Origin of the sequence: Insolitispirillum peregrinum (genome assembly GCF_900156605.1) — a bacterium.
Lineage (GTDB): Bacteria > Pseudomonadota > Alphaproteobacteria > Rhodospirillales > Rhodospirillaceae > Insolitispirillum > Insolitispirillum peregrinum.
The window spans coordinates 628582-725854 of sequence record NZ_FTOA01000003.1 but is presented as its reverse complement, the minus strand read 5'-3'; the positions used below and the strand labels follow the sequence as shown (position 1 = coordinate 725854).

The 97273-nt window shown below is 62.0% G+C and carries 80 protein-coding genes, 1 tRNA gene, 3 pseudogenes and 2 riboswitches (1 of these 86 cut by a window edge); of the genes and pseudogenes, 38 read left to right on the top strand and 46 right to left on the bottom strand.

Going from position 1 to position 97273, the window contains the following annotated elements; genetic code table 11:
• The 5 genes from BW995_RS11030 to corA form a co-directional block, all read right to left on the bottom strand.
• Window positions 1–1781, bottom strand: a 1781-nt coding sequence (locus BW995_RS11030; protein WP_139332860.1) for a hypothetical protein, incomplete at its 3' end; no start/stop codon positions are given.
• A gap of 131 nt (window positions 1782–1912) precedes the next feature.
• Window positions 1913–3163 (bottom strand): HlyD family type I secretion periplasmic adaptor subunit, encoded by a 1251-nt coding sequence (locus BW995_RS11025; RefSeq protein WP_175617045.1) that lies wholly within the window; start codon window positions 3161–3163, stop codon window positions 1913–1915.
• 239 nt (window positions 3164–3402) lie between these two features.
• A complete protein-coding gene (locus tag BW995_RS11020) occupies window positions 3403–5595 on the bottom strand; it encodes a peptidase domain-containing ABC transporter (RefSeq protein WP_084194757.1) in 2193 nt (730 codons plus the stop codon).
• Entirely contained in the window at window positions 5592–7352 is a 1761-nt protein-coding gene (locus tag BW995_RS11015) for a peptidase domain-containing ABC transporter (protein ID WP_076400385.1), read from the bottom strand. The genes BW995_RS11020 and BW995_RS11015 overlap by 4 nt, the downstream gene beginning before the upstream one ends.
• Window positions 7353–8489: 1137 nt before the next feature.
• Window positions 8490–9473 carry a magnesium/cobalt transporter CorA gene (corA, locus tag BW995_RS11010; RefSeq protein WP_076400384.1) on the bottom strand — a complete coding sequence of 328 codons (984 nt, stop codon included), beginning with the start codon at window positions 9471–9473 and terminating at the stop codon, window positions 8490–8492.
• 351 nt (window positions 9474–9824) lie between these two features.
• Between corA and BW995_RS11005 the strand changes: the two genes are divergently transcribed.
• Window positions 9825–10148, top strand: coding sequence for a rhodanese-like domain-containing protein (locus tag BW995_RS11005; protein WP_076400383.1), 324 nt, complete (start codon window positions 9825–9827; stop codon window positions 10146–10148).
• Between the two features lie 146 nt (window positions 10149–10294).
• Window positions 10295–12088, top strand: a complete 1794-nt coding sequence (sppA, locus tag BW995_RS11000) for a signal peptide peptidase SppA (protein ID WP_076400382.1) — start codon at window positions 10295–10297, stop codon at window positions 12086–12088.
• Window positions 12089–12153: 65 nt separating this feature from the next.
• On the opposite strand, the gene BW995_RS10995 is transcribed toward sppA, so the two are convergent.
• The 9 genes from BW995_RS10995 to BW995_RS10955 form a co-directional block, all read right to left on the bottom strand.
• Entirely contained in the window at window positions 12154–14394 is a 2241-nt protein-coding gene (locus tag BW995_RS10995) for a xanthine dehydrogenase family protein molybdopterin-binding subunit (protein ID WP_076400381.1), read from the bottom strand.
• A gap of 10 nt (window positions 14395–14404) precedes the next feature.
• Window positions 14405–14851, bottom strand: a complete 447-nt coding sequence (locus tag BW995_RS10990) for a (2Fe-2S)-binding protein (protein WP_076400380.1) — start codon at window positions 14849–14851, stop codon at window positions 14405–14407.
• A gap of 55 nt (window positions 14852–14906) precedes the next feature.
• Window positions 14907–15500, bottom strand: coding sequence for a nucleotidyltransferase family protein (locus BW995_RS10985; protein WP_076400379.1), 594 nt, complete (start codon window positions 15498–15500; stop codon window positions 14907–14909).
• Window positions 15497–16366: an XdhC family protein gene (locus tag BW995_RS10980; protein WP_175617044.1), complete on the bottom strand. Its 870-nt coding sequence runs from the start codon at window positions 16364–16366 to the stop codon at window positions 15497–15499. Before BW995_RS10980 ends, BW995_RS10985 begins: the two co-directional genes overlap by 4 nt.
• Window positions 16367–16761: 395 nt before the next feature.
• Window positions 16762–17529, bottom strand: coding sequence for a TlyA family RNA methyltransferase (locus tag BW995_RS10975; RefSeq protein WP_076400378.1), 768 nt, complete (start codon window positions 17527–17529; stop codon window positions 16762–16764).
• Window positions 17530–19431, bottom strand: coding sequence for a 1-deoxy-D-xylulose-5-phosphate synthase (dxs, locus tag BW995_RS10970; RefSeq protein ID WP_076400377.1), 1902 nt, complete (start codon window positions 19429–19431; stop codon window positions 17530–17532).
• 79 nt (window positions 19432–19510) lie between these two features.
• Window positions 19511–20416, bottom strand: a complete 906-nt coding sequence (locus BW995_RS10965; protein WP_407656313.1) for a polyprenyl synthetase family protein — start codon at window positions 20414–20416, stop codon at window positions 19511–19513.
• A gap of 60 nt (window positions 20417–20476) precedes the next feature.
• Window positions 20477–20731: an exodeoxyribonuclease VII small subunit gene (locus BW995_RS10960; protein ID WP_076400375.1), complete on the bottom strand. Its 255-nt coding sequence runs from the start codon at window positions 20729–20731 to the stop codon at window positions 20477–20479.
• Window positions 20732–20843: 112 nt separating this feature from the next.
• Complete coding sequence (locus BW995_RS10955; RefSeq protein WP_076400374.1) at window positions 20844–21773, bottom strand: histone deacetylase family protein; 930 nt, start codon at window positions 21771–21773, stop codon at window positions 20844–20846.
• 741 nt (window positions 21774–22514) lie between these two features.
• Between BW995_RS10955 and BW995_RS10950 the strand changes: the two genes are divergently transcribed.
• Complete coding sequence (locus BW995_RS10950) at window positions 22515–22853, top strand: ArsR/SmtB family transcription factor (RefSeq protein WP_380222393.1); 339 nt, start codon at window positions 22515–22517, stop codon at window positions 22851–22853.
• Between the two features lie 157 nt (window positions 22854–23010).
• On the opposite strand, the gene BW995_RS10945 is transcribed toward BW995_RS10950, so the two are convergent.
• From BW995_RS10945 to BW995_RS10930, 4 genes are all read right to left on the bottom strand, one after another.
• Window positions 23011–23616, bottom strand: coding sequence for a carboxypeptidase-like regulatory domain-containing protein (locus tag BW995_RS10945; RefSeq protein WP_076400373.1), 606 nt, complete (start codon window positions 23614–23616; stop codon window positions 23011–23013).
• Window positions 23609–24205 carry a cobalt transporter CbiM gene (gene cbiM, locus BW995_RS10940; RefSeq protein ID WP_076400372.1) on the bottom strand — a complete coding sequence of 199 codons (597 nt, stop codon included), beginning with the start codon at window positions 24203–24205 and terminating at the stop codon, window positions 23609–23611. Before cbiM ends, BW995_RS10945 begins: the two co-directional genes overlap by 8 nt.
• Before the next feature lie 339 nt (window positions 24206–24544).
• Entirely contained in the window at window positions 24545–25333 is a 789-nt protein-coding gene (locus tag BW995_RS10935; RefSeq protein ID WP_139332859.1) for a DUF4198 domain-containing protein, read from the bottom strand.
• A gap of 610 nt (window positions 25334–25943) precedes the next feature.
• Window positions 25944–26597: a glutathione S-transferase family protein gene (locus BW995_RS10930; RefSeq protein WP_084194756.1), complete on the bottom strand. Its 654-nt coding sequence runs from the start codon at window positions 26595–26597 to the stop codon at window positions 25944–25946.
• A 256-nt stretch (window positions 26598–26853) separates the two neighbouring features.
• Here BW995_RS10930 and BW995_RS10925 point away from each other — a divergent pair, with 256 nt between their 5' ends.
• From BW995_RS10925 to BW995_RS10915, 3 genes are all read left to right on the top strand, one after another.
• Complete coding sequence (locus tag BW995_RS10925; RefSeq protein ID WP_245821399.1) at window positions 26854–27360, top strand: sigma-70 family RNA polymerase sigma factor; 507 nt, start codon at window positions 26854–26856, stop codon at window positions 27358–27360.
• A 12-nt stretch (window positions 27361–27372) separates the two neighbouring features.
• A complete protein-coding gene (locus BW995_RS10920) occupies window positions 27373–28380 on the top strand; it encodes a FecR family protein (protein WP_076400369.1) in 1008 nt (335 codons plus the stop codon).
• Window positions 28381–28537: 157 nt separating this feature from the next.
• Window positions 28538–31012, top strand: coding sequence for a TonB-dependent receptor (locus tag BW995_RS10915; protein ID WP_245821397.1), 2475 nt, complete (start codon window positions 28538–28540; stop codon window positions 31010–31012).
• Between the two features lie 39 nt (window positions 31013–31051).
• Here BW995_RS10915 and BW995_RS10910 read toward each other — a convergent pair whose 3' ends face one another.
• Complete coding sequence (locus tag BW995_RS10910) at window positions 31052–31801, bottom strand: SDR family oxidoreductase (RefSeq protein ID WP_076400368.1); 750 nt, start codon at window positions 31799–31801, stop codon at window positions 31052–31054.
• Window positions 31802–32076: 275 nt separating this feature from the next.
• Here BW995_RS10910 and ada point away from each other — a divergent pair, with 275 nt between their 5' ends.
• A complete protein-coding gene (gene ada / locus BW995_RS10905) occupies window positions 32077–33135 on the top strand; it encodes a bifunctional DNA-binding transcriptional regulator/O6-methylguanine-DNA methyltransferase Ada (protein ID WP_076400367.1) in 1059 nt (352 codons plus the stop codon).
• A 39-nt stretch (window positions 33136–33174) separates the two neighbouring features.
• Here ada and mtnC read toward each other — a convergent pair whose 3' ends face one another.
• The 4 genes from mtnC to BW995_RS10885 all read right to left on the bottom strand — a co-directional run bounded on the left by mtnC (window position 33175) and on the right by BW995_RS10885 (window position 36432).
• On the bottom strand, window positions 33175–33891 hold the full coding sequence (mtnC, locus tag BW995_RS10900) for an acireductone synthase (protein WP_076400366.1): 717 nt from the start codon (window positions 33889–33891) through the stop codon (window positions 33175–33177).
• Window positions 33888–34448 (bottom strand): 1,2-dihydroxy-3-keto-5-methylthiopentene dioxygenase, encoded by a 561-nt coding sequence (locus BW995_RS10895; RefSeq protein ID WP_076400365.1) that lies wholly within the window; start codon window positions 34446–34448, stop codon window positions 33888–33890. The genes mtnC and BW995_RS10895 overlap by 4 nt, the downstream gene beginning before the upstream one ends.
• The gene (locus tag BW995_RS10890; protein ID WP_245821396.1) at window positions 34448–35101 is read right to left on the bottom strand and encodes a methylthioribulose 1-phosphate dehydratase; all 654 of its coding nucleotides are present in this window, start codon (window positions 35099–35101) and stop codon (window positions 34448–34450) included. The genes BW995_RS10895 and BW995_RS10890 overlap by 1 nt, the downstream gene beginning before the upstream one ends.
• Window positions 35102–35316: 215 nt before the next feature.
• The gene (locus BW995_RS10885) at window positions 35317–36432 is read right to left on the bottom strand and encodes an alkene reductase (protein ID WP_217696067.1); all 1116 of its coding nucleotides are present in this window, start codon (window positions 36430–36432) and stop codon (window positions 35317–35319) included.
• A gap of 120 nt (window positions 36433–36552) precedes the next feature.
• On the opposite strand from BW995_RS10885, the gene BW995_RS10880 reads away from it, so the two are divergent.
• Window positions 36553–37482 carry a LysR family transcriptional regulator gene (locus tag BW995_RS10880; RefSeq protein ID WP_175617043.1) on the top strand — a complete coding sequence of 310 codons (930 nt, stop codon included), beginning with the start codon at window positions 36553–36555 and terminating at the stop codon, window positions 37480–37482.
• A complete protein-coding gene (locus tag BW995_RS10875) occupies window positions 37479–38102 on the top strand; it encodes a DsbA family protein (protein ID WP_076400364.1) in 624 nt (207 codons plus the stop codon). The genes BW995_RS10880 and BW995_RS10875 overlap by 4 nt, the downstream gene beginning before the upstream one ends.
• 75 nt (window positions 38103–38177) lie before the next feature.
• On the opposite strand, the gene hemN is transcribed toward BW995_RS10875, so the two are convergent.
• Window positions 38178–39527, bottom strand: coding sequence for an oxygen-independent coproporphyrinogen III oxidase (hemN, locus tag BW995_RS10870; protein ID WP_076400363.1), 1350 nt, complete (start codon window positions 39525–39527; stop codon window positions 38178–38180).
• 455 nt (window positions 39528–39982) lie between these two features.
• Between hemN and otnI the strand changes: the two genes are divergently transcribed.
• Window positions 39983–40765, top strand: coding sequence for a 2-oxo-tetronate isomerase (gene otnI / locus BW995_RS10865; protein ID WP_076400362.1), 783 nt, complete (start codon window positions 39983–39985; stop codon window positions 40763–40765).
• Entirely contained in the window at window positions 40750–41373 is a 624-nt protein-coding gene (locus BW995_RS10860; protein ID WP_139332858.1) for a hypothetical protein, read from the top strand. Before otnI ends, BW995_RS10860 begins: the two co-directional genes overlap by 16 nt.
• A 72-nt stretch (window positions 41374–41445) precedes the next feature.
• On the opposite strand, the gene BW995_RS10855 is transcribed toward BW995_RS10860, so the two are convergent.
• Complete coding sequence (locus BW995_RS10855; protein ID WP_175617042.1) at window positions 41446–43554, bottom strand: methyl-accepting chemotaxis protein; 2109 nt, start codon at window positions 43552–43554, stop codon at window positions 41446–41448.
• A gap of 641 nt (window positions 43555–44195) precedes the next feature.
• Between BW995_RS10855 and BW995_RS10850 the strand changes: the two genes are divergently transcribed.
• Window positions 44196–45653 (top strand): catalase, encoded by a 1458-nt coding sequence (locus BW995_RS10850; protein ID WP_076400359.1) that lies wholly within the window; start codon window positions 44196–44198, stop codon window positions 45651–45653.
• Window positions 45654–46127: 474 nt separating this feature from the next.
• On the opposite strand, the gene parE is transcribed toward BW995_RS10850, so the two are convergent.
• A complete protein-coding gene (parE, locus tag BW995_RS10845; protein ID WP_076400358.1) occupies window positions 46128–48110 on the bottom strand; it encodes a DNA topoisomerase IV subunit B in 1983 nt (660 codons plus the stop codon).
• Window positions 48111–48312: 202 nt separating this feature from the next.
• On the opposite strand from parE, the gene BW995_RS10840 reads away from it, so the two are divergent.
• Window positions 48313–48729, top strand: a complete 417-nt coding sequence (locus BW995_RS10840) for an acyl-CoA thioesterase (protein WP_076400357.1) — start codon at window positions 48313–48315, stop codon at window positions 48727–48729.
• Window positions 48730–48731: 2 nt separating this feature from the next.
• Complete coding sequence (locus BW995_RS10835) at window positions 48732–49277, top strand: dihydrofolate reductase family protein (protein WP_076400356.1); 546 nt, start codon at window positions 48732–48734, stop codon at window positions 49275–49277.
• Here the strand turns inward: BW995_RS10835 and BW995_RS10830 are convergent, their stop codons facing one another.
• From BW995_RS10830 to BW995_RS10820, 3 genes are all read right to left on the bottom strand, one after another.
• Window positions 49278–50543, bottom strand: coding sequence for an SGNH/GDSL hydrolase family protein (locus BW995_RS10830; protein WP_076400355.1), 1266 nt, complete (start codon window positions 50541–50543; stop codon window positions 49278–49280).
• A gap of 22 nt (window positions 50544–50565) precedes the next feature.
• A complete protein-coding gene (locus BW995_RS10825; protein ID WP_076400354.1) occupies window positions 50566–51972 on the bottom strand; it encodes an MBOAT family O-acyltransferase in 1407 nt (468 codons plus the stop codon).
• 104 nt (window positions 51973–52076) lie between these two features.
• Entirely contained in the window at window positions 52077–52694 is a 618-nt protein-coding gene (locus BW995_RS10820) for a hypothetical protein (RefSeq protein ID WP_076400353.1), read from the bottom strand.
• 268 nt (window positions 52695–52962) lie between these two features.
• Between BW995_RS10820 and BW995_RS10815 the strand changes: the two genes are divergently transcribed.
• The 4 genes from BW995_RS10815 to BW995_RS10800 all read left to right on the top strand — a co-directional run bounded on the left by BW995_RS10815 (window position 52963) and on the right by BW995_RS10800 (window position 59054).
• Window positions 52963–54183 (top strand): glycosyltransferase family 9 protein, encoded by a 1221-nt coding sequence (locus BW995_RS10815; protein WP_076400352.1) that lies wholly within the window; start codon window positions 52963–52965, stop codon window positions 54181–54183.
• 397 nt (window positions 54184–54580) lie between these two features.
• On the top strand, window positions 54581–55339 hold the full coding sequence (locus BW995_RS10810) for a PhoH family protein (RefSeq protein ID WP_076400351.1): 759 nt from the start codon (window positions 54581–54583) through the stop codon (window positions 55337–55339).
• 151 nt (window positions 55340–55490) lie between these two features.
• Entirely contained in the window at window positions 55491–56576 is a 1086-nt protein-coding gene (locus tag BW995_RS10805) for an HpcH/HpaI aldolase/citrate lyase family protein (protein WP_245821394.1), read from the top strand.
• A gap of 432 nt (window positions 56577–57008) precedes the next feature.
• Window positions 57009–59054 carry a putative bifunctional diguanylate cyclase/phosphodiesterase gene (locus tag BW995_RS10800; protein ID WP_076400465.1) on the top strand — a complete coding sequence of 682 codons (2046 nt, stop codon included), beginning with the start codon at window positions 57009–57011 and terminating at the stop codon, window positions 59052–59054.
• On the opposite strand, the pseudogene BW995_RS10795 reads toward BW995_RS10800, so the two are convergent.
• Window positions 59051–59329 (bottom strand): annotated as a pseudogene (locus BW995_RS10795) (integrase core domain-containing protein); the annotation flags it as partial. The gene BW995_RS10800 and the pseudogene BW995_RS10795 sit on opposite strands and share 4 nt — an antisense overlap.
• A 2-nt stretch (window positions 59330–59331) precedes the next feature.
• Between BW995_RS10795 and BW995_RS10790 the strand changes: the two are divergent.
• A pseudogene (locus BW995_RS10790) lies at window positions 59332–59831 on the top strand (transposase); the annotation flags it as partial.
• A 74-nt stretch (window positions 59832–59905) separates the two neighbouring features.
• On the opposite strand, the gene BW995_RS20480 reads toward BW995_RS10790, so the two are convergent.
• From BW995_RS20480 to BW995_RS10750, 8 genes and pseudogenes are all read right to left on the bottom strand, one after another.
• On the bottom strand, window positions 59906–60559 hold the full coding sequence (locus tag BW995_RS20480; protein ID WP_139332857.1) for a hypothetical protein: 654 nt from the start codon (window positions 60557–60559) through the stop codon (window positions 59906–59908).
• A gap of 108 nt (window positions 60560–60667) precedes the next feature.
• A pseudogene (locus BW995_RS10785) lies at window positions 60668–61754 on the bottom strand (IS3 family transposase).
• A gap of 135 nt (window positions 61755–61889) precedes the next feature.
• The gene (locus BW995_RS21115) at window positions 61890–62048 is read right to left on the bottom strand and encodes a hypothetical protein (protein ID WP_245821392.1); all 159 of its coding nucleotides are present in this window, start codon (window positions 62046–62048) and stop codon (window positions 61890–61892) included.
• Between the two features lie 82 nt (window positions 62049–62130).
• Entirely contained in the window at window positions 62131–63093 is a 963-nt protein-coding gene (locus BW995_RS10770) for a metal ABC transporter solute-binding protein, Zn/Mn family (RefSeq protein ID WP_076400347.1), read from the bottom strand.
• A 3-nt stretch (window positions 63094–63096) separates the two neighbouring features.
• Window positions 63097–63987 (bottom strand): metal ABC transporter permease, encoded by an 891-nt coding sequence (locus BW995_RS10765; RefSeq protein WP_076400346.1) that lies wholly within the window; start codon window positions 63985–63987, stop codon window positions 63097–63099.
• Window positions 63984–64754 (bottom strand): metal ABC transporter ATP-binding protein, encoded by a 771-nt coding sequence (locus BW995_RS10760; protein WP_084194753.1) that lies wholly within the window; start codon window positions 64752–64754, stop codon window positions 63984–63986. The genes BW995_RS10765 and BW995_RS10760 overlap by 4 nt, the downstream gene beginning before the upstream one ends.
• 340 nt (window positions 64755–65094) lie before the next feature.
• Window positions 65095–65955, bottom strand: a complete 861-nt coding sequence (locus tag BW995_RS10755) for an MBL fold metallo-hydrolase (protein ID WP_076400344.1) — start codon at window positions 65953–65955, stop codon at window positions 65095–65097.
• A 17-nt stretch (window positions 65956–65972) separates the two neighbouring features.
• On the bottom strand, window positions 65973–66491 hold the full coding sequence (locus BW995_RS10750) for a sugar ABC transporter (protein ID WP_076400343.1): 519 nt from the start codon (window positions 66489–66491) through the stop codon (window positions 65973–65975).
• Window positions 66492–66615: 124 nt separating this feature from the next.
• Between BW995_RS10750 and BW995_RS10745 the strand changes: the two genes are divergently transcribed.
• Window positions 66616–67530: a LysR substrate-binding domain-containing protein gene (locus tag BW995_RS10745; RefSeq protein ID WP_076400342.1), complete on the top strand. Its 915-nt coding sequence runs from the start codon at window positions 66616–66618 to the stop codon at window positions 67528–67530.
• On the opposite strand, the gene lipB is transcribed toward BW995_RS10745, so the two are convergent.
• Window positions 67508–68224, bottom strand: a complete 717-nt coding sequence (gene lipB, locus BW995_RS10740) for a lipoyl(octanoyl) transferase LipB (protein ID WP_175617051.1) — start codon at window positions 68222–68224, stop codon at window positions 67508–67510. The two genes, BW995_RS10745 and lipB, sit on opposite strands and share 23 nt — an antisense overlap.
• 169 nt (window positions 68225–68393) lie before the next feature.
• Between lipB and BW995_RS10735 the strand changes: the two genes are divergently transcribed.
• The 3 genes from BW995_RS10735 (at window position 68394) to BW995_RS10725 (ending at window position 70487) form a co-directional block, all read left to right on the top strand.
• Window positions 68394–68480, top strand: a tRNA-Leu gene (locus tag BW995_RS10735).
• 106 nt (window positions 68481–68586) lie between these two features.
• On the top strand, window positions 68587–69993 hold the full coding sequence (gene mgtE, locus BW995_RS10730; RefSeq protein WP_076400340.1) for a magnesium transporter: 1407 nt from the start codon (window positions 68587–68589) through the stop codon (window positions 69991–69993).
• Window positions 69994–70100: 107 nt separating this feature from the next.
• Complete coding sequence (locus tag BW995_RS10725) at window positions 70101–70487, top strand: MerR family transcriptional regulator (RefSeq protein ID WP_076400339.1); 387 nt, start codon at window positions 70101–70103, stop codon at window positions 70485–70487.
• A gap of 149 nt (window positions 70488–70636) precedes the next feature.
• On the opposite strand, the gene BW995_RS10720 is transcribed toward BW995_RS10725, so the two are convergent.
• The gene (locus BW995_RS10720) at window positions 70637–72304 is read right to left on the bottom strand and encodes a methyl-accepting chemotaxis protein (RefSeq protein WP_076400338.1); all 1668 of its coding nucleotides are present in this window, start codon (window positions 72302–72304) and stop codon (window positions 70637–70639) included.
• Window positions 72305–72902: 598 nt separating this feature from the next.
• Window positions 72903–74570 carry a methyl-accepting chemotaxis protein gene (locus tag BW995_RS10715; RefSeq protein ID WP_076400337.1) on the bottom strand — a complete coding sequence of 556 codons (1668 nt, stop codon included), beginning with the start codon at window positions 74568–74570 and terminating at the stop codon, window positions 72903–72905.
• Between the two features lie 455 nt (window positions 74571–75025).
• Between BW995_RS10715 and BW995_RS10710 the strand changes: the two genes are divergently transcribed.
• Window positions 75026–76363 (top strand): chloride channel protein, encoded by a 1338-nt coding sequence (locus BW995_RS10710; RefSeq protein ID WP_245821391.1) that lies wholly within the window; start codon window positions 75026–75028, stop codon window positions 76361–76363.
• Window positions 76364–76413: 50 nt separating this feature from the next.
• On the opposite strand, the gene gcvPB is transcribed toward BW995_RS10710, so the two are convergent.
• The 5 genes from gcvPB to BW995_RS10685 all read right to left on the bottom strand — a co-directional run bounded on the left by gcvPB (window position 76414) and on the right by BW995_RS10685 (window position 81855).
• A complete protein-coding gene (gcvPB, locus tag BW995_RS10705) occupies window positions 76414–77925 on the bottom strand; it encodes an aminomethyl-transferring glycine dehydrogenase subunit GcvPB (RefSeq protein WP_076400336.1) in 1512 nt (503 codons plus the stop codon).
• Window positions 77922–79277: an aminomethyl-transferring glycine dehydrogenase subunit GcvPA gene (gene gcvPA / locus BW995_RS10700; RefSeq protein WP_076400335.1), complete on the bottom strand. Its 1356-nt coding sequence runs from the start codon at window positions 79275–79277 to the stop codon at window positions 77922–77924. The genes gcvPB and gcvPA overlap by 4 nt, the downstream gene beginning before the upstream one ends.
• Window positions 79278–79305: 28 nt before the next feature.
• Window positions 79306–79683, bottom strand: a complete 378-nt coding sequence (gene gcvH, locus BW995_RS10695; RefSeq protein WP_076400334.1) for a glycine cleavage system protein GcvH — start codon at window positions 79681–79683, stop codon at window positions 79306–79308.
• Window positions 79684–79730: 47 nt separating this feature from the next.
• Window positions 79731–80852 (bottom strand): glycine cleavage system aminomethyltransferase GcvT, encoded by a 1122-nt coding sequence (gene gcvT / locus BW995_RS10690; RefSeq protein ID WP_076400333.1) that lies wholly within the window; start codon window positions 80850–80852, stop codon window positions 79731–79733.
• 92 nt (window positions 80853–80944) lie between these two features.
• Window positions 80945–81054: riboswitch (glycine riboswitch) on the bottom strand.
• 2 nt (window positions 81055–81056) lie between these two features.
• A riboswitch (glycine riboswitch) is annotated at window positions 81057–81155 on the bottom strand.
• 148 nt (window positions 81156–81303) lie between these two features.
• Window positions 81304–81855 (bottom strand): hypothetical protein, encoded by a 552-nt coding sequence (locus BW995_RS10685; protein ID WP_076400332.1) that lies wholly within the window; start codon window positions 81853–81855, stop codon window positions 81304–81306.
• Between the two features lie 175 nt (window positions 81856–82030).
• On the opposite strand from BW995_RS10685, the gene ispH reads away from it, so the two are divergent.
• The 14 genes from ispH to BW995_RS10615 form a co-directional block, all read left to right on the top strand.
• On the top strand, window positions 82031–82981 hold the full coding sequence (gene ispH / locus BW995_RS10680; RefSeq protein ID WP_076400331.1) for a 4-hydroxy-3-methylbut-2-enyl diphosphate reductase: 951 nt from the start codon (window positions 82031–82033) through the stop codon (window positions 82979–82981).
• A gap of 33 nt (window positions 82982–83014) precedes the next feature.
• A complete protein-coding gene (locus BW995_RS10675; RefSeq protein ID WP_076400330.1) occupies window positions 83015–83977 on the top strand; it encodes a homoserine kinase in 963 nt (320 codons plus the stop codon).
• A complete protein-coding gene (rnhA, locus tag BW995_RS10670) occupies window positions 83977–84435 on the top strand; it encodes a ribonuclease HI (RefSeq protein ID WP_076400329.1) in 459 nt (152 codons plus the stop codon). The genes BW995_RS10675 and rnhA overlap by 1 nt, the downstream gene beginning before the upstream one ends.
• A gap of 67 nt (window positions 84436–84502) precedes the next feature.
• A complete protein-coding gene (msbA, locus tag BW995_RS10665; RefSeq protein WP_076400328.1) occupies window positions 84503–86329 on the top strand; it encodes a lipid A export permease/ATP-binding protein MsbA in 1827 nt (608 codons plus the stop codon).
• Window positions 86330–86342: 13 nt separating this feature from the next.
• The gene (locus BW995_RS10660) at window positions 86343–87083 is read left to right on the top strand and encodes a lysophospholipid acyltransferase family protein (protein WP_076400327.1); all 741 of its coding nucleotides are present in this window, start codon (window positions 86343–86345) and stop codon (window positions 87081–87083) included.
• Window positions 87080–88363: a 3-deoxy-D-manno-octulosonic acid transferase gene (locus tag BW995_RS10655; protein WP_076400326.1), complete on the top strand. Its 1284-nt coding sequence runs from the start codon at window positions 87080–87082 to the stop codon at window positions 88361–88363. Before BW995_RS10660 ends, BW995_RS10655 begins: the two co-directional genes overlap by 4 nt.
• On the top strand, window positions 88360–89379 hold the full coding sequence (gene lpxK, locus BW995_RS10650; RefSeq protein WP_076400325.1) for a tetraacyldisaccharide 4'-kinase: 1020 nt from the start codon (window positions 88360–88362) through the stop codon (window positions 89377–89379). The genes BW995_RS10655 and lpxK overlap by 4 nt, the downstream gene beginning before the upstream one ends.
• An 8-nt stretch (window positions 89380–89387) precedes the next feature.
• Entirely contained in the window at window positions 89388–90269 is an 882-nt protein-coding gene (locus BW995_RS10645; RefSeq protein ID WP_139332856.1) for an LpxL/LpxP family acyltransferase, read from the top strand.
• Between the two features lie 94 nt (window positions 90270–90363).
• A complete protein-coding gene (htpX, locus tag BW995_RS10640) occupies window positions 90364–91266 on the top strand; it encodes a zinc metalloprotease HtpX (protein WP_076400323.1) in 903 nt (300 codons plus the stop codon).
• Between the two features lie 471 nt (window positions 91267–91737).
• Window positions 91738–92466 (top strand): isoprenyl transferase, encoded by a 729-nt coding sequence (locus tag BW995_RS10635; RefSeq protein ID WP_281251129.1) that lies wholly within the window; start codon window positions 91738–91740, stop codon window positions 92464–92466.
• A 202-nt stretch (window positions 92467–92668) separates the two neighbouring features.
• Complete coding sequence (cysD, locus tag BW995_RS10630) at window positions 92669–93580, top strand: sulfate adenylyltransferase subunit CysD (protein ID WP_175617041.1); 912 nt, start codon at window positions 92669–92671, stop codon at window positions 93578–93580.
• Window positions 93580–95481 (top strand): sulfate adenylyltransferase subunit CysN, encoded by a 1902-nt coding sequence (gene cysN / locus BW995_RS10625; RefSeq protein ID WP_076400321.1) that lies wholly within the window; start codon window positions 93580–93582, stop codon window positions 95479–95481. The genes cysD and cysN overlap by 1 nt, the downstream gene beginning before the upstream one ends.
• A 321-nt stretch (window positions 95482–95802) precedes the next feature.
• On the top strand, window positions 95803–96732 hold the full coding sequence (locus BW995_RS10620; protein ID WP_076400319.1) for an EF-hand domain-containing protein: 930 nt from the start codon (window positions 95803–95805) through the stop codon (window positions 96730–96732).
• A 303-nt stretch (window positions 96733–97035) separates the two neighbouring features.
• A protein-coding gene (locus BW995_RS10615) for an O-antigen ligase family protein (RefSeq protein WP_076400317.1) crosses the window boundary here: on the top strand, window positions 97036–97273 show its beginning. The gene runs 1058 nt beyond the window's last position; the window shows 238 of its 1296 coding nt (coding positions 1–238); its start codon is at window positions 97036–97038; its stop codon lies beyond the right edge, outside the window.

Genomic DNA, 97273 nt, shown 5'->3' with positions numbered 1-97273 from the left:
CCGTCGGTGTCGGTCAACTGGATGGTCGGATTCAGCGCCACCGAGGTGTCTTCGTCGCTGGCCGAGGTCAGCCCACCGAGGTTCACACTGTCGGCAACGGCAACCACATCAACCACCATGTGGACGGTGGTGCTGTTGGTATCGCGGTCGGTTTCCAGCGATGTTCCAACATCAACGTCCGTGACAGTTGCGGTGATATCGAATTCGATGTTGGCGTCGCTGTTGAGGTGGCTGCTGGAATCCCAACGGACTTCCAGGTCATCGAGCATCCCGGTGATGGTATAAGACCCATCGGCGTTCGGGGTCAGGATGGTGCCGGTGCTGGCTTGCCGCAGGATGGCGCCATCCGACAGGTTGGTCAGGGTGACGGTCATGCTTTCGCTGCCATCAGCCGCATTGACGCTCGCCGACAGGGTCAGCGGCGACCAGCTGTCTTCGGTGGCAACCGACGTCCCGTCGACGGACGGGGCAACCACACCGACATCAACGTTGATGGTTGCCGGCCCCGAAACAGCCACGTCACCGTTCATGCTTTCAGTGGTTGCCGAATAGACCTGAAGCTGGAAATCAGCTGAGTCATTGGTCGCGGGCAACACCTGCAGGCCGCTCACATCGCTGCTGGACAGAACCCAGGTGCCTGCCGGGAAGGTGGTGCCATCTTCCAGCGTCACGGCGCTGGTCAGCATCGTCCCGTGGTTCAGGGTGGCACCATCCGGCACGCCGGTGATGTAGACGCTCAGGCTTTCCGACCCGTCGGTGTCGACCAGGCCGGTCTCGACATTCAACGAAATCCACGAATTTTCCGTCCCGGCGCTGTCCTGCGCAGACAGGGTTGCAGTGTCGGCAACCGCTTCGACATGGATGGACAACGACTGCGTAATCGAACTGGTCGAGCCACCAATTTCGGTTGATGTTGCAGTGACGGTAAAGGTCAGATCACCACTGTAGTTGTCAGGACGAACCAGATACAGGTCCTTCACTTCAGCAGCGGTAAAGGTCCAGCTTCCGTCAGTATTGAGAGTTCCGACCGGATCGCCGTTTCCGTCCACAAAGCTGAAATCACCGGGCACGTCACGCATGACGACGCTGAGGGTTTCCGAACCCCCATCTGTATCGTTCAATCCGGCGGTGATGGTCAGCTTCAGCGGCTCGTCCTCGACACCCGAGGCGAGCGGAGTGAGCAATGAAGGTGCCTGGGCAACCGGGTCGTTGTCTTCGGGAGCGGCGGTGGTCGTTTCAACGGGGGTGGAGGTATCCGTCGTGACATCTGCCACAGCAGCGGCAACAGCCCCGGTGTCGGCGACCACATCATCGGCAGGCAGGGCCACGGTGGGCAGGACAGTGGCTTCGGGCAGGGAGATCGCAGTGTCGATGGTCGGCGGAGCAGCCTCATCTGCCACCTCAAGCGGCGGAGCCGGAGCAACCGAGGTCACCACCGGCGGAGCCGAAAAGTCAGCCGCCACCCCGTTGTCGGCCTCGCTGGGGGTATAGCTGTCCTGGGCGACGTCGACGCTATCGCCCTCTGCCGCCCCTTGCGGGACCCCGGCGGCCAGGATGCTTTCAAAAGTGTCACGCCGTCCGGTCTGGATGTTGGCGTTGTTCATCAGGTCATCGCCATTGTCCCCGTCGGACAGGCTCTGCTCTTCGGCGTCTTCGAGGGCGCTGTTCCCTTTGCCATGGAGATGGAATGCGTCGAGCTCGCTGACGCCGCTTTCTGCATCCACCCCATTGCTGTCGGTGGAGGAGGTCTGCGCGGCGTTCAGTTCAGTTTCGTCAGCCATTGGTCGTCTCCATCCCGTCCCCAAGGTGCCAGTGGCACCGGTCAGTCCCCAAAGTGAAAAGCGTACTGTGCAGGGTGGTTGCCGTCCGTCACCAAAGTCTGGCAACCATCCTGCAGTGTCGGTGCGCGGGCCTAGCGTTCGTGGAACGCGTGGGCCAGCGACACGTAAATCGGTTTCAACAGATACTGCAGCAACGTCTTGTCGCCGGTGATCACGTCCGCCTGGACGGTCATCCCCGGCAGCAGGCGGTTGTCCTGGGATTCCACCCACGGACGATCGAGTGCAATGATCGCCTTGTAATAGGGCTGGCCATCCTTTTCATCGACGAAGGTGGTTGCCGACAAGGCGGTGACCACCCCGTGAACAGCGCCATAGCGCACAAAGTCATAGGTGGTTACCTTGATCGATGCCTGTTGTCCTTCATGGACGTGACCACGATCACGGGTGCTGATGCGCGCCTCGACCAGCAATTCGTCATCGACCGGCACGATGTCCATCAGCACACCGCCCGCCGGAACAACTCCCCCGATGGTCTTGACCTGCAGGTTCTGCACAAAGCCGCGCACCGGCGAGTCAATGGTCAGCCGCTTGGCACGATCATCAGCGCGGATCAGGCTTTCTTCCACCTGTGCCAGTTCGGCAGTTACCGTCCCCAGTTCGTTCAGGGCATCCTGCCGCTGGGTGGAATCCAGATCCTTCAGGCGGTGATCCAGCTCGCTGATCGCTTCGCGGGCGGTCCGTTCCTGTCCTTCCAGACGATGCAGTTCGCTTTCGACGGCGGCCAGTGACCGTTTTGCATCGTAATAGGCAACCTTGCTGGAATGGCCCGCCTCGAACAGGGTCTTGCGCATCTGGACTTCTTCGCTCAACAGCGAAATCTGACGTCTGGTAGCGTCCTGCTGATCTTTTGCCGAGCGGATTTCCTCGGTCTTTTGCGCGATTTCGCCCTTGATCACTTCGATCTGGGTCTTCCAGCGATCAAGATTGGCGATGTTGATCGCCGACTGGTCGGTGATCAGGTGGACAAAGCGCGGCTCGACAAAGCTGAAATCCGGGGCGCGACCGGTGGCAAAGGCGCGCAGTCGCTCGGCACGCAGTTGCAGGCCAGCCCGGCGGGCCTTGATTTGCTCGACGTCGGCAGCGGCCTGGGCCGGGTCCAGTCGGACCAACGGCTGACCGGCTTCGACCATCTGGCGTTCCTGCACCAAAATCTGACTGACGATCCCGCCTTCCAGATGCTGGACGGTATGGACCGAGGACTTCGGGACGATCGAGCCGGACGCCGAGGCAATTTCCTGAATGTGTGTGAAGCTGGACCAGACGATGAAGGCTGCAACCAGACCGGTGACGATATAGACCACCATCCGGGCCAGGTGGGACACCCCCATTTCCTCAAGCAAAACAGACTGTGCGAGGTACCGGAGCTGCCGCCCGCCTCGTTCAATCACCTGCGGGGCAGACCCCGTGCCATTGGAATGTTCTAATTGCATTGCCTGCTGTTCCTACTTTCAGGGGGGAGTGTACCCCGGTCGCAGATACCCTGCCAACCTGTCCTATAGTTCTAAGTACCGCCTTAATGGCGATGGATATCAGTAAAACGAAACGGATAAGATGTTTCTGGTTAGAAAACACCGGGAGGCAGCCGTTCCAGAACCTGCTGGGCCGGACCAACCATGCGGACCTGACCTTGCTGCATCACAATAACCCGATCGCATTGTTTCAAATGGCTGGGGCGGTGGGTCACCAGAAATACAGTACTATTACCGCGCATACGTTCGAGAACTTTCATGAATTGCTGGTCGCCAACAAAATCCAGTCCGTTGGCCGGTTCGTCAAACAGGGTGACCGGCGCCCGTTTCAGATAGGCACGGGCCAGCGACAGGCGTTGCATCATGTGCGAGGGAATGGCCTGGGTTTTCCCATCCCCGACGCGGGTCCAGAAGCCCTTGGGCAGGGCCTTGATATCCTCGAGAACCCCGGCCTCGGAACAGGCCCATTCCAGCTCTTCATCCGACGCTGCCGGACTGGCCAGCCGCAGGTTCTGGGCGATGGTGCCAAAGAACACTTCGCACTGCTGCGGGACATAGGCAATCGAGCGGCGCATTTCGATCGGGTCAATCTGGCGGATATCCACCCCGTCCAGACGAACGCTGCCCGCCTGCGGACGGTACAGCCCCAGCACCAGTTTCAGGATGGTTGACTTGCCCGAGCCGTTGGGACCAACGATCCCGATGATTTCACCCGGTTCGATTTGCAGGTTGATACCGATCACCGCCGGATCAGCTTCGGCAATATAGCGCATCGAGGTATTGCTGAAGGTCACCCGCCCCTGAATTTGCTGGATCGGACGCGGTCGTTCGCCATCGGCCCGTTCCGGGCGCACCGCCAGCAGGCGGTCGATCTGGTTGGCACTGTCGCGCACGCGCTCCATCTGGGTCAGGGCGGTAAAGCCTGCCTGCAAGGGGCGCATGATCCACCACACCAGCGTCATCGATGACACCAGCCCCCCCACGGTCAGGTCACCCGCCAGCACGCGATGAACCCCCCAGCCCAGAGTGGCGAGGCCGGTGCAGACGATCAGGGCCTGCGAGGTGACCTGCGAGACGGTGCTGATGCTGGCGCTGGCATAACCCTTGATCGACGCCGCTGCCGTCAGTTCACGGTAGCGGGTCCGCCAGACGTCTTCGGCCCCGGTATCGCGGATATCCCGCAGCTTGGAGATCGACTCGACCAGAAACTGCTGGCGGCGGGACCCGGCACGCGAGGCTTCGGCCACATACCGCCGCATGGTCGGGCGCAAACCAAAGACCAGCGCAATGAACAGAACCATGCCGACCAGCGGAACAAACACCAGCGGCCCGGCCATCGCCGCCATGGCAAACAGGAACAGCACGGTAAAGGGAATTTCAAAGGCAACAGTGGCCATCGGTCCGGTAAAGAACTCGCGGATGACCTCAAAGTCCTTCAGCCGGGCGACCTGCGCACTGATATTGGCCAGTTCGGTATAGGCCGGAGGCAGAAACAGGATGCGCTGCAGCACCGCCCGTCCCAGAATGTGGTCCAGACGCGCGCCAAAGTGGGCAATCATGCGGGCGCGCACCGCCTTCAGGGCAATATCACCCAGAATGGCAATCGAAATGCCACCCAGCAGGAACCACAGCATGGTCTGCGAGCCGGTCCCGATCACCTTGTCATAAACCGAGGAGATGAACACCGGCGTGGCCAGCACCAGCAGGTTGATGGCCAGACTGGTCCCCAGCGCCCGCAGGATCAGCGGACGGAACCGGCCAATCACATGCCAGACGTAACTGCCACGGCCAATGGCATCCTGTTCCCGTTCCCAGTCAGGAGCATTGTTGAACACAAACGCCCGGCCATTGATCGACGGCTGGTCCAGTTGCTGATAGTTGCGGGTTTCCCCGTCATAGACGTTGATCGCCGCGCCATCACGACTGACCACCACCATCGCCGGACCATCGTCGGGCAGGAACAGGCAGGGTGCCAGCCGGGGGTCCATACCGCGCAGGTTCAGCGGCAGGGAACGACTGGAATAGCCCAGATTGGCCATCACGTTCAACAGGTCGGTCAGGTCCAGCTTGTCGGCAAAGTGCGGCATTGCCTCCATCAGGTGGCGAGGGTCACCATCCCAGCTCAGTTCTTTCAGCAACGGCAGCAGACAGGCGGCAAGGTCGGTCAGCGCCTTGAAGCTGCCGAGCGAGCCGCTCACCACCTGTTCCGGGCGCAGCTCGTTCGAGCTGCTGCGGGTCGCCCAGCTGATTTCCGTTGCGGTGGCTTCCTGCAGGGCGTTGATCATGGCTGGCTCCCTCCGCTGGCCGGGGTCGGGGTGGATGGGGGGACGACAGAAGGACCGGTCACGGCGGCAGGCTTGTCCGGCGGGCCCCGGCGGGCACCAACCAGACCTGGGTCTTCGCGCTGAACCAGCGTCGTGCCACTGATGTCAAAGCGGCGGTCCGCCAGTTTCAGCAACGACGGGCGCAGGGTGATCAGGACCAGCGTGGAATGCCCCTTCAGGCCCTCCAGATATTGCCGCAGGCGTTCGTCGCCGGGGCCGTCAATGGCGGTGTTGGCTTCGTCGAACAAGATGATGCGCGGGCGATAGGTCAGCGCGCGGGTGATGGCGATTCGCTGGCGAATACCACGCGGCATCGCATCGGCGGCACCATCGGCAATCGGCGTATCAAAGCCCTGCGGCAAGGTCGCCACCACGTCATCCAGCCCGATGGCATGGGCGACCTCCATCGCGGCATTGCGCAGCTCCGGGCGGAACATGGTCAGATTTTCAATGATGCTGCCACGGAACAGCGACACCTGATGCGGCAGATAGGCGATACCGCCGCGCTTCAGGTCGTTCTGGCTATAGGCGGTGATCGGCTGGTGATCGAGCAGGACGGTGCCGTCGGTGGGGGCCAGAACGCCGCGCATCAATCCCAGCAGAGTCGATTTGCCACAGCCGTTGGTGCCGGTGATCCCGATACATTCCCCGGCGGCAATATCGATCGAAACATCGTGGAACACGTCCGGCAGATCGCTGTCATAGCGGAACGAGACGTTTTGCAGGGTGATCGCACCGCGCAGGTTGGCGGTCGGGAACGGCTTGGCGGGGACTTCGGGGGCTTCCAGCGCAAACAGCTCTTCCGCGCGGGCCTGATGCAGACGGATCGATTGCAGGCGGGTCCACATGCTGATCGCCCGCTGCACCGGCTGCAAGGCCCGGCCAGACAGCAGGGTACAGGCAGCCAGCCCCCCGACGGTCAGATCGCCATGAATGACCACCAGCGCGCCAAAGGAAGCCACGGCAATGGTGGTGCCCTGTGAAAACAGGGTCGACAGGGTCAACGCCCAGGTGTTGCGGTGAACAACGACATGGTCGGCATTGGCGACGGCTTCCTGCAGGCGGGTATAGCGTTGCAGCATCTGGCTTTCCATTGCCATCGACTTGATGGTGTGGATGCCGCCCAGCGCCTCGATCACAAAGTTCAGCCGACGATCACGGACGACGTTGTAATCGGCAACGGCGTTCTTCAGCTTCTCGCCATCAAAGTACATCACCACGGCAAAGGCACCGAGCAGGATCAGTGGTACCAGCACCAGCCACCCGGCCAGCAGGCCGATGATGGCAAGGAACAGCAGGACGAACGGCAGGTCAAGGAAGACCCCCAACCCCTGCTCGGCGTAGAAATCCTTCAGGGCACCAATCGCCGACATGCGTTCCAGCTGCTCGCCGGTCCCGGTCGCTTCGACCTTGTGGATCGGGGCGGTCAGCAGGCGGTCAAATGCCGCACAACTGGCCAGATGTTCAAAGCGGGCCCCCATCCAGCTGGTGGTGGTGCTGCGCGCCAGTCGCAAAACGTTTTCCATCACCATGGCGATGACCACGCCGAGGATCAGCACGGCGAGGGTTCCCACCGAGCTGGCCGGAATGATGCGGTCATAGACCTGCAACAGGGCCAGCGGCAAGGCCAGCCCCAGAATGTTCATGGTGATGGTGGCCGTTGCCAGGGTCGGCACGGCACTTCGACTGTCAGCGTACGGGGCGAGAGCGGATTTCACACCGGTATTCCCTTTGATTTTCTGCGCCGGTCTTATCCTTGCGCATACGGCACGGTCCCAGACATTTTCAAGGTGACTGTTGACGGTCAACGGCCCGGAAAATGCGGCACTAAAAGCGTAGAGTGTTTTCAATCGTCGAGAAAACACCCCAGAAGATGGTCGAATCAGGCAAACCCTGTTTCACGGAAACGAGCGCCTCTATTGCACGGCAGCAGAGCATCCCCGAACGCAAGGGCAGGCTGTGTCCTTGCAGGAAGACGCCCTGTTGCTGGAACGCACGCACGCCCCCCGATCAGGACCATACGGTCAGGATGGGGGGGGCTGAAGTCAGGAGGGGCAGACAGACGGGGCCCCCTCCACTCATATCAAGAAGCGTGCCGTTTTCATATTGCCATGACCTCACTGTATATACCATGGTCCATTTTCTTCAAAGAATGTCGTAGCCCACTGTAAAAGAAACAAAAATCAAGTTTCACATGTCTTGCTGGACACGCTGGTTGTCTGCCCTGGTATACCAACGACACAGAGCTGTATGAAGGGTTACGATAACTTGACATGAGTAAGAACGATTGTTCTTTTGATAGGGGATTGTTCCTCAAGGCAGAACGCCTGATTGCGTCATCCAGGGCATCCCTTGGATAGCGGTAGAGGATAATCATGAATGTCACGAAAAAAGACGAAAGTCGTAGAGGACCGGATCATGGTGCCGCCACCGTCTGATGCAAAAACAGCACCCAAGTCCCGAGTCTGCCCGAGCATTGTTTCTGCGAAAAGCGGGAAGCGGTGTTCGCACAAACAATTTCGAGCTGACCGTCTGCGGTCAACCACAGGACACGATAGTTGGTGGGATCAGTGCGGGCTACCGCCCGAACCCGTTTGGTGGCGATGCCCCCAAACCCCCATTTTTCTTTAAAAATCAAATCAATGGGGTCCGGGGCCTCAAGGCCCCGGCGAGGTGTGGAGCAGCGCTCCACGATCCTGCTTTGCCGCAGTGATTTTGCGCAAAACCGGTTCCCGCTTTTGGGCTCACTCCTCTAGAGCAAATCCCGAGCAGATGGGTCCATCTGCGACGACGTATTTGCTGAAAATACAAGACGCTAGAGCATTTGAAGTGATCCAGAGAGAACGGAAAATGCTCTAAAGCCAGCGCTTGCGCTTGAAATACAGATACGGCAGCACCGCAGACACCAGCATCAGGAACAGGGCCCACGGATAGCCCAGCCGCCATTCCAGTTCCGGCATCACCTGAAAGTTCATGCCGTAAATACTGGCGACCAGCGTCGGCGGCAGGAAGATCACCGCCACCACCGAGAAAATCTTGATGATGGCGTTCTGTTCGATGCTGATCATCCCCAGCGTCGCATCCTGCAGGAAGGTGATCTTTCCGGCCAGAAAGTTGGCGTGATCAATCAGCGACTGCACGTCGCGCCACATCACTTTCACCTGCGTCCGGGCATCCTTGGCGACCCCCTTGGTGGACTGCACCGGGATCCCCTGACTGAGAAAAGCCAGCAGGCGACCAATCGACATCAGACTGTCCGAGGCCCGGCTGGACACGTTGCCGGTCTGGCCGACATGACGCAGGATTTCCTGAAAGTCGCGGATGTTTTCCCCGGTTTCCCGCGAATGCTCGAACACCTCGCGCGACAGGCTGTCCACATCGCTGGTCACCCGTTCCAGAATATCGGCGGCCCGGTCGATCACCGCTTCCAGCAGCCCGAGCAGGATTTGATCGGCCCGCCGCAGCGACGATTGCCGCAAGGCACGCAGGGCAAAGGCGCGGAACGGCTTGGGTTCGGCGTGGCGGACCGTTACCAGCCGGTCACCGGCCAGAATGAAGGTCACCGCCGTTGTTTCGGGATGATCGCTTTCTGACTGCGACAGGACGGTCGCGGTCAGGAACATGCCACCGTCTTCCTGATACAGACGGCTGGACACTTCGATTTCCTGCATTTCTTCACGGGTCGGCAGCTCCAGCCCGCACACTTCTTCGACCCGCATGACCTCGGCCTGCTGGGGATTGAGCAGGTCAATCCACACCGCTTCGTGCGGGACCGGTTCGCCGGGAACCGGCGCAAACGTAATCAGTCCCGTGGGGCCAGGAATGTAAACGGTCAGCATCGCGGTCTCCTTTCCGGCACCCACATCAAAAGTCATCCGGCCAGACATCCGCCGGTTCAGAGCGAACCGGGCCAGTCCCAAGCCTGTGTGATGACGGTATTTCTGCCCGGGAACGCCTGTCGCGGCCCGGGAACGCCTGTCGCGGCATTGTCCCGACGCACTCTATAGCCTGTTCTCTAGCAGAAAGCCAAACCTGACGATCATGAAATCACCGTTATCCGGGGTCTGTCAGAAAAGTTTTTTAATTGAGCCTGCCCCAAAGAGTGGGCTATCACACTGGGCAAAGCCCGACAGGATCGTTGTGCCTTTTTGTTCGGTCCTGCCGCCATCCCCCGTCCTCAGGAGACCACCATGAGCCTGCCCGAGATTTCCGTCACCACCCTTAATGAATGGCTGGAAAAAGACGACGTTCTGCTGATCGACGTCCGTGAACAGGCCGAATGGGATCAGGCCCGCCTGCCGCAAGCCCTGTTGCTGCCGCTGTCATCCTTTGACCCGCTCGCCATCCCCGACGCCAACGGCAAGCCAACGGTGATCATGTGCCGTTCCGGCCGTCGGTCCGCCGATGCCACACAGGTGGCGATGATGACCGGCCGCACCCCGGTTTACAACCTGACCGGCGGTATTCTGGCATGGCAGGCCGCCGGGCTGCCGATGATCGGCCAGGCGACCTGAACATCCTGATCCGGAGGGGATTTCGTCCCCTTCGGGCGGAAAGGTGCCTGTCCGCGACAGGAAACCTTGACGGGCAGCCCTTCGCCCCATAAACCGAAAGACAGACCTGTCGTTACAGATCGGCTTTAGCGGAAGGAGGGTTTCCCATGCGCTTGATTGGCAAGGCCGTCACCATCTTGTTTGCGGTGATCGGCCTGATCGCTGTCCTGATCGCCGGCGCCGGCTGGGGAATCCTGCACACCCTGGGGTCGTTTGGCGGTGCCGAAGCCGTCTACAAGGAAAGTGACCGCTTTGTGCTGGCGCTGGACCTTGATGCCCCGATGCCCGAACGCGACGACGAGCCATGGCGCGCGGTGTTCGGTACCCCGACCACCACCCTGCAACGGGCCATCACCGCCATTGACAGCGCCGCAGCCGACCCACGGGTGGTCGGTTTGCAGGCCACGCTGTCGGACTCTCCGCTGTCGATGGCCGAAGTGCAGGAACTGCGCGATGCCATCGGGCGGTTCCACGCCAGCGGCAAGCCGACGCAGGTTTTTTCTCCGACCATCGGCGAAGCAGGCGGCGGCACCCACAGCTATTATCTGGCAACGGCCTTTGATGACATCTGGCTTCAGCCGTCAGGCGATCTGGGCCTGTCCGGCTTTGGCATCGAAGTTCCCTTTGTACACAATGCCTTGAAAGAACTGGGCATTTCCACCGAACTGGTCCGCCGCTGGGAATACAAGAATGCGATGGACAGCGCCGCCCGCGACAGCATGAGCGAGCCGCACCGCATCAGCCTGCTGCGCCTGCTGGAAAGCTGGCGGGATCAGGTGGTCGACGGCGTTGCCAAACACACCGGCCTCGACAAGGAAAAGGTCGGCAACCTGCTGGACGGCGCGCCACTGTCTGCCCGCGATGCCCTGTCGCACAAGCTGATCGACCACATCGGCTATGCTGATCAGGCTGACGACGCCATCCAGACCCAGACCAGCGCCGAAGAGCGGATGAGCCTCGACGAATACCTCGGCGTGGTCGATGCCCGACAGAAAGAACAGCAGGCCGCACGGGCCAAAATGCCCCATATCGCACTGATTCAGGTGACCGGCTTGATTGCCCGTGGCGAAGTGATGCCCGGTGATGGCCAGAACAGCGATGATGTGGCGCAGGCCATCCACGATGCGGCCAATGATCCCGACGTGCGGGCCATTGTCCTGCGGATCAGCAGCCCCGGTGGCTCGTACGTCGCCTCGGACACCATCTGGCGCGAACTGATGCTGGCGCGCGAAGCCGAGATTCCGGTGATCGTGTCGATGGGCGACATGGCGGCCTCGGGCGGCTATTTCGTTGCCCTGCCCGCCTCCAAAGTGGTGGCGCAACCGGCCACCATTACCGGCTCGATCGGCGTTTATGCCTTCAAGCCGGTGCTGCAGGAGATGTGGAGCAAACTGAATGTGACGTGGGAAACGGTGGCGCTGGGGGATTACGCCACCATGTGGAGCCCGCACCATGGCTTTAGCGATGTCCAGCGCAGCCAGTTTGAAAAGGGTGTCGACAACGCCTATCGTGACTTCACCGAAAAGGTCGGAGCCTCGCGCCACCTGTCGCCCGAGATCGTCGACAAGGTGGCCCGTGGCCGCATCTGGACCGGCAGCGATGCCCTGAACGTCGGACTGGTCGATACACTGGGCGGACAATACGAAGCCATCCGGCTGGCCAAGCAGGAAATCGGCCTTGACCCGGATGCCCCGATCAACCTGCGCCCGTTCCCCGAGGAACAGGACGGCCTGACCGCGCTGCTCGACAGCCTGAACCTGAAGCAACTGGCCTCGGCTGCTGCTACCTTCAGCCGCTTGTCGGCCAGCCTGCAGCCGCTGAACGAGGTGATGGGCCATGCGCGGGTGGCCAGTCAGGGCCCGGCCCTGCTGGGGCCGCCGCTGTCGCACAAGGCTCCGTAAGAAACGGTGCCGTCAAAAGAAAGCCCCGGTGTGGATAGCTTTTCCACACCGGGGCTTTCTTGTCTTTACGCTTTACCCAGAACCGCTTTGGACAACGGCAGACTGCGCACCCGATGCCCGGTCAGCGCCGCCAGAGCGTTGACCACCGCGGGCGGTACCCCCGGCAGGCCCGGTTCGCCAATCCCGCCCATCGGCGCACCGCTTTCCACGATCCGCACCTTCACCTCGGGCATCCGGTCCGGCGGCAGGATCGGATAGAGGTCATAGTTGCGGGCCTGCGGCATGCCATCGACATAGACCACCTGTTCCAGCAAGGTCGCCGACAGGCCCAGCGCCACCGCCGAGCGCACCTGCGCCTCGATCACCGCCGGGTTGACGATGCTGCCGGGATCAATCGCCACCCACACCGTATGGACCACCACCACGCCATCCTTCAGCGAGACTTCGGCCATCGTTGCCACTTCACTGCCGAACGGCGAGGCCATCGCCACCCCGCGCGCGCGCTGGCTGCCATCGTCGGCGGTATAGGGACCGCGCCGCCAGCCCCCGGCCAGTTCAGCCACCGCTTCCAGCAGGGTGCGATGGCGCGGGCTGTTCTTCAGCAGCTCGCGCCGCAGTTCATAGGGGTCGTGCTTCCCGGCATCGGCCATTTCGTCAAAGAAGCATTCGTAAAAGAAGTCATTCATCGAATGACCGACCGAACGCCAGAAGCCGATCACCGCCGGGTCATCAACATGGATGTGACCAACCCGCCGATGGGGAATGTCATAAACCTTTCCGGCGATGCCTTCGACCGCCGTGCTGTCAACCTTGTCCGGCTTGCGACCGAACCAGCGCCCGGCAGGGCCTTCACCGACCGCCACCCCATGCAGGGCGACGGGCCGACCGTGGGCATCGAGACCAGCGCGGAAACGAGCCACCCCCATCGGGCGCACGGCATCGCGCAGGAACTCTTCTTCGCGGCTCCACAGCACCTTCACCGGACGCCCCACCGCCTTGGCCAGCAAAATCGCCTGCGGGAACGGACTGGCCGAGGCATAGAGGAAGTGCCGCCCAAAGAATCCCCCCAGCATCGGGGAATGGATGATCACCTTCTCCGGGGGTACCCCGGCAACCTTGGCGGCGGCGCCCTGAAACATCTCGGGGGCCTGATTGGGCAGCCACAGCTCCACCGTGCCATCGGCATTCCAGCGGGCCAGCGACGACGGAGGTTCCATCTGACCATGGGCCAGATGCGGCGCATCATAAACCGCCTCGACGATCTTTTTGGCCTGCTTCAGCCCCTTGGTGACATTGCCCTGTTCTTCAAAAGCCAGATCCGGGCCGGGGGCCTGCTTCAGTCTGGTGCGGTGGGCTTCGGAGGAGAAGGTGGCCGGCATCGCCTGCGGCGTTCCGGCAGCCGGTTCGTTCCAACTCACCTGCAACGTCTCGACCGCTCGCCGTGCCCGCCACCAGCTATCGGCCACCACCGCCACCGCACCCGGCAAACGATGGACCGAATGGACGCCCGGCATTGCCTTGACCTCGGCCTCATTGGCCAGTGCCCCCGGCTCGCCGCCCAGACGCGGGCTGTGCTGAACGGCGGCATACAGCATGTCCTCGACCACCTGATCGATCGCATAGCGCACCTTGCCGGTCGATTTGTCCAGCACATCCAGCCGGGCCACCGGCTTGCCGATCCAGCGGAAATCCTCCCTGGAGCGCAAGGCCACCTTTTCCGGCAGCGGCAGGGCTGCCGCCGCCGTTGCCAGCTCGCCATAGGGGATCACCCTGCCACTGGCCGGATGGATCACCTGCCCCGGCTCGGTCTTCAGGTCGGCGACCGGCACCTGTAACCGCTCGGCGGCCACCTGCAACAGCATCTGCCGGGCCGAGGCCCCCAGAGTGCGCATCGCCTGATAGCTCATCCGCACCGACATGCTGCCGCCGGTAAAGCGCATGCCGCCGATCAGCAGGTAATCGGCACCGGGCGGCGCGACCTCGACGGTAAAGCGGGCCGGGTCGATATCGAGTTCTTCGCCGACGATTTGCGCCATGGCGGTAAAGATACCCTGCCCACCTTCGACAAAGGCGCTGTGGAACAGAACCGTGCTGTCCGGGCGGATTTCCAGAAAGGCCTGCACCCGCGTTCCCGGCGTCACCGCCGCCGGAGACGCCGCAGCGGCAGCCATCGCCCGGCGGGGTGCCAGTGGCACGGCCACGGCCAGCACCAGCGCACTCAGCGAGGTCCCCAGAAAGCCACGCCGGGAGACATTCAGCACCGGGCCTGCATCGTTGCCCGCAGGGAGCGGAGAAATGTCGTTCATGGTGTCCTCCTTACGCCCCGGCAACCTGCCGGACGGCGGCCTTGATCGCGGTATAGCTGCCACAGCGGCACAGGTTGCCCATCGCCGCCACCACTTCGTCATCGGTCGGATGCGGGGTCTGTTTCAGCAGGGCAGTGGCCGCCATCACCTGACCGGACTGGCAATAGCCACACTGCGGCACCTGCTGCTCCACCCACGCTTCGACCACCTTCTGACCAATCGGGTCGTCCTGCACCGCTTCGATGGTGGTCACCGCCTTGCCCTGCACGCTGTCAACCGGCGTCGAGCACGAGCGGGTGGCCTCGCCGTCGATCAGCACCGTGCAGGCCCCACACAGCGCCTGACCGCAGCCGTATTTGGTGCCGGTCATCCCCAGCGTATCGCGCAACACCCACAACAGCGGGGTATCCGGTTCGACATCAACCTGATGTGTCACCCCGTTGATGGTTATGTCCATGGTTGCCTCCCAGGTGCATCAAACAAAAAGAAAGAAGGTGCTGTAAGTGTGTCTGTTACAGACATGATCCCTGTATCGAGAGCAAATCGGCAGGCGTATCGATATCCCGCACCTGCGCGGGATCACAGTCCACCCACACGGCCTGCGCCAGCAACGCCCGTGCCCCGCCTTCGCCCTGTGGCGGCAGTGTACGCACCGCAGCCAGCGGCAGGATCGCTGGCGGACCGCGATAGTCCCCGGCCCGCGACGCCACCACCTGACCGGTGGCCTCCCGGTTTGCCGCCAGCAAGGCCAGAATGTGCGCACTGGTGATCAGCGGCATGTCGGCCAGACACAGCAAGGCCCGCTCTGCGCCCTGCACCGCCTGCGCCGCCAGATGCAGCGACCCCAGCATGCCGCGCTCGGGCTGGTCATTGCGCACCAGCGTAAAGCCAGCATCGGCAAAGGCCCGACACCACGCCGGTTCCCCCCGATGGATCAACACCCGCTGATGCCATCGCAAGGGGTCGAGCGTTGCCAGCACATGATGAACAACCGCCCGCCCGGCCAGCGGCACCGCCAGCTTGTCCGGCCCGCCAAAACGCTGCCCGGCTCCGGCGGCCAGCACAATCAGTGCCAGCGACGACGCTCCGGTCGGATCAGCGCTCATGCCCCCCTCGCGGTCGGTTCGGCCAGAATTTCGGCCAGCACCGACACCGCCAGCGCCCGCGCGGTGCGGGTCGGGCCGAACAGGCCAATCGGCGCATGCAGGCGCGCCAGGTGCTCGGGCGGATAGCCTTCAGCGCGCAGCCGGTGCAGACGGCGGTCATGGGTGCGGCGGCTGCCCAGACAACCGATATAAAAGGCCGGGCTGGCCAACGCGGCACGCAGGATTGGCTCTTCCACCTCCAGATCATGGTGCAGCATCACCACCGCCGCATTCTGCCCGGCCTGATCACGCACCGCCTCGGCGGTGGCCGCGATCACCTCCAGCCCCGCCGCCTGCGCCAGAGCGGTCAGCATTTCGCCCTCAAGGCCACGGGCCGACAGAAACAGGCGCGGATCTGGCTGGTAGCGGGCAATGAACCTGTCGGCCTGCCAGCCGGTCGATTGCTCGCCAGAGGCCAGCTCCAGCCGTTGATCCGGCGGGGAATACGACAGCGCCGCAGGCAGCCCAGCCGCCAAAGCCGACCGCACCCGTCCGATCACCGCCCCATTGCGCAGGACATGGACCGCCAGCACGATGCCACCACCACAGGGCAACACGATATCCAGATAGGGCGAGCCTTGCCCAAAGCGGCACTGCCGGTCTGTGCCGTCCTCCAGAGCCTCCAGCCCCTCACGGGCAACGGCGGCCTCAACGCAGCCACCGGAGACAAAGCCGCAATACAGCCCATCCTCACGCACGATCATCGGAGCCCCCAATGCGCGCGCCGCGCCGCCGATGATCTCCACCAGCAGGACCAGCGCGCAACGGTACCCCGCGCTCTGCCAGTCGTGCAGCAGGTCGAAAATCTCGCTCGGGCGGTCTGTCATTCTGAAAGGCCGTAGCATGAACAGCAGGGGACTCCGCAACACGACACACAGAAACAAGGACGGCAACACTAGCACCCGCCCGATGCCGCGATTAGGGCATCAGCTCTGTATGTGGCTATGAGGAGGATTCATGAATAGGGCACGGATCAAAAAAACAACGGGCAACCGATGTGCCCGGTCGCCCGTTAGAGCAAATCCCGAGCAGATGGAACATCTGCGACGACGTATTTGCTTAGATAACAATACAGTAGAGCGTTTGACCCAATTCAGGGAAAACGGAAAACGCTCTAGAGCAGCGTGCGTTAAATCTGAAGCAGGCACGCTGCTCTAACTTTTTGTTTTGCCGCATTGTTGTTGCGAAAACCGGTTCCCACTTTTCGCACAATGCTCTAGTGTCAGCCTTGCTTGCGGCCGTAAATCAGGAACTCGATGTTGCCTTCCGGTCCCTTGATCGGGCTTTCGGTCAGTCCTTCGACCGACCAGCCGGGCAGCGAGGCCAGCCAGTCGCTGATGGTCTGACAGACCTCGGCGTGCAGTTCGGGATCACGCACCACGCCGCCCTTGCCGACCCGCTCCTTGCCGACCTCGAACTGTGGCTTGATCAGCGCAATCAGCCCGCCGCCGGACCTGACCAGCTCCAGCGGGCGTTCCAGCACCGTGCGCAGGCCGATAAAGCTGGCATCACAGACCACCAGATCAATCGGCTGGGGAATGGTCGTGGCATCGAGATGGCGGGCATTGGTCCGTTCCAGCACCACCACCCGGGGATCAACCCGCAGCTTGTGCGCCAACTGACCATAGCCGACATCAACGGCGTAGACACTGGCCGCGCCACGGGTCAGCAGCACATCGGTAAAGCCACCGGTCGAAGCGCCAACGTCCAGACAGGTCCAGCCGGTCGGATCGACGGCAAAATGGTCCAGCCCCTTGACCAGCTTCAGCCCGCCGCGCGACACCCACGGGTGATCCTGCCCCTTCAGCGTCACCGGCTTGTCGGTGCTGACCTTGGTGCCCGGCTTGTCGATCTTCTGCTCGGCAACCAGCACCAGACCGGCCATGATCAGCGCCTGCGCCCGCGTCTTGCTTTCAGCCAGTCCGCGATCGACCAGAATCTGGTCCAGCCGTTCCTTGCGCGGCGCGCTGTCCTTTGGTCCGCTGGCCATTTATTGCCCCAGCCCCAACAGGCGCACCACCTTTTCCACCATATGGGCGGCAGTCAGGCCGCCTTCGGCCAACTGGTTGGCCGGGGTGTCGTGTTCGATGAAATGATCCGGCAGGGTCATCGTACGCACCTTTAAGCCGCCATCCAGATGACCGGCTTCGCTCAGCCAGCCCATCACCAGCGCCCCGAAACCACCGCTTGAGCCTTCCTCGATGGTGATCAGAGCCTCGTGCGAGGTCGCCAGCCGGTCGAACAACGCGGTATCCAGCGGCTTGGCAAAGCGGGCATCAACCACCGTCGCGCTCAGGCCATAGCGGGTTTCCAGCTCTTCGGCGGCCTGCAGGCAGGTCTGCACCATCGTGCCCAGCCCGACCAGCGCCACCCGCTGACCGTCGCGCAGCACCACGCCCTTGCCGATCGGCAGAACCTCACCGGCATCGGGCAGGGTGACGCCGACGCCTTCGCCACGCGGATAGCGGATGGCAATCGGGCCGCTGTCGTGGGCGGCGGCGGTCGCCACCGCGTGCATCAACTCGGCTTCATCCGATGGGGCCATGATCACCAGATTGGGCAGGCAGCTCAGATAGGCGAGGTCAAAGGTGCCGTGGTGGGTCGCCCCGTCGGCCCCGACCAGCCCGGCGCGGTCAATGGCAAAGCGCACCGGCAGGTTTTGCAGCACCACGTCATGGACCACCTGATCATAGCCGCGTTGCAGGAAGGTCGAATAGATGGCGCAGAACGGCTTGTAACCCTCACAAGCCAGACCGGCAGCAAAGGTCACCGCATGCTGTTCGGCAATGCCGACATCAAAGGTCCGTTCGGGGAATTTTTCACCGAACTTGTCAAGCCCGGTGCCCCCCGGCATCGCCGCCGACAGGGCCACGATGCGGTCATCCTTTTCGGCTTCGGCCATCAACGCCCTGGCAAACACCGAAGTATAGCTGGGGGCGTTCGGCGTGCCCTTGTGCTGGGCACCGGTCACCACGTTGAACTTGCTGACCCCGTGATACTTGTCGGCGGCGGCTTCGGCAGGCGGATAGCCCTTGCCCTTTTGCGTCACCACATGAATCAGCACCGGGCCATTGCCCATGTCGCGGACGTTTTTCAGCACCGGCACCAGATGCTCCAGCCGGTGGCCATCAATCGGGCCGACATAGTAAAAGCCCATTTCCTCGAACAGGGTGCCGCCGGTCATCAGCCCACGGGCATATTCCTCCGCCCGCTTGGCCGCACGGGTGAACGGCGCGGGCAACTGCGAGGCAATGTCCTTGGCGATATGGCGGAACGAGACATAGCTTTTCGACGACAACAGGCGCGACAGATAGGAACTCATCGCCCCCACCGGTGGGGCAATCGACATGTCGTTGTCGTTCAGGATCACGATCAGGCGGCTGTCGGCGGCGCCAGCGTTGTTCATCGCCTCATAGGCCATCCCGGCGCTCATCGCGCCATCGCCGATCACCGCAATGACATTGTTCTTGCGCCCGGCCAGATCACGCCCGACCGCCATCCCCAGCCCGGCAGAAATCGAGGTCGAGGAATGCCCGGCCCCGAACGGGTCATAGGGGCTTTCGCTGCGGTTGGTAAAGCCCGACAGCCCGCCGCCCTGCCGCAGGGTGCGGATGCGGTCGCGGCGACCGGTCAGGATTTTGTGCGGATAGCACTGATGGCCCACGTCCCAGATCAGGCGGTCATCGGGGGTATCAAACACCGCATGCAGGGCGACAGTCAGTTCGACCACCCCCAGCCCGGCCCCCAGATGGCCGCCGGTGGTCGAGACGGCATCAATCATCTCGGCGCGCACCTCGTCGGCCAGCCGGACCAGTTCCTCCAGTCTCAGCGACTTGAGATCCTTTGGCGAAGAGATGCCATCGAGCAAAGGGGTAACGGGTCTAGCGGACACGGTAACAGTACTCCGAGCGAGAAAAATGGGTCCTGCCGTCCCTGACCGAACGACAGCAACCGGTCACAGCGCCACCGGATCAGCTCCGGCGGTCCAACACATAGGCAGCAACATCGCGCAGCAGGTCGGCTTCGGCATCAAACGGCTTCAGGTGCTGGACGGCCTGATCGGCCAGCAGGCGCGCCTGATCCCGCGCCCTCTCCAGCCCCAGCAGCGAGACAAAGGTGATCTTGCCCGCCGCCTGATCCTTGCCGATGGTCTTGCCCATCTCGTCGGCAGAGCCTTCGACGTCCAACAGGTCGTCAACAATCTGGAAGCACAGCCCGAGATCATGGGCATAGGCCTGCAACGCCTGCCGAAGCTGCGCCGGAGCCTTGCCCAGCGTGGCCCCGGCCATGCAGGAAAAGGCGATCATCCGACCGGTCTTCATCTGGTGCATGCGGGTGATCGCCGCCACATCCAGACCGGCGCGCACCGCCTCGTCCCGTTCAGCCAGCATGTCCACCATCTGCCCGCCAACCATGCCATGCGGACCGGCGGCCTGCGCCAGATCGAGCACCAGTTGACTGCGCACCGCCGGGTCGCTGTGGGTGGCCGGGTGGGCCAGCACTTCAAAGGCGCGGGTCAACAGGCCGTCACCGGCCAGAATGGCGGTCGCCTCGTCAAACTGCTTGTGGCAGGTCGGCTTGCCCCGCCGCAGGTCGTCGTTGTCCATCGCCGGCAGGTCGTCATGGACCAGCGAATAGCAATGGATCATCTCGACCGCCGCCGCCGCCCGCAGGGCGCTGGACGGGGCAACGTGAAACATTTCAGCGGTGGTCAGCACCAGAAACGGCCGCAGACGCTTGCCGCCATTCATCGTCGAATAGCGCATGGCATCGAACAGGCGGCTTTCGGTTTCAGCGACCTCGGGCAACAGATGCTGCAACATTTCAGCGACACCGGCGGACTTGTCCGTCAAGGCGGCTTTCAAGGCTTCGCTCATCCCTGGCATGTCTCACCTTTTCTGCTGAAAATCATGGAAAGGACCGTGAGAGGGGCCGCCTCAGGCCACGTCCAGCGGCTGCACGCCCTGGGCCTGGCCATCGGGTGACAGGGTAATGCGTTCGATTTTGGCCCTGGCTTCGGCCAGGCGGCGCTCGCAATGGGCCTTGAGTTGCGAACCACGGGCATAGGCATCGACGGCATCGTCCAGCCGGACCTGCCCGCCTTCGAGATGGCGCACGATGGTTTCCAGCTCGCGCAGAGCGTCTTCAAAGCTCAGGGCGGCGATATCGGGCGCGATGGGTGTCTCAGCCATGGTTCCTCCTGCAAGAAGGGCGGACCTTAACGCAACCCCCTCCCCCTGACAAGGTGGCTCCGGCGGGACATCCACACAAGATGCCCCCCGACAGATCCACGTCAAATGCCCGTCAGATCCCCATCAGACGACGAACATGCGCCGCCACCGACGCCGACAGGGCCACCACGTCATAACCACCCTCCAGCACCGACACCAACCGCCCCTGACAGCACTCCTCGGCCACCTTCAGCAATTCATCGGTGGCCCACACGAAATCGGCGACATTAAAGCGCAAATGGGCCATCGGATCGCGGGCATGGGCATCGAACCCGGCGGAAATGAACAGGATGTCGGGCTTGAAGGCGCGCAGGGCGGGCAGAACGTCGTTTTCCATCGCCTCGCGGAACAGGTCACCCTTGGCCCCGGCGGGCAACGGGCAGTTGACGATGTTGTTGTGGGCACCGGTTTCTTCGCGCAGCCCGGTATAGGGAAAGGTGCCCTCCTGATGGGTCGAGCAATACATTGCATCCGGGTCATCCCAGAAAATATGCTGGGTGCCGTTGCCATGATGCACATCAAAATCCATCACCGCCACCCGCTGAAGCCCATGGACTTCCCGCGCATGGTAGGCGGCCACCGCCACGTTGTTGAAAAAACAGAACCCCATCGCCTGCGACCGTTCAGCATGGTGCCCCGGCGGACGCCCGGCGACAAAGGCGTTGCGCACTTCCCCTCTGGCCACTGCATCGACGGCGGCACAGGCCCCCCCGGCCGAGCGCAGGGCGGCCTCGCCGGTATAAGGCGACATATAGGTGTCGCCATCAATCGAGTGATGGCCGTCATGCGGCACCTTGGCGAGAATGTCTTCGATATACGACAGCGGATGGACGCGCAACAGCTGGGCATGGGTGGCGTGCGGAGCCTCGTCACGATGCAGCAACATGAAATCCTCGGCTTCCAGCAGCCGCAGAATCCCCCGCAAGCGGTCGGGATGCTCCGGGTGGAATTCACCCGGATCGTGTTCGATGCAATCGTGATGCGTCACCAACAGCGTGGACATGACCCCTGACACCTTTTTTTATGACCCTCGCGGCAGCCGCAGACCAGTCGATTCGGAGGCGTTCCCCCCCTTGCATCGACCACGGCACATCCTGCAACAGACTATACTGATACACCCAAAACGGGCAGGCAAAGAGAAATAATTATACATTATTGAGGGGAAATACGAAACAAAGAAGCGTTTCAAATGCAACAAAAGAAGCTTCGATACCAAAACCACCCTTTTTGACGGGCAGGACCTCCCCCCTGCCGCGCCGCCGCCCTCCCCAAAAAATGTGAGAACGCGCACTGGGGATTGTAGCGAAAGTGAGGTGAAATCGTTTTCTTTCATACAAAAAAGAATGACACGCAAATGCAACTGTCTGGTGAGCTTTCCACGAATATACCAACACATATTTCAAATATAAATACTCATTTATATATAATATACCCATAAAAATCACCAACTGTAGTATTCACAAGTTAACTTTAACCCATGGATTTACACAGATCACAAAAATTGCTACATTTATGCACTACAATTCCAGTCATCAGTAATAGCAACCTAAAGACCCGATAGAAATTATCAGGTGTCTTCCAACATTTTAGCTGGAAATAGTTTCAAACATTCCCTAAATAAAGACTCAACCGTTCACCCCACCATCGACCAGCTTCAGGAGGGTTCGAGGCCCGGTGGCCAAGAGGGCGAACAGCAAAAAAATGCACCCGCTCTGGATCGTGAAAAACTGGACAAACAGGCGAGATGACCCTGGACCTCGAACATTTGCAAGATAACGCCCGCCGGGCCAGCACTTTGCTGAAAGCGATGAGCAACGAGCATCGCCTTCTGATTCTGTGCCAGCTTTCAAAAACGGAAAAATCCGTCGGCGAGCTTGAACGTCTGATCGGACTGAGCCAGTCGGCCCTGTCCCAGCACCTGGCCCGCCTGCGCCGTGATGGCCTGGTCAAGACCCGCCGCAGTGCGCAGACGATCTTCTACAGCCTGAAGGGCGAAGAAGCGAACACCGTGATCAGCACGCTGTATGGCCTGTACTGTGCCCCCGAGGTGCAGGACAACGCTCCGCAGGCGGTGAACTGCTGATCGGCACCGGTCGCATCCGTTGTACAAAAAGAAAATCCCGGGCAGGTGCCTCACCTTGCCCGGGATTTTTTTAGAGCATTGTGCGAAAAGTGGGCACCGGTTTTCGCAACAACAATGCGGCAAAACAAAAAGCTGGATCAGCGTGCCTGCCTCTGGTTTAACGCACGCTGCTCTCGTCTTGATCGTCATCCTTCCGGCGCGATGGCCGGGATGACCACCACGCCCACAGCCCGCACAGCCCGACCAGCCAGCCAACGCCACCAAGGGCATCATGCAGGCGGACAGTATTTTCATAGGCATCAAGCTGTTCGCGCAGCGGGGCAATCTGGCGTTCCATCACCCGCTCGACCACATCGGCCAAAGCCTGGGCATCAACCGTCCCGCTGGCAGCCCCGCTGGCCGCTGGCGTTACTGGCACCGCCCCGTCCCCGACCTGAAAGGCCAGCGCGAATTCGGCGCGGTGACCATCAATACTGGCTTGCAGGCGATAGCGCCCCGGCTGGACCAGTGGCAGACGGAATTCGCCGTTCTCACTGGTGGTGGTGCGGGCGACTTCCTGCCCGTCAGAACCGTTGTCCGGTACACTCAGCAGCAGCACCGGCACCGACCGCGCCCGCTCGCCGCCAGAGAAATAGCCATAGCCAACGGCTTCATGCCCCTGCACGGTGGCAAACAGCTTGAACTTGTGCGCCCACGCCGATTGCGGTGCCAGCACCGCCACCAGCACCAGAAGAAATGCAGACCAGCGCCATCCCTTATCCATGCGCCACCGCCATCACATCGGGACGAACCCGGGTCAGAAATACCGCCACGGCGGCGGTCACCAGCGCTTCGATCACCGCCACCGGCAGATGCGCCAGCACCAGCGCCTGCGCCATCGTCGCCAGCCCTTCCCCCGACAGGGCGAGGATGGCGGCACAGACCAGCGCCGACAGCATCACCGTCAGCCCCCCGGCCAACGCACCAACCGCCAGCGGGGACCGGCTCACCCAGCGCCGGGCGACCTCGCCCACCAGCACCGCCGGCAAGGCGAGGATCACCGCATTGACTCCCAAAACGGTCAGCCCGCCAAAGCCAAAGAACACCGCCTGCAACAGCAACGCGACCAGCAAGGCCGGAAAGGCCGCTGTCCCCAGCACCATCCCGGCCAGACCGCCAAGGATCAGGTGAACACTCGATGGCCCCAGCGGCACATGGATCAGCGAGGCGACAAAGAATACGCTGCTGACCATCGCTGCCTGCGGCAGGCGGTCCGGCGTCAGCCGCCGCAACCCCAGCGCCACGCCAGCCACGGCCACCGCCGAACATCCCACCACCACCGGCACCGGCACCAGCCCATCAACCAGATGCATGTCGCCCCCTGTTTCCCGTTTCCTTGACCAGACCAGCGTGCGTTCAATCTGACGCCACAGTACACGACAGTTTGAAAACAAGAGCGGGCTGCCGCCCGGACCTGCCCGGGGCCTGAGGCCCCGAACCCCCATTTTTTCTTTAAAAATCAAGTCAATGGAGTCTGGGGCCTTAAGGCCCCAGCGAGGTTTGGAGCAGCGCTCCATGATCTTTTTGTTTTTTGTCGTGTCCTGTGACCTGACGCAGGCACATTGGTCTAACTTTTTGTTCTGTCGCATTGTTTATGCGAAAACCGGTTCCCACTTTTCGCACAATGCTCTAACTGTTTGCATTGCCGCCCCTCACGGGGCCGGAGTCATGTCCTGCACGTTGACCCACAGCAGGCCGCCAACTTCCACCGGCACCATTGCACCGGTCGGGGCTTTCATTGGCGCGTCACCCTCGACCAGCGCCGCCATCCCCCACCATCCCGCACGCGGCAGGGCAATGGTGAACACGCCGCGCTCATCGGCCTTGACCACTTGCGTCACGAACGGGTCTTCCGGGATGGTGATCCGCCCCTGCCCCCGGTATTCGATTTCGATTTCGGCATGGGGGACCGGCTTGCCCTGTGACAGCACCCGCCCCTGAAACACCATCCCGGTCCACAGACCATAGGGACGGGTCAGCGGCTGGATTTCCACCGGCAGACCGATCAGGTCATCCCAGCCCTGTTCTTCACCCAGCGCATTCACCACCACCTTGGAATGGTGGACGATCATCTTGCCTTCAGCAGGTTCCCAATAGGGCGCCGGAGACAGAAAGAACTGATAGTCGCCCGGTCCCGGCACGGTGTAATCCAGCTGATAGGCGGTTTTGCCATCCTGCGGCTGACGCACCAGCGTGGAGGTCAGGTCGGTAATCTTGCCTCCGGCGAACACCCCTGCCCGCTGCGGCGGCCCCATCTCCATCACCGGGCCACCTTCCATCGGATGGGTAAAGACCATCGACAGGCGCTCGGCCAGCCCGCTGCGCTCGCTCAGCAGCGGCAGCGTCGGCAGGATTTCCTGAAAATGTGCCGATGCCGACAGCGGAGCCAGCGCCCCTGCCATCATCCCGGCCAACACCAGAGCTTTCACCGCCTTGTTCATCCTGTCCCCCATGGTTTTTGTCGCCCGCTGCACAGGCAAAAATTATGCGACTTTCTGGATCAGCGTGCGTTAAACATGACGCAGGCACCCTGATCCAGCCTTTTGTAGTGCCGCATTGTTGTTGCGAAAACCGGTTCCCACTTTTCGCACAATGCTCTGAAAGATACCCCGCCCCGATGCGCAACCGGGACTTCCGCCTGTCCACACAAAAAGATTATGCGACACGCTTATACAATCCTTGCCGCCAGCACGAACTGGCATCGGATGGTTTTGACCAAAAAACCGTGTCCCGACAAGCAAAAAATGCCCGGTCTCCTGCAAAGGCAGGAGAGACATCTTGCGCTGCATTGCAGCATTTTCAGGAAGATGGGAGAGGCGGGCGTCCCTGGGATTGTCGGGGGGATGACAGGACGCCCGCCCAGATGCCTGCCGGGGGCGGCCAGGCCGGGTGCGCAGCCAGGAGCATTTTCACACTGAGCGGAAATGCTTACGGCTGCGGTCTGCTGGCGGGGCCCTGCCTCTCCATCGGACAGGGCAACCGCAAAACCAAGGCCACCTTGCCAGCGCCCCCCAGCCCCTACAGTGATCCCTGTCACAGCACAGACCAATTTCATGGATATTTAGAACTATTCTCTGCGGCGGGCCGATAGCCTTCCTCCAGCAGCACCTGCCGCACCTTGGGGCGGGTCAGCATCAGGGCAAAATGATCACGACAAGCCGGAGGCATCGGCAAGTGCAGGCGGTCGGCCCAGAATTCCAGATAAAACAGCGCCGCATCGGCAACGCAGAACTGGCCGAACAGATAGCCTCCATCCGATCCCTGCAACCGCTTGCCCATCAGGGTCAGCCCCTGCGCCACGATTGCCTTGCCCTGCCCTTCGATCACCGGCAGGTCCTCGTCCCGAATCAGATAGCGTTCGGGCACAAACAGGCGGGTAAAGCCCTGTTGGTGGATGGTGCCGACACAGTGACTCAAAACCTCCAGCACTTCGGCCTGCCGGTCGGCTCCGTCGGGCAACAGCCGCCCGCGCGGATAGGCCAGCGCCAGCCACCAGGCAATGGCGATGAATTCACTCAGCACGCTGCCGTCTTCGCGCACCAGCACCGGAATGCTGCCTTTGGGGTTGAGGGCGAGAAAGGCCGGTTTGGTGTGGTCTCCGGCGGGCATGTTGACAATCTGGACCTGAAACAGCACATCCAGTTCTTCGAGCAGAATGTGAATCCCGGTCGAACACGAGCCAGGGGCCATATAAAACGTCATCATTGCGCAGAATCCTCCATTGGCGTTCGTCCCTGCCATGGACAAAGCAAGATCAGCGCCAGTTGGCGGAATGCTGCCTTTTCAGGGCGTTGGCTGCCGCCCCGGCTCCGCCCCCGTGTTGACTCTGCGACAGACTGTCGGCTGTGGTCGGCATTTTTGCTGCAACACCCCCTTGTCGAACAGGACATGGTCTGTTTAGATACCCGCTCGTTTGCGAATAATTATCACTTTCGTATCACTCCTGTCGGGTATTGCCAGCGTGACTACCAGTGGAACTGTCCTGACGGTCTACATGGCCCATCGCGGCGCCTTGCTAAGCTATGCCAGCAGCATTGTCGGTGACCGCTCGTCAGCCGAAGACGTGGTGCAGGAAGCCTATCTGCGCTTCAGTTCGGTGGCCGACGCCCGCCCCCTTGACGAGCCGGTCGGCTATCTGTACCGCATCGTGCGCAATCTGGCGCTCGACTGCCGCCGCCGCACCACCCGTGAGGAAAGCGTGGTCGAACATCCCGGAGATGCCCCGCTGCTGGCTGCCGCCGACAGCACACCCTCCCCCGAAGCCACCCTGCTGGCCCGCGATGACATCCAGCGCCTGATGGCGGCGATGGCCGAATTGCCGGAACGCACACGGCTGGCACTGGAAATGCGGCGCTTTGGCGATTACAAACTACGAGAGATTGCCGATCATCTGGGGGTGTCGGTGTCTTTGGTTCACGAGATAATCGCCGATGGTCTGGCCCATTGCCGCCGTCGGATGCAGGGGTAGGCGCAGGCCACGATGAGCGCAACGGAACAGGACACCCATCAGCAGGACGGCGACGCCCTTGGACACGAGGCGGCGCACTGGCTGCTGGCCCTTGAGGACGACCCCGACAACAGCGCCCTGCACGCGACCATTGCCGCCTGGCGGGCGCGCTCTGCCGCCCATGAACAGGCATGGCAGGAAACCTGCGCCACCTATGGCCTGATGGCCCACCTGCCTGCCACGACCGAGGCCCAATGGCCGCCGCGCAGCGCCACCATTCATGTGCTGCCAACCCGACAGGCATGGCGCGGGATGGGTTGGCGGGTCGCCGCCAGCGTTGCCGTACTGGCCTTTGGCAGCCTGACCTGGCAATCATGGCCAATGCTGACCGCCGATTACCTCAACAGCGGCCATCAGCCAAACGTCGTCACACTGGAAGACGGCAGCCGCCTGCATCTGGCCCCCGACAGCGCCGTGCAGGTTGACTATCAGCCCCATCAGCGAACGATCACCCTGCAACGGGGCGAAGCCTTCGTCGAGGTCACCCCCAATCCCCAACGCCCGTTAAGTGTTTCCAGCGGTCCGTTACAGGTCACCGCCATCGGAACGGCCTTTGCCGTGCGGGCGCAGGATTCGTTCAGTGCCGCTCAGGTCAGCGTGCGCAGCGGTACGGTGCAGATTTCCTGCCATGGACGGCAAGACGATGCCCTCCAGGCTTCGGCGGGGAGTCTGATTGATGCCGATTGCCAGCAATCTCCCCGCGCCTTCGCCACCCGGCAACAGCCACCCGAGCAGGTCGCCGCCTGGACCCACGGGCAACTGGTGGTCAATGACCGTCCGGTGCGCGAGGTCATCGCCCAACTGGAGCCCTATCTGCCCGGCACCCTGCTGGTCAACGCCGACTTTGCCCCGACCCAGCGGGTGACCGGCGTCTATACCCTTGATGCGCCGCAAGAGGCTTTGCAGGCGGTGGTCAGCGTCCACGGCGGCGAGGTCAAAGGCTTGGCACCGTGGCTGACGGTGATCGAAGACAAGAAATAATTCCGTAAAACCAATACATTGTAAAAAATTCACCCTGCCGGTGAATTTTTTTCCGAAAAGCCGCCTTCGGCTGACGTTGCTTCAACAAGAGGTGAAACTGCGTCGCATTCCGAAAAGAGCGCAGCCCTCTTCTGCACAGAAGCAACGGAGAAGACCTGTGACTCTTGGGGGACTGACCACTTCCACCGCCCGGCCAGCGCGCCCTGTTCGCGCCTCGACCCTGTTTGCCCGCTGCTCGGGATGGGCACTGATCACCAGCCTGCTGCTGGCCGCCCCGGCGGCGCTGGCCCAAACCGCCACCAGCGGCACCACCACCACCCGCGCCTTCAGCATTCCCGCCCAACCGCTGGCACAGGCGGTGATGCAGTTCGGCCAGCAGGCGGGCATGCAGATTTCCGCCGATGCCGCCTTGCTGACCGGCAAACGCTCCTCTGGCGTCTCGGGCAGCCTGTCGCCGGAACAGGCGTTGCTGCGCCTGCTGGACAGCACCGGCGTCGGCTATCGTCTGGTCAATGGCTCGACCGCCGTCCTCTATGCCTTGCCCGCTGATCAAAGCTCGCAAGCCCTGCAACTGGCGCCGGTGGTGGTCAGTGCCGCCGGAGCGCAAGGGATGGGCACCGTCGGTGAACCACCCGTCGCTTATGCCGGCAAGCAGGTGGCACGCGGTGGCCGCCTGGGCTCGCTGGGCAACAGCGACATGATGGACAACGCCTTTAGCGTCACCAGCTTTACCGAAGACCTGATGACCAACCAGCAGGCGGAAACCATCAGCGACGTGCTGGCCAATGATCCGGCGGTGCGCACCAGCTATGGCTATGGCAATTTCTCCGAGCAGTTCGTCATTCGCGGCTTTCCGCTGAACGCCGACGACATTTCCGTCGATGGCCTGTATGGCCTGTCCCCCCGCCAGATCGTCGGTACCGAGCTGTACGAACGAGTGGAAGTCCTGCGCGGTGCCAATGCCTTCCTCAACGGGGTGTCGCCCAGCGGCTCGGGGATCGGCGGCGGCGTCAATCTGGTACCAAAGCGGGCCGGGAATACTCCGCTGACCCGCCTGACCACCACCTATGGCATGGACAGCCGCGTCGGGGCCCATCTGGATGTCGGTCGTCGCTTTGGTGATCAGCAGGAATGGGGCGCGCGGGCCAATCTGGTGATGCGCGACGGCAATACCGCCATTGATGACGAACGGCGCTCGACCCAGATCATCGCACTGGGGCTGGACCGGCAGGGCGAAGATACCCGCGTCTCACTGGACCTCAACCGCCAGAACATCCGCATTGATCAGGGCCGCCCGGTGGTCTACCTGAACGGCTCGCAGGTTCCCAAGGCTCCCGATGCCAGCAGCAACTATGCGCAAGGCTGGACCTTTTCGGAGATGACCGATACCACCGCCCAGATGCGGATCGAACACGACCTGACCGACGCGCTGATGGCCTATGCCGCCTTTGGTGGTCGCATGATGCGCGAAGATGGTTCCTATTCGTCGCCGACCGTCAACAGCAACGGCGTCGGCACCATGCGCCGGATGGATGTCCCGCGTGAAGACACCACCCTGACCGGACAGGCCGGTCTGCGCGCCAAGGCCACCACCGGCGCGGTCGGGCACCAGATCGACCTCGGGGCGTCGTCGCTCGATACCACCAACCGCAATTCCTATGAAATGTCCGGCACGGTGGTCGCCAACCTCTATGCGCCGATTGACGTTGCCACCCCGCGCACCACACTGGTCGGTGGCGACCAGACCAATCTGCCCAAGGTCAGCCAGAGCCACATGCGCAGCCTGTTTGCCTCTGACACCCTGGCGTTTCTGGATGACCGCGTGCTGCTGACCGCCGGTCTGCGCCAGCAGATGATCCACGTCGAAGGCTATAGCCGCACCACCGGCGAGCGCACCTCGAACTACAGCGATGACGCGATGACTCCGGTGGTCGGGCTGGTGGTCAAGCCGACCGACCGCCTGTCGCTGTACGCCAACCGCATCGAAGGTCTGGCCCCCGGCCCGACCGCGCCGTCAACGGCAGCCAACTCCGGCGAGATGTTCGAGCCGTACAAGTCGGTGCAGTACGAAGTCGGTGCCAAGCTCGATTACGGCAGCATCGGCGGCTCGGTGGCGGTGTTCCAGACCACCCAGCCGACCGGCGTCACCGACCCGACCACCCGCGTCTATTCGGTTGATGGCGAGCAGCGCAACCGGGGCATCGAGCTGATGGCCTTTGGCGAGCCGCTTGAGGGAGTCCGCCTGCTGGGCGGTGTCACCCTGCTGCAAACCCGCCTCAGCGGGACGGCGGGCGGGATCAATGATGGCAATGATGCCGTCGGCGTGCCGAATTATCAGGCCAATCTGGGCGCCGAATGGGACCCGGAGTTCCTGCCCAACGTCACCCTGTTCGCCCGCGTCCTGCACACCGGCAGCCAGTATGTCGATGCCGCCAACACCCTGAAAGTCCCCGACTGGTCACGGCTGGATGTCGGCGGTCGCTATACCACCGAGATCAATTCCCTGCCGGTGGCCTTTCGCGCCAACATCGAAAACCTGACTGACGAGTCCTATTGGGCCTCGGCCAACGGCGGTTATCTGACGCTGGGCAATCCCTTGACCGCCAAGCTGTCGGTGGCGGTGGATTTTTAAGGCTATGGAGTACTGCCCCACACCTGTAGCTCCCCGTGCCTACTTCACCGCCGCATTGCCACCATCGGCAAACAGGGCTGCGCCAGTCACAAAGCTGGCCAGCGGACTGGCGAGGAACAGGGCGGCCGAGGCCAGTTCCTCGGGCCGGGCGATCCGCTTCATGGCGTGCAGCCCGGCGGCCCAGTCCTTTTGCGCCTGATCACCGGCCATTTCGGTATCGACGCCTCCCGGCAGCAGGGCGTTGGCGCGGATGCCCTGCGCGGCATAATCGGCGGTAATGCCCTTCACCAATCCAGCCAAACCGGCCTTGGCCGTGCCATAGGCGGCCATGCCGGGAAGGCCGACACTGGTACCGACAAAGCTGGAGGTGAACACCAGTGCCCCACCACCGCGCGCCAGCATCGCCGGAATCTGGCTGCGCGCTCCCAGCCAGGCGGCGGTCAGATTGACCGACAGGGTGTTCTGCCAGTCGTCCAGCGTGATCTCTGCCAGCGGTTTGACCGCCCCGACCACTCCGGCGTTGTTGATCGCCACATCCAGCCCCCCGAACTGCTCGACGGCCCCGGCAACAATCCGCTGATGAGTCGCCGGGTCGGTGACATCCCCGATCACCAGATGGACGCGGCCCCCGTGGCGGCGGATGTCGTCGGCCACCACCTCCAGCCGGTCCTGTCGGCGGGCATTCAGCACAACGGCGGCCCCCTGTTCGGCAAACATCCGCGCAATCGCCCGGCCAATGCCGGACGAAGCCCCTGTCACAACCGCAACCTTGTTTTCCAGTAGTCTCATGGTTCCAACGCCTTTCTGTTTCAGCCCGGAGCTGTGAGCCTTAAGTGTGGCTCAGGCTCACAGCTTCGGGTTTCTGCTTTGCCGCATTGTTGATGCGAAAACCGGTTCCCACTTTTCGCACAATGCTCTGATCACCTGCCCACAGCATCGGACAGCGCAACCGCCCCGCCACTCCGTTTCTTGCGCTCAAATCCTGTTATTTTGAGCGCAAGAAACGGGGTTCTTCCGGCTACAGTGGCTGTCAAACTGTGTCCTGATCAGCAGGGAGGACAACCATGGAGCACGACACAACCGCAGAAGACCAACGCCGTTGGGATGCGGTCCTGCGACGGGATGCTTCGGCAGAGGGGCAGTTTGTCTATGGCGTTACCTCGACCGGGGTCTATTGTCGGCCCGGCTGTCCGGCCCGGCACCCCAAGCGACAGAACGTGGTGTTCTTCCCCGACAGCCACAGCGCCGAGCAACAGGGCTTTCGCGCCTGCCTGCGCTGCCATCCCCGACAGGCGTCGCCGACAGACAAGACCCTTGCCGCCATCCAGCAGGCCTGCCGCCTGATCGAGCAGGCCGAACAGCCATTGACCCTGCACGCTCTGGCGCAGGCGGTCGGCATCAGCGCGTATCATTTTCAGCGGCATTTCAAGGCCGTCACCGGCCTGACCCCCAAAGCCTACGCCGAGGCCCATCGCTCGCGCACCGTTCGTGCCGCGTTAAACGATCCTGCAACGACGGTGACGCAGGCCCTCTATGAGGCCGGATATTCGTCGGGCAGCCGGTTCTATGAGCAGGCCAACGGAATTTTGGGCATGACGCCCACCGCCTACAAGAACGGTGGAGCCGACACCGAGATTCGTTTTGCGCTGGGGGAGTGCTCGCTGGGGGCCATTCTGGTGGCCTGTAGCGCGAAAGGCGTCTGCGCCATTCTGTTGGGTGATGATCCCGAACGGTTGCTGCGCGACTTGCAGGACCATTTCCCCCGTGCCCACCTGCTCGGCGGCGAGGCGGAGTTTGAGCAACTGGTGGCGCAGGTTGTCGGCTATATCGAAACCCCGGTGTTGGGGCTGGCCTTGCCGCTGGACATTCAAGGGACCGCGTTTCAACAGCGGGTCTGGCAGGCCCTGCGCGAGATTCCCGCCGGTCAGACGGTCAGCTACAGCGAGATTGCCAACCGCATTGGCGCTCCACGGGCGGTGCGGGCGGTCGGTACCGCCTGTGGAGCCAACCGGATTGCCGTTGCCATCCCCTGTCACCGGGTGGTCAGGACCGACGGCTCCCTGTCCGGCTATCGCTGGGGGATCGAACGCAAACGGGCGTTGCTGGAGCGGGAAAAAGGGTAGCCTGCGGCATGGCATTTCACCGTGCCGCAGGCTTGCTGTTTACGGCGTCGGCTGCATCGCTGCCGGAATGTCGGCAAAGCTGCTGACAACCGGCACTCCGACCGGAACCGCCAGCGGTGCGCCACCATCGCGCTGCACCGCCACCACCTGCACCCCGGCATGATGGGCGGCAGCGACTTCGGCGGGGTTGTCGGTCAGGAACAGCACTTCGTCGGGCTGATAGCCGGTGATGGCGCAAATGGTCTGATAGGATCCCGGATCGGTCTTCGCCCCGGTCAGGGTGTCGAAATGGTCCTGAAACAGGCCGCGCAGATCGCCTTCGACGGTGTGGCCAAAGAACAGGTGCTGCGCCTCGACCGAGCCGGAGGAATAAACATAGATCGGCACCCCGGCAGCGTCCCACGCCCGCAACGCCGCCAGCGCATCGGGGTAAATGTCGGCCTTCAGCGCCCCGCTCTCATAGCCATCGCGCCAGATCAGCCCTTGCAGGGCCTTCAGCGGCGGCACCTTGCGGTCGTCGTCGGCCCACTGGTTCAGCACCGCTGCCAGCGCATCCGGCCCACTGCTTGCGGGCAGTTCGGCGATCTGGCGCACCTCGGCGATCAGCCCCGATACCACCGGCTCGGCCTGATGGGCATGCAGGAAAGCCGCCATCCGCTGTTTGGCATAGGGAAACAGCACGTCACGCACAAAGGTGATCGAGCTGGTGGTGCCCTCGATATCGGTCAGCACCACATGCAGGGAGCCTGTCGTCATTCCGCCGCCGCCACATCACCAAGGTTAAAGCGCAGGGCGATGGCATCGCCGGTAAAATTCGCCACCCAGCCGTCGGGATTGGTGAACAGCCGCAAGGCGGTAAAGGTCGGGGTCGCCCCCATGTCGAACCAGTGCATCGCCCCGGCCGGAACGCTGATCAGATCCCCGGCGGTGACATCAACCTGCACCACCTCGTCGGCCAGATGCAGGTAGAACGTGCCGCCCCCGGCGATCATCAGACGGCATTCGTCTTCGGCGTGGATGTGCTCGGCGAGGAACCCGGCGCGGGCCTTGGTGATGTTGGGGGTGGCGGGCGTCACCTTCACCACGTCACAGGACTGATAGCCGAACTGGGCCTTCAGGCTGTCGATGGTGGTCGCCATCGCCTGCAACAGTTCGGGCGGGTCGATGCTGTCGGCATTGGCGGGCAGCGGGTGCTGTTCAAAACGCACGCCATAGCCTGCCAGTGCCGAGGCCATCCGTGCCCCGTCGGCGGTATCAAGGGTTGGCGTCGCCGCGCAGTCGGCGGACGCCGGATAGACGATCAGTCGGCTCATCAGCGCCGCTCCTCTTCCAGAACACAATCCATCAGGAATTCCAGCGCCACCAGATGGCGACGGGCCTCGGCCAGCGACTTGCCCCAGGTATAGAGGCCATGCCCGGCCAGCAGGAAGCCATGGGCCGCCGCCTGATAGCCGCCAGTTTCCGTAACATGCACAGCCAGAGCCGGAATATCCTGCGAGTTGGCATAGATCGGCAAATCCAGCGCGCCCTCGTGGGTGGTCACACCGGCGATGCCCTTTTGCAGCTCGTAGCCCTGAAAGGTCACCTTGCCCGCTGCCGCAAAACGGCGGGACAGCAGGGTCGCGGTGGGGGAATGGGTGTGCAGCACCGCGCCAACGGCAGGCAGGGCGCGATAGGCGGCCAGATGCAGGTCGGTTTCTGCCGAGGTGCCCGGCGTGGTCGGGTTGTCGAGGTCCACCAGCAGGATGTCGGCCGGGACCAGCTCACCCTTGTCAACGCCGGAGCGGGTGATGGCAATCGCCCCCGAGGCGGTGCGCATCGACAGGTTGCCAGCGGTGGCGGGCACCCAGCCGCGTTCCGACACCCACAGCCCGATCTCCACCAGCCCCTGCGCCGCCGTTTCGGCATCGGGCCAGGGCGAGGGAATGCTTGCGATCTTGCCGCTGTGCGAAGGGGACTGGCTCACCGTGTGCGTCTCCGGGAAAAGTCTGCTGTTTCATCAAATCAGGGCGCTTTTCAGCCCCCTGCACAATCCATCAGCCATAGGAATGGGTCAACAGCCACGGCAAGTCAACGTCTGCCCGGCTTTTGCCGCCCTGCACACACGAAAAAAAGCGGGAAGGGAGCGTGATCATCGCCCTTCCCGCTGAAAAGTGTCACGACAAGAGGTGTTACAGCATGTCAGGCGGCCTGCATCACCCGCGGATAATCGGTGTAACCGGCAGCACCGCCTCCAAAGTAAGTGGTACGGTCGGCGGCGGAATTCAATGCCACCCCGTCACGCAGACGCTCGGCGAGATCAGGGGTGCTGATGTAGGGACGGCCAAAGCCGACCATGTCCACCAGCCCACTGCCCAGCGCCGCCCGGGCGCTGTCGCCGTCATAGCCGCCGCAGACGATCACCGTCCCGCCATAGACCTTGCGCAGATCGGCCCGGAATGCCTCGGGGGCCAGACCGCGCGCGCCGACCATCGACTCTTCGTTCAGGTGGATGAAGCTCACCCCCACCTCGGCCAGCACCGTCGCCGCTGCCAAAAACGTTTCATGCGGGCTGTCATCGCTGATGCCGTTAACGTTCAGGAACGGCGACAGGCGAATTCCGACCCGCCCGGCCCCGATGGCATCGGCACAGGCCTGCGCCACTTCGGCAACAAAGCGGGTGCGGTTGCTCAGCGAACCACCATACCCATCGATGCGCTGGTTGGACCTCGAGCGCAGGAACTGGTCAATCAGATAGCCATTGGCCCCATGCAGCTCGACGCCATCAAAGCCCGCCGCCACCGCATTGCGCGCGGCTTGGGCATAATCGGCAATGGTCTGGCGGATTTCACCTTCATCCAGCGCCCGTGGCAGTGGAACGGCTTCCATTCGGGGGCCGTGCTGATCATTGATGAACACCATGCCGCCTTCGGCCAGCAGCGGCGACGGTGCCACCGGTTGCAGGCCATTGACCGCCGGATGGCTCATCCGCCCGACGTGCCACAACTGGGCAAAAATCCGCCCGCCCGCCTGATGCACCGCATCGGTCACCAGTCGCCAGCCAGCAATCTGTTCCGCCGTATGCAGGCCCGGCGTCCAGGCATAGCCCTGCCCTTGCGGCGAAATCTGCGTTCCTTCGCTGATGATCAGGCCACTGCCTGCCCGCTGGGCATAGTATTCAGCATTCAGCGCCGTCGGCACATTGCCCGGCTGCTGGCTGCGCGAGCGGGTCATCGGGGCCATCACCACCCGGTTTTTCAGCATCGTTTCCCCCAGCGCCAGCGGCTGGAACAACAGGTCATCAGAGGCGAAAGACATTCACGATCTCCTGAGGCAAACACGATTTACGGGGCATTCCCCTTGCCGACCATCATGCTCTGTCCATAGATGGTGGAGAATGCCGCCTTTCCTGAATTCACTCTTTTCCGAAACCGAACAATGGACCTGACCCTCAGCGATATCCGCCTGATCCGCAAGATTGCCGAGCGCGGACGGATGGCCGACGTGGCACGCGAGCTGAGGCTGTCTCCGGCCTCGGTCAGCGCCCGCCTGAAGGCCGCCGAGGACAGCCTCGGCGCGCCGCTGTTCCTGCGCACCACCCGTTCGCTCAGCCTGACCGAGGAAGGCCGCCGCTTTCTGGCCGCCAGTGACGGGCTGGTCAATGCGTGGGAGGGACTGGGCAAGGCGGTGCGCGGCCAGCAGGACGAGATGGCCGGGCCGATCCGCATCACCGCCTCCTATGACATCGGGGCCAGCCATATTGCCCCGGTCCTGCAAGCCTTTCAGGCCGACTTTCCCGGCGTGGTGCTGGACCTGCATCTGGATGATGCGGTGGTTGATGTGGTGGGTGGGGGATTTGATATCGCCATCCGCTCCGGGGCCTTGCCGGACAGCCGCCTGAAAGTCCGCCATCTGGCGCGGGGGCGGCGGCTGGTGGTGGCCTCGCCCGCCTATCTGGTCACCGCAGGCACCCCGCGCACCCCGTGGGATCTGGCGGAGCATCGCTGCATCGTGCGCCGGGCTGGCGGCGTGGTGGTTGATGACTGGTATTTTGAACAGGATGGCCGCACCGTCGCCGTCCGCGTTCCGTTATCGCTAATCACCAATGACGGTGCCCAGACCCGCCGCTGGGCACTGGCCGGGGCGGGCATCGCCCTGAAATCATGGCTGGACGTTGCCGAAGACCTGCAGGCAGGGCGTCTGGTCAGCCTGTTGCCGGACTGGATGCTGCCCGCCATGCCGCTGCATCTGGTGTCGCCGCCCCGCTCCCCCGAGCCTCGACGCGTTACCGTGCTGAAAGAGCGACTGATTGCGCACTTTCAAACGTTAAACAGCTTTTCCTACCCTGCCACCGGGATATCTCCATGACCTCTGACAAACTGACTGTCCTGTACCTGTTTGATCCGCTGTGCGGCTGGTGCTATGGCTCGCTGCCAAAACTGCACCGGCTGGCAGCCCAGCCGGTGGTGCAGATTTCCTTTCTGCCGACCGGCCTGTTCTGTGGCGAGGGCGCGCGCCCGATGACCCCGGCCTTTGCCCGCTTTGCCTGGCAGAACGACCTGCGCGTTCAGGTCGCAACCGGCCAGCCGTTCAGCGACGCCTATCAGAGCGGCGTGCTGGCCGACGGAACCACCCCGTTTGACTCCATGCCGCTGGTGCTGGCCCTGCTGGCCGTCCGCCAGACCACCCCCGCCGACGAGCTGAAGGCCCTGACCGCCCTGCAACAGGCCCGCTATGTCGCAGGCCGCGCCAACACCACCCTGCCCGCGGTCGAAGCGATCCTCGCCGGGCACGGCTTTGCCGCCGCCGTTGACCTGCTGCGCGATGACCTGCCCGGCCTGCTGAAACAGGCCCGGCGCAGCATCGAGGAAGGCGATGCGATGATGGACAGCCTGCGCGCCCGTGGCGTCCCCACCTTCGCCATTCTGGAGCGCGGCCAGCCCAAGCTGATCGACGTTGATACCTTGCTGGAGCGGCTGGAGCGGTGAGGAACGGCGCCTGAGGGATATGAAAAAGGCCCCGGACTGTCGGGGCCTTTTTTCTTGCCTCACACCGCCTGAGCCTCACACCGCCTGAGAATGGCGGCGTTCGCCCACCTTCAGGTACTGGTCAAAGCGGGCAGCAACAGCACGAACCAGTGCCCGGCCATCGTCGGTGATGGTCAGGCGGAAGCCATCCCGCACCACCACCCCGTCGGCTTCCAGATCGCTCAGGCTGTCCACTTCGGCGGCGAAATGGTCGTCGCTGCGGCCATGCTGGCGGGCGATGGCCGCCACATCGACCTCCAGATCGCACATCAGGCGCTCGATCACCTCGCGGCGCAGGCGGTCTTCGTCCGAGATGGCAATGCCGCGTTTGGTCGGCAGCTCACCGGCTTCGACCATCCGTTTCCAGGCGTGCAGTTCGCCTTCGTTGGCGACATAGCCCTGCGGCAGCGAGCCAATGCCCGAGGCCCCCATGCCGATCAGCACAGGCGCGTCGTCGGTGGTGTAGCCCTGAAAATTGCGGTGCATGCGCTTTTCGGCCAGCGCCAGCGCCAGTTCGTCATCGGGGGCGGCAAAGTGGTCCAGCCCGACCGAGACATAACCATGGGCCTGCAAGCGTTCCTGTGCCGCTTCGTACTGCCGCCAGCGTTCTTCCGGGCCGGGCAGAGCCGATTCCGGGATCAGGGTCTGGTGCTTGCGCATCCACGGCACATGAGCATAGCCAAACAGCGAAATCCGGCGCGGCGACAGGGTCAGCGTCTGGTCAATGGTCGCCAGCACACTGTCGGTCGTCTGGTACGGCAGGCCGTAGATCAGGTCCATGTTGACCTCGGAAATCCCGTGCGTGCGCAGCCAGCCGATCACCTCGGCCACTTGTTCATAGGGCTGGATGCGGTTGATCGCCTTTTGCACCACCGGATTGAAATCCTGCACCCCGACGCTGGCGCGGTTCACCCCGGCGGCGGCCATGGCGCGGACATAGGCTTCGTCAGCGGTGCGCGGGTCCAGCTCGACGGCGATCTCTGCCCCGTCCAGCACGCCGAAACGATCCTTCAGGCGGGCAATCAGGCGGCTGAAATCATCGGCGGACAGGATGGTCGGGCTGCCACCGCCGAAATGAATGTGCTTGGCCCCCATCCGCCCCGGCAGCCGCGAGGCCACCAGATCGATTTCCTTTTCCAGCACCGCCAGATAGTCGGCAATCGGCTCGTAGCGCTTGCTGATTTTGGTATGGCAGCCACAGAACCAGCACATCTCGTCGCAATAGGCGATATGAACGTACAGGGACAACGGTGTCGCCGTATCCAGCCCGCCCAGCCACTGGCCGTACACCCCGCCATCCACCGCCGCCGAGAAATGCGGCGCAGTCGGATAGCTGGTATAGCGCGGCAGGCGCAGATCGTACTTGTTGACCAGATCAAGTCTCATAACGGCGACATCCCTAGAGCATTGTGCGAAAAGTGGGGACCGGTTTTCGCAACAACAATGCGGCACTACAAAAGGTTAGACCGGTGTGCCTGCGTCAGGTTTAACGCACGCTGGTCCAACAACCAACCTTACCCCTTTTGCACCCCACTCCCACTGTATGGTGATGCGCTTTGGCGGCACAAACTACCCGCCTTGGGGACAGGATGCAATTCACATCCGCCGGACTTCCCCATCCGGGGAGCAGCCCCCATATCTTCCCCTGTACACGAAACACTTTCCTCCGCGACAGGCTCGGCATAGGGTAGCGTCTGAGTCGCCCGATTCCAAATCGTTACGTGCCGCATCGTTGATGTGAAAACCGGTATCCACTTTTCGCCCGATGCTAAACCTTTAAATGTCGCATCGTTGATGCGAAAACCGGTATCCACTTTTCGCCCGATGCTTATGGAGGTCCCATGCCCCGTTTTGCCGCCAACCTGTCCTTGCTGTTCACCGAAGTTCCGTTCCTTGACCGCTTCGCAGCAGCGGCAGCCTGTGGCTTCAAGGGCTGTGAAATCCAGTTCCCCTATCTGGCCGACGCCAACGACGTCGGCGACAAGGCGGCGATGGCCGGGCTGAAGGTCGCGATGTTCAACGCCCCGCCGGGTGACTGGGCCAAGGGCGAGCGTGGTCTGGCCGCCGTTCCGGGCCGTCAGGACGAATTCCGCGAAAGCCTCGACCTCGCCATTCACTACGCCGACTTCCTCGACTGCGACCAGATTCACATCATGGCCGGCGTGGTGCCGGAAGAGCAGTGGGAAGAGGCCTTTGACGTCTATCTGGAAAACCTCGCCTATGCCTGCGACGAGCTGGCGGGCGAAAAGCTGAAAGTCTGCATCGAGCCGATCAACCCCGGCGACATGCCCGGTTATTTCCTGACCCGCCCCGATGACGCCCTGACCGTGCTGGACCAGCTGGAACGCAAGAACCTGTTCATCCTGTACGACCTGTATCACGCCCAGATCACCCAGGGCGGGATCACCGACTTCCTCGAAGGCAACCTCGACCGCATCGCCCACATTCAGGTGGCAGGCGTCCCCGGTCGTAACGAGCCGGATGCGCTGTCGGAACTGAACTACCCCTATATTTACAATCTGCTCGATGCTTCGGGCTACAAGGGCTGGGTTGGTTGCGAGTACAAGCCGCGCGGCAAGACGGAAACCGGCCTGAAATGGGCGCGGGAGTGGCTGGAGAAATAATGATGCGGGTGGTGTTTTTCGGCGCGGGTCTGGCCGTCATGGCCGGGGTTCTCGCCCTGTCCCCGACAGCCCGCGCCGATATGGCGGCGCAGGCCGCCCCCCTGATTGCCGGAAATGCCCTGCTGGCTGCACCGGTCAAGGCGTTCGGCGTGGCCCGTCTGACCGAGGGTCTGAACGGCACCCAGATCTATTTCTCCGAAGCCTTGCCCAGCGGCCCGAAAGAAGGACAACTGCTGCTGATTGCCAGTGATGGCTCCAGCAGCCATTATCCGGTGGTGATCGGGGCCCGCCAAAAGACCACCCCGGCAGATGCCCCACTGATCAACGGCAAACCGGGTATTGCCTATCGCCTGATCCCGCAGCCAGCGCTGCAGGCCATTCCGCCGCAAACCTGGACCGACAAGGTGGCCCTGATCCACGTTGCCACCCAACCGGCAGGCGGTACCGGGGCCTCGACCGGTTCGGCACCTGCCGACCAGACGACCCCGTCCTATACCATCTGCCGCCGCCAGAGCGACAAGACCGAGGTCCATGTCGAGGACAGCCCGCCGTGGGTGGCGGTCCTGCCCGCAGTCAGCAGCGACAAGGCGCTGAAGACCTGCCCGTAAACGAACACAACAACAACGCCGCCGTGAGGTGATCCCCACGGCGGCGTTGTTGTTGTTGATAGCCGGTGAACCTCAGCCAGCGCGGATCTGGGCCAGGAAGGTGCTCATTTCACTGCTCAGGCGGTGGGCTTCGGACTGCACCTGCTCGGCGGCACTCAGCACCTGCAACGAAGCCCCGCCGGTCTGTTCCACCGCATCGCTGACCGCCAGAATGTTTTCCGACACATCCTGCGTCCCCTGAGCAGCCTGATGGACGTTGTGGGTGATTTCCTTGGTCGCCGCCCCCTGCTGTTCAACCGCCGAGGCAATGGTGCTGGAAATGGCATCAATGCGGGCAATGGTGGCGCTGATACCATTGATGGCCTGCACCGCCCCTTGCGTTGCACCCTGCACCGCACTGATCTGGGTGGCGATTTCCTCGGTGGCGCGGGCAGTCTGGTTGGCCAGCGCCTTGACTTCGTTGGCCACCACGGCAAAACCTTTGCCAGCCTCCCCGGCACGGGCGGCTTCGATGGTGGCGTTCAGGGCCAGCAGGTTGGTCTGGTTGGCAACGTCGGAAATCAGCGCCACCACTTCGCCAATCCGCTGGGCGCTGTCGGCCAGACCACGCACCATCGCATCGGTGCGCTCGGTTTCTTCCACCGCCGCATGGACGATCGACGACGATTCCTTCACCTGACGGCCAATTTCATGAATCGACGCCGCCAGTTCTTCGGCTGCCGCCGCCACCGTCTGCACGTTGGCCGAGGCTTCTTCCGACGCCGAGGCCACCCGTTCGGCCCGGCGCTGGGCTGAGGCAGCACTGTCGGTCATCTGCTGGGCCAGCGTCTGCATCACCTGCGACGACTGGCTGACCATTTCGACGATGTGACCGACATTGGTCTGGAAATCGTCGGCCATGCCATCCATCAGGGAGCGGCGCTCCTGCTCGGCCTTGGCCGCCATTACGCGCTGCTGTTCTTCCAGGCGGCGGTTGGCTTCAGCATGTTCCTTGAACACTTCCAGTGCCTGCGCCATCTGCCCCAGTTCGTCGCCACGATCCCGGGCGGGCACATCCACATCCAGACGGCCATCAGCCAGTTCCTGCATCGCCCCGGCCATCGCCAGCACCGGACGGGACAGGCTGCGCCCGATCAGCACCGCGAACAGCGCCCCCAGCAGCAGGCCAATACCACCAGCGGCCATGATCACATGCTCGCTGAACTTCATCTGGTGTTCCATCGAGGCTTCGATTTCACCGCGCTCGGTGTCGGAAATGGCAGTCAGCTTGTCAAACGACTCAGCCAGATGGCTGACCTGCTTCATCATCGAGTCATCGGCCAGCGTCCGCAGTTCCTGCAGCAGACCAGCCGAGCGGTCAAAGGCACGGCCATAGCTCTTGTAGGCAGCCTGCACCTTTTCCAGCAGTTCACGCGCCTTGGTGGCGTTTTCCTGATCACCCATCCGCTCCAGCGACGTTCCGACCAGCTTCAGCGGCCATTCCAGTTCCTTCAGCTGCTTGCGGGTCTGTTCGGCCAGTTCGGGCTTGTAGCGGCCCAGATACATGTACGACGACAGCCGGGCCTGCAGGGCGGACTCGCGGGCGTTGCGGGCATAGGTCACGCCATAGGCGTTGCCCATGCTGCCCAGTTCACTCGACAACTGGCTGAGCAGCCACACCAGATTGTCGCCTTCGGTCGACAGGGTTTTGTCGGAAACGGTTTCAAACTGCATGCGCAGAATGGTCATCGACGAGAAATCACCCGCATAATTCTTCATCGCGCCGGACAGCTCTTTCAACAGCGGATAGGCTTCCGAGGTTTCCGGCACGGCTTTCAGGCCGTTGTCGATGGCAGTGATCAGGCCCATGCTTTTGTCGGCAATGGCCTGCGCCTTTTCCTGCGAACCGTCAAGGCTGTAGCGGTTGACCAGCGAGTCCATCGCCAGGAATTCCTGCTTCAGCTTGCCGACCGACAACGAGGCATCGGACTGGTCCCGGAACTGCTGCACCGACGACCGCACAACCTGCGAGCTGTAAATGGCACCGCCCGAAATGGCAGCCAGCAGCACCAGCACGGCGGCAAACCCCAGCGTAATACGCTGACCGATCGACAGGCTTAGTCCCTTGGCAGGAGAAGAGACAGGCGTAACCCGCGTCTGAGGAGCGCTCTCATAAGTTTCCATTGAAATCGTGTCACTCATCAGAACTCTCCGCCTTGCTCGATCTTTATGCAACAGCCGCGACTGACCGCTCATTCAGCATTAGACCGGATTCCACCCCCTATATTCAAAAATAAAAAAGTGTAACCCCCCATAAATTGACAGTTTCGGGAACATTTGCCCTGCATTTTATGCAAAGAACAACATATTCACCTTAAATATTTCAGGATAAGTAGGGTTTCCGCGCGAAGGCTTTCTGAAGCACCCCCTAATGATTTCAATATTTCTTCTTTAAAAACAAATAGTTACAATACAACCATCCTTTCGCAACAGCGTGCTGACAAAACCAGTCATTGTGCAATGCCACAAGTTTTTCCAGCAGCAGGTCAGAACACCCGCCTCCTTACCGGGCGATGCTTTTGTCTGAACAAGCCCGATAAATGCACATAGGTATAATGGTCCCCCTGCCAAAAAGGCCATCCACCCTTGCCGTTTGTCATAAAATTATCCTGTCCCAAGGGATTGCAAAGAGCAGCCAGACTGAAAATATCTGCCAAAGCGCCATCAACAAAACAATACCAATCGGATAAACAGATCAATAAGACAAATAAAGTCAGTTGGACCGATTAAAAATCCAGGCGTCTAATGGGTTTCATCACCGCCAAACGGGAGGCACCAGGACGATGGACGACTCAAAGAAACTGACCACAGCGGCAGGCTGTCCGGTCGCACACAACCAGAATGTGATGACAGCCGGCCCCCGGGGTCCGATGCTGCTGCAAGATGTCTGGTTTCTGGAAAAGCTGGCCCATTTTGACCGCGAAGTTATCCCCGAACGGCGGATGCACGCCAAGGGATCGGGGGCCTATGGCACCTTTACCGTCACCCACGACATCACCCGCTATACTCGCGCCAAACTTTTCTCCGAAGTCGGCAAGACAACCGAGCTGTTTGCCCGCTTTACCACCGTTGCCGGTGAGCGCGGTGCTGCCGACGCCGAACGCGACATTCGCGGGTTCGCGCTGAAGTTTTATACCGAGGAAGGCAACTGGGACATGGTCGGCAACAATACGCCGGTGTTCTTTTTGCGCGACCCGCTGAAATTTCCTGACCTCAACCACGCGGTCAAACGCGACCCGCGCACCAACCTGCGCAGCGCAAAAAACAACTGGGACTTCTGGACCTCGCTGCCCGAAGCCCTGCATCAGGTGACCATCGTGATGAGCGACCGGGGCATTCCGGCCACCTATCGCCACATGCACGGATTCGGCAGCCATACTTTCAGCTTTCTCAACGCCGCCAACGAACGGTTCTGGGTCAAATTCCACTTCAAGTCCCAGCAGGGCATCAAAAACCTGAGCGATGCCGAAGCCGAAGCGGTGATTGGCAAGGATCGCGAAAGCCACCAGCGCGACCTGTACGACAGCATCGAAAAGGGCGACTTCCCGCGCTGGACGCTGCACATCCAGATCATGCCCGAGGCCGAAGCGTCAAAGGTTCCCTACAACCCCTTTGATCTGACCAAAATCTGGCCGCACAAGGATTACCCGCTGATCGAGGTCGGCGTGCTGGAACTGAACCGCAACCCGGCGAATTTCTTTGCCGAGGTCGAGCAGGCGGCGTTCAACCCGGCCAACATCGTTCCCGGCATCGGGTTCTCGCCGGACAAGATGCTGCAAGGGCGGTTGTTTTCCTATGGCGATGCCCAGCGCTATCGTCTGGGGGTCAACCTGCACCAGATTCCGGTCAATGCTCCCCGCTGCCCGGTCCACAGCTATCACCGCGACGGTACGATGCGGATCGACGGCAATTATGGCAGCACGCTGGGCTATGAACCGAATGATCAGGGCCAATGGGCCGAACAGCCGGACTTCTCGGAGCCGCCGCTCACTATCGAAGGAGCCGCCGACCACTGGAACCACCGCGAGGATGACGATTACTTCTCGCAGCCCGGCGACCTGTTCCGCCTGATGACGCCCGAACAGCAGCAAACCCTGTTCGACAATACTGCCCGCTCGATTGGCGAGGTTCCGCGTCACATCCAGCTGCGCCACATCCGCCACTGCCTGCAGGCCGATCCGGCCTATGGCAAGGGAATTGCCGATGCCCTGGGCATTCCGCTGAGCGAGGTGGAGGGGTAAGGACCATGGTCGGGGGGGAGGCAGGCTAGAGCAAATCCCGAGCAGATGGACACATCTGCGACGACGTATTTGCTTGGATAACAAGTCATTAGAGCATTTATCGTGATCCTTGGAGACCGAGAAATGCTCTAACGCCTGCGTTTGGGGGCGCGTGCCCCCAAGTCCCCCCTCTTTTTTTTTATTTTTTAGAGCATTGTGCGAAAAGTAGGAACCGGTTTTCGCAAAAACAATGCGGCACGACAAAAGGTTGGACCAGCGTGCCTGCGTCAGATCACAGGACACGACACAAAACAAAAAGATCATGGAGCGCCGCTCCAAACCTCGCCGGGGCCTTTAGGCCCCGGACCCCATTGATTTGATATTTAAAGAAAAAATAGGGGCTTGGGGGCATCGCACCCAAACGGGTATGGGCGGTAGCCCATTCTTCTGCACGGACTGTCGTGTACTGTCGCGTCAGATTTAACGCACGCAGGTCTAAATATCCAGATCGCCCGCGAACTGGGCGTTTTGCTGGATGAACTGGAAGCGCAATTCCGGCTTGCGGCCCATCAACTGCTCGACCAGCGAGGCGGTTGCCAGCGCGATTTCGCGGTCTTCTTCGGTCTTTTTGCCCGGCAACACCACCCGCAACAGGGTGCGGCTGGCCGGGTTCATGGTGGTTTCCTTCAACTGCGACGGCGGCATTTCGCCCAGACCCTTGAAGCGGCTGATATCGACCTTTTTGCCCTTGAACTCTTTCTTCAGCAGCGCGTCCTTGTGGGCATCGTCGCGGGCATAGATGCTTTTGGTGCCGGTTGACAGGCGATAAAGCGGCGGCATGGCCAGATACAGGTGACCGTCTTCGATCAGGCGCGGCATTTCACGGTAAAAGAAAGTCATCAGCAGGCTGGCAATGTGGGCGCCGTCAACGTCGGCGTCGGTCATGATGATGACCTTTTCATAACGCAGCTTGTCGGCTTCGTAATGGTCGCGGATGCCGCAGCCCAGCGCCTCGACCAGATCGGTCAGTTCCTGATTGGCGCGCAGCTTGTCCAGCGAGGCCGAGGCGACGTTGAGGATTTTGCCGCGCAGGGGCAGCACCGCCTGAATTTCGCGGTTGCGGGCCTGTTTGGCCGAGCCACCAGCGGAATCACCCTCGACCAGAAACAGTTCAGTGCCGGTGGCAATCGAGCGCGAGCAGTCGGCCAGCTTGCCCGGCAGACGCAGACGCTTGGTGGCGGTCTTGCGCGACATCTCCTTGCTCTGCTTTTTGCGCAGACGCTCGTCCATCCGCTCCAGCGCATGGGTCAGCAACTGGTTCGCCACGTCCGGCGCGGCGGTCAGCCAGTGGTCGAAATGGTCGCGCAGGGCTTGCTCGACCAGCCGGGTTGCTTCGGCCGAGGCCAGCCGTTCCTTGGTCTGGCCCTGAAACTGCGGCTCGCGGATGAACAGCGACAGCATCACACAGGCGCCGCCCATCACGTCTTCGGCGGTCAGGTCGCCACCCTTTTTGACCTTCGCCAGATCGGCAAACGACCGCAACCCTTTGGTCAGGGCATTGCGCAGACCGTTTTCGTGCGTGCCGCCCTCGGGGGTGGGGATGGTGTTGACGTAGGAGGAAAAGAACGCCTCCTGATCCTCGGGCCAGCACACCGCCCATTCCACCGATCCCATGTCATCGGCCAGCGTCCCCTGACCGGCATAAATGCCGGTGACGGTCGGGCGGCCTTTGAGGGCGCTTTCCAGAAAGTCCTGCACGCCGTTGGGGAAGTGCAATTCCTCTTTGGCCGGAACGGCGTCGCTGTCACTCAGCAACAGCGGGTCACAGGACCAGCGAATCCGCACGCCCCGGAACAGGTAGGCCTTCGAGCGCGCCATGCGGTACAGGGTGGCAGGCTTGAAGCGGGCGCGCGGGCCGAAAATCTCCGGGTCGGCCTTGAAGCGGACGGTGGTCCCGCGCCGGTTGGGCACCGGACCGACCAGTTCCAACGCCGTCTGCGGCAGGCCACGGGAATAGCGTTGCCGCCACAGTTGCTTGTCGCGGGCGACCTCGATAACGGTTTCTTCCGACAGGGCGTTAACCACGCTGATCCCCACCCCGTGCAGACCGCCCGAGACCTTATAGGCATCGCCACCGAACTTGCCGCCCGAGTGCAGGGTGGTCAAAATGACCTCCAGCGCCGACTTGCCGGGGTATTTCGGGTGCGGATCAACCGGAATGCCGCGCCCGTTGTCGCGTACGGTGACCGCGCCATCGGCAGCCAGTTCCAGATCAATGAACGACGCATGCCCGGCGACGGCCTCGTCCATCGCGTTGTCGAGCACTTCGGCCACCAGATGGTGCAGGGCCTTGTCATCGGTCCCGCCGATGTACATCCCCGGCCGCTTGCGGACAGGCTCCAGACCTTCGAGAACCTCGATATCCTTGGCGGTGTAGTCGGTGTTCTTGGGAGACAGGTTTTGGAACAGGTCAGACATGGCACCCTACGGACTTGTACGTGGCGGTAAAGAAAAGCAACGAACCGGGAACAGAAACGCAGTTAGGACTACACCAAAGCAGCCGCAAAAGGAAAGCAGAACCCGCTGGGTCTGCCCGCCGCCCCCGATTACGGGGTTTGCAGTTGCTGGCCGGGTAGCCTATCTCTCTCGGCAGGAAAAGGACAGAGCCGGAGTAGCAGGAATGAGCGAGACAGTACACCCCCTATCGGGCTCCACCCCGGCGGGACCAACGGGCGAGGTCAGCATCCGTACCATCGCCATGCCCGCCGACACCAATCCGTCGGGCGACGTGTTTGGCGGCTGGCTGATGAGCCAGATGGATCTGGCGGGCGGCACCTTCGCGCGCTATTGCGCGGGCGGACGGGTGGCAACGGTGGCGGTTGACGGCTTTACCTTTCACAAGCCGGTGTTCGTCGGCGATGAGCTGACCTGCTATTGCCACGAAGTCCGCCGGGGCCGGACCTCGCTGGCGATTGCGGTCGAAGCCTGGGTACGACGGATGGACAGCGACGTGCATGAAAAAGTCACCGAAGGGCTGTTCACCTTTGTCGCCATTGACGACAACCGCCACAAGCGGGTGATCGGGACCGGAGCCTGAGGATGGGCGGACAGGTGATCCTGATGATTGCCACCTCGCTGGACGGCTACATTGCCGATTCCGCTGGCGGGGTGGCATGGCTGGAGCCATTTGACAGCGAAGAGGTCGGGATGGCCGCCTTTCTGGCGGTGGTCGATGTGGTGGTACTGGGACGGCGCACCTATGACCAGCTGCGGGCGATGGATGAACCGTGGCCTTACGCTGGCAAGCGGGTCGAGGTGCTGACCCGCCGCCCGCTGGACGACAGCCCGCCGCCCGGCGTCCGCGCCACCGGTGACGTACAGGCAACGGTGCGACAGGCCCGGCAGGCGGGGCGAACGGTGTGGATCTGCGGCGGACGTTCGGTCATCGCGCCGCTGCTGGCCGCCGGGCTGATTGATGAGGTCGAGCTGTATACCGTTCCGGTGATCCTCGGTCGAGGCATCCCGCTGTGGGAACCGGGCGCACAGCGTTACCGCTGGAACCTGCTGTCGGTCGAAGGCTTCCGCAACGGTTTGGTCCGCAGTTGCTACCAACCGCGTAACGAGGAGCAAACGGGGTTCTGTTGATCATCCCCCACACGAGCCGCAGGCCGCCGGGGAGGTATTGACCACCAGCTCTTCGTACAGATCAGCCCAAACACGATGACCATCGGGGTTCAGGTGACCATAGCCCAGCGCCGCCCCGAACCCGTGCAGGGCGGATTCCTGCGCCCGGGTGATCCCCCGCGACAGCAGCCACTGGTCGAGGTCGGCCATTTGAATATCACGCGTGGCAAACAGGTCACGCAGCGCAGCGCTGGCCGACCGCCAGAGGGATGCCTCCTGCGCTGCCTCATCAGGGTTCAGACAGCCACCGGACAGCCCGCGCACCACCACCACCACCTTCAGCCCGTGATTGACCATCTGCTGGCGGACATCATCCAGCCACGCCTGCAACCGCTGCTCCGGCAGGCTGAGGGGGGTGGCAGCCTGCCGGATATGACCGGCTGCCGTTGCCAGCGCCTGCCGCGGGTTGGCCTGACAGGCGTCCGGGGTGGCAGTGCCCGCCGGTTTGGAGGCCGCTTTCGGCAGTTCCGCCAGCAGGCCAACGTTCTTGCGCTGATTCAGCACCAGCGCCAGACGGCTGTGATCCATCACCTGATAAATCGCCTCGCCCAACGGGCCAGAGCGCATCTGATAGCCCCGACTGGCGAGAAACGGGCGGTTCGGCCCGATCTGGCCGTCGCCGTTGCGGTCATAGCCGACAAATTCACCGGTTCCGGCCATTTCAGGCGCCAGAAAATCACTGTATGAAATGCTGAAAATTACCACGTCACCGGGACGCGGCGACAGGACCGCCTGCCGGGTCAGCGACAAAAAGCGCCACAACTGCACCGGCGGCGTTGCCCCCGACAGTCCGAAATTCAGCACCCGGTCGGCCTGTGCGCGCCGCTGCAAAGCCTGTTCGCTCAGGCGGACAAAGGTCTCGCCGTCGGTCACCTGCAGGGCCTCGACCATCGAATCCCCCAGCGCGTAGACCTGCCGCCCGACGCCTGCCGGGCCGTTCAGGGGCGGATTGCGCAAGCCTTCGGCATTGATGCTGACCGGTGCGCGGTTTTCGGTGATCCACAGACCGTGGGCACCGGGCCGCAGGCGGTAGCCGACCAGCGGATCGGGAGCATAGAGATTCGCTTGCGCTACCGGCAACACCTTCCAGGCGGGCGGCAGCTCGGTCAGGCGCAGCACCCCTTCAAACAGCAGGCAGGCCAGCACCAGACCGGCCAGCAGGCCCCCTGCCCCCCGCACCACCCGCCCGAGGAACGTCAGTCGGCACCGGCTGTGAACAGTCTTCATGATCGGCCCCTGTCTGACGGCATCAGAAACGGAAATAGATGAACGGCGTGGTGGAAATCTTTGGCAGCAGCACCATCCACAGACACAGCCCCAACAACAGCCCCCAGACCAGCGGGTGATCCCGCCGCATCAGGCGATGAACGGTGCGCAGACTGAGCAGGCGGCGTTCCAGCCAGTGCAGCCCCATCAATGCCGCACAGCCTGCCAGCATCCACAGACGATCACCCGGGCTGTCCCCCAGCCGCATCGTCCCCTCGCCACCGCCGCCGAACAGGGTGGCAATGAACTGCACCGCACTGTGGATGTCCGCCGCCCGGAACAGGACGAACAGCACCACCACCGCCAGCATCACCAGCGCCCAGTCAAGGCCGGGAACTTTCTGCAAAACGTGGCGGAACGGTCGCCACAAAAAGATCACGCCCCCCCAGCACAGGCCCCACAGGATGAAGGTCCAGTTGGCCCCGTGCCACAGACCGGCCAGCCCCATCACCGCGATCAGCACCAGCGCATTGCGCAGCGCTCCGCCACGATTGCCACCGAGGGGAATATAAAGATAATCCCGAATCCACGATGACAGGGTGATATGCCAGCGCCGCCAGAATTCCTGCGGCGAGCGGCTGAGAAACGGCTGGCGGAAGTTGATCGGCAGGCGAATGCCCATCAGGGCCGCCATCCCGACCGCCATGTCGGAATAGCCGGAAAAATCGAAGTAAATCTGAAAGCTGAATGCCCAGGCGATCACCCAGCCGGTAAAGCTGTCGGCGACGCCTTCGGCGAAACCGGCATCGACCCACGGGGCGATGGCATCGGCGAGCAGCACTTTCTTGATCAGCCCGAGGGTGATCAGGCCCAGCCCGAAACTGATGGCAATGCGGGGTTTGGGAGCCTTGCGCCCCCACCACGACAGGCGGTGGATTTGCGGTGCCAACTGGCTGGCGCGCACGATCGGCCCGGCGATCAATTGCGGGAAATAGAGGGAAAACAGCAGGAACGATGGCAACGAGGTGATCCGCGCCACCGTCCCCCGATAGACATCCACCTGATAGGCAATGATCTGGAAGATGTAGAACGAAATCCCCAGCGGGATGACGATATCCATGCCAAAGACGTTCTGGCTCAGGCTGCCGCCGGTCAGCAGCGAGCGATATTTAAAGAACGCCAGCGTCGCCACGTTGGTGGCAATGATCAGGATCAGCCGCAGCTTGCGGTTTCCGACCCGCTCTGGCGCCACCTTGTCAGGAGTCACAAAGCGCGACAGCCAGAAGTTGGCGATCTTGACCGCCAGCACCAATCCCAGATCAAACCAGCCGGCAACGGCATAAAAGGCCAGACTGGCCGCCAGCGCCAGCACACGCGGCATCGGCAGCAGGCGGTACAGGACCAGAAAGCCCCCAAAGCACAGCATAAAAATCAGGCTGTCAAAGCTCATCAGGCTCCCCGTCCCAGCGATTGTGTCGGCTTTCCTGCCGGGGAGAACGGAACCTGTCAAGGGGCCAGAATCAAACGGCCTGCCCGTGCCGGGCTTTTACCCCCTCAGCACCCGCCGCTCAGGGTGCATCCATCGCCACGCAGACGGCCTCCGACCTGCGGGGTATACAGGTGATCCATGATTTGCCCCAACAGCCGCCGGTCGGCCAGTTCATCCCCGCTTCCCAACGGAGCAGCCCCCGGACGCAGGCGGATTTCGGACAATCGCTCGGCATTAAAGCACAGCGCGGCCTGCACCTCGTGACTGGCCGGATCCTGCTTGCTGGCAGGCACAGTGCCATCCCCGGCCCCCGCCAGCTCGCACGCCGCCGCGCCGTCAAAGGCATCGCTGGTGCCAAACACCAGCACCACCCGATAGCGCGGATCGCTGGCCTGGGCCGGAACACTGGTAAATCCGGCCACCGGCGCCGCCCCGACCGGCACGCTGGCCCGTGCGGCGAGCTGAGCCGCCGCATCAGCCGGAGCGTTGTGGACCTCGATCAGGGCCGTTTTGCCGGAAAAGCCGGAATTCCATGCCGCGATCACCGGCTGCTGTCCAAAAGCGACAGGCCGGTACAGAACCGAAGAGTCCGTACAGCCCGCCACGGCGATGGCGGACAGACCGGCGATAATCCCGGCAATGATCCCGCCGGTGGTACCGGCAGTGGTCAGCACATGTTTCATGTCAGGCGTCTCACAAAAGGCCTCTAATTTCCTGTACCATAGCATATTTGGCCATCCGGTGGCCGTTACACTTTTTTCAGGGTGATCTTGATGACCTATGGCCGGTGTTTTCAGTAGCATGGGCAGGCTTGCTTCGTTAGGGTAGGCCCCGACATCATCCCGCAAACATCCTGACAAGAACCATGGAGTGCCATGCCCACGGGTGCTGACATCCGCCGCTTCACCAGTCCCGTCTGTTGTCCGCAACCGGCGTGGGGAGGCGTGTAGGATGCAGGCCTACCTGTTGTTGCAACTCCGGCTCTGGCTGATGCGGCTTGATGCCTCCGTGCTGTTCCTGCTGGACTCCCTGCTCGCCCTGTGGCTGTCCCTGCATCGCCGCCTGCATCGCCGCCCGTTGCGCTCGCCGGTGGCACTGATCGTCCGTCTGGGCGACCTGTCCGACGTCCTGCTGTGGCTACCTGCCGGTCAACGCCTGATCCCGTCCTTGCGGCAAAAGGGCTATCGTGTCCTGCTGGTGGTTCCGGCCGGGGTCGAACCGTTGCTGCAAGACATCGGTGACGAAGCCGAAATCATCCCGGTTGACGGTATCGCATGGCGGCACTCCTGGCGCTATCGCTGGGCCTTTGCCGGGAAACTGGCCGACATCCGCGCCGATCTGGCTCTGGAAACCAGCTATTCCCGCACCTTGTTGGGCGGTGACAGCATGGTACGGTTCAGCGCGGCAAAAAAGCGCATCGGCTGGGTTGGCGATGGGCGCAAAACCACCCGCACCGGCCACCGGCTGGGACGGCGGGTCTATACCACCCTGCTGCCCAATCCGCCGAAAGACCCGCTGCCGGAAACGGAAAGCCAGGAACGCCTGCTGGCGCAACTGGGTGTGACCCTTGATCCGGCGGGGCCGTCGCCCTTTCCGTCGGAGATGCTGCAACCATCGGCAGACATGGGCCTGCCGGATCGCTATGTCATTCTGGCCCCCGGTGCCGCCAGTCCGCTGCAACGGTGGCCGGCAAGCAGCTTTGCCACCGTGGTCGATGCCATTCACAAGCATTACGCCCTGCCGGTGCTGGTGTGCGGCGGTCAGGACGACGCCCCCCATGCGGCGATGATCATGGCCCTCAGCACCTCGGCCATTACCGCCGACCTGTGCGGCAAGATTTCGCTGGCCGACCTGCCGGCACTGGTCGCCCGCGCCGATCTGGTGATCGGCAACGAAGGCCCGCTGATCCATCTGGCGGCGATGGTCGCCACCCCCAGCCTGTGCCTGACCAGCGGCACGTTCTGGGGTCGCACCCTGCCCTATGGTCGCAGCCGCCTGCTGCCCGGCCGCATCGCCCCGATCCCGGTCACCCATCCGATGGACTGTTACGACTGCGCCGGGCGCTGCATTTACACCCTGACGGCAGACGAACCGGCCCCGTGTGTCAGTGCGATCACCGCCGCGCAGGTGATCGGCGCCCTGGCCGATTTCCTGCCCCAGCGAACGGCCTGAGCCTGCGGGCATCAAGACCACCTGCAATCCTGCGCAAAAATGTCACCAACAGGGGAGCGACAAACGCCCCCGCGCCCTCTATATTGAGGGAAAGCATGGTGTTTTGCGTGGTTACCCTGATGGATGACCAGACGGCATTCCGTGGGGCAGCCCCCAGCACAGGACGTCGAGCCATGAGCGGGTTTCACGGTTTGCCTTGTCTGCGAGCACAGTCCTGGCATCCCCTGAGCACAGCGGGGGGCCTCCCCCTCATCGCCGGTCCGCGATGGCTTCGTTCCAGCATTTTTGCCCAGCCTGTCCAAGCGCCTTCCCCATGGGGAGGCGTTTTGCGTTTTGCCCCCTTCCCCGTGTCGGGACCATTCTGCTGCGGTCCCGGTATAGCCTGAGGAGACGTGTCATGGCCAAACGATCTTTTCGTCCGTCCACTGCCGCCAGCAACGGCCCCCGCCTGCGTGCGGTGATCCCCGACGGCCCGGCATGGGACCCCCTGCACGGGCAACAGCCTGACCAGCAGCCCGAACGGCGCGAGCAGTCCTATACCCGCACCATTCGCCCGCACAGCCCCAATCAGGCGGCCCTGATCAGCGCCATCGACACCACCAACGTCGTGCTGGCGCTGGGACCGGCCGGGACCGGCAAAACCTATATCGCCATCGCCAAGGCGGTCGAAGCACTGGAAAGCGGCTCGATCGGGCGGATCGTCCTCTCCCGCCCGGCAATCGAAGCCGGGGAAAGCCTCGGCTTCCTGCCCGGCGCGCTGGAAGACAAGCTCGCCCCCTACCTGCGACCGCTGTATGACGCGCTCAGCGACCGGCTGGGCAACCGCCGCCTGCGCGCCCTGCTGGCCGATGGCAGCATCGAGATTGCTCCGGTGGCCTATATGCGCGGGCGCACCCTCAACAATGCCTTTGTGGTGATCGACGAGGCGCAGAACTGCACCTATGGACAGTTGAAAATGCTGCTGACCCGACTGGGCTGGCATTCCACCATGGTGCTGACCGGCGACCCCGACCAGAGCGACCTGCTGCCGGGGGTGTCCGGGCTGGCCGATGTGGCAACCCGGCTGGAACAACTCGATGATATCGCGGTGATTCGCCTGCAGGACGCCGATATCGTGCGCCACCCGCTGGTGGCCGCCATGCTGACCGTCGTCTGATCCCCCCGCATTCCCGCCCCTGCCTCCTTACACAAGGGGATCAGGGGCGGGATATCAGCTTCCCATTGACAATTTCCCTTCGCTGCTGCAAACAACGGATATGAACAATATTCTTTCGTGATCACGGGACACAAAGACATAATCTGTCTGCATGTCCAGTGATAGCGGCAACGGAGTTACCCGCACCATGACCACCAAGCCGTCCAAAAAGTTCTTTGAGCCGCTGGCTATCGGCGCTCCGCTCCCGAACCGCGAAGTGCCGGTGGCGCTGGAACGCATGGTCCACTTCTTCCCGCCCCACCTCGAAAAGATCCGCGCCAAGCTGCCGGAAATGATCCCGCAGGTGGACGTTCTGCTGGGCAATCTGGAAGACGCCATCCCCGCCGATGCCAAGGAAGCCGCCCGCAAGGGTTTCATTGCCGCCGCCAAGGCCAACGACTTTGGCTCGACCGGCCTGTGGACCCGGGTGAACTGCCTGAACTCGCCGTGGTTCCTCGACGACATGACCGAAATCGTCGGTGAAGTCGGCGACAAGCTGGACGTGGTGATGCTGCCCAAGGTCGAAGGCCCGTGGGACATCCATTACCTTGACCAGCTGCTGGCCCAGCTGGAAGCCCGTCACGGGATCAAAAAGCCGATCCAGATTCACGCCATTCTGGAAACCGCGCTGGGCGTTGCCAACGTCGAAGCCATCGCCGCCGCCAGCCCGCGCATGCACGGCATGAGCCTCGGCCCGGCGGACCTCGCCGCCTCGCGCGGGATGAAGACCACCCGCGTCGGCGGCGGTCACCCGTCCTATGGCGTGCTGGAAGACAGCCGCGCCGACGGCGGTGCCCGCACCCTGTTCCAGCAGGACCTGTGGCATTACACCGTCGCCAAGATGGTGGACGCCTGTCAGGCCCATGGCCTGAAAGCCTTCTACGGCCCGTTTGGCGATTTCTCGGATGATGCCGCCTGCGAAGCCCAGTTCCGCAATGCCTTCCTGCTGGGCTGTGTCGGGGCGTGGTCGCTGCACCCCAAGCAGATCGACATTGCCAAAAAGGTGTTCAGCCCCGACGTCGCCGAAGTCCTGTTTGCCAAGCGCATTCTGGACGCCATGCCCGACGGCACCGGCGCTGTGATGATCGACGGCAAGATGCAGGATGACGCCACCTGGAAACAGGCCAAGGTGATCGTTGACCTCGCCCGCCGGGTGGCGGCGCGGGATGCGGCGCTGGCCGAGGCTTATGGCCTGTAACGAGGCATTCTGATCCTTGCACGGACAAACGGAGTGACTGGCAACGGTCACTCCGTTTTTTTTACCCTCATATCGGGAGGAGGCTACGAACATCTTGCATATGATATGCCTAAAGTCATAATACTGACCGCCTGAAATCAGGGAAACCGGATAGGGCGTACCTCTAACGACCACTGCAGAGATAAGGGTGCAGGACACCGGCAGGTCTTGATCTTTTGCGATCGAGGTTGTACCTGATGAGGCCGGTTGTGGGCCTGTCGGCGGTACGAAACGAGCGGACGGGACTGCCAGCACCCTTTTACCATCGGAAAGTTTAATCGGTTTACGCCTTTTGGACTATCCAAAAGGATGTATCCACTGTGGAGCAAACCATTCCCTGTCATGCGGGATCATCAGGGGACGGTATCGGAAGATTTGGGTGAAGGACGGGGGATGATCGGGATTTTCAGGCGCTCGCTGCGCTCGTTTACCATTGGGCAATTCACGCTTGGCCTGTCGGGAATCATTGTCCTGTTCTCGGCGCTGACCGTATTGCTGCTATCGACCTTTGTCGAACAGCGGGCGATATCGGAACTGGCGCAGAAAGACGCCCGCCAAACCTCGGAACTGGTGTTCCAGTCGCTGTATTCCGCCATGCGGAAAGGCTGGGACAAGCAGGAAATCCACGACATCATCCAGCGTCTGAACGAAACACTGCCCAACGCCAAAATCCGGGTGTTCCGGGGAGATCCGGTGGTGGCCCAGTTCGGAGAAATCAACGGCGAACGGGCAATTCGGGATCAGGACGACCTGCTGCGTCAGGCGCTTGGTCAGGGCAAGGAAGTCCTGCAACAAAGCCAGGACAGCCTGCGCTATCTGTATCCCCTGCTGGTCAGGGAAGAATGTCAGGCCTGCCATCAGGCAGAGATCGGGGCGGTCAACGGGGTGGTGGACATCACCTTTCCGATCCAGAACCTGAAAGTCTCGCTCGCCTTTGTGATCCGCTCGGTGATCGCCTATTTTGCCATCATCCTGACCATCATCTGCTGTGCGGTCTATTTCAAGTTACGGTTCTTTGTCGCCTTTCCGATCCGCCGTTTTGTCGGACTGATTGACGAGATCATCCAGCACACCGACCTGACCCGCCGTCTGGATCAAAAGCCCAGCCATCTGTCGGAAATCCAGAAGCTCTCGGACCATTTCAACTGCCTGCTGAGTACCATTCAGGACTATCAGGACCGTCTGCGCACCTATTCCGACCATGACCCGCTGACCGGAACCTATAACCGGCGGAAATTCGAAGATTTCCTGAAACTGGAAGTCGATCGCAGCCGGCGCCATGGCCACGCCTTTTCGCTGATCATGATTGATGTCGACAACTTCAAGCACATCAACGACACCTATGGGCATCCGGTCGGTGATCTGGCACTGAAGGAACTGGCTTCGGTCCTGCGCCACCGCCTGCGGCGCACCGATGTGCTGGCCCGTCTGGGCGGGGATGAATTCGCCATCCTGCTGCCCGACACCCCGCAACCACAGGGGGAAAGCACCGCCGAAGCCCTGCGGCGGGCGATCAGCGAGACGGTCGTTCGCCTGCCGGTCGGCAAGACACGGGTACAGGCCAGCTTCGGGATGGTCTCGTTCCCCGACAATGGCGAAGATGTGGAAAAGCTGACCATTGCCATGGACGTGGCGATGTACAAGGCCAAACGTCTGGGCAAAAACCTTGTCGCCACCCTCGATGCCTCGGAAGAAGGCCTGATGATGGAGGTGTTCAACCGGGGCCAGCAGGTGCAGCGCGCCCTGATCGAAGACCGGGTGATCCCCTTCTTTCAGCCGATCAGCCTGCCCGACAGCGGCAAACCCTATGCCTACGAAGTCCTCGCCCGCATCCGGGATGAAGACGCCATCCTGCCCGCCGCGGCCTTTATCGAAACCGCCGAAGAGCTGGGCCTGGACCGGGCAATCGACGAAACCGTGTTCCGCAAGGGGCTGGCCGAAGCCGCCCGCGTCGGCCTGACCGGGGTCAAGCTGTTCTTCAACCTGTCCGCCCGCACCATCGGCGACACCGCATGGATGCGCGCCTTGCCGCAGGTGATCCGTGACGCCGGTCTACAGCCGTCACAGGTGGTGCTGGAACTGACCGAGCGCGAGGCTCTGCCGAACTTTGACAAGCTGATCGAGCTGATGGGCGACCTGCGCGCCACCGGACTGGCGTTTGCGCTGGATGATTTCGGTTCGGGCTTTTCGTCGTTCCTGTACCTGAAGTACCTCAGCGTCGATTACGTCAAGATCGAGGGCAGCTTTGTCCGCCACATGACCACCGACCACCGCGACCGCATCATGGTCGAGCACATCCACAGCATGGCGCGCCAATTCGGCCTGAAAACCATCGCCGAGTTCGTCGAAGACGAAGAAACCAACCGCCTGTTGCAGGAGATGGGCGTCGATCTCGGCCAAGGCTATCACTATGGCCGCCCGCGAGAGACGTTGAGTTAGCAGAGAGAACTGGTTTCCGTAGAAACAGTGTTTAGTCCCGGCATTTGATGGGTCGGATCAATTCTGAAGCATTCAGGCTCAGGAGTCCAGATTTTGCAGATGTATTCGTATGGCGTAAGCCCTTTGAGCGTCTTCAAGCACCTGCCAAAATTGTATGCGCCGATGAAGTCTCCGAGATGTTCCTCAAACTTGTGATGGCTGTCGTAGTGGTAGCGCTTGACGGTGGCTTCCTTGATGGTGCGGTTCATTCGCTCCACCTGCCCGTTGGCCTGAGGTGTCCAGCCCGACAATCGTGATCATCAATAGCCAAAGCGTCAAGGGCATGAAAAAAGGGGGGGGATCGATCTGTCCGGCTACGACGCAGGAAAAAAGGTCAAAGGCAAGAAGCGGCATATCGTCGTCGATACGCTTGGTATGTTTCTGGAGGCCCACATCCAGCCCGCCGACATCCAAGACCACGACGGTGCGCTGTCGGTGTTGAAGGAGGCTCGCCGCTTATTTCCGTTCATCGAACGGGTCTTCGCCGATGGCGGCGGTGCGGGAACTGGGGGCTTGTCATCTGGAAATCGTCATGCATTCCGACACAACCAAGGGCTTCAAGGTTCTGCAAAAGCGCTGGATCATTGAGCGTACCTTCGGTTGGCTGGGGCATTGTCGTCGTCTCGCCAAAGACTTTGAGAACCTGTCCAAGATGTCGCTGGCCTTCCTGCGTTTGGCTCTTGGCTCTTGGCTCTGATCCGCCTCATGCTACGCAGGATCGCAAGGAACAGAAAGTAATAGGGAACTTTGCGGACAGACTCTAAGCAGGAGGCAGCGCTTTGGTGAAGTGCTCAAGCTCCTGAGGGGTCAACCTAATCACTAATGTATTGACCCTTCATTATTTTCTTGGCGCATTCCAATTGACTCATTGCGATTCCCATGCATTTTATCATATCATTTTTTCTCTGTTCATAACCAGAAGAATGAAGAATTAAATCAATTTTTATAATTTCCCTTATTGCATCTACTATTTTTCTATTACACTCCGGAATTAATAAAGATTTCTCAACAAGAATAGCAAAATTCATATCTACAACTCTACGAATATATGACTGCGCCCTTTCCGCCGGCTCGTTACGACCATTTATATTCTGGATAAAAGGCATAAAAAGTTCAATAGACTGATAAAGTATTTCTATCTGACCACAAACAAGATGAGCACTCCTTATTTCATGTTCTCTTTTATCAGAATTCCTTACTTCGTTGCTTTTTTTCCAAAGAGAGCGGGCTTGCGTGTGTTGGAATATGCCAACGCCAACAGCTATAAAAGCAGCAAGAGCAGCACCTATGCCACCAATCCATTGGGCAAGGTCCGTATTACGAAGGGTGCTACAGGCCTCAATGGTCAAGCTAAATGTGGCCCCCCCAATAAGGCCCACAATCGCACCAAAAGCTCCGCCTATTACTGTGGGAATATGTACATCTGCGAAGAAGTTGTTTTTTTTCGTTGAAGGTTGACTGGTCATTTGAGCACTCTATCGCGGTTTACCGGAGCAGTAGAATTCATTAAATACACTCATAAGTCGATGAATTTCTGGTAATCCTCCCCTTTTTAATAGGGTGCCGCAGTAGAGTTATCCGGCCATGTTCAGTTTCATAACAGGCGTGATACCACCGATCCTCATGTTGGGGCGGTCATTGTTATAAGTCCATAGCCATTGCGTTGCCTGATGCTGTGCCTCTTTGATGCTTGCAATGATGCATTGGTCCAGCCATTCGTGCCGGACGGTCCGGTTGTATCGCTCTACGTAGGCGTTCTGCTGAGGCTGTCCCAGCTGAATGTGCTGGATTTTGATCCCTTGCCTTCCCGCCCATTCCTTCAGCTTTTCGCTGATGTACTCCGGGCCGTTATCAACCCGGATCATCCGGGGCTTGCCGCGCCATTCGATGATGCGGTTCAAGCTGTGGATAACTCGTTCTGCAGGGAGTGAAAAATCGACCTCAATTCCCAGCCCTTCACAGTTGAAGTCGTCCAGAACGTTCAGTAATCGGAACGCTCTGCCATCTCCCAGGCGATCAGCCATGAAGTCCATCGACCACGTCACGTTGGGGGCATCTGGAACGGCCAAGGCATCAGGCTTGTCCCGCTTCAAACGCTTGCGGGGTTTGATCCGCAGATTCAGTTCAAGCTGGCAATAAACCCTGTAAACCCTTTTGTGATTCCAGCGATAGCCCTTCACGTTGCGTAAATGCAAGAAGCACAGGCCAAATCCCCACGTTTTGCGTACGTCCGTCAGTCCTGTCAGCAGATCGGCGATCACCTCATTCTCATCCTTGAGCTTCGGGCGATACCGATAACAGGTTTCGCTGACGTCAAAAGTCCGGCAAGCCAGCGCAATGCTGACGTTCCGTTGCTTTACTGCCGTTTCTGCCATCTCCCGACGTTGAGATGGCCCGCCTACTTTTTCCGAGGGCTTCCTTCAGCAAATCGTTTTGCATACTCAAATCCGCATACATCTACTTCAGGCGACGGTTTTATTCTTCCATCGCCTTCATTTGGCTGATCATTGCCGCATCCATGCCGCCATATTTGGCTCGCCATTTATAAAAAGATGCGCTGCTCATCCCATGCTCACGGCAAAGCTCAGCAATCAGTATGCCGCCTTCTGCCTGCCGCAGGATCGCGATGATCTGGGTTTCTGTATATCGGCTTGATTTCATGTGAATTCCCCTCGTCCGATAGCCCGAGAAAATTCTACTCTAGCATCCACTTAATTTCAGGGGGGGGGGATTACCATTGGCGCAGCCCCCCTGGAACGGCTGTGCACAGCCGATATAGCCGACGACGACAATAAGCTACGCCAATTTTTGCTCGAACGCAGCGTATTCCCGGTAATTCTCAACAATCTGATGCGGAAACGTTGGCACCTCTTTAATACCAACGCTTACCAGCAGCATAATCTCATTGAGCGCATGCTCTGTCAGCTCAAGAATATTCGCTGCATCGCTACCCACTGCGACAAACTCACTGCTAACTTCGCCGCGGCTGTTGCACTCGCAGACATCGTTATCTGTTGGGTCAGATCGTGTCTCGAGCCTAGTGTCCAGCCAGCAACGTGTCCTTCAGCGCCTTGACGTTGGAGCGGAACATCGCCTCATAGGTCGCGGCGGGGCCATCGGCAGCAGACAGGGCATCGGCGTACAGCGTGCCGCCAACCACCCCCTTGGCGTCCTTGGCCAGTTGCTTGACCAGACGCGGATCGCTCATGTTTTCAAGAAACACCGCGCGGACCTTTTCGGCCTTCATCTGCTTGACCAGCCGGGCGACATCCTTCGGCGTCGGTTCAGCTTCGGTGCTGAGACCCATCGGGGCAAGGAATTCAACGCCATAGGCGGCACCGAAATAGCCAAAGGCATCATGGCTGGTGATCAGTTTGCGCTGCGCTGCCGGAATGCTGGCCAGCTCGCTGCGCACCCAGCCATCAAGGGTTTCCAGACGCGCACGGTAGCTTTCGGCACGGGCGGCAATCGCACTGGCCTCTGCCGGACGGGCCGCTTCCAGCGCCTTGGCGATGGTCGCCACGTACATCTGGCCGTTCTTCAGGTCCTGCCAGGCGTGCGGGTCGGTGTTGCCGTGGTGGTGATGGTCCTCATGCTTCGCATGATCGTCATGTTTGGCGTGATCGTCATGTTTGGCGTGATCGTCATCCTCATCGGCCATCTCCCGCGGCGTCACCCCGTGCGAGGCGGTGACCACCGCAGCCTTGGTGCCCGAGGCCGACAACAGACGCTCGCTCCACGGCTCAAAGCCCAGCCCGTTGAGGATCACCATTTCGGCCCCGGCAACCGCCTGGGCGTCGGACGGCGTCGGCTGGTAAACGTGGGCATCACCATCTGGCCCGACCAGTGTGGTAACGCTGACCGCATCGCCACCGATTTCACGCACCATGTCGCCGAGGATGGAAAAGCTGGCCACCACCTTCAGCGGTTCGGCAAAGGCGGGCAGCGATCCCAGCATCACCGTCGCCGCCACCGCCGCGACAGAGAGTTTCTTCAACATACTTCAAGCCTCCAGATGAGAGCGGGGCAGCAGGCGGGGCAAAACGCCCCCCACCGGCCCGACCAGCAGCGATATCAGGTAAAAGACCCCCGCCATCAGCACGATGGCCGGGCCGGATGGCAGGTTCCAGGCAAAGGACAGCACCAGACCGCCATAGCCGGACAAAAAGGCGATCACCATCGCCACGGCGATCAGTCCCGGCACCTGCCGGGCCCACAGGCGAGCGGTGGCAGCGGGCAACATCATCATCCCGACCGCCATCAACGTTCCCAGCGCCTGAAAACCGGCGACCAGATTCAGCACCACCAGCGCCAGAAACAGCAGATGGATCACCCCACCGCCACCGCCCTGCGCCCGCAAAAAACCGGGATCAAAGCATTCCACCACCAGCGGGCGGTACATCAGCGCAAAGACACAAACGGTCAGGCTGGAAATCCCGGCCACCAGCAGCAAGGCGGTATCGTCCACCGCCAGAATGGTGCCGAACAGCACATGCATCAGATCGACCGTGCTGCCGTGCAGGGTGACAATCAGCACCCCCAGCGCCAGCGAGATCAGATAAAAGGCGGCAAAGCTGGCGTCTTCGCGCAGCCGGGTCATCCGCGCCACCAGCCCGGCGAGCAGGGCCACCAGCAGCCCGGCGACAAAGCCGCCAAGGCTCATCGCCGGTAGCGACAGGCCGCCAAGCAAAAAGCCGATCGCCGCACCGGGCAGGATGGCATGGCTCATCGCATCGCCGACCAGACTCATCCGGCGCAACACCAGAAACACCCCCACCGGGCCACAGCCAATCGCCAGCGCCAGACAGGCCACCAGCGCCCGCCGCATGAAGGCATAGTCGCCAAACGATCCGACAGCGGCATCCTGAAGCGTGGTCCACAGCTCGCCGCTCATCCTGCCACCTCGTCGGCCAGCGGTGGGCGGACACACAAGGATGCCGTCTCGCTCCACGCCTCCCCCATCGCCCGCGCCCGCAGCAAGGCCTCGCGGGTCAGTGTCTCGGCGGTGGCACCCCAGCCGATCACTTCCCGCGCCAGCAACAGGGTGCGGGGGAAATACTGCCGCACCTGCTCCAGATCATGCAGAACGGCAATCACCGTCCGCCCTTCACCGTGCCAGCGCTGCACCAGTGCCAGCAGGTCGGCGGTGGTGCGTGCATCCAGCGCATTGAACGGTTCATCGAGCAAAATCACCGGGCTGTCCTGCAACAACACCCGGGCAAACAGAACGCGCTGGCGCTGGCCCACACTCAAGGCAGCCAGCGGACGCCGCTCAAACCCCGCCAGCCCGACAGCCGCCAGCGCGTCTTCGGCCTGCTGGCGCATGGTCCGGGTGGCGGCCCGGAACATGCCGATGGTCTGCCAGTGTCCCAGCAGCACCACATCCAGCACCGAAATCGGAAAATCATGTTCAATCTCGGCCTGCTGCGGCAGATAGGCCAGCGCCGACGATGCCCAGGCACCGCAGTCAATCCGCCCGCCCAGCACCGGCAACAGCCCCTTGATACCTTTCAGCAGGGTGCTTTTCCCCGCCCCGTTGGGGCCGACAATCGCCGTCAACGACCCGGCCTCAAAGGTCCCCGAGACATGGTGCACCGCCGGGTGGCGGTCATAGCCCAGCGTCAGGTCGGTCAGGCGCAGGCCGGGAAAAGCGCTGCTCATGGAGCCGCCTCCCACCAGTCGAGCGCCCAGCCAACGGCCAGCCACAGCGGCACACACAGCACCAGCGCCAGCAGCAACCGCTGCGCGGCGCTCCACAACAAAAAAGGGGTCACGGGGGAATGGGGGGAAGCGGGCATCATCATCACATCAGCGATTACGAATGTTATGTTATAACATCCATTCAGAGCGGACGTTATAACATAACAATACCTGCCTCTGGCAATCCCCCTTTTGCGCCAGAGTCTCGCTTAGAGCATTTTCAAGTTGATTGTTTACGGTCAACGGCTCGGAAAATGCGGCACGAAAAACGGAGAGCGCTTTCGCTCAGTGTGAAAACGCTCTAAGCGCAATCTTCCCGCAACCCGCCCTGATACTCCACGCTGTATCCGGCCCCTTCCCGCTGGATGTGCGCGAAACCGGCCTCCCCAAGGTGCATACCGGCAACCAGCAGCCTCTCGGCACTGACAAAATCCAGCAGCGTTTTCCGTGTCGCAGCGGCCAGACCTTGATCCTGATCGAAGGCAATCGATACTGCCGGACGCGGGATCTGGATGTGCGGGAAGTGGACCACATCCCCCCAGACCAACAGGCCCTCGCCACCATCATCAAGGCGATAGCCCATGTGCCCGGCGGTATGTCCGGGTAGCGGAACCGCCGTCAGGCCGGGCAGGACGTCACCACCATCAAACCAGCGTAAACGGTCGCGATAGCCATCGAACGCCCGCCGGGCCAGCAGGAAATTGCCGTGTGCCCGCTCGGGGGCGCGACTCAGGTTGCCGTCATCCTGCCAGAACGCCAGTTCCTGCTGGTGAACGATCAACTCGGCCTGCGGGAACACGGCGTTCCCCCCGGCATCCAGCACTCCGCCGATGTGATCCGGGTGAGCATGGGTCAGCACCACGGCGTCAATGTCGCCCGGCTGAACCCCGGCCAGAGCCAGATGCGTGACAAGCTGGCCTCCCCACTGCTTGAAACCACCGGCCCCGGCATCAATCAGGATCGTCTGCCCCCTGCCGCGCAGCAGATAGGCGTTGATATGGATGGCGGTATGGTCGGTGATCCCGGCCTTGTCCTGCATCTGCCTGGCATCCAGAGGGTCGATATCGGTGAGAATTTCGAACCCGGCATGCAGATAGCCATCGCTGATGGCGGTAATGGTTAAATCTCCAACCTGCTGGCTGGGAAACGGAGCAACGGACATGATCTTTCCTTCCGGCCTCACTGCGGGGTTAGTGGTGCGGTGATCGGTAGATAGACAGACACCCCGTCCGGGAGCTGCGTGCTCTCCGGCAGGGCTGCCCGTTCCCCCTTCGCCAGCCAGCGAAATCCCGGGCCGGTTGCCAGAGCAACAGCCCGCAGCGCCGCAGGCACCAGCCCCAATGCACGAAACGGTTCGGGGCCGATGGTGCTGGATGCCAGATAGTCACCATCCGCAATGGCGGGCGCGCGCTCGAGACCGCTGTACAGGCCCCGGTGCCAGTCGGTGATACAGGGCTGCCAGCGCGCAAAATTCCCGCCGCCCTTTTGGCGGTACTCGTCTCCGCTCAGCACCTCAGGGCCATCAATCGAATGCAGGGCGAGATAGACCGGGCAGCCCCGGCTCAGGGCCCGGAACCGCTGGGAGGTATGAAAACCACGCACCGACAACAGTGCAGGCAGCTTGTCCAGGCTGTAAAAATCGTTCCACTCGGCTTCGCTATCGGCGTCAGTAAAGGTGCATTCCACCGCATAGATCATCGTCTAACCCCTGTCTGTTATTGATCTTTAATCATGATAGACAGGGGTTTTCCGGCTATATATCGACATCTGATCATGCTTCAGTGATCTTTGCTCAAGATCATGCCCGCCAAGGAAGCCGCTGATGCGCCGCAAAATCCCCAGTCCCTCCGCCCTGCTGGCCTTCGAGGCCGCAGCCCGCCACGGCACCTTTGCCCGCGCTGCCGACGAACTGGCCCTGACCGAAGGCGCCATCAGCCGCCAGATCGGGCGACTGGAGGCGTTCCTTGGGGTGATGCTGTTTGAACGGGTCGGCAATCGGGTCCGGTTGCTGCCCAATGGGGCGCGTTATGCCGTGCAGGTTCGCGAGACCCTCGACCGGCTGGAGCGGGACAGCCAGTACCTGATGGGCCAGCCCAGCGACGGTGCCAGCCTCGACATTGCCACCCTGCCGACCTTTGCCAGCCGCTGGCTGATTCCCCGGCTGGCACGGTTTCATGCCCGGCATCCCAAGATCACCGTGCATCTTGCCGAGCGGATGGAGCCGTTTGTGCTGGCGGGGAGTGGCTTTGATGCGGCAATCCATTTCGAGCACCCCGCCTGGACCGGAATGCGCACCCATCGACTGCTGCATGAAACACTGGTGCCGGTGTGCCACCCGGCGCTGGTCGAACGGGGTGGATCACTGGATGAGCTGCCCCGCCTGCACCGTCGCCAGAACCCGGACGCCTGGCAGGACTATGCGCAGGAAAGCGGCATCGTGTTGAGCAATCCGGCGACCGGAGCGCGTTACGATCTCCATTCCATGCAAATCGCGGCAGCACTGGCGGGGCTGGGTGTTGCGCTGGTCCCCCGCCTGTACATCGAGTCCGAGCTGGCCGAGGGTCATCTGGTCGCGCCATGGCCTGCGGGCACGTCGATCGCCAAGACCTTTTGCCTCGTCCTGCCCGAGCCAATCCGCCTGAGTGACGGGCCGATCCAGATATTTGCCGACTGGCTGATCAGCGAAGCCCGTTCAGCCAGCCCATCACCCGACCTTACCGCGTCACCACGCAGCTAACCCCCTCGGGCAAACCACCCAGCCGCATCGGGCCGTCGGCCTGTTCGCCGAACACCTCGGGGAAGGTCGCCAGCAGGGCACTGTCCACCTCTTCCATCGTCACATGCAGGCCCAGATCCCACAGGCTGGTGACGCCATGCTGGCTGATGCCGCACGGCACGATGCCCTGAAAGTGGCTGAGGTCCGGTTCAACGTTCAGCGAAAAGCCGTGGAAGGTCACCCAGCGCCGCACCCGCACGCCGATGGCGGCAATCTTGTCTTCCCGCCCCATGCCACGGGCAACCCAGATGCCGACCCGGTCGCTGCGGCGCTCACCCTTGACGTTGAAGCGGTCCAGCGCCTTGATCAGCCACTCTTCCAGCGCATGAACATAACAGCGGATATCCGGCGTGCGCCGTTTGAGGTCCAGCATCAGATAGCCAACCCGCTGGCCCGGCCCGTGATAGGTATATTGCCCGCCCCGCCCGGCGTCATAGACCGGGAAGCGTTCCGGGGCCAACAGGTCTTCACTGCGGGCGCTGGTGCCTGCGGTGTACAGGGGGGGATGTTCCAGCAGCCAGACCAGTTCATCGGCCTGCTGGTCGCGGATCTGCAACACCCGCTGTTCCATCCCGGCCAGCGAAACGGGATAGTCGATCAGCGCGTCACTGATCCGCCATTGCGGGGCCGGCCACTGCGGAGTTGAGAACACCATCATTTTCCTCTTGATCACCAACCCCCAGAGTGCTAAGACACCGCTCCCCGGAAGGCAAGGGGGCCGATAAAAAAATATATTGGCCTTTCTGAAAATTCGGGCTTGGCATTCGGCAAATCTTCGGTTAGAAGAAGCGCCAGCCGAAAAATGGTAACGTTTTTAATTTCATGCGGTCGTGGCGGAATTGGTAGACGCGCAGCGTTGAGGTCGCTGTCCGGTAACACGGGTGGAAGTTCGAGTCTTCTCGACCGCACCAAATTAAAAATGAAGCCGATGTGAAAAAGGTTCGCTGGTCAAACAGCGGACCTTTTTTGTTGCTCTCATACAAAGCAGCGTGCTGTTGCCCTGACAGGAGGTCCCCCATGACCGACTCCTTCAGCCAAAAGCCCATTCGTAAGGAAATCCCCGCCAGCGTGCCGGGAGACGAAGGCTTCGATCTGAACCCCGACTTCATCGACGAAATCCTGACCGCCCTTGACGAACAGCAGACAGAGCATGTGCTGGAGCAGGTGATCGGGCTGCATTACGCCGATGCCGCCGTTCTGATTGAACGGCTGCCATCCGAACAGCGCAACCATCTGCTCAAAATCCTGCAACCGTCGTTCAATCCCGAGATTCTCCCCGAGCTGGATGCCGCCATCCGCGAGGAAGTGCTGGAGCTGTTCGGCTATGCCGACTTTGCCGCGCTGGTGGCGGTGCTCGATTCCGACGATGCGGTCTATCTGATAGACATGCTCGACAGCGAAGAACGCGACAAGGTGATGGCCCGCCTGCCCGCCGAAGAACGGCAGGTGATCGAACAGGCGCTGGCCTTCCCCGACTATTCCGCCGGGCGCATCATGCAGCGCGAACTGGTGGCCGTTCCCGGATACTGGACCGTCGGCGAGGCGGTGGACTATCTGCGCACCGCCGCCAACATGCCCGATGACTTCCACGCCCTGTTCGTGGTCGATCCGCGCCACCGCCCGCTGGGAACGGTACGCCTGTCGGCCTTGCTGAAGGTCCGCCGCACGGTGCTGTTGCGCGACCTCATGAGCACCGAAATGAAGGTGATCCCCACCGCCATGGATCAGGAAGACATCGCCCTGCTGTTCCGCCAGCGCGACCTGCTGGCGGCTCCGGTGGTCGATGCTTCGGGCCGTCTGGTCGGCTGCATCACCGTCGATGACGTGGTGGACGTGATCGACGAAGAAGCCGAAGATGACATGCTGCGTCTGGCCGGTCTGTCGGAAACCAGCCTCTATTCGGCGGCGATGGATACCGCCAGAAGCCGCTTTACCTGGCTGGTGGTCAATCTGGGAACCGCCGTGCTGGCCTCGCTGGTGATCGGCATGTTTGAAGCCACCATCGAGAAAATCGTTGCCCTCGCCGTCCTGATGCCGATTGTCGCCTCGATGGGGGGCAATGCCGGAACCCAGACCCTGACCGTGGCCGTGCGCGGGTTGGCGATGAAGGATCTGGTGCCGGAAAATGCCCGCCGGGTGCTGTGGAAAGAGGTGCTGGTCGGCCTGCTGAATGGGCTGGCCTTTGCGGTGATGGTCGGACTGGTGGCCTGGCTGTGGTTTGACGATGGTCGCCTGGGGGTGGTGATTGCCGCCGCAATGGTGATCAATATGGTCTGTGCCGGACTGTTCGGAATTGCCATTCCGTTGGTGCTGGAACGGTTCAAGGTTGACCCGGCGGTGTCCTCGACGGTGTTCCTGACCACCGTTACCGATGTGGTCGGCTTTTTCTCGTTCCTCGGGCTGGCTTCGCTGTTCCTGCTGTAAACACAGAAGAAACGATACTCTGGACATCACTTTCCGTTTACGTAAACTGGAGCAAGGGAAACTCATCCAGAGCGGTACGCTCTCAAACAATCATAATGGAAACGGCGATGAACGGCGAACAGACCTATGGCATTTCAGACCTGGCGCACGAATTCGGCATTACCGCCCGTGCGATACGGTTTTACGAGGACAAGGGCCTGATTGCGCCGGTGCGTGACGGCCAGCGGCGCATCTTTTCGCCGCGCGACCGGGTTCGCCTGAAGCTGATCCTGCGTGGCAAGCGGCTGGGATTTTCCCTGCGCGAGATTCAGGAAATCCTTGATCTGTACGATGCAGAACCGGGCGAAGCCGGGCAGTTGGCCCATCTGCTGGCCAAGTTCGGCGAGCGACGCGAAAGCCTGATCCGCCAGCGCGAGGACATCGACCTGACGTTACAGGAAATCGACCGCCTCGAAGACCAGTGCCGCGACCTGCTGACCACCGGCGACGACTAGAGCATTTTCAAGTTGACCGTCTCCGGTCAACGGCTCGGAAAATGCGGCCCTAAAAGGGAAGAGCGTTTTCGCTCGGTGTGAAAACGCTCTAAACAGCATGGCAACAGGGGGCGGGACACAATGCCCCGCCCCCCCCGTCATCTCACCGTTTATGCTGCCCGCACATCACGCAGGAAGGCCGTCACGATGCTCTTCAGGTGATCGGCCTCGGCGGACAGCGATGCTGCCGACCCCAGTACCTGCTGTGATGCCGCGCCGGTCATCGCCGCCGCATCACTCACCCCGCTGATGCTGGCCGACACCAGCGACGTTCCTTCGGCAGCCTGCTGAACATTGTTGGCGATTTCCGCCGTTGCCGCTGACTGCTGTTCGACGGCGGCGGCAATCGCCCCGGAAATGCTGCTGATTTCGGCAATCCGCTGCACAATCTGGGCAATGGCTCCGACCACGTTCTGGGTCTGGCTTTGCACCTGCCCGATCTGGTTGCCGATTTCTTCGGTGGCCTTGGCGGTCTGGTTGGCGAGGTTCTTGACCTCGTTGGCCACCACCGAGAATCCCTTTCCAGCATCCCCGGCCCGCGCCGCCTCGATGGTGGCATTCAGGGCCAGCAGGTTGGTCTGGTTGGCGATGTCACTGATCAGGCTGACCACATCGCCAATGCGGGCAGCGGTTTCCGACAAGTGTTGCACTGTCTGGTTGGTCCGCCCTGCGTCAGCCGAGGCATGGTTGGCGATCAGGCTGGCTTCGTTGACCTGACGGGCGATCTCACGGATGGATGCCGACAGTTCTTCCGCCGCCGAGGCAACCGTCTGCACCGCACTGGCCGCTTCTTCGGTGGCGGCAGCGACGGTGGTGGCCTGCTGGTTGCTTTGCTCGGCTCCGCTGGCCATGGTGGTGGCGGTGGCCTCCAGCTCCACGCTGGCGTCGCTGACAATCCCCAGCACCCCGCTGACCGTGGTATCAAAGGTCTGCGTCAGGTCGGCAATCAGGCGGGCCCGCTGTTCCCGTTGGGCCACCTCTTCCTTTTCCCGCTGTTCCTGCGCCCGACGTTCGATGAGTGCCGTTTTGAACACCTCAACCGTCCGCGCCATATCGCCAATTTCGTCCTGCCGCTCCTGCGACGGGATATCAACCGACAGGTCGCGTTTGGCCAGCCGTTGCATCACCTGCGTCAGGGCATCCAGCGGCCTGACAATATAGTGGCTGGCAATCCACAGCGACAGCACCACACCCGCCAGCAAGCCAACACCGACCACCACCAGCGAGGTGGTGATGATCCGGTCAGTCTGGTCGGTCAAAAAACCTGACACCCGGTCGGTTCCACTCTCGATGGCTTCCCGAACCGTACGCTGATGGGTGGTCAGCGCGGCCAGCGCAGGGTCACAGGACCCCTGCAACGATGCCAGCAGCGCCGCCGGAGACGAGGCGGCAAGGGCCGAACGGCAGGCGGCAAAGACCCCTTGTGCATCAATGGCCACCTCGTCAACCCGCGAGGCAAAATCAGGTGTCTGGGCCTTGATGGCGTCCAGATGCTGGAAATACCCCGCCTGTGCCTGATCAAGCTGCTGCCGCAACTCGTTTCTTTTGGCCTCGCCGTTTTCCACGGCCAACACATAGGCCGTCGTGCGATAGGACAGCAGCGCCTGATTGGCCCGCACACTGCTCAGCGCCGATTTGGCTTCATGGTCAAGCATCTGGCTATAGGCTGTATCAATCGAGCGCATGGACACGGTTGCATAGATGCCCCCGCCGATGGTGATCAAACCCATCACCACGACCACCAGAATGATTTTGAATTTGATATTCAGGTTTTTCATGTCCGCTTTCCGCTCTTTCACCAGCGGGCTTTCCGATCGGGCCGGATCGGGAGCCTTTCCGGGATGGTAGAGGTTCACACCGTTTCGAGCAGACGGAGAGAATTCAGCCTGCCCTTGGTGGTACGCTTCCCTGACAAAAATGGATCACTTTCATCAACAAAAAAGATCACCTGCCAAGGATATCCTCTACAGAGATAAGGAAAAATTCTTTTTCTGGAAGGGCTTAATGATGTTTAATTCTGCCGGTGTGCTTGTGAAAAAGTCTAAACCTTTATATAACCATCAAATTACAATGGTATCTTGTCATCAGATTTCATGGAGTGCTGCTCCACACCTCGCCGGAGCCTTGAGGCCCCGGACCCCATTGATTTGATAGCCCAGGAAAAAATGGGGGCTCGAGGCATCAGGCGGTTCCAGGCGGCAGCCTGCACTTTCTTGCCAACTGTCGTGTACGGTGGTCACGCTTAAGGATAAAATTCATAATATATTGATATATCAAAGTTATTTTGTGTAAACCAGTGCCGCAAGGCGATCCTCGGCTGGACACGAACTGACGGGGGAGGCCCACACCAGCCTCCCCCGCCCGTCACACAGATGCCTATGCCGCCCGCACATCGCGCAGGAAGGCCGTCACGATGGTCTTCAGGTGATCGGCTTCGGCAGACAGCGACGCCGCCGACCCCAGAACCTGCTGTGATGCCACACCAGTCATCGCCGCCGCATCGCTGACACCGCTGATGCTGGCCGACACCAGTGTCGTTCCTTCAGCGGCCTGCTGAACATTGCTGGCGATTTCCGCCGTTGCTGCCGACTGCTGTTCGACGGCAGCGGCAATCGCCCCGGAAATGCTGCTGATTTCAGTGATGCGTCGCACAATCTGGGCAATGGCCCCGACCACGTTCTGGGTCTGGGTTTGCACCTGCCCGATCTGGCTGCCGATTTCTTCGGTGGCCTTCGCGGTCTGGCTGGCGAGGTTTTTCACCTCGTTGGCCACCACCGAAAATCCCTTGCCAGCATCCCCGGCCCGCGCCGCCTCGATGGTCGCATTCAGCGCCAGCAGGTTGGTCTGGTTGGCGATGTCACTGATCAGACTGACCACATCACCAATGCGTGCTGCCGTCCCCGCCAGTTCCTGCACCGTCCGGTTGGTGCGCTCTGCATCCTCGGATGCATGACCGGCAGCCAGACTGGCCTCGCTGACCTGACGGCCAATCTCGCGGATTGATGCCGTCAACTCTTCGGCGGCGGCGGCAACCGTTTGCACTGCACTGGCCGCGGCTTCGGTAGCGGTCGCCGCGGTGGCGGCCTGCCGATTGCTCTGCTCGGCCCCGTTGGCCATGGAGGCAGCGGTTGCCTCCAGCTCGGTGCTGGCACTGCTGACCACCTCCAGAACACCGGTGACCGTCGCATCAAAGGTTTGCGTCAGATTGGCAATCACCCGACTGCGCTGTTCCCGCTGGGCCACATCGGCCTTTTCCCGCTGTTCCTGCGCCATCTGCTCGATGATCGCAGCCTTGAAAACCTCGACCGTCTGCGCCATGTCACCGATTTCGTCGGTCTGCCCCCGCGACGGAACGTCAACCGACACGTCGCGCGAGGACAACCGCTGCATGACCAGCGTCAAGGCATGCATGGGACCGACGATATAGCGGCTCGAAATCCACAGCGACACCCCCACACCGCACAGCAGCCCGACAGCAACCACCCCCACGATTGTGATGATGATCTGGTTGGTCTGCGCGGTCAAAGAGTCAGACAGCCGAGTACTGTCAGCATTGACCAGATCACGGAGGATCTCCTGCTTGCCGAGCACGCTGTCGATACCGGGATCACACGTCTCACGCAACGAGGTGCCGATCGCGTCAGCAGATGCGGCGGACAAGGCGGTCTGACAGCCCGCAAAAACCCGCTGGGCTTCCAGAGCGATCTCGTCAACCCGTACACCATAGGCAGGGGTCAGCGTCTTGACCGTCCCCAGATGGGTAAAATAAGCCTCCTTGACCTTCCCGAGCCGTGACTGCAGCTCCGCCTTCCGGGCACCATCGGTTTCCAGTGCCAGTGCATAGGTGTTGGCACGATAGTCCATCAGGTAGCGATTGGCCCGCACGCTGCTGACCATCGATTGCGCTTCATGATCAAACATCATGCTGTACGAGTCATCAATCGAGCGCATCGAGACGGAGGCATAGATCACGCCGCCAATGGTGACCAGCCCCATCAGCATGACGACCAGAATGATTTTAAACTTGATTTTCAGATTGTTCATGTTTTCCGCCCAAGACCAGCATCGAGAACATTTCCTGATCCGCCGCATGGTTCGTTACCACGGGTACGCCCGCGAGTCAGAACATGCACGGTCTCAAGATGGCACGACCAGCCATCCCACTACTAACGTTGTTTTCCTCAAGAAAATCAACGCACCGCCGCCCAAGAATGACTTTGTTTGATGAGAATTTTATTCACTCACACACAATATGCACATATATTCCAACAATAATCAATACCACGCCCCAATTAATTCCACATGCAGGTGGGTAAAACAGGGGGATTCACTCCAAAAAATATTCATAAAAAAATACAGACTATTCATACCATTCAATCTCGATGGTTAAGTTAGTTTAACATCCCGACTCAACAGGTTGTTCATCCTGCCAAAAGGGCCTATCCCTGAGGAAACAGACAAACATCCCCATACCTGATATCCGATAAGGAGAATCGGTCGTGTCGCACCGCTTACGCCGCCTGTGGCAGCATCCGCGCTACTCCATGCAGGTCTGGCTGCATCGCCTGCTATTCTGGGCAGGCGCGGTGATGGTCGCCGTCGCGGCGGTCAGCTTTGAATGGCTGAGTTCCCATGGCAGCGCCCTGTTCAAGCTGGCCCTGTCGTGGAGCCCCCTGCTGGCGCTGATCATCACCCCCGCAGGGTTTGTGCTGGTGCTGTGGCTGACACGCCGCGTCTTCCCCGGCGCACAGGGCAGCGGCATTCCCCAGACCATCGCGGCGACCAAGCTGGCCCACGCCGAAGACCGCAATGCCGTACTGTCGCTGCGGATTGCCGTCGGTAAAGTGGTGCTGACCACCATTGGCCTGTGCGCCGGAGCCTCCATCGGGCGCGAAGGCCCGACAGTGCAGGTGGGGGCGGCCATCATGCACACGCTGGGCCGCTGGGTACGCATTCCAATTCAGGGGATCGAGCGCACGCTGATTCTGGCCGGAGGCGCTGCCGGAGTGGCGGCGGCCTTCAACACCCCGCTGGCCGGAGTGGTGTTTGCCATCGAAGAACTGTCGCGCTCGTTCGAGGAACGCACCAGCGGTACGGTGCTGACCACGGTGATCATCGCCGGGATCACCGCCATCGCCCTGATGGGCAACTACACCTATTTCGGTCACACCAGCGCCACCCTCGAGCTGGCGACGGCGTGGAAACCGGTGCTGATCTGCGGCATTGGCGGCGGAGTGATCGGCGGGGCCTTTACCCGTGTGCTGCTGGCCTTTGCCCGTGGATTGCCGGGGCTGATGGGCGGAGCGATCAAGACCCACCCTTACGCCTTTGCCGGTTTGTGTGGGCTGGGGGTGGCCCTGCTGGGGCTGATTTCCGGCAACAGCATCTATGGCACCGGCTATGAGGAAGCCCGCAGCATCCTCGAAGGCACCAGCACCTTGCCCGGTGGCTTTGGGGTGCTGAAAATGCTGGCCTCGGCCCTGTCTTATATCAGCGGTATTCCCGGTGGCATCTTTGCCCCGTCGCTGTCGATCGGGGCCGGTCTGGGCGGCAGCCTGGCCCCCTATCTGCCCGCTGTCCCGCTGGGAGCACTGGCCATTCTGGGGATGGTCGGCTATTTCACCGGCGTGGTGCAGGCCCCGATTACCGCGGTGGTGATCGTGATGGAAATGACCGATGGTCAGGCCCTGACCCTGCCGTTGCTGGCCACTGCCATGCTGGCCTTTGGGGCATCACGGCTGGTGAATACCCAGCCGATGTACCGCACACTTGCCCAGTCGTTTCTTGGGGCCCAGTCGGCTCCTGCACCGGAAGAGAAAACACCCGGGCAAAAGTAAACTTCTCCCGATCTGGCCCGGAAACAAACCGGACCAGACCGGGGCGGTAATTACTCTACCGAAGGCGTCCAGCGCAACACCGGCCGCCGGGCGGCGGCGGTTTCGTCCAGACGGCGGCGCGGGGTCAGGCGCGGCGCCTGCTGGAAGGCTTCGGCATCCCCGGCTTTGGCCCGCTCGGCCAGCCCCAGCACCGCCTCGATGAAGGCATCGAGCGATTCCCGTGATTCCGTCTCGGTCGGCTCCATCAGCAAGGCGCCATGGACCACCAGCGGGAAGTACATGGTCATCGGATGGAATCCCTCGTCGATCATCGCCTTGGCGAAGTCGAGGGTGGTAACGCCGGTATCCTTCAGAAAGCGGTCATCAAACAGCGCCTCGTGCATCACCGGCCCGTCAAAGGACGGCGACAAGGCGGCGGACAGGCGGGCCAGCAGGTAATTGGCATTCAGCACCGCATCGCCCGAAGCCTGAAACAGACCATCGCGGCCCATCGCCATCATGTAGGACAGGGCACGCACGAACACCCCGAACTGGCCATGATAGCCCTTCATGCGGCCAAACGGCTGTTGTCCGCTGGCCGTGGCCTCCAGCACCTGCTCGACCAGATGGAACGACCCATCGGCCTGTTCGACCACATAGGGCACCGGCGCATAGGGAGCCAGCGCCGCCGACAGAACGGTCGGCCCCGACCCCGGACCACCACCGCCATGGGGGGTCGAGAAGGTCTTGTGCAGATTGATGTGCATCGCATCAACCCCCAGATCGGCAACCCGCACCCGCCCGACGATGGCGTTGTAATTGGCTCCGTCCATATAGACATAGGCCCCGGCATCGTGGACCGCCTGCGAGATTTCGATGATGTCGCGTTCAAACAGGCCACAGGTGTTCGGGTTGGTGACCATGAACGCCGCCACATCCGGCCCCAGCCGGGCTTTCAGCGCCGCCATGTCCACCCGGCCATCGGCGGTGGCCGGGATGCTTTCGACCTCGAAACCGACCAGCGCCGCCGTCGCCGGGTTGGTACCGTGGGCACTTTCCGGGCACAGGACCTTGGTCCGCGTCTCGCCGCGAGCCTCCAGCGCCGCCCGGATCGCCATCACCCCGCACAGCTCGCCATGGGCCCCGGCCGCCGGCGACAAGGCCACCGCTGGCATCCCGGTGAGGGTCTTCAGCCAGTGCGCCAACTGGTGCATCAGCTTCAGCGCCCCCTGCACGGTGCTCTCCGGCTGGAACGGGTGGATGTCGGCCAGCCCCGGCAGGCGGGCCATCTTTTCGTTCAGGCGCGGGTTGTGCTTCATGGTACACGACCCCAGCGGATAAAAGCCGGTGTCAATGCCGTAATTCTTTTGCGACAGGCGGGTGTAGTGGCGGACCACCTGCGGCTCGGACAATCCCGGCAGGCCAATGGCCCCGCGCCGACGCAGGCCGCCCAGCCGGTCGAGGTACGGTTCAACGGCGGGCAGATCGACGGCGGTGCGGCCCGGCTGATCCTGTTCAAAAATCAGCTTTTCTTCGACCTGCAAACCACGGTTGCCGGTCAGTGTTGTCACAGACGTGCTCATGCCAGGATCTCCGTCAGGGCCGCCACCAGAGCCGCCACCTGTTCATCGCTGTTCATCTCGGTCACCGTCACCAGCAGAACCTCGGCCAGTTCGGGATAGGTCGGGAAGAAGCGCGAGGCCGGAACGCCGCCCAGAATGCCACGGGCGGCCAGCGCCTCGACCACCTGCTCGGCGGGCTTGGGCAGGCTGAGGGCAAATTCGTTGAAGAAGGTTTGCGACAGCACCCGCACGCCCTTGACCTTGCCCAGCGCATCGGCGGCGGCACAGGCGCGGGCATGGTTCAATTCAGCCAGCCCGGTAAAGCCCGCCTCGCCCAGCAAGGTCATGTGGATGGTGAAGGCCAGCGCGATCAGCCCCGAGTTGGTGCAGATGTTGGAGGTGGCCTTTTCCCGCCGGATATGCTGTTCGCGGGTGGACAGGGTCAGCACCCAGCCGCGCCGCCCGTCGACATCCACCGTTTCGCCACACAGGCGGCCCGGCATCTGGCGCACATACTTGCTGCGGGTGGCAAACAGGCCAACCCCCGGCCCGCCAAAGCCCGGCGGGGTGGCGAGGCTCTGGCCTTCGGCGACCACGATATCGGCCCCCATCTCCCCCGGCGAGGTCACCAGCCCCAACGACAGTGGCTCGGTGGTGGCGACCACCAGCAGGGCACCATATTCATGGGCGGCCTCGGCCAGCGTGGTGTAATCCTTCAGCGACCCAAAGAAGCCCGGCGTCTGCACGATCACGCAGGCCAGATCATCGTCCAGCCGCCCCAACAGGTCTTCCAGACCGAACACGTCGGGCGACAGGACCTCGACCTCGCAGTCGGTATAGCGCAGGAAGGTGGAGGTGGTTTCGGCAAAGTGCGGATGCACACTGCCCGAGACCAGCACCTTTTTGCGTTTGGTGACGCGACAGGCCATGGCGGCGGCTTCGGCGCAGGCGGTGGCACCGTCGTACATCGAGGCGTTGGCCACCTCCATGCCGGTGATCATCGCCACTTGCGTCTGGAATTCAAACAGCGCCTGCAAGGTGCCCTGACTGACTTCCGGCTGATAGGGGGTATAAGCGGTGAGGAACTCGCCGCGCTGGATCAGATAATCCAGAGACGCCGGGGTGTGGTGGCGATAGGCTCCGGCCCCCAGAAAGCTGGGCGCGGTGGCCGCACTCAGGTTCTGCCCGGCCAGTGCCGACAAGGCCTGTTCGATTTCCCATTCGCCCTGATGGTCAGGCAGATCAAAGGCTGCCGCCGGGTCTTGAATACGGGCCGAGGCCGGAAGATCCCGGAACAGATCTTCAACAGTCTCCACGCCGATGGCAGCCAGCATCGCCCGCCGGTCGTCGGCGGTCAGTGGCAGATAGCGCATGTCAGAAACTCCCGAAAAAGAGTGCCGATCAGCCGGCGGCGGCGATCAGGGCCTCATAGGCGGTTTTGTCCATCAGCCCGGACAGCTCGCCGATGTCGCTGAGGGTCATGCGAAAAAACCAGCCGTCACCTTCGGGGGCCTCGTTGACCAGCGCCGGGTTATCAACCAGCGCCTGATTGCCTTCGATCACCGTGCCCGACACCGGAGCATAAACGTCGCTGGCGGCCTTGACCGATTCCACCACTGCGGCTTCCTTGCCCTTGCTGACGGACTTGCCATCGTCGGGGACTTCGACGAACACCACGTCGCCCAATTGCCCGGCGGCATAGGCGGTAATGCCAACGGTGGCAACATCACCGTCAACGGCAATCCATTCATGGTCTTCGGTGTAATACAGAGTGGTCATGGCGGGGCGTCCCTGCTGCAAATGGCGGAAAAAGAAAGAAAAGAAGATCAGCCGCGGTGATAGCGCTGCTCGACGAACGGCAGGCTGACCACCCGGGCTTCCAGCGCCTTGCCACGCACGATCAGGCGCAGCGGCGTTCCCGGCCGGGCAAAGGCGGTTTCGACATAGCCCATCGCAATCGGCGCGTTCAGGGTCGGGGCAAAGCCGCCACTGGTCACTTCGCCAATCCGGCGGCCTTCAGTGTCCTGAATTTCGGTGTGCGCCCGCGCCGGAGCGCGGCCATCAAGGGCGATGCCCACCCGCAGGCGGCTGGTGCCCTGCTCCAGCTCGGCCAGAATGCGCCCGGCACCGGGAAAGCCGCCGTCGTTGCGGCGGCGCTTGCCGATGGCAAAGGTCAGCGCCGCTTCGACCGGGCTGGTGGTGGTGTCAATGTCCGAGCCATACAGCGGCAAGCCAGCCTCCAGACGCAGGGAATCGCGCGCCCCCAAACCGCAGGGCTTGACCTCGGGGTGGTCGAGGAACAAGCGGGCCAGATGGTCGGCCTGATCGGCAGGCACCGAGATTTCAAAGCCGTCTTCGCCGGTATAGCCCGAGCGGGTGACAAAGCAGGGAATGCCCGCCACATCCAGCGGCCCGGCCTGCATGAACACCATCGCCGCACTGGCGGGGGCAAAGTGCGCCATCACCGCCGCCGCCGTCGGCCCCTGCAGGGCCAGCAGGGCGCGGTCGGCCAGCACATCCAGTGTCACCCGGTCGCCGATACCCTGTTGCAGACGGGCAAAATCGGCCTCCTTGCAGGCAGCATTGACCACCACGAACCAGCGGTCCGGCCCGACGTGGGTGATCATCAGGTCGTCCAGAATACCGCCCTGATCATTGGTGAAAACGGTATAGCGGGTGCGCCCGGCCTTCAGCTCGCGGTACGAGGCCGGAACCAGCGTTTCCAGCGCCCCGGCGACATCGGCGCCGGTGATCCACGCCTGCCCCATGTGCGAGACATCGAACAGGGCGGCATGGTTTCGGCACCAGCCGTGCTCGGCCAGAATGCCGGTGGGATACTGCACCGGCATGGCATAGCCAGCGAACGGCACCATGCGCGCGCCCAGCTCGCGGTGCAGGGCATCCAGCGGGGTGGTCAGCAACGGGGCATCGGCGGGAAGGTCGCTCATCAGGGGAGACTCCGACAGCGGGCACCAAACGGCACCCTAATGGGGGCAACACCCCGCTGTCCGAAAGCGGACCAGCAGGTGGTGAATGCCTCCCTCTGTCTCCCAACCTGAAAGATTCATCGCAAACGGGGATATCCCCGTTCAGACTTACTTCTTCGGTGAGACCACGCCTGCCGGGCAGGTGCGATCTGCTTTCCAGAGGTCCGTCCTTCTGCGGTCCTGTTTGCCTGAGAGTTTCCGGAGGCGGTTGCTCCTTCGGCGTCGGGCCTGCCGGGGCGGCCCGATCTCTCCCGCAGAGATCTAACGGATGGCGGGCAGTGTGGCGCGTTATGCACCATTCGTCAACGACGCTTTACAGGGTGCCGCACTTTCAGGCAGTCCCCGACAAACAAACGCCGCCGCCGACAGGATCATCGGCGACGGCGCTCACAACACAATCGGCAGACAGGACTCAGCGGTTCAGTTTGCGATTGAACTCAAGCTGCTTGTTGTCGAGCTGGAAGCCGATATAGACCGGGGTATCGCTGCTCTTTTTGTCGGTTCCCAGCGGAATGCGGATGCGGACTTCCTCGTCACGCACGTTGACGGTGGTCAGGTTGCCGTCGTTGAACTTGAACGGCACCGACAGCACCTGCTTGCCCGCAGGCGACGGATAGAATTCCGGTACAGCGACGAAATACTGGAACTGCCCGTCCAGCCCCTTCAGGGCCGGGCCACGGGTGATTTCAAACAGCACCTTCATCTTGACATCGATGGTGCGGGTTTTCGGGTCCCAGCCGCAATCACCGTTAAAGGCCAGAATCTGGCCTTCGAACTGAATGTCGGTGATGTCCTGCCCGGCACCGGGGGTAAAGGATGTCAGCTTGGCAGTATCACGGTCGATGCGGATTTCCGGGCAGGCCATCTCTTCGGCCTTTTTGCCCATCATCCCGCAGGATGCCAGCCCCACCGCCAGCGATGCGACCGCCAGCCCCTGAACAAGACGGCCAAACACAGACTTCATCAGGCAAACTCCCATCAACGACCGCCACCGGCATACGAGCGGCATGGGGGAGAAGTAGCGCCTTTTCCGCTTTGGGGCAAGCTGGCGTCAGCGCATCCGTCCTGTAACAGCAGCATCGGTTGCCCTTTGATGCGTTTGTTGCTATGTCAAAGGCTCCGTCTTTAAAGGCTTAGGCATGAGCGAGAAACCTGCCCTGACTATTGCGCTGGCGTGGCCGCGCGGCTTCTGCGCTGGCGTTGATCGCGCCATCCAGATCGTGGAAAAGGCGCTGGAGACCTTTGGGGCTCCGGTCTACGTCCGGCACGAAATCGTCCACAACAAATTTGTCGTCGACAGTCTGCGCGATCAGGGCGCGGTGTTCGTCGATGATCTGGCCGATTGCCCCGATGACCGCCCGGTGGTGTTTTCCGCCCATGGTGTGCCGAAAAGCGTGCCTGCCGCCGCCGAGGCGCGGCAGATGATCTATCTTGATGCCACCTGTCCACTGGTGTCAAAGGTCCACATCGAGGCCGACCGCCACACCGCCGCCGGGGATCAGGTGATCCTGATCGGCCACGCCAACCACCCCGAGGTGATCGGCACCATGGGGCAGGTTCCCGATGGCTCGATGCTGCTGGTGGAAACCATCGAACAGGCCGAAACCGTCCAGCCCGCTGATCCCGACCATATCGCCTATGTCACCCAGACCACCCTGTCGGTCGATGACACCGCCCAGATTGTCGAGGTTCTGCGCCGCCGCTTTCCGGCCCTGAAGGGGCCGAAAAAGGAAGACATCTGCTATGCCACCACCAACCGGCAGGCAGCGGTCAAGGCACTGGCACCGGAATGCGACGCGCTGATGGTGATCGGTGCCCCCAATTCCTCCAACTCCAAGCGGCTGGTCGAGGTCGCCCACCGCGCGGGCTGTGAGCGGGCGGTGCTGGTGCAGCGCGCCAGCGATATTGACTGGTCGCTGCTCGATGGCGTGCAGACGCTGGGCATCACCGCCGGAGCCTCGGCCCCCGAGGTGCTGGTCGAAGAAGTGATTGCCGCCGCCCGCCTGCGCTACGAGCTGACGCTGAAGGATGTGCGCGTCACCGAAGAAACCATTTCGTTCAAGCTGCCCGCCACCCTCGCCGGCTCCTGACGCCACAGCCTGCCCCCGAAAGGAACCACGGCGATGGCCGTTTATACCGAAATTGATGATCAAACCCTGTCCGCCTTCATCGCCGATTATGATATCGGCGAGCTGGTCAGCTACAAGGGCATTGCCGAAGGGGTGGAAAACTCCAATTACCTGCTGGTGACCTCGCAGGGCCCCTATATCCTGACCCTGTACGAAAAGCGGGTGAACCCGGCTGACCTGCCGTTCTTTCTCGGCCTGATGAACCATCTGGCGGGCAACGGTCTGGCCTGCCCGACCCCGGTTGCCGCCCGCGATGGCGAAGCCCTGCGCGAGCTGTGTGGCCGTCCGGCGGCGATTGTCACCTTCCTGCGCGGGATGTGGCCGCGCAGGATTCAGGCCCACCACTGCGCCCAGTTGGGAACGGCACTGGCCCGGATGCATCTGGCGGGCGAAGGCTTCACCCTGACCCGCCGCAATGCCCTGAGCGTCGATGGCTGGCGTCCGCTGTTCGAGGCCGCCCGCCCGCGTGCCGACGAGGTGATGCCCGGACTGGCGGACGAAATCGCCCGCGAACTCGACCTGCTGGAAGCCCGCTGGCCGACCGACCTGCCGCACGGGGTGATCCACGCCGACGCCTTTCCGGACAACGTGTTTTACCTGAACGACCAGTTTTCCGGCCTGATCGACTTTTACTTCGCCTGCAACGACCTGTTGGCCTACGACGTGGCGGTGTGCCTGAACGCCTGGTGCTTTGAGGCCGACCGCAGTTTCAACGCCACCAAGGCCCGCCTGCTGCTGGCAAGTTACCGCAAGGTCCGCCCGTTCGAGGACGCCGAGCTGAACGCCCTGCCGCTGTTGTGCCGGGGGTCGGCGATGCGCTTCCTGCTGACCCGGCTGTATGACTGGCTGAACACCCCGGCGGGGGCGTTCGTCAAGCCGAAGGACCCGATGGAATACCTGCACAAGCTGCGCTTCCATGCCGCCGTCAGCGGTCCCGGCGCGTACGGGCTGGAGTGATGAGCAGCCCCCCAACCCCCGATATCGTCGAGCTGTACACCGACGGTGCCTGTTCCGGCAACCCCGGCCCCGGTGGCTGGGGGGTGGTCCTGCGCTGGCGCGGCCATGAAAAGGACCTGTTCGGCGGCGAGCCGGACACCACCAACAACCGGATGGAACTGCGGGCGGTGATTGGCGGCCTGCTGGCGCTGAACCGCGCCTGTGTTGTCCACATCTACACCGACAGCCAGTACGTCAAGAACGGCATGACCGCGTGGATTTTCGGCTGGAAGAAAAACGGCTGGAAAACCGCCGACAAAAAGCCGGTCAAGAACGCCGATCTGTGGCAGGAGCTGGATGCGCTGTGCCGCAATCACACCGTCGAATGGCACTGGGTCAAGGGCCACGCCGGACACCCGGAAAACGAACGCGCCGATGCTCTGGCCCGTCAGGGGGTCGACAGCATCCGCTCGGCCTGATCCCTGCCATTCCACCGCTTTCCAGATTTCTTCATCCCGGACTTCTTCATCAAGGACTTAGGTCATCGTGACATCCGCCCCCCAGACCAGCCCCTCTCAGGACAGCCGTTCCAGCGGCCCGCTGGTGCGCCGCCTGTTCCGCGAGACCCTGCGCCCCTATCTGTGGACCATCGTCATCGCCCTGCTGTGCATGGCGCTGGCTGCCGGGGCGCAAGGCTTTACCGCCTGGCTGATGGAACCGGTGGTCGACTGGGTGTTTTCGCAAAAGGAACAGGCCCTGCTGTGGCCGGTGGCAGCATTGGTGCTGGGAACCTTCGCAGTCAAGGGCATGGCCGAATATGCCCAGTCGGTGATGATGTCGCGCGTTGGCCTCAGCATCGTCTCTGACTTGCAGCAACGGCTGTTTGACCACCTGCTGGGGCTGGATGCGGCGTTTTTCAGCCGGGTCAGCTCGGGCAATCTGGTGTCGCGCTTTCTGGTTGACGTCAACCAGATGCGCAACGGCGTCTCCAACGCCATCACCGGCATCGGCAAGGATACCCTCAGCGTCGTCGCCCTGATCGGGGTGATGTTCTATCAGGACTGGATGCTGGCGGCAGTCAGCTTTTTCGTCTTCCCGATAGCGATCTACCCGATTGTCCGGCTGGGGCGGCGGATGCGCAAGGTGACGGTCAACAGTCAGGAGCAGATGGGGGCCTTCAACACCATTCTGGAACAGTCGTTTCAGGGCATCCGGCTGGTCAAGTCCTATGGTCTGGAACAGTATGAACAGGCCAAGGTCGATAAACTGACCAAAGAAATCTATGACCTGACCCTGAAAGGGGCGATCACCCGTGCCGCCTCCAGCCCGATCATGGAAACCCTTGGTGGCGTTGCGGTGACGGTGGTGATTGTCTATGGCGGCTATCGGGTGATCGAAGGCACCACCACCACCGGCGCCTTTTTCAGCTTCATCACCGCCCTGATGATGGCCTATCAGCCGATGAAGAACCTCGCCCGCCTGAATGCCTCGTTGCAGGAAGGTCTGGCCGGCGCCCAGCGCCTGTTCGAGCTGATCGACACCAAGGCCGAAATCACCGATGCCCCCGAGGCGGTGCCGTTGGTCCCCAAGGGTGGCCATGTGCGCTTCGAGGCGGTTGATTTCACCTATGAAGCCGACAAGAGCGCCCTCAGCGGCCTGACGCTCGACATCCCCGCCGGGGCCACTGTGGCGCTGGTCGGCCCGTCCGGGGCGGGCAAGTCAACGATCATGAACATGATCCCGCGCTTTTACGATGCCACCGGCGGTCAGGTGCTGATTGACGGGCAGGACGTGCGCGGGGTGACGCTGGCCTCGTTGCGCTCGGCCATTTCGCTGGTCAGTCAGGAAGTCACCCTGTTCGACGACAGCGTGCGCACCAACATTGCCTTTGGCTGTCTGGACGCCAGCGACGAACAGATCGAGCAGGCCGCCCGCATGGCCGCCGCCCACGAGTTCATTTCAGAGCTGCCCGAGGGCTATGATACGCTGGTCGGCCAGCGCGGCCTGAAACTGTCCGGCGGTCAGCGCCAGCGGCTGGCGATTGCGCGGGCGATGCTGAAGAACGCCCCGATCCTGCTGCTGGACGAAGCCACCAGCGCCCTTGATACCGAGTCCGAGCGGCAGGTGCAGGCGGCGCTGGAGCAGTTGATGCAGGGCCGCACCACGCTGGTGATCGCCCACCGCCTGTCAACGGTGGTCGGGGCCGACCTGATCCATGTGATCGACGCTGGCCGGGTGATCGAAAGCGGCACCCACGGCGAGCTGTTGGCCCTTGGCGGGGCCTATGCCCACCTGTACGCCTTGCAGTTTGCCGCCGAAGAAGCCATTGCCGTCAACACCGCTGCCCGGCAGGCAGCAGGGGCGGCGTCCTGAGCGGAGAGAGTGGATGGGTGTGCTGAAACGGATCCTGAAGTCAGACGCTGTTCGCAACGCCGCCTGCTGGCTGGGGGCGCAGTACGTCCGTCTGGTGTGGGCGACCGGCCGCTGGACCATCGACGGTGACAGCCTGCCGCGTCAGATGTGGGCCGAAGACAAGCCGTTCATTCTGGCCTTCTGGCATGGTCATCTGCTGATGATGCCCAAATGCTGGAACCTCGCCAAACCGATGCACATGCTGATTTCCCAGCACCGGGACGGCCAGATCATCGCGCAGGTGATCGGCCATTTCGGACTGGGGACGGCGGCGGGCAGCTCGACCCGGGGCGGCTCGGCGGCACTGCGGCAAATGCTGAAGGCCCTGAAGGCCGGGGAATACGTCGGCATCACCCCCGACGGCCCGCGCGGTCCCCGCATGCGGGCCACGGCGGGGATCGTCAACATCGCCCGCATGAGCGGCGTGCCGATCCTGCCCTGTGCCTATTCCACCCGCCACCGCAAGCAACTGGGAAGCTGGGACCGCTTTCAGGTTGCCCTGCCCTTTTCCCGTGGCCTGATCCGCTGGGGGGCACCGATCAGCGTTGCCAGGGATGCCGACGAGGCCGCCCTTGAACAGGCCCGCCAGCAGGTTGAACAGGCAATGATCGCGCTGGCCCAAGGCGTCGAGCGCGACATGGGCCACCCGCCGACCGAACCGGCCCCGCCCGGCCCGCCGCCGGAAAAGCGCAGCAAGACGGGGACCACGCGATGATCCGCCGCCTGTATGCCGCCCTGACCACCCTCGCCGGTCCGGCCCTGCATCTGTACCTGCGCCGCCGCCTGAAACGCGGCAAGGAACATCCGACCCGCTTCGGCGAGCGGCTGGGCCGTGCGGGCCGCCTGCGGCCAGAGGGCAAGCTGCTGTGGATGCACGGAGCCTCGGTGGGGGAATGCCTGTCGGTGCTGCCGCTGATCGACCTGCTGCTGGCCCGCTATCCCGACTGGACGGTGATGGTCACCAGCGGCACCGTCACCTCGGCAGAGCTGATGATGCAACGCCTGCCGCCGCGCGCCTTTCACCAGTTCGTACCAGTGGACCGCCTGCCGTGGGTCCGCCGCTTTCTCGACCACTGGCGACCGGATGCGGTGGTCTGGCTGGAAAGCGAGTTCTGGCCCAACCTGATCCATGAAACCCGTCGCCGCGCCATTCCGATGGCGCTGGTCAATGGCCGGGTATCGGACTCCTCGCTGCGCTCGTGGCAACGGCTGCCCGCCTTCATCGGCGGCATGCTGGGTGCCTTTCAGGTGGTGCTGGGGCAGACCGATCAGGATGCCGCCCGACTGTCGCTGCTGGGGGCGGCCTCGGCCCGCTGTGTCGGCAACCTGAAATCAGCCGCCGCGCCCTTGCCGGCCGATGACGAAGCCCTGAAAGCCTTGCGGCAGATCATCGGTGCGCGGCCCTGCTGGCTGGCGTCCTCCACCCATCCCGGCGAAGAAATCGCCGTCTGGCAGGTTCACCGCCAGCTTCAGGACACCCTGCCCGACCTGCTGACCATCATCGTCCCGCGCCACCCGCAACGCGGCCCTGAAATCGCCACCGACCTGGCCGCTGCCGGGGCGGAGGTTTCCCTGCGCTCCACCGGTGGCACTCCCACGGCGGCGACCTCGGTCTATATCGCTGACACACTGGGGGAACTGGGGCTGTTTTACCGTTTGTGCCCGGTGGTGTTCGTCGGCAAGTCGCTGCCGGACCTGCCCCATGCGGGCGGCGGGCAAAACCCGCTGGAACCGGCCCGGCTGGGCTGTTCGGTGGTGTTCGGGCCATCGATGGGCAACTTTGCCCTGCTGGCCGACCAGATGACCCTCAGCGGTGCCGCCCGGCAGGTTGCCGACCCGTCGGCACTGGCCGAAACCATTGGCTGGCTGCTGCGCGATGAGCGGGCACGGGCGGTGATGGCCGACGCCGGGCAAGCCCTCGCCAGTGCCGAAGCTGCCGTTACCGAACGGGTTGTCGCCGCCCTCGCCCCGCTGCTGGCAGGAGAAAGCCGGTGAAGACCCCTGCCTTCTGGTCGAAGGACGGCCCGCTGCCGCGCCTGCTGGAACCACTGGCCGGGCTGTACAGTCTGGCTGGCTGGTGGCGCATGCGGCGCACGCCTGCCGCCCCGCCCTGCCCGCTGATCTGTGTTGGCAACGTGGTCGCCGGAGGCGCGGGCAAGACCCCGGTGGCGCTCGACCTGCTGGCCCGGCTGACCGCCTCGGGCCTGTCGGCCCATGCCCTGCTGCGCGGCTATGGCGGATCAGAACGCGGACCGCTGGCGGTGCAGCCCGCGCAGCACAGCTTTGAGCAGGTGGGCGACGAAGCCCTGTTGCTGGCAACGCAGGCCCCAACCTGGGTCGCCCGTGATCGCCGTGCCGGAGCCGCCGCCGCTGCTGCTGCCGGGGCCAGGGTGGTGGTGATGGACGATGGCTTTCAGAACCCGGCGCTGCGCCCCTCCCTGAGCCTGCTGGTGATCGACGGCGCCACCGGTCTGGGCAATGGCCGGGTGATGCCATCCGGCCCGTTGCGCGAACCGCTGGCCCGCGCCCTCGCCCGCCTGCAGCAGAATGGCGGCGCGGTGGTGATGCTGGGCGATGACCAGACCGGCCTGTGCCGCCGTCTGCCCGCCGGTCTGCCGGTGCTGTTCGGCGACCTGCGCCCCGATCCACAGGCGGTCGCCCGCTTGCAGGGGCGGCGGGTGGTGGCCTTTGCCGGGATCGGTCGTCCGGCCAAATTCTTTGCCTCGTTGCGGGCGCTGGGGGCGCAGGTGGTCGCCAGCCATCCCTTTGCCGACCATTACCCCTATGAGCCTGCCGACATCCAGCCGATTCTGGACGAAGCCTTTGCCCTGCAGGCCATTCCGGTCACCACCGCCAAGGATGCGGTGCGGCTGGGGGTTGATCAGCGCCAGCAGGTCGATATTCTGCCGATCAGCGTTCAGTGGCGCGATCTGGCAGCCTTGAAAGCGGTTCTTGCGCCGGTGCTGGCCGTGCCGGACCGGCTGCGCATCCGCCATCAGGAGGAACAGTGAAACAAACCGTGCCTTTTTCCAAACGTGTGGCCTGGCGTCTGCAATACTGGGCCGCGCTGGCCCTGATGGCGCTGCTACGGCGGTTGTCGGTCGATGCGGCCTCGGGCTTTTGTGGCTGGTTGCTGCGACAGGTCGGCCCGCGCCTGCGTGCCCACAGGATCGCCCGCCGCAATTTGACCCGCACCTTCCCCGACATGTCCGCCGATCGGGTCGAGCAGACCCTGACCGGCATGTGGGACAATCTGGGGCGGATCATCGGCGAGCTGCCGCACGCCGAAACCATCTGTGACCCGGCGCAGAACCGTCTGGAAGTGGTCAATGCCGCCGGAGCGATTGCCTTCCGCGACAGTGGCAAGGCCGGGCTGATGTTTGGCGGTCACATCGCCAACTGGGAACTGACCGGTGCCATCCTGCACAGCCTGTTCCAGTTGACCGTCCACCCGATCTACCGCGCCCCAAACAATCCGCTGATGCTGAACCTGTTCATTCAGACCCGCCAGGCCCAGGGCCGCGAGGCGATCCCCAAGGGCCGCGACGGCGCCAAGCGGTCGCTGGAACTGCTGAAAAGCGGCCAGCATCTGGGGCTGTTGATCGACCAGAAAATGAACGACGGCATCGAGCTGCCGTTCTTTGGCCGACCGGCGATGACCGCCCCGGCGCTGGCCAGCTTTGCGCTGAAGTTCGGCATCGAACCGCGCCTGTGCCATCTGGTGCGCCTGAACGGCGCCCGGTTCCGGGTGGTGTTCAGTGATCCTCTGCCATTACCGAACACCGGCAACCGCAGTGCAGACATCGAATCGCTGATGCTGGCCGCCAACCGGCAGCTTGAGGACTGCATCCGTGCCCACCCGGAGCAATGGCTGTGGGCCCATCGCCGCTGGAAAGAGTAGTGCGGCCTCCCCTTGATGATGCCGCCTGTCTGCTCTACCTAACAGGGACAGGCACTTTCGCCCCTTTCCGCCGTTTCATGACGAGTGACAGGCCATGAATTACGCACGCACCGCCCTTTTGCTGGCCGTCATGACCGCGCTGTTCCTGATCGTCGGCTATTTTATCGGGGGAACAACCGGCGTCGCCATCGCCTTTGTGGTGGCGTTGGGGATGAACGTCTTCTCCTACTGGAATTCGGACAAGATGGTTCTGTCGATGTACGGAGCCCGTCAGGTCGATGAAAGCACTGCCCCGGCCTTTTATGGCATCGTCCGCCAGCTGGCCCAGCGCGCCGACATGCCGATGCCGCGGGTGTACATCATTGATACCCCGCAACCGAACGCCTTTGCCACCGGTCGCAACCCGGACAATGCCGCCGTTGCCGCCACCACCGGTCTGCTGCGCATCCTCAGCCACGAAGAAATCGCCGGGGTGATGGCCCACGAACTGGCCCACGTCCGCAACCGCGACACCCTGATCATGACCATCACCGCCACCATCGCCGGGGCAATCGGGATGCTGGCCAACTTTGCCTTTTTCTTTACCCCGTCGCACAACAGCGACGAACAGGGCAACGGCGGCAATCCGCTGGGCTTCGTCGGCGGTCTGTTGATGATGATCCTCGCCCCGCTGGCCGCTTCGCTGGTGCAGATGTGCATTTCGCGCAGCCGCGAATACGAAGCCGACCGCATCGGCGGCATCATTTGTGGCAATCCGTTATCGCTGGCCTCGGCCCTGCAAAAGCTGGAAACCGCCGCCCATCAGGTGGACAATATGGCTGCCGAGAGAAATCCGGCCACCGCCCACCTGTTCATTGTCAATCCACTGCATGCCCGCCGAGGTGACAACCTGTTTTCGACCCACCCGAACACGGAAAACCGCGTCGCCGCCCTGCGCGCTCTGGCCGCCGAAATGGGGGCCAGCACCACCCGTGGGCCGTGGGGCAATTACGTCTAGAACAGCGTGCGTTAAGCCGGACGCCACAGTACACGACAGTTGGTGGAGAATGGCGGACTGCCGTCCGCACCTGTCCGGGGGACAAAGCCCCCGGACCCCCATCTTTTCTTTCAATATCAAAGCAATGGAGCCTGGGGCCCGACGGCCCCAGCGAGGTGTGGAGCAGCGCTCCACGTCCTTGTTTCCTTACTGTCGTGTACTGTGTCCCACTTTTCACACAATGCTCTAGAAGCGTTTTCACACCGAGCGAAAACGCTCTTCCCTTTTAGGGCCGCATTTTCCGAGCCGTTGACCGGAGACGGTCAACTTGAAAATGCTCCAAGCGGTTTTGATCCTCCTCGTTTTCGGCGATGCCATTTTGTCCTAGACAGCGGGGAAGTGCCTTTTTATCTTCAGGCGCACCCCGCCTGGAAACACTGACCCACCATCCGTCGGTCCCGGCTCACCACACGAATACAGCGAGGACAGTCAGTGACCGATACCGGCACGCCAGCGCAACCCTTCCATGTGGCGATCATCATGGACGGAAACGGGCGTTGGGCCAAGGCCCGCGGATTGCCGCGTGTGGCCGGGCACAAGCGCGGGGTGGAATCCGTCCGCAAGATCATCAAGGCCGCCCCCGATCTGGGTGTTACCCATCTGACGCTGTATGGCTTTTCCACCGAAAACTGGCGACGCCCGGAACAGGAAGTCTCGGCCCTGATGGGGCTGTTGCGCCTGTACCTGCGCAACGAAGCCCAGAAGATGCACCGCGACAACGTGCGCGTTTCCTTCATCGGTCAGGCCGAGCAGATGTCGCAGGACATTCAGGACCTGATGCGCGACGTCACCGCCCTGACCGCCAACAATACCGGCCTTAACCTGACCATTGCCCTCAGCTATGGAGGACGGTGGGAACTGACCGAAGCCACCCGCGCCATTGCCCGCAAGGTCGCCAGCGGTGAATGCCAGCCCGACGATATCGACGAAGCGATGATCAATGCCTCGTTGATGACCCACGCCCTCCCCGACCCTGACCTGCTGATTCGCACCAGCGGCGAACAACGGGTCAGCAATTTCCTGCTGTGGCAGTGCGCCTACGCCGAGTTTCTGTTCGTTGACACCCTGTGGCCCGACTTTGACGGCGAGGTGCTGGCCGACTGCATCGCCCGCTTTGGCCTGCGCGACCGTCGATTCGGGGCCGTTTCCTCACTGGTCTAGGGCCGCCTCGTCCCATGGTCCCGTTTGCACCCCGGCAGCCCGTTCTGTCCGGGGTTTTCGTGCAAGGCAGGCAGGTATGGGGGCGATATCCACTTTTCTGCATCCTGCTCTAAATACCGTTGCAGTTTTGGAAAACCCGCGCCATAATCCCGCGCACAAACTGTACAAATACAAAAAATTACCATCGGAGCCAGTGTAAAATATGATCAGCAGCACGGCACTTACCCACCTTCAGCGGTTGGAAGCGGAAAGCATCCATATCTTCCGCGAAGTTGCGGCGCAGTTCCGCAACCCGGTAATGCTCTATTCGATCGGGAAAGACAGCTCGGTGCTGATGCATCTGGCAATGAAGGCGTTTTACCCGTCCAAGCCGCCGTTCCCGTTCCTGCACGTTGATACCACCTGGAAATTCCGCGAGATGATCAGCTTTCGTGATCAGCGCGCCAGGGAGCTGGGGATTGACCTGCTGGTCCATATCAACCCCGAGGGCGTCGAAATGGGCGTAGGCCCGTTCTCGCACGGTTCGGCGGTCCACACCGATGTGATGAAGACCCAGGCGCTGAAGCAGGCCCTTGATCAGTACGGCTTTGATGCGGCCTTTGGGGGCGCTCGCCGTGACGAGGAAAAGAGCCGCGCCAAGGAACGCATCTTCTCGTTCCGCACCTCGACCCACCGCTGGGACCCGAAAAACCAGCGCCCCGAGCTGTGGAACATGTACAACGGCCGTATCCACAAGGGGGAAAGCATCCGTGTGTTCCCGCTGTCCAACTGGACCGAACTGGATATCTGGCAGTACATCTATCTGGAAAAGATCCCCGTTCCGTCGCTGTACTTTGCCGCCAAACGTCCGGTGGTCAACCGTGACGGAACCCTGATCATGGTCGATGACCAGCGCATGCCGTTGCTGCCCGGTGAAACCCCGGAAGAAAAGATGGTGCGCTTCCGCACCCTTGGTTGCTATCCGCTGACCGGGGCGATTGAATCGAACGCCACCACCCTGACCGAAATCATTCAGGAAATGCTGCTGGCCCGCACGTCGGAACGTCAGGGTCGGGTGATCGACCACGATCAAGCCGCATCAATGGAATTGAAGAAGCAGGAAGGTTATTTCTGATGTCTGTGGAAACCACTCTGATTGCTGACGACATTGAAGGCTACCTGCGTCAGCACGAAGTCAAGGACCTGCTCCGTTTCATCACCTGCGGCAGCGTTGACGACGGCAAATCGACCCTGATCGGGCGCCTGTTGTACGATTCAAAGATGCTGTTCGAAGACCAGCTTGCCTCGCTCAGCAAGGAAAGCAAGGTGTTCGGCACCACCGGCGGCGACCTTGATCTGGCCCTGCTGGTGGACGGTCTGCAGGCGGAACGCGAACAGGGCATCACCATTGATGTCGCCTACCGCTTCTTTACCACCGACCGCCGCAAGTTCATCGTTGCCGACACTCCGGGTCACGAGCAGTACACCCGCAACATGGCCACCGGCGCGTCGACCGCCGACCTCGCCGTGCTGCTGGTCGATGCCCGCTATGGCGTGCAGACCCAGACCCGCCGCCACAGCTATATCGTGTCGCTGCTGGGCATCCGCACGGTGGTGGTGGCGATCAACAAGATGGATCTGGTCGGCTATAGCCAGCAGGCTTTTGACGCCATCGTCGCCGAATACCAGACCTTCGCCGCCCAACTGGGCTTCGAGCAGATCGCCTGCATCCCGATGTCGGCGCTGAAGGGCGAGAACGTCACCGCCGCCAGTGACGCCATGCCATGGTACACCGGCCCGGCCCTGCTGCCGTTCCTGGAAACGGTGCAGGTGGACAAGGACGTCAGCAACCGGCCATTCCGCCTGCCGGTGCAGTGGGTCAACCGTCCGAACCTCGATTTCCGCGGCTATGCCGGGACCATTGCCGCTGGCACCGTCAAGCCGGGTGACAGCATCACCGTTCTGCCGTCCGGGCGGTCGTCCACCGTCACCCGCGTGGTGACCATGGATGGCGACCTGCCGCAGGGTGTCGCCGGTCAGGCCGTCACCCTGACCCTTGCCGACGAGATCGACATTTCGCGCGGCGACGTGCTGGTGTCCAGCGAGGCCCCGGCCAGCGTATCCGATCAGGTCGCCGCCCATCTGGTGTGGATGTCCGATACCGCCCTGCTGCCCGGTCGCCAGTACCTGCTGCGCGTCGGAACGGCGCAGGTGGCGGCCTCGGTCAGCGAAATCAAGCACAAGATCAACGTCAACACGCTGGAACACCAGGCGGCCAAAAAGCTGGAACTGAACGAAGTCGGCTATTGCAATCTGGCGCTGGATCATGCCGTGGCCTTTGATCCGTACAAGGAGTGCCGCGACACCGGTTCGTTCATCCTGATCGACCGCTTTACCAACGCCACCGTCGGCGCCGGGATGATCGACTTCGGCCTGCGCCGGGCATCGAACATCCACTGGCAAAAGCTGGAAATCGGCAAGCAGGCGCGCGCCACCCTCAAGGGGCAAAAACCGTGCGTGCTGTGGTTCACCGGTCTGTCGGGCGCGGGCAAATCGACCGTTGCCAATCTGGTGGAAAAGAAGCTGCACGCCCTGGGCCACCACACCACCACCCTTGACGGCGACAACGTCCGCCATGGTCTGAACAAGGATCTGGGCTTCACCGCCGAAGACCGAGTCGAAAACATCCGCCGCGTTGGAGAAGTGTCGAAACTGATGGTCGAGGCCGGTCTGATCGTGCTGGTGTCGTTCATCTCGCCGTTCCGCAGCGAACGCCGGATGGCCCGCGAGATGGTCGAAGCCGAAGAATTCCTCGAAGTGTTCGTTGATACGCCTCTGGAAATCTGCGAACAGCGCGACCCCAAGGGTCTGTATGCCAAGGCCCGTCGCGGTGAGATCAAGAACTTCACCGGCATTGACAGCCCCTATGAAGCCCCGGAAGCAGCAGAAATCCATCTGCAGCCGACCGCCGAGGTCAGCGCCGAAGAAATGGCCGACCAGGTCGTTGCCCGGATGCGCGAACGCGGCCTGATTTAACGATCCCTGCATGCTTTACATCCGCCGCCCGTCCTGTGACGGGCGGCGGTTTTTTATGTATTTACAGTAAGTTCGACACATTCAGAGAGATGACGGGCCGAAAGACGTCATCCATTGGAACGAGGAGATAGTCTCCCCCACCAAAGCCCTAACCGCGACGATAAATTAATACTGTTTATTTATCTTCAGCTCTGGTCGTAAGAAGAATACGGACGAAAAAAATGGTCCTTTTACCCATCTGGACAATCAATCCATGTTTGGTGATACTTTCAATATGCATGAGAAGCATGCTGGAAATCGTCAGAAGGCAAGGAGGATGCCATGAGCGTGGCAGTCCCAGCGTCCCAGTCCGTTGGGCCGGACGGGCTCTATATCGCACAGGCAACCGTCAAGGTTGATGCGCCCAAGATTGCTGCCCCCGAAGAAAGTGGTCGCCAACCGGATTCCCGTGAACAGAACCACGATCAACCCCAGGATCACCTGTCACAGCAGCTGCAAGTCCTGGCTCGGCGAGCGGAGCAGATGAACAAGCGGCAGCAAGAGCTGCAGCAAAAGCAGGATCAGCAACAGTCTGGTTCGTCCAACCATCCTTCTTCCGACACATCACAACGGGCTTCGACGGTCGCCGTGCAGGGAAGCAGTCGCCCTGCCGCCACCCGCGTCACCCTGTCCGATGAAGCGGCCGGGCCGGATCAGGTCATCGACAGTACCGCCACCCCCGTCGGTCAGGACAAGGGTTCTGCCAACGACGACCCGATTGTCGCCGCCATGGAACGGGCACAGAGGTTCCGCGACAACCAGCCCGGTCCGGCAGAGATCTATGGTCTGCCCGATGCCTTGCAGCGTTATGACAGCAATGGCGATGGCCGCATCGACCAGATCGAACTGCAGCAGGTGGTCCGCGCCAAGGATCAAAGCAGCAGTTATTCCGGCCTTGGCCGCGTCGAACCCTCAACACCGGAAGAGCAAAAGGCACAGGCCGAGATCGAGCAGCCAAAAAAACTGTATGCCAACGAAGCCCCGCCGCTGCCCCCCCTGCCGGGACAGGATAACGCCAGCGAACAGACCACCGCCGAACAGGATGCCGGACAGGAAGTCCTGCTGCCCGGGGAACAGCGCGTGCTGGATCAGCAATCCGGTATCCCCCGCCGCCTGTATGAACCGGTCGAAGATCCTCCGGCAAAGCAGGTTGCCGGGACCTATCAGCAAATCGCCAATGGCCCGCCGGACCATACCTCGATTGTAACCTGACGCCTGGGCGGGAAACGGTTTGCACACCCAACATGCGGCAAACCAGTGCGGCTGCCGTGACAGGCCGTTGCCCGCCAGCCATGATACAGCTTCCGCAGGGCAGGATGATCGGACGGGTCTCCTGCCCTGTTCTTTAAAAGTCATGAGCGTGGTCGTGGTCAGCATGGACAGGTCCAGCGTGACAATTCCCTCACACTTTGTGCGAAAAGATGGAAATAGAGTCTTTCATGCGCCATCATGCCCGCCGCCTGATGGCCACGGGCTGTTGTGCATGGTCGTTTTGAGTAACAAGGATTGTTCCTGATGGCTTGCGTTTGCGATGGCTCGCCCGCGATAAAGTGGTTTTCCCTGCCCCGCCATTGGGTTGTCGTTCCGGCATTTTCAGCCCCGATCATCGCCTATCTTGCGCCGCTCGGGCTATGGGCACCATTGCTTGCCATGCTGTTGCTGGTCAGTTGGGACCTGACCCGCGATCAGGATTTACGCCGCAGCATGCGCAATACCTCCCTGCCGCTGGCCGGGCTTCTGGCTTTGGCACTCC

Bases quoted from the DNA above. Each gene is read 5' to 3' on its own strand.
- BW995_RS11020 (WP_084194757.1), bottom strand. From the start codon at position 5,595: ATGATCAACGCCCTGCAGGAAGCCACCGCAACGGAAATCAGCTGGGCG.
- corA (WP_076400384.1), bottom strand. From the start codon at position 9,473: ATGCTGACCGTTTACATTCCTGGCCCCACGGGACTGATTACGTTTGCG.
- BW995_RS11005 (WP_076400383.1), top strand. From the start codon at position 9,825: ATGAGCCTGCCCGAGATTTCCGTCACCACCCTTAATGAATGGCTGGAA.
- sppA (WP_076400382.1), top strand. From the start codon at position 10,295: ATGCGCTTGATTGGCAAGGCCGTCACCATCTTGTTTGCGGTGATCGGC.
- BW995_RS10995 (WP_076400381.1), bottom strand. From the start codon at position 14,394: ATGAACGACATTTCTCCGCTCCCTGCGGGCAACGATGCAGGCCCGGTG.
- BW995_RS10990 (WP_076400380.1), bottom strand. From the start codon at position 14,851: ATGGACATAACCATCAACGGGGTGACACATCAGGTTGATGTCGAACCG.
- BW995_RS10985 (WP_076400379.1), bottom strand. From the start codon at position 15,500: ATGAGCGCTGATCCGACCGGAGCGTCGTCGCTGGCACTGATTGTGCTG.
- BW995_RS10980 (WP_175617044.1), bottom strand. From the start codon at position 16,366: ATGACAGACCGCCCGAGCGAGATTTTCGACCTGCTGCACGACTGGCAG.
- BW995_RS10975 (WP_076400378.1), bottom strand. From the start codon at position 17,529: ATGGCCAGCGGACCAAAGGACAGCGCGCCGCGCAAGGAACGGCTGGAC.
- BW995_RS10965 (WP_407656313.1), bottom strand. From the start codon at position 20,416: ATGAGCGAAGCCTTGAAAGCCGCCTTGACGGACAAGTCCGCCGGTGTC.
- BW995_RS10960 (WP_076400375.1), bottom strand. From the start codon at position 20,731: ATGGCTGAGACACCCATCGCGCCCGATATCGCCGCCCTGAGCTTTGAA.
- BW995_RS10955 (WP_076400374.1), bottom strand. From the start codon at position 21,773: ATGTCCACGCTGTTGGTGACGCATCACGATTGCATCGAACACGATCCG.
- BW995_RS10950 (WP_380222393.1), top strand. From the start codon at position 22,515: ATGACCCTGGACCTCGAACATTTGCAAGATAACGCCCGCCGGGCCAGC.
- BW995_RS10945 (WP_076400373.1), bottom strand. From the start codon at position 23,616: ATGGATAAGGGATGGCGCTGGTCTGCATTTCTTCTGGTGCTGGTGGCG.
- cbiM (WP_076400372.1), bottom strand. From the start codon at position 24,205: ATGCATCTGGTTGATGGGCTGGTGCCGGTGCCGGTGGTGGTGGGATGT.
- BW995_RS10935 (WP_139332859.1), bottom strand. From the start codon at position 25,333: ATGAACAAGGCGGTGAAAGCTCTGGTGTTGGCCGGGATGATGGCAGGG.
- BW995_RS10930 (WP_084194756.1), bottom strand. From the start codon at position 26,597: ATGATGACGTTTTATATGGCCCCTGGCTCGTGTTCGACCGGGATTCAC.
- BW995_RS10920 (WP_076400369.1), top strand. From the start codon at position 27,373: ATGAGCGCAACGGAACAGGACACCCATCAGCAGGACGGCGACGCCCTT.
- BW995_RS10910 (WP_076400368.1), bottom strand. From the start codon at position 31,801: ATGAGACTACTGGAAAACAAGGTTGCGGTTGTGACAGGGGCTTCGTCC.
- ada (WP_076400367.1), top strand. From the start codon at position 32,077: ATGGAGCACGACACAACCGCAGAAGACCAACGCCGTTGGGATGCGGTC.
- mtnC (WP_076400366.1), bottom strand. From the start codon at position 33,891: ATGACGACAGGCTCCCTGCATGTGGTGCTGACCGATATCGAGGGCACC.
- BW995_RS10895 (WP_076400365.1), bottom strand. From the start codon at position 34,448: ATGAGCCGACTGATCGTCTATCCGGCGTCCGCCGACTGCGCGGCGACG.
- BW995_RS10885 (WP_217696067.1), bottom strand. From the start codon at position 36,432: ATGTCTTTCGCCTCTGATGACCTGTTGTTCCAGCCGCTGGCGCTGGGG.
- BW995_RS10880 (WP_175617043.1), top strand. From the start codon at position 36,553: ATGGACCTGACCCTCAGCGATATCCGCCTGATCCGCAAGATTGCCGAG.
- BW995_RS10875 (WP_076400364.1), top strand. From the start codon at position 37,479: ATGACCTCTGACAAACTGACTGTCCTGTACCTGTTTGATCCGCTGTGC.
- hemN (WP_076400363.1), bottom strand. From the start codon at position 39,527: ATGAGACTTGATCTGGTCAACAAGTACGATCTGCGCCTGCCGCGCTAT.
- otnI (WP_076400362.1), top strand. From the start codon at position 39,983: ATGCCCCGTTTTGCCGCCAACCTGTCCTTGCTGTTCACCGAAGTTCCG.
- BW995_RS10855 (WP_175617042.1), bottom strand. From the start codon at position 43,554: ATGAGTGACACGATTTCAATGGAAACTTATGAGAGCGCTCCTCAGACG.
- BW995_RS10850 (WP_076400359.1), top strand. From the start codon at position 44,196: ATGGACGACTCAAAGAAACTGACCACAGCGGCAGGCTGTCCGGTCGCA.
- parE (WP_076400358.1), bottom strand. From the start codon at position 48,110: ATGTCTGACCTGTTCCAAAACCTGTCTCCCAAGAACACCGACTACACC.
- BW995_RS10840 (WP_076400357.1), top strand. From the start codon at position 48,313: ATGAGCGAGACAGTACACCCCCTATCGGGCTCCACCCCGGCGGGACCA.
- BW995_RS10835 (WP_076400356.1), top strand. From the start codon at position 48,732: ATGGGCGGACAGGTGATCCTGATGATTGCCACCTCGCTGGACGGCTAC.
- BW995_RS10830 (WP_076400355.1), bottom strand. From the start codon at position 50,543: ATGAAGACTGTTCACAGCCGGTGCCGACTGACGTTCCTCGGGCGGGTG.
- BW995_RS10825 (WP_076400354.1), bottom strand. From the start codon at position 51,972: ATGAGCTTTGACAGCCTGATTTTTATGCTGTGCTTTGGGGGCTTTCTG.
- BW995_RS10820 (WP_076400353.1), bottom strand. From the start codon at position 52,694: ATGAAACATGTGCTGACCACTGCCGGTACCACCGGCGGGATCATTGCC.
- BW995_RS10815 (WP_076400352.1), top strand. From the start codon at position 52,963: ATGCAGGCCTACCTGTTGTTGCAACTCCGGCTCTGGCTGATGCGGCTT.
- BW995_RS10810 (WP_076400351.1), top strand. From the start codon at position 54,581: ATGGCCAAACGATCTTTTCGTCCGTCCACTGCCGCCAGCAACGGCCCC.
- BW995_RS10805 (WP_245821394.1), top strand. From the start codon at position 55,491: ATGTCCAGTGATAGCGGCAACGGAGTTACCCGCACCATGACCACCAAG.
- BW995_RS10800 (WP_076400465.1), top strand. From the start codon at position 57,009: ATGATCGGGATTTTCAGGCGCTCGCTGCGCTCGTTTACCATTGGGCAA.
- BW995_RS20480 (WP_139332857.1), bottom strand. From the start codon at position 60,559: ATGACCAGTCAACCTTCAACGAAAAAAAACAACTTCTTCGCAGATGTA.
- BW995_RS10770 (WP_076400347.1), bottom strand. From the start codon at position 63,093: ATGTTGAAGAAACTCTCTGTCGCGGCGGTGGCGGCGACGGTGATGCTG.
- BW995_RS10765 (WP_076400346.1), bottom strand. From the start codon at position 63,987: ATGAGCGGCGAGCTGTGGACCACGCTTCAGGATGCCGCTGTCGGATCG.
- BW995_RS10760 (WP_084194753.1), bottom strand. From the start codon at position 64,754: ATGAGCAGCGCTTTTCCCGGCCTGCGCCTGACCGACCTGACGCTGGGC.
- BW995_RS10755 (WP_076400344.1), bottom strand. From the start codon at position 65,955: ATGTCCGTTGCTCCGTTTCCCAGCCAGCAGGTTGGAGATTTAACCATT.
- BW995_RS10750 (WP_076400343.1), bottom strand. From the start codon at position 66,491: ATGATCTATGCGGTGGAATGCACCTTTACTGACGCCGATAGCGAAGCC.
- BW995_RS10745 (WP_076400342.1), top strand. From the start codon at position 66,616: ATGCGCCGCAAAATCCCCAGTCCCTCCGCCCTGCTGGCCTTCGAGGCC.
- lipB (WP_175617051.1), bottom strand. From the start codon at position 68,224: ATGGTGTTCTCAACTCCGCAGTGGCCGGCCCCGCAATGGCGGATCAGT.
- mgtE (WP_076400340.1), top strand. From the start codon at position 68,587: ATGACCGACTCCTTCAGCCAAAAGCCCATTCGTAAGGAAATCCCCGCC.
- BW995_RS10725 (WP_076400339.1), top strand. From the start codon at position 70,101: ATGAACGGCGAACAGACCTATGGCATTTCAGACCTGGCGCACGAATTC.
- BW995_RS10720 (WP_076400338.1), bottom strand. From the start codon at position 72,304: ATGAAAAACCTGAATATCAAATTCAAAATCATTCTGGTGGTCGTGGTG.
- BW995_RS10715 (WP_076400337.1), bottom strand. From the start codon at position 74,570: ATGAACAATCTGAAAATCAAGTTTAAAATCATTCTGGTCGTCATGCTG.
- gcvPB (WP_076400336.1), bottom strand. From the start codon at position 77,925: ATGAGCACGTCTGTGACAACACTGACCGGCAACCGTGGTTTGCAGGTC.
- gcvPA (WP_076400335.1), bottom strand. From the start codon at position 79,277: ATGCGCTATCTGCCACTGACCGCCGACGACCGGCGGGCGATGCTGGCT.
- gcvH (WP_076400334.1), bottom strand. From the start codon at position 79,683: ATGACCACTCTGTATTACACCGAAGACCATGAATGGATTGCCGTTGAC.
- gcvT (WP_076400333.1), bottom strand. From the start codon at position 80,852: ATGAGCGACCTTCCCGCCGATGCCCCGTTGCTGACCACCCCGCTGGAT.
- BW995_RS10685 (WP_076400332.1), bottom strand. From the start codon at position 81,855: ATGAAGTCTGTGTTTGGCCGTCTTGTTCAGGGGCTGGCGGTCGCATCG.
- ispH (WP_076400331.1), top strand. From the start codon at position 82,031: ATGAGCGAGAAACCTGCCCTGACTATTGCGCTGGCGTGGCCGCGCGGC.
- BW995_RS10675 (WP_076400330.1), top strand. From the start codon at position 83,015: ATGGCCGTTTATACCGAAATTGATGATCAAACCCTGTCCGCCTTCATC.
- rnhA (WP_076400329.1), top strand. From the start codon at position 83,977: ATGAGCAGCCCCCCAACCCCCGATATCGTCGAGCTGTACACCGACGGT.
- BW995_RS10660 (WP_076400327.1), top strand. From the start codon at position 86,343: ATGGGTGTGCTGAAACGGATCCTGAAGTCAGACGCTGTTCGCAACGCC.
- BW995_RS10655 (WP_076400326.1), top strand. From the start codon at position 87,080: ATGATCCGCCGCCTGTATGCCGCCCTGACCACCCTCGCCGGTCCGGCC.
- htpX (WP_076400323.1), top strand. From the start codon at position 90,364: ATGAATTACGCACGCACCGCCCTTTTGCTGGCCGTCATGACCGCGCTG.
- cysD (WP_175617041.1), top strand. From the start codon at position 92,669: ATGATCAGCAGCACGGCACTTACCCACCTTCAGCGGTTGGAAGCGGAA.
- cysN (WP_076400321.1), top strand. From the start codon at position 93,580: ATGTCTGTGGAAACCACTCTGATTGCTGACGACATTGAAGGCTACCTG.
- BW995_RS10620 (WP_076400319.1), top strand. From the start codon at position 95,803: ATGAGCGTGGCAGTCCCAGCGTCCCAGTCCGTTGGGCCGGACGGGCTC.